Origin of the sequence: Streptomyces sp. NPDC098781, assembly GCF_044759995.1 — a bacterium.
GTDB lineage: Bacteria > Actinomycetota > Actinomycetes > Streptomycetales > Streptomycetaceae > Streptomyces.
Map to the genome: position 1 here is coordinate 339,512 of NZ_JBIWAK010000006.1, position 111,334 is coordinate 450,845.

The 111,334-nt window shown below is 69.2% G+C and carries 112 protein-coding genes, 4 tRNA genes, 2 pseudogenes and 1 riboswitch (2 of these 119 cut by a window edge); of the genes and pseudogenes, 28 read left to right on the plus strand and 90 right to left on the minus strand.

The genetic code is table 11. The annotated features are described in order from the left end of the window. From rplF to ACIQWG_RS26100, 41 genes are all read right to left on the minus strand, one after another. A protein-coding gene (gene rplF, locus ACIQWG_RS25900; protein WP_393512148.1) for a 50S ribosomal protein L6 crosses the window boundary here: on the minus strand, positions 1–201 show its beginning. It extends 339 nt beyond the left edge of the window; 201 of the gene's 540 nt are visible here — the first part of the coding sequence; its start codon is at positions 199–201; its stop codon lies beyond the left edge, outside the window. A 24-nt stretch (positions 202–225) separates the two neighbouring features. Beyond that, complete coding sequence (gene rpsH, locus ACIQWG_RS25905; RefSeq protein WP_007384075.1) at positions 226–624, minus strand: 30S ribosomal protein S8; 399 nt, start codon at positions 622–624, stop codon at positions 226–228. A 212-nt stretch (positions 625–836) separates the two neighbouring features. Next, the gene (locus tag ACIQWG_RS25910; protein WP_003948630.1) at positions 837–1,022 is read right to left on the minus strand and encodes a type Z 30S ribosomal protein S14; all 186 of its coding nucleotides are present in this window, start codon (positions 1,020–1,022) and stop codon (positions 837–839) included. A gap of 5 nt (positions 1,023–1,027) precedes the next feature. Beyond that, on the minus strand, positions 1,028–1,585 hold the full coding sequence (gene rplE / locus ACIQWG_RS25915) for a 50S ribosomal protein L5 (RefSeq protein ID WP_272112662.1): 558 nt from the start codon (positions 1,583–1,585) through the stop codon (positions 1,028–1,030). After that, positions 1,585–1,908: a 50S ribosomal protein L24 gene (gene rplX, locus ACIQWG_RS25920; protein ID WP_053674523.1), complete on the minus strand. Its 324-nt coding sequence runs from the start codon at positions 1,906–1,908 to the stop codon at positions 1,585–1,587. Before rplX ends, rplE begins: the two co-directional genes overlap by 1 nt. A 2-nt stretch (positions 1,909–1,910) precedes the next feature. Further along, entirely contained in the window at positions 1,911–2,279 is a 369-nt protein-coding gene (gene rplN, locus ACIQWG_RS25925; RefSeq protein ID WP_003956455.1) for a 50S ribosomal protein L14, read from the minus strand. 104 nt (positions 2,280–2,383) lie between these two features. Continuing rightward, complete coding sequence (gene rpsQ / locus ACIQWG_RS25930) at positions 2,384–2,668, minus strand: 30S ribosomal protein S17 (protein WP_018543912.1); 285 nt, start codon at positions 2,666–2,668, stop codon at positions 2,384–2,386. After that, a complete protein-coding gene (gene rpmC, locus ACIQWG_RS25935; RefSeq protein WP_007494763.1) occupies positions 2,668–2,892 on the minus strand; it encodes a 50S ribosomal protein L29 in 225 nt (74 codons plus the stop codon). The genes rpsQ and rpmC overlap by 1 nt, the downstream gene beginning before the upstream one ends. After that, on the minus strand, positions 2,892–3,311 hold the full coding sequence (gene rplP, locus ACIQWG_RS25940; protein ID WP_030745246.1) for a 50S ribosomal protein L16: 420 nt from the start codon (positions 3,309–3,311) through the stop codon (positions 2,892–2,894). Before rplP ends, rpmC begins: the two co-directional genes overlap by 1 nt. A 5-nt stretch (positions 3,312–3,316) precedes the next feature. Then, positions 3,317–4,141, minus strand: a complete 825-nt coding sequence (gene rpsC / locus ACIQWG_RS25945) for a 30S ribosomal protein S3 (protein WP_369272859.1) — start codon at positions 4,139–4,141, stop codon at positions 3,317–3,319. Further along, a complete protein-coding gene (rplV, locus tag ACIQWG_RS25950; RefSeq protein WP_026290933.1) occupies positions 4,141–4,488 on the minus strand; it encodes a 50S ribosomal protein L22 in 348 nt (115 codons plus the stop codon). The genes rpsC and rplV overlap by 1 nt, the downstream gene beginning before the upstream one ends. A 44-nt stretch (positions 4,489–4,532) precedes the next feature. After that, on the minus strand, positions 4,533–4,814 hold the full coding sequence (gene rpsS, locus ACIQWG_RS25955; RefSeq protein ID WP_003992359.1) for a 30S ribosomal protein S19: 282 nt from the start codon (positions 4,812–4,814) through the stop codon (positions 4,533–4,535). Positions 4,815–4,826: 12 nt separating this feature from the next. After that, positions 4,827–5,663, minus strand: a complete 837-nt coding sequence (gene rplB, locus ACIQWG_RS25960) for a 50S ribosomal protein L2 (RefSeq protein WP_007494772.1) — start codon at positions 5,661–5,663, stop codon at positions 4,827–4,829. A 38-nt stretch (positions 5,664–5,701) separates the two neighbouring features. Then, on the minus strand, positions 5,702–6,121 hold the full coding sequence (gene rplW / locus ACIQWG_RS25965; RefSeq protein WP_030952372.1) for a 50S ribosomal protein L23: 420 nt from the start codon (positions 6,119–6,121) through the stop codon (positions 5,702–5,704). After that, a complete protein-coding gene (gene rplD, locus ACIQWG_RS25970; protein ID WP_404100021.1) occupies positions 6,121–6,777 on the minus strand; it encodes a 50S ribosomal protein L4 in 657 nt (218 codons plus the stop codon). The genes rplW and rplD overlap by 1 nt, the downstream gene beginning before the upstream one ends. Positions 6,778–6,785: 8 nt before the next feature. Beyond that, a complete protein-coding gene (gene rplC, locus ACIQWG_RS25975; protein ID WP_055622540.1) occupies positions 6,786–7,430 on the minus strand; it encodes a 50S ribosomal protein L3 in 645 nt (214 codons plus the stop codon). Between the two features lie 17 nt (positions 7,431–7,447). Beyond that, positions 7,448–7,756: a 30S ribosomal protein S10 gene (rpsJ, locus tag ACIQWG_RS25980; RefSeq protein WP_003948644.1), complete on the minus strand. Its 309-nt coding sequence runs from the start codon at positions 7,754–7,756 to the stop codon at positions 7,448–7,450. Between the two features lie 445 nt (positions 7,757–8,201). After that, a complete protein-coding gene (pqqE, locus tag ACIQWG_RS25985) occupies positions 8,202–9,302 on the minus strand; it encodes a pyrroloquinoline quinone biosynthesis protein PqqE (protein WP_404100023.1) in 1,101 nt (366 codons plus the stop codon). After that, positions 9,299–9,571 carry a pyrroloquinoline quinone biosynthesis peptide chaperone PqqD gene (gene pqqD, locus ACIQWG_RS25990; protein WP_404100025.1) on the minus strand — a complete coding sequence of 91 codons (273 nt, stop codon included), beginning with the start codon at positions 9,569–9,571 and terminating at the stop codon, positions 9,299–9,301. The genes pqqE and pqqD overlap by 4 nt, the downstream gene beginning before the upstream one ends. Further along, complete coding sequence (gene pqqC / locus ACIQWG_RS25995) at positions 9,568–10,350, minus strand: pyrroloquinoline-quinone synthase PqqC (RefSeq protein ID WP_404100027.1); 783 nt, start codon at positions 10,348–10,350, stop codon at positions 9,568–9,570. The genes pqqD and pqqC overlap by 4 nt, the downstream gene beginning before the upstream one ends. Next, positions 10,347–11,222 (minus strand): pyrroloquinoline quinone biosynthesis protein PqqB, encoded by an 876-nt coding sequence (pqqB, locus tag ACIQWG_RS26000; protein WP_404100030.1) that lies wholly within the window; start codon positions 11,220–11,222, stop codon positions 10,347–10,349. The genes pqqC and pqqB overlap by 4 nt, the downstream gene beginning before the upstream one ends. Before the next feature lie 8 nt (positions 11,223–11,230). Then, positions 11,231–11,371 (minus strand): pyrroloquinoline quinone precursor peptide PqqA, encoded by a 141-nt coding sequence (gene pqqA / locus ACIQWG_RS26005; RefSeq protein ID WP_404100032.1) that lies wholly within the window; start codon positions 11,369–11,371, stop codon positions 11,231–11,233. A gap of 40 nt (positions 11,372–11,411) precedes the next feature. Beyond that, on the minus strand, positions 11,412–12,515 hold the full coding sequence (locus ACIQWG_RS26010) for a PQQ-dependent sugar dehydrogenase (protein ID WP_404100034.1): 1,104 nt from the start codon (positions 12,513–12,515) through the stop codon (positions 11,412–11,414). A 40-nt stretch (positions 12,516–12,555) separates the two neighbouring features. After that, positions 12,556–13,656, minus strand: coding sequence for a PQQ-dependent sugar dehydrogenase (locus ACIQWG_RS26015; RefSeq protein WP_404100035.1), 1,101 nt, complete (start codon positions 13,654–13,656; stop codon positions 12,556–12,558). Between the two features lie 202 nt (positions 13,657–13,858). After that, positions 13,859–15,052, minus strand: coding sequence for an elongation factor Tu (gene tuf, locus ACIQWG_RS26020; RefSeq protein WP_030046358.1), 1,194 nt, complete (start codon positions 15,050–15,052; stop codon positions 13,859–13,861). A 154-nt stretch (positions 15,053–15,206) separates the two neighbouring features. After that, positions 15,207–17,333 carry an elongation factor G gene (fusA, locus tag ACIQWG_RS26025; protein WP_380853540.1) on the minus strand — a complete coding sequence of 709 codons (2,127 nt, stop codon included), beginning with the start codon at positions 17,331–17,333 and terminating at the stop codon, positions 15,207–15,209. A 38-nt stretch (positions 17,334–17,371) separates the two neighbouring features. Further along, positions 17,372–17,842 (minus strand): 30S ribosomal protein S7, encoded by a 471-nt coding sequence (gene rpsG, locus ACIQWG_RS26030; protein ID WP_003992340.1) that lies wholly within the window; start codon positions 17,840–17,842, stop codon positions 17,372–17,374. Between the two features lie 2 nt (positions 17,843–17,844). Beyond that, positions 17,845–18,216 carry a 30S ribosomal protein S12 gene (gene rpsL / locus ACIQWG_RS26035; RefSeq protein ID WP_003948652.1) on the minus strand — a complete coding sequence of 124 codons (372 nt, stop codon included), beginning with the start codon at positions 18,214–18,216 and terminating at the stop codon, positions 17,845–17,847. 318 nt (positions 18,217–18,534) lie between these two features. Continuing rightward, on the minus strand, positions 18,535–19,095 hold the full coding sequence (locus tag ACIQWG_RS26040; protein ID WP_404100038.1) for a DUF1707 and DUF4190 domain-containing protein: 561 nt from the start codon (positions 19,093–19,095) through the stop codon (positions 18,535–18,537). 181 nt (positions 19,096–19,276) lie between these two features. Then, the gene (locus ACIQWG_RS26045) at positions 19,277–23,176 is read right to left on the minus strand and encodes a DNA-directed RNA polymerase subunit beta' (RefSeq protein ID WP_404100040.1); all 3,900 of its coding nucleotides are present in this window, start codon (positions 23,174–23,176) and stop codon (positions 19,277–19,279) included. 98 nt (positions 23,177–23,274) lie between these two features. Further along, positions 23,275–26,760: a DNA-directed RNA polymerase subunit beta gene (gene rpoB, locus ACIQWG_RS26050; RefSeq protein ID WP_404100042.1), complete on the minus strand. Its 3,486-nt coding sequence runs from the start codon at positions 26,758–26,760 to the stop codon at positions 23,275–23,277. Between the two features lie 580 nt (positions 26,761–27,340). Beyond that, the gene (gene rplL, locus ACIQWG_RS26055) at positions 27,341–27,730 is read right to left on the minus strand and encodes a 50S ribosomal protein L7/L12 (protein ID WP_404100372.1); all 390 of its coding nucleotides are present in this window, start codon (positions 27,728–27,730) and stop codon (positions 27,341–27,343) included. 110 nt (positions 27,731–27,840) lie between these two features. Continuing rightward, positions 27,841–28,371, minus strand: a complete 531-nt coding sequence (gene rplJ / locus ACIQWG_RS26060) for a 50S ribosomal protein L10 (protein WP_272112615.1) — start codon at positions 28,369–28,371, stop codon at positions 27,841–27,843. A gap of 289 nt (positions 28,372–28,660) precedes the next feature. Continuing rightward, complete coding sequence (locus ACIQWG_RS26065; protein WP_404100044.1) at positions 28,661–29,524, minus strand: hypothetical protein; 864 nt, start codon at positions 29,522–29,524, stop codon at positions 28,661–28,663. Positions 29,525–29,615: 91 nt separating this feature from the next. Continuing rightward, positions 29,616–30,434 (minus strand): hypothetical protein, encoded by an 819-nt coding sequence (locus tag ACIQWG_RS26070; RefSeq protein ID WP_404100046.1) that lies wholly within the window; start codon positions 30,432–30,434, stop codon positions 29,616–29,618. A gap of 129 nt (positions 30,435–30,563) precedes the next feature. After that, positions 30,564–31,289, minus strand: a complete 726-nt coding sequence (rplA, locus tag ACIQWG_RS26075; RefSeq protein WP_404100048.1) for a 50S ribosomal protein L1 — start codon at positions 31,287–31,289, stop codon at positions 30,564–30,566. Between the two features lie 79 nt (positions 31,290–31,368). After that, entirely contained in the window at positions 31,369–31,803 is a 435-nt protein-coding gene (gene rplK / locus ACIQWG_RS26080) for a 50S ribosomal protein L11 (RefSeq protein WP_016645192.1), read from the minus strand. A 254-nt stretch (positions 31,804–32,057) separates the two neighbouring features. Further along, the gene (locus tag ACIQWG_RS26085) at positions 32,058–32,585 is read right to left on the minus strand and encodes a hypothetical protein (RefSeq protein WP_404100050.1); all 528 of its coding nucleotides are present in this window, start codon (positions 32,583–32,585) and stop codon (positions 32,058–32,060) included. 1,114 nt (positions 32,586–33,699) lie between these two features. Further along, positions 33,700–34,521 carry a transcription termination/antitermination protein NusG gene (gene nusG, locus ACIQWG_RS26090; protein ID WP_404100052.1) on the minus strand — a complete coding sequence of 274 codons (822 nt, stop codon included), beginning with the start codon at positions 34,519–34,521 and terminating at the stop codon, positions 33,700–33,702. An 80-nt stretch (positions 34,522–34,601) separates the two neighbouring features. Then, positions 34,602–34,883, minus strand: coding sequence for a preprotein translocase subunit SecE (gene secE / locus ACIQWG_RS26095; RefSeq protein WP_404100054.1), 282 nt, complete (start codon positions 34,881–34,883; stop codon positions 34,602–34,604). Positions 34,884–34,991: 108 nt separating this feature from the next. Next, positions 34,992–35,064: transfer RNA gene (locus tag ACIQWG_RS26100), tRNA-Trp, on the minus strand. Between the two features lie 283 nt (positions 35,065–35,347). On the opposite strand from ACIQWG_RS26100, the gene ACIQWG_RS26105 reads away from it, so the two are divergent. After that, complete coding sequence (locus ACIQWG_RS26105; protein WP_404100056.1) at positions 35,348–36,574, plus strand: pyridoxal phosphate-dependent aminotransferase; 1,227 nt, start codon at positions 35,348–35,350, stop codon at positions 36,572–36,574. A gap of 123 nt (positions 36,575–36,697) precedes the next feature. Continuing rightward, entirely contained in the window at positions 36,698–37,726 is a 1,029-nt protein-coding gene (locus tag ACIQWG_RS26110; protein ID WP_404100058.1) for an adenosine deaminase, read from the plus strand. A gap of 16 nt (positions 37,727–37,742) precedes the next feature. Here ACIQWG_RS26110 and ACIQWG_RS26115 read toward each other — a convergent pair whose 3' ends face one another. Continuing rightward, the gene (locus ACIQWG_RS26115; RefSeq protein WP_404100060.1) at positions 37,743–38,339 is read right to left on the minus strand and encodes a TetR/AcrR family transcriptional regulator; all 597 of its coding nucleotides are present in this window, start codon (positions 38,337–38,339) and stop codon (positions 37,743–37,745) included. 105 nt (positions 38,340–38,444) lie between these two features. On the opposite strand from ACIQWG_RS26115, the gene ACIQWG_RS26120 reads away from it, so the two are divergent. Beyond that, the gene (locus ACIQWG_RS26120; RefSeq protein ID WP_404100062.1) at positions 38,445–39,077 is read left to right on the plus strand and encodes an NAD(P)-dependent oxidoreductase; all 633 of its coding nucleotides are present in this window, start codon (positions 38,445–38,447) and stop codon (positions 39,075–39,077) included. Positions 39,078–39,104: 27 nt separating this feature from the next. Here the strand turns inward: ACIQWG_RS26120 and ACIQWG_RS26125 are convergent, their stop codons facing one another. The 9 genes from ACIQWG_RS26125 to ACIQWG_RS26165 all read right to left on the minus strand — a co-directional run bounded on the left by ACIQWG_RS26125 (position 39,105) and on the right by ACIQWG_RS26165 (position 44,529). Continuing rightward, complete coding sequence (locus ACIQWG_RS26125; RefSeq protein ID WP_404100064.1) at positions 39,105–40,160, minus strand: UDP-N-acetylmuramate dehydrogenase; 1,056 nt, start codon at positions 40,158–40,160, stop codon at positions 39,105–39,107. Between the two features lie 86 nt (positions 40,161–40,246). Beyond that, entirely contained in the window at positions 40,247–40,627 is a 381-nt protein-coding gene (locus tag ACIQWG_RS26130) for a DUF3291 domain-containing protein (protein WP_404100066.1), read from the minus strand. A gap of 58 nt (positions 40,628–40,685) precedes the next feature. Continuing rightward, the gene (locus ACIQWG_RS26135) at positions 40,686–42,146 is read right to left on the minus strand and encodes an MFS transporter (protein WP_404100068.1); all 1,461 of its coding nucleotides are present in this window, start codon (positions 42,144–42,146) and stop codon (positions 40,686–40,688) included. 99 nt (positions 42,147–42,245) lie between these two features. Next, positions 42,246–42,809 (minus strand): TetR/AcrR family transcriptional regulator, encoded by a 564-nt coding sequence (locus tag ACIQWG_RS26140; RefSeq protein WP_404100070.1) that lies wholly within the window; start codon positions 42,807–42,809, stop codon positions 42,246–42,248. A gap of 241 nt (positions 42,810–43,050) precedes the next feature. Further along, the gene (locus ACIQWG_RS26145; protein WP_404100072.1) at positions 43,051–43,479 is read right to left on the minus strand and encodes a MaoC family dehydratase; all 429 of its coding nucleotides are present in this window, start codon (positions 43,477–43,479) and stop codon (positions 43,051–43,053) included. A gap of 5 nt (positions 43,480–43,484) precedes the next feature. Next, positions 43,485–43,949 (minus strand): MaoC family dehydratase N-terminal domain-containing protein, encoded by a 465-nt coding sequence (locus ACIQWG_RS26150; RefSeq protein ID WP_404100074.1) that lies wholly within the window; start codon positions 43,947–43,949, stop codon positions 43,485–43,487. 134 nt (positions 43,950–44,083) lie between these two features. Continuing rightward, positions 44,084–44,248, minus strand: a complete 165-nt coding sequence (gene rpmG, locus ACIQWG_RS26155; protein ID WP_003948671.1) for a 50S ribosomal protein L33 — start codon at positions 44,246–44,248, stop codon at positions 44,084–44,086. 89 nt (positions 44,249–44,337) lie between these two features. Further along, a tRNA-Met gene (locus ACIQWG_RS26160) sits at positions 44,338–44,410 on the minus strand. A 46-nt stretch (positions 44,411–44,456) separates the two neighbouring features. Continuing rightward, positions 44,457–44,529 (minus strand) — tRNA-Thr (locus ACIQWG_RS26165). A gap of 253 nt (positions 44,530–44,782) precedes the next feature. Here ACIQWG_RS26165 and ACIQWG_RS26170 point away from each other — a divergent pair. The 3 genes from ACIQWG_RS26170 to ACIQWG_RS26180 all read left to right on the plus strand — a co-directional run bounded on the left by ACIQWG_RS26170 (position 44,783) and on the right by ACIQWG_RS26180 (position 47,317). After that, a complete protein-coding gene (locus ACIQWG_RS26170) occupies positions 44,783–46,048 on the plus strand; it encodes an amidohydrolase family protein (protein WP_404100076.1) in 1,266 nt (421 codons plus the stop codon). 217 nt (positions 46,049–46,265) lie between these two features. Beyond that, positions 46,266–46,922 carry an SDR family oxidoreductase gene (locus ACIQWG_RS26175; RefSeq protein WP_404100078.1) on the plus strand — a complete coding sequence of 219 codons (657 nt, stop codon included), beginning with the start codon at positions 46,266–46,268 and terminating at the stop codon, positions 46,920–46,922. Positions 46,923–46,984: 62 nt separating this feature from the next. Next, entirely contained in the window at positions 46,985–47,317 is a 333-nt protein-coding gene (locus ACIQWG_RS26180) for a nuclear transport factor 2 family protein (RefSeq protein WP_404100080.1), read from the plus strand. A gap of 131 nt (positions 47,318–47,448) precedes the next feature. Here the strand turns inward: ACIQWG_RS26180 and ACIQWG_RS26185 are convergent, their stop codons facing one another. Both ACIQWG_RS26185 and ACIQWG_RS26190 read right to left on the minus strand, forming a co-directional pair. Further along, positions 47,449–47,661, minus strand: coding sequence for a hypothetical protein (locus ACIQWG_RS26185; protein ID WP_404100082.1), 213 nt, complete (start codon positions 47,659–47,661; stop codon positions 47,449–47,451). An 86-nt stretch (positions 47,662–47,747) separates the two neighbouring features. After that, positions 47,748–47,829: transfer RNA gene (locus ACIQWG_RS26190), tRNA-Tyr, on the minus strand. A gap of 225 nt (positions 47,830–48,054) precedes the next feature. On the opposite strand from ACIQWG_RS26190, the gene ACIQWG_RS26195 reads away from it, so the two are divergent. After that, positions 48,055–48,543, plus strand: coding sequence for a YajQ family cyclic di-GMP-binding protein (locus ACIQWG_RS26195; protein ID WP_404100084.1), 489 nt, complete (start codon positions 48,055–48,057; stop codon positions 48,541–48,543). Positions 48,544–48,679: 136 nt separating this feature from the next. On the opposite strand, the gene ACIQWG_RS26200 is transcribed toward ACIQWG_RS26195, so the two are convergent. Beyond that, positions 48,680–48,946, minus strand: coding sequence for a GlsB/YeaQ/YmgE family stress response membrane protein (locus ACIQWG_RS26200; RefSeq protein WP_190073680.1), 267 nt, complete (start codon positions 48,944–48,946; stop codon positions 48,680–48,682). Positions 48,947–49,082: 136 nt separating this feature from the next. Between ACIQWG_RS26200 and ACIQWG_RS26205 the strand changes: the two genes are divergently transcribed. Next, positions 49,083–50,360 carry an APC family permease gene (locus ACIQWG_RS26205; protein ID WP_404100086.1) on the plus strand — a complete coding sequence of 426 codons (1,278 nt, stop codon included), beginning with the start codon at positions 49,083–49,085 and terminating at the stop codon, positions 50,358–50,360. Between the two features lie 178 nt (positions 50,361–50,538). Here ACIQWG_RS26205 and ACIQWG_RS26210 read toward each other — a convergent pair whose 3' ends face one another. The 13 genes from ACIQWG_RS26210 to ACIQWG_RS26270 all read right to left on the minus strand — a co-directional run bounded on the left by ACIQWG_RS26210 (position 50,539) and on the right by ACIQWG_RS26270 (position 62,815). After that, on the minus strand, positions 50,539–51,105 hold the full coding sequence (locus ACIQWG_RS26210; protein ID WP_404100088.1) for an SMI1/KNR4 family protein: 567 nt from the start codon (positions 51,103–51,105) through the stop codon (positions 50,539–50,541). Between the two features lie 116 nt (positions 51,106–51,221). Further along, positions 51,222–51,617, minus strand: coding sequence for a YccF domain-containing protein (locus ACIQWG_RS26215; protein ID WP_404100090.1), 396 nt, complete (start codon positions 51,615–51,617; stop codon positions 51,222–51,224). Next, the gene (gene htpX, locus ACIQWG_RS26220; protein WP_404100092.1) at positions 51,614–52,474 is read right to left on the minus strand and encodes a zinc metalloprotease HtpX; all 861 of its coding nucleotides are present in this window, start codon (positions 52,472–52,474) and stop codon (positions 51,614–51,616) included. The genes ACIQWG_RS26215 and htpX overlap by 4 nt, the downstream gene beginning before the upstream one ends. A 302-nt stretch (positions 52,475–52,776) precedes the next feature. Next, entirely contained in the window at positions 52,777–54,300 is a 1,524-nt protein-coding gene (locus ACIQWG_RS26225) for an NADH-quinone oxidoreductase subunit N (protein WP_404100094.1), read from the minus strand. Further along, complete coding sequence (locus ACIQWG_RS26230) at positions 54,297–55,871, minus strand: NuoM family protein (RefSeq protein ID WP_404100096.1); 1,575 nt, start codon at positions 55,869–55,871, stop codon at positions 54,297–54,299. The genes ACIQWG_RS26225 and ACIQWG_RS26230 overlap by 4 nt, the downstream gene beginning before the upstream one ends. 6 nt (positions 55,872–55,877) lie before the next feature. Beyond that, a complete protein-coding gene (locus ACIQWG_RS26235; RefSeq protein WP_404100098.1) occupies positions 55,878–57,872 on the minus strand; it encodes an NADH-quinone oxidoreductase subunit L in 1,995 nt (664 codons plus the stop codon). Beyond that, positions 57,869–58,261: an NADH-quinone oxidoreductase subunit NuoK gene (nuoK, locus tag ACIQWG_RS26240; protein ID WP_404100100.1), complete on the minus strand. Its 393-nt coding sequence runs from the start codon at positions 58,259–58,261 to the stop codon at positions 57,869–57,871. Before nuoK (ACIQWG_RS26240) ends, ACIQWG_RS26235 begins: the two co-directional genes overlap by 4 nt. Next, positions 58,261–58,842: an NADH-quinone oxidoreductase subunit J gene (locus ACIQWG_RS26245; RefSeq protein ID WP_404100102.1), complete on the minus strand. Its 582-nt coding sequence runs from the start codon at positions 58,840–58,842 to the stop codon at positions 58,261–58,263. Before ACIQWG_RS26245 ends, nuoK (ACIQWG_RS26240) begins: the two co-directional genes overlap by 1 nt. Further along, on the minus strand, positions 58,839–59,390 hold the full coding sequence (locus tag ACIQWG_RS26250; protein WP_404100104.1) for a NuoI/complex I 23 kDa subunit family protein: 552 nt from the start codon (positions 59,388–59,390) through the stop codon (positions 58,839–58,841). Before ACIQWG_RS26250 ends, ACIQWG_RS26245 begins: the two co-directional genes overlap by 4 nt. 2 nt (positions 59,391–59,392) lie before the next feature. Next, entirely contained in the window at positions 59,393–60,361 is a 969-nt protein-coding gene (locus ACIQWG_RS26255) for an NADH-quinone oxidoreductase subunit H (RefSeq protein ID WP_404100106.1), read from the minus strand. Continuing rightward, positions 60,358–61,740, minus strand: a complete 1,383-nt coding sequence (locus ACIQWG_RS26260) for an NADH-quinone oxidoreductase subunit C (RefSeq protein ID WP_404100108.1) — start codon at positions 61,738–61,740, stop codon at positions 60,358–60,360. The genes ACIQWG_RS26255 and ACIQWG_RS26260 overlap by 4 nt, the downstream gene beginning before the upstream one ends. After that, positions 61,737–62,402, minus strand: coding sequence for an NADH-quinone oxidoreductase subunit B (locus tag ACIQWG_RS26265; protein WP_404100110.1), 666 nt, complete (start codon positions 62,400–62,402; stop codon positions 61,737–61,739). Before ACIQWG_RS26265 ends, ACIQWG_RS26260 begins: the two co-directional genes overlap by 4 nt. Then, on the minus strand, positions 62,393–62,815 hold the full coding sequence (locus ACIQWG_RS26270) for an NADH-quinone oxidoreductase subunit A (RefSeq protein ID WP_404100112.1): 423 nt from the start codon (positions 62,813–62,815) through the stop codon (positions 62,393–62,395). Before ACIQWG_RS26270 ends, ACIQWG_RS26265 begins: the two co-directional genes overlap by 10 nt. Before the next feature lie 318 nt (positions 62,816–63,133). On the opposite strand from ACIQWG_RS26270, the gene ACIQWG_RS26275 reads away from it, so the two are divergent. From ACIQWG_RS26275 to ACIQWG_RS26295, 5 genes are all read left to right on the plus strand, one after another. Next, positions 63,134–64,342, plus strand: coding sequence for a sensor histidine kinase (locus ACIQWG_RS26275; protein WP_404100114.1), 1,209 nt, complete (start codon positions 63,134–63,136; stop codon positions 64,340–64,342). Between the two features lie 122 nt (positions 64,343–64,464). Further along, positions 64,465–65,829 (plus strand): sensor histidine kinase, encoded by a 1,365-nt coding sequence (locus ACIQWG_RS26280; protein ID WP_404100116.1) that lies wholly within the window; start codon positions 64,465–64,467, stop codon positions 65,827–65,829. A 287-nt stretch (positions 65,830–66,116) separates the two neighbouring features. Then, complete coding sequence (locus tag ACIQWG_RS26285; protein ID WP_404100374.1) at positions 66,117–66,776, plus strand: LuxR C-terminal-related transcriptional regulator; 660 nt, start codon at positions 66,117–66,119, stop codon at positions 66,774–66,776. A gap of 274 nt (positions 66,777–67,050) precedes the next feature. Further along, positions 67,051–68,982: a 2-oxoacid:acceptor oxidoreductase subunit alpha gene (locus ACIQWG_RS26290; RefSeq protein ID WP_404100118.1), complete on the plus strand. Its 1,932-nt coding sequence runs from the start codon at positions 67,051–67,053 to the stop codon at positions 68,980–68,982. Beyond that, positions 68,975–70,054 carry a 2-oxoacid:ferredoxin oxidoreductase subunit beta gene (locus ACIQWG_RS26295; RefSeq protein ID WP_404100120.1) on the plus strand — a complete coding sequence of 360 codons (1,080 nt, stop codon included), beginning with the start codon at positions 68,975–68,977 and terminating at the stop codon, positions 70,052–70,054. Before ACIQWG_RS26290 ends, ACIQWG_RS26295 begins: the two co-directional genes overlap by 8 nt. Before the next feature lie 181 nt (positions 70,055–70,235). On the opposite strand, the gene ACIQWG_RS26300 is transcribed toward ACIQWG_RS26295, so the two are convergent. Beyond that, the gene (locus ACIQWG_RS26300) at positions 70,236–70,658 is read right to left on the minus strand and encodes a winged helix-turn-helix transcriptional regulator (protein ID WP_404100122.1); all 423 of its coding nucleotides are present in this window, start codon (positions 70,656–70,658) and stop codon (positions 70,236–70,238) included. Between the two features lie 89 nt (positions 70,659–70,747). Between ACIQWG_RS26300 and ACIQWG_RS26305 the strand changes: the two genes are divergently transcribed. From ACIQWG_RS26305 to ACIQWG_RS26320, 4 genes are all read left to right on the plus strand, one after another. Beyond that, positions 70,748–71,602 carry an SDR family oxidoreductase gene (locus tag ACIQWG_RS26305; protein ID WP_404100124.1) on the plus strand — a complete coding sequence of 285 codons (855 nt, stop codon included), beginning with the start codon at positions 70,748–70,750 and terminating at the stop codon, positions 71,600–71,602. 153 nt (positions 71,603–71,755) lie between these two features. After that, the gene (gene rarD, locus ACIQWG_RS26310; protein WP_404100126.1) at positions 71,756–72,724 is read left to right on the plus strand and encodes an EamA family transporter RarD; all 969 of its coding nucleotides are present in this window, start codon (positions 71,756–71,758) and stop codon (positions 72,722–72,724) included. 128 nt (positions 72,725–72,852) lie between these two features. Further along, positions 72,853–73,332 carry a VOC family protein gene (locus tag ACIQWG_RS26315; protein ID WP_404100128.1) on the plus strand — a complete coding sequence of 160 codons (480 nt, stop codon included), beginning with the start codon at positions 72,853–72,855 and terminating at the stop codon, positions 73,330–73,332. 188 nt (positions 73,333–73,520) lie between these two features. Next, complete coding sequence (locus ACIQWG_RS26320) at positions 73,521–74,468, plus strand: M28 family metallopeptidase (protein WP_404100130.1); 948 nt, start codon at positions 73,521–73,523, stop codon at positions 74,466–74,468. 11 nt (positions 74,469–74,479) lie between these two features. On the opposite strand, the gene ACIQWG_RS26325 is transcribed toward ACIQWG_RS26320, so the two are convergent. Continuing rightward, positions 74,480–75,832 carry a tetratricopeptide repeat protein gene (locus tag ACIQWG_RS26325; protein WP_404100132.1) on the minus strand — a complete coding sequence of 451 codons (1,353 nt, stop codon included), beginning with the start codon at positions 75,830–75,832 and terminating at the stop codon, positions 74,480–74,482. A gap of 278 nt (positions 75,833–76,110) precedes the next feature. Between ACIQWG_RS26325 and ACIQWG_RS26330 the strand changes: the two genes are divergently transcribed. From ACIQWG_RS26330 to ACIQWG_RS26340, 3 genes are all read left to right on the plus strand, one after another. Further along, on the plus strand, positions 76,111–76,632 hold the full coding sequence (locus ACIQWG_RS26330; protein ID WP_404100134.1) for a DUF6668 family protein: 522 nt from the start codon (positions 76,111–76,113) through the stop codon (positions 76,630–76,632). An 80-nt stretch (positions 76,633–76,712) separates the two neighbouring features. Beyond that, complete coding sequence (locus tag ACIQWG_RS26335) at positions 76,713–77,948, plus strand: amidase (RefSeq protein ID WP_404100136.1); 1,236 nt, start codon at positions 76,713–76,715, stop codon at positions 77,946–77,948. Between the two features lie 69 nt (positions 77,949–78,017). Continuing rightward, on the plus strand, positions 78,018–78,602 hold the full coding sequence (locus ACIQWG_RS26340; protein WP_404100137.1) for a flavodoxin family protein: 585 nt from the start codon (positions 78,018–78,020) through the stop codon (positions 78,600–78,602). Between the two features lie 13 nt (positions 78,603–78,615). Here the strand turns inward: ACIQWG_RS26340 and ACIQWG_RS26345 are convergent, their stop codons facing one another. The 5 genes from ACIQWG_RS26345 to ACIQWG_RS26365 all read right to left on the minus strand — a co-directional run bounded on the left by ACIQWG_RS26345 (position 78,616) and on the right by ACIQWG_RS26365 (position 84,500). Then, positions 78,616–79,512: an ABC transporter permease gene (locus ACIQWG_RS26345; protein WP_404100138.1), complete on the minus strand. Its 897-nt coding sequence runs from the start codon at positions 79,510–79,512 to the stop codon at positions 78,616–78,618. Continuing rightward, positions 79,499–80,509, minus strand: coding sequence for an ABC transporter ATP-binding protein (locus ACIQWG_RS26350; protein ID WP_404100139.1), 1,011 nt, complete (start codon positions 80,507–80,509; stop codon positions 79,499–79,501). The genes ACIQWG_RS26345 and ACIQWG_RS26350 overlap by 14 nt, the downstream gene beginning before the upstream one ends. 59 nt (positions 80,510–80,568) lie before the next feature. Beyond that, a complete protein-coding gene (locus tag ACIQWG_RS26355) occupies positions 80,569–81,828 on the minus strand; it encodes an outer membrane lipoprotein carrier protein LolA (protein ID WP_404100141.1) in 1,260 nt (419 codons plus the stop codon). A gap of 289 nt (positions 81,829–82,117) precedes the next feature. Further along, the gene (locus ACIQWG_RS26360) at positions 82,118–83,173 is read right to left on the minus strand and encodes a CHRD domain-containing protein (protein WP_404100143.1); all 1,056 of its coding nucleotides are present in this window, start codon (positions 83,171–83,173) and stop codon (positions 82,118–82,120) included. A gap of 316 nt (positions 83,174–83,489) precedes the next feature. Further along, entirely contained in the window at positions 83,490–84,500 is a 1,011-nt protein-coding gene (locus ACIQWG_RS26365) for a polyprenyl synthetase family protein (RefSeq protein ID WP_404100145.1), read from the minus strand. Positions 84,501–84,707: 207 nt separating this feature from the next. On the opposite strand from ACIQWG_RS26365, the pseudogene ACIQWG_RS26370 reads away from it, so the two are divergent. The 4 genes and pseudogenes from ACIQWG_RS26370 to ACIQWG_RS26385 all read left to right on the plus strand — a co-directional run. Beyond that, positions 84,708–85,460 (plus strand): annotated as a pseudogene (locus tag ACIQWG_RS26370) (MFS transporter); the annotation flags it as partial. Between the two features lie 145 nt (positions 85,461–85,605). After that, positions 85,606–86,189, plus strand: a pseudogene (locus ACIQWG_RS26375) (CocE/NonD family hydrolase); the annotation flags it as partial. 44 nt (positions 86,190–86,233) lie between these two features. Beyond that, complete coding sequence (locus ACIQWG_RS26380; RefSeq protein ID WP_404100388.1) at positions 86,234–86,488, plus strand: hypothetical protein; 255 nt, start codon at positions 86,234–86,236, stop codon at positions 86,486–86,488. Between the two features lie 270 nt (positions 86,489–86,758). Then, a riboswitch (cyclic di-AMP (ydaO/yuaA leader) is annotated at positions 86,759–86,943 on the plus strand. A gap of 5 nt (positions 86,944–86,948) precedes the next feature. Next, a complete protein-coding gene (locus tag ACIQWG_RS26385; RefSeq protein WP_404100147.1) occupies positions 86,949–87,692 on the plus strand; it encodes a transglycosylase SLT domain-containing protein in 744 nt (247 codons plus the stop codon). A gap of 34 nt (positions 87,693–87,726) precedes the next feature. Here ACIQWG_RS26385 and ACIQWG_RS26390 read toward each other — a convergent pair whose 3' ends face one another. Continuing rightward, entirely contained in the window at positions 87,727–88,557 is an 831-nt protein-coding gene (locus ACIQWG_RS26390; protein WP_404100149.1) for an HAD family hydrolase, read from the minus strand. A gap of 305 nt (positions 88,558–88,862) precedes the next feature. Between ACIQWG_RS26390 and fahA the strand changes: the two genes are divergently transcribed. Together fahA and ACIQWG_RS26400 are read left to right on the plus strand one after the other, a co-directional pair. Beyond that, positions 88,863–90,083 (plus strand): fumarylacetoacetase, encoded by a 1,221-nt coding sequence (gene fahA, locus ACIQWG_RS26395; RefSeq protein ID WP_404100151.1) that lies wholly within the window; start codon positions 88,863–88,865, stop codon positions 90,081–90,083. A 249-nt stretch (positions 90,084–90,332) separates the two neighbouring features. Next, positions 90,333–91,271, plus strand: a complete 939-nt coding sequence (locus ACIQWG_RS26400; RefSeq protein ID WP_404100153.1) for a M56 family metallopeptidase — start codon at positions 90,333–90,335, stop codon at positions 91,269–91,271. 62 nt (positions 91,272–91,333) lie between these two features. On the opposite strand, the gene recQ is transcribed toward ACIQWG_RS26400, so the two are convergent. After that, positions 91,334–93,334 (minus strand): DNA helicase RecQ, encoded by a 2,001-nt coding sequence (gene recQ, locus ACIQWG_RS26405; protein ID WP_404100376.1) that lies wholly within the window; start codon positions 93,332–93,334, stop codon positions 91,334–91,336. Positions 93,335–93,534: 200 nt separating this feature from the next. Here recQ and ACIQWG_RS26410 point away from each other — a divergent pair, with 200 nt between their 5' ends. Continuing rightward, complete coding sequence (locus ACIQWG_RS26410) at positions 93,535–94,134, plus strand: Uma2 family endonuclease (protein ID WP_404100155.1); 600 nt, start codon at positions 93,535–93,537, stop codon at positions 94,132–94,134. 78 nt (positions 94,135–94,212) lie between these two features. Here the strand turns inward: ACIQWG_RS26410 and nuoN are convergent, their stop codons facing one another. Genes nuoN through ACIQWG_RS26480 form a run of 14 tightly spaced genes read right to left on the minus strand, consistent with a single transcriptional unit; the run spans position 94,213 to position 110,227 of the window. Next, positions 94,213–95,862, minus strand: a complete 1,650-nt coding sequence (nuoN, locus tag ACIQWG_RS26415; RefSeq protein ID WP_404100157.1) for an NADH-quinone oxidoreductase subunit NuoN — start codon at positions 95,860–95,862, stop codon at positions 94,213–94,215. Next, positions 95,859–97,430 (minus strand): NADH-quinone oxidoreductase subunit M, encoded by a 1,572-nt coding sequence (locus tag ACIQWG_RS26420; RefSeq protein ID WP_404100158.1) that lies wholly within the window; start codon positions 97,428–97,430, stop codon positions 95,859–95,861. Before ACIQWG_RS26420 ends, nuoN begins: the two co-directional genes overlap by 4 nt. 5 nt (positions 97,431–97,435) lie before the next feature. Beyond that, entirely contained in the window at positions 97,436–99,349 is a 1,914-nt protein-coding gene (nuoL, locus tag ACIQWG_RS26425) for an NADH-quinone oxidoreductase subunit L (RefSeq protein ID WP_404100159.1), read from the minus strand. 13 nt (positions 99,350–99,362) lie between these two features. Further along, the gene (nuoK, locus tag ACIQWG_RS26430; RefSeq protein ID WP_107904232.1) at positions 99,363–99,662 is read right to left on the minus strand and encodes an NADH-quinone oxidoreductase subunit NuoK; all 300 of its coding nucleotides are present in this window, start codon (positions 99,660–99,662) and stop codon (positions 99,363–99,365) included. Continuing rightward, positions 99,659–100,501, minus strand: coding sequence for an NADH-quinone oxidoreductase subunit J (locus ACIQWG_RS26435; RefSeq protein ID WP_404100161.1), 843 nt, complete (start codon positions 100,499–100,501; stop codon positions 99,659–99,661). The genes nuoK (ACIQWG_RS26430) and ACIQWG_RS26435 overlap by 4 nt, the downstream gene beginning before the upstream one ends. Continuing rightward, positions 100,498–101,139 carry an NADH-quinone oxidoreductase subunit NuoI gene (gene nuoI / locus ACIQWG_RS26440; RefSeq protein ID WP_404100163.1) on the minus strand — a complete coding sequence of 214 codons (642 nt, stop codon included), beginning with the start codon at positions 101,137–101,139 and terminating at the stop codon, positions 100,498–100,500. The genes ACIQWG_RS26435 and nuoI overlap by 4 nt, the downstream gene beginning before the upstream one ends. Further along, positions 101,132–102,496 (minus strand): NADH-quinone oxidoreductase subunit NuoH, encoded by a 1,365-nt coding sequence (gene nuoH, locus ACIQWG_RS26445; RefSeq protein ID WP_404100164.1) that lies wholly within the window; start codon positions 102,494–102,496, stop codon positions 101,132–101,134. The genes nuoI and nuoH overlap by 8 nt, the downstream gene beginning before the upstream one ends. After that, on the minus strand, positions 102,493–104,997 hold the full coding sequence (locus ACIQWG_RS26450; protein WP_404100165.1) for an NADH-quinone oxidoreductase subunit G: 2,505 nt from the start codon (positions 104,995–104,997) through the stop codon (positions 102,493–102,495). The genes nuoH and ACIQWG_RS26450 overlap by 4 nt, the downstream gene beginning before the upstream one ends. Then, positions 104,994–106,343, minus strand: a complete 1,350-nt coding sequence (nuoF, locus tag ACIQWG_RS26455) for an NADH-quinone oxidoreductase subunit NuoF (protein ID WP_404100167.1) — start codon at positions 106,341–106,343, stop codon at positions 104,994–104,996. Before nuoF ends, ACIQWG_RS26450 begins: the two co-directional genes overlap by 4 nt. Then, positions 106,343–107,215: an NADH-quinone oxidoreductase subunit NuoE gene (gene nuoE, locus ACIQWG_RS26460; RefSeq protein WP_404100168.1), complete on the minus strand. Its 873-nt coding sequence runs from the start codon at positions 107,213–107,215 to the stop codon at positions 106,343–106,345. Before nuoE ends, nuoF begins: the two co-directional genes overlap by 1 nt. Further along, positions 107,212–108,534 carry an NADH-quinone oxidoreductase subunit D gene (locus ACIQWG_RS26465; RefSeq protein WP_404100170.1) on the minus strand — a complete coding sequence of 441 codons (1,323 nt, stop codon included), beginning with the start codon at positions 108,532–108,534 and terminating at the stop codon, positions 107,212–107,214. Before ACIQWG_RS26465 ends, nuoE begins: the two co-directional genes overlap by 4 nt. After that, complete coding sequence (locus ACIQWG_RS26470) at positions 108,531–109,301, minus strand: NADH-quinone oxidoreductase subunit C (protein WP_404100171.1); 771 nt, start codon at positions 109,299–109,301, stop codon at positions 108,531–108,533. Before ACIQWG_RS26470 ends, ACIQWG_RS26465 begins: the two co-directional genes overlap by 4 nt. Further along, the gene (locus tag ACIQWG_RS26475; RefSeq protein ID WP_010041554.1) at positions 109,298–109,852 is read right to left on the minus strand and encodes an NADH-quinone oxidoreductase subunit B family protein; all 555 of its coding nucleotides are present in this window, start codon (positions 109,850–109,852) and stop codon (positions 109,298–109,300) included. Before ACIQWG_RS26475 ends, ACIQWG_RS26470 begins: the two co-directional genes overlap by 4 nt. Positions 109,853–109,867: 15 nt before the next feature. Next, on the minus strand, positions 109,868–110,227 hold the full coding sequence (locus tag ACIQWG_RS26480) for an NADH-quinone oxidoreductase subunit A (protein WP_033319564.1): 360 nt from the start codon (positions 110,225–110,227) through the stop codon (positions 109,868–109,870). A gap of 714 nt (positions 110,228–110,941) precedes the next feature. Between ACIQWG_RS26480 and ACIQWG_RS26485 the strand changes: the two genes are divergently transcribed. Then, on the plus strand, positions 110,942–111,334 hold the 5' end (the start) of the coding sequence (locus tag ACIQWG_RS26485) for a C40 family peptidase (protein ID WP_404100173.1). Its footprint extends 441 nt past the window's final position; 393 of the gene's 834 nt are visible here — the first part of the coding sequence; it begins with the start codon at positions 110,942–110,944; the stop codon falls past the right edge of the window.

A 111,334-nucleotide genomic window follows, 5' to 3' on the forward strand; every position in this document is an offset into this window, starting at 1 on the left:
GCCGTGCAGGGCCTTGTTCTGACGCTCGTCGTTGGGGCGGGTGACGTTGAGCACGCCGTCCTCGCCCTTGGCGATCTCGATCGGCGCCACGACGGTGTGGGTCAGCGTGCCCTTGGGGCCCTTGACCGAGACCGCCTGGCCGTCGATGGTGACGTCCACGCCGGCGGGAACCGCGATGGGGAGCTTGCCGATGCGCGACATAGCTGTTTCCTCCGTTCCCTTCTGCTACCAGACGTAGGCGAGGACTTCTCCGCCTACGCCCTTCTTGCCGGCCTGCTTGTCGGTGAGAAGCCCGTGCGACGTGGAGATGATCGCCACGCCGAGGCCGCCGAGCACCTTCGGCAGGTTGGTGGACTTCGCGTACACCCGGAGACCGGGCTTGGAGATCCGCTTGATGCCCGCGATGGAGCGCTCACGGTTGGGGCCGAACTTCAGCTCCAGGACGAGGTTCTTGCCGACCTCGGCGTCCTCGACCTTCCAGCCCGTGATGAAGCCCTCCTGCTGGAGGATCTCCGCGATGTGCGACTTGATCTTCGATGCCGGCATCGTCACGGAGTCGTGGTATGCCGAGTTCGCGTTCCGCAGACGCGTAAGCATGTCTGCGATCGGATCAGTCATGGTCATGAATTGGCCTTCGGCCTCTCTCGCCGGGGTTTCCTGGTGCGCCATCCCTCTCCCCGATCCGAGACGGGACGGGTGCGGCGCGGTGGACCTACGGCGTAGTAAGTCGTACGGGCGTAACAGGCGCCCAACCCCACAAGCCTAAGCCATGCGGGGGTGGGCCCCTGTCCACCCAGATGCTTACCGAGAGACTCCGGAATCCCTTATTAGGGGGATTACCAGGAGCTCTTGGTCACGCCCGGCAGCTCGCCACGGTGAGCCATCTCACGAAGGCACACGCGGCACAGGCCGAACTTGCGGTACACGGAGTGCGGACGGCCGCAGCGCTGGCAGCGCGTGTAGCCACGCACACCGAACTTGGGCTTGCGAGCAGCCTTGGCAATCAGAGCCTTCTTCGCCATCTCGCTCACGCCTCCTTGAACGGGAAGCCGAGGTGACGAAGGAGCGCGCGGCCCTCAGCGTCGTTGGTCGCCGTGGTCACCACGGTGATGTCCATACCCCGGGTACGGTCGATCTTGTCCTGGTCGATCTCGTGGAACATGACCTGCTCGGTGAGACCGAAGGTGTAGTTGCCACGGCCGTCGAACTGCTTGGGGGACAGACCACGGAAGTCGCGGATGCGCGGAAGCGCGAGCGACAGGGTGCGGTCCAGGAACTCCCACATGCGGTCGCCACGGAGCGTGACGTGGGCACCGATCGGCTGACCCTCACGCAGCTTGAACTGCGCGATGGACTTGCGGGCCTTGGTGACGGCCGGCTTCTGACCGGTGATGGTGGTCAGGTCGCGGATCGCGCCCTCGATCAGCTTCGAGTCACGGGCGGCGTCGCCGACACCCATGTTGACCACGATCTTGACGAGGCCGGGGATCTGCATGACGTTCTCGTACTTGAACTCGTCACGCAGCTTGCCCGCGATCTCCTCGCGGTACTTCTGCTTCAGACGCGGGCTGGTGGTGGTCGTCATCAGATGTCCTCACCCGTCCGCTTGGCAACGCGGATCTTGTTGCCTTCGTCGTCGAAGCGGTAACCGACACGCGTGACGACCTTGTTGCCGTCCTTCTCAACGACCAGCTGGACGTTGGAGACGTGGATCGGCGCCTCGGTCGTGACGATGCCGCCGGCCTGCGAACCGCGAGCGGTCGGACCGGCCTTGGTGTGCTTCTTGACCCGGTTGACACCCTCGACCAGGACACGCTCGTCGCGCGGGTAAGCGGCAATGACCTTGCCCTGCTTGCCCTTGTCCTTACCGGTGATGACCTGGACCAGGTCGCCCTTCTTGATCTTCATGCTTACAGCACCTCCGGCGCGAGCGAGATGATCTTCATGAACTTCTTCTCGCGCAGCTCACGGCCGACCGGGCCGAAGATACGGGTGCCGCGAGGGTCGCCGTCGTTCTTCAGAATGACGGCGGCGTTCTCGTCGAAGCGGATGTACGAGCCGTCCTGACGGCGACGCTCCTTGACGGTGCGAACGATGACCGCCTTGACGACGTCACCCTTCTTCACGTTGCCACCGGGGATCGCGTCCTTGACGGTGGCGACGATGACGTCACCGATGCCCGCGTAGCGGCGACCGGAGCCACCGAGCACACGGATGCAAAGGATCTCCTTCGCACCAGTGTTGTCGGCGACGCGCAGTCGCGACTCCTGCTGGATCACGTCTATCTCCTGTGTGTCTGCCGGTTCCCGGCAGGGGCCCCTTCTCTACGAGGGGAGCCCCTGCCGAGCCTGGCGGAACTGACCTGCGGGTTTGCCCGCAGGAATTACTTGGCCTTCTCGAGGATCTCGACGACGCGCCAGCGCTTCGTCGCGGACAGCGGCCGGGTCTCCATCAGGAGGACACGGTCGCCGACGCCCGCGGCGTTCTGCTCGTCGTGCGCCTTGAGCTTGTTCGTACGGCGGATGACCTTGCCGTACAGCGCGTGCTTCACACGGTCCTCGACGGCGACGACGACGGTCTTGTCCATCTTGTCGCTGACGACGAGACCCTCACGGGTCTTGCGGAAACCGCGCGCCTCTGCGTTCTCAGTCACGTTCTTCTCGCTCATCAGGCGTTCTCCACCGTTTCGATGCCCAGCTCACGCTCGCGCATCAGGGTGTAGATCCGCGCGATGTCCTTGCGGACCGCCTTGAGACGGCCGTGGTTCTCGAGCTGACCGGTCGCCGCCTGGAAGCGGAGGTTGAACAGCTCTTCCTTGGCCTCGCGGAGCTTCGCCAGAAGCTCCTCGTTGCCCAGCTCGCGCAGCTCGGACGCCTTGGTACCGGCCGACATCACGCTTCACCTGCCTCGCGCTTGACGATCCGGCACTTCATCGGCAGCTTGTGGGCGGCGCGAGTCAGGGCCTCACGGGCGATCTTCTCGTTGGGGTACGACAGCTCGAACATCACGCGTCCGGGCTTGACGTTGGCGATCCACCACTCCGGCGAACCCTTACCGGAACCCATGCGGGTCTCGGCAGGCTTCTTCGTGAGCGGACGGTCCGGGTAGATGTTGATCCAGACCTTGCCACCACGCTTGATGTGACGCGTCATGGCGATACGAGCGGCCTCGATCTGACGGTTCGTCACGTAGGCCGGGGTGAGCGCCTGGATGCCGTACTCGCCGAACGCAACCTGCGTCCCACCCTTGGACATACCGCTGCGCTTCGGGTGGTGCTGCTTGCGGTGCTTGACCCTACGGGGGATCAGCATTTCGGTCAGGCCTCCGTTCCGGTGCTCTCAGCCGGAGCGGACGCCTGGGCCTCGGCCTTGGGGGCCTCGGCGCCGGCAGCCTGCTGCGGCTTGCGACCGCGCCGCTCGCCACCACGGCCACCACGGGCCGGGCGGTCGGAGCCGCCACCGCGAGCCGGGCGGTTACCCGCACGGGCGGCAGCGTTCTCGGCGCGGACCTCGGCGATGTTCTTGACATCGCCCTTGTAGATCCAGACCTTCACACCGATGCGGCCGAAGGTCGTCTTGGCCTCGAAGAAGCCGTAGTCCACGTTCGCGCGGAGCGTGTGCAGGGGCACACGGCCCTCGCGGTAGAACTCCGAGCGGGACATCTCGGCGCCGCCGAGGCGGCCACCGCACTGGATCTTGATGCCCTTGGCGCCGGCCTTCATCGCCGACTGCATGCTCTTACGCATGGCGCGGCGGAAGGAGACGCGGGAGGAGAGCTGCTCGGCAACGGCCTGCGCAACCAGCTGAGCGTCGGTCTCGGGGTTCTTGACCTCGAGGATGTTCAGCTGGACCTGCTTGCCCGTGAGCTTCTCGAGGTCACCGCGGATGCGGTCGGCCTCGGCGCCACGGCGGCCGATGACGATGCCCGGACGAGCGGTGTGGATGTCCACCCGCACGCGGTCACGGGTGCGCTCGATCTCAACCTTCGAGATACCGGCGCGCTCCATGCCGGACGTCATCATCCGACGGATGGCGACGTCTTCCTTGACGTAGTCCTTGTACAGCTTGTCGGCGTACCACCGGGACTTGAAGTCCGTGGTGACACCGAGCCGGAACCCATGCGGGTTAACCTTCTGGCCCATTACCGGGTTCCTTCCTTGCTGCTGACGACCACAGTGATGTGGCTGGTCCGCTTGCGGATCCGGTAGGCACGGCCCTGGGCACGCGGACGGAACCGCTTCAGGGTCGGGCCCTCGTCGACGTACGCCTCGCTGATGACCAGCGAGGAGGCGTCCGGGTGGTCGTAGTTGTGCGCGGCGTTGGCGATGGCGCTGTCGAGCACCTTGCCGACCGGCACGGAGGCTGCCTGCGGAGCGAATCGCAGAACAGCCTGAGCCTCCGTGGCATCCATGCCACGGATAAGGTCCACCACGCGGCGGGCCTTCATGGGCGTAACGCGGATGTACCGCGCCTGGGCCCTGGCTTCCATGGTTGTCCCTCTCAGTTACTTACGTGTCTGAATGCGATCCGCTACTAGCGGCGCTTCGACTTCCGGTCGTCCTTGACGTGGCCCCGGAAGGTGCGCGTCGGCGAGAACTCGCCGAGCTTGTGGCCGACCATCGACTCGGTGACGAACACCGGGATGTGGGTCTTGCCGTTGTGCACCGCGAGCGTGTGGCCGAGCATGGCCGGCACGATCATGGAGCGACGGGACCAGGTCTTGATGACGTTCTTGGTGCCGGCTTCGTTCTGGGCGTCCACCTTCTTGATCAGGTGGTCGTCGACGAAGGGCCCCTTCTTGAGACTGCGCGGCATCTAAACCCGCTCCTAGCGCTTCTTGTTCGTCTTGCGGCGGCGGACGATGTACTTGTTCGAAGCCTTCTTCGGCGAACGAGTACGACCCTCCTTCTGACCCCACGGGGAGACCGGGTGGCGACCACCGGAGGTCTTGCCCTCACCACCACCGTGCGGGTGGTCGACCGGGTTCATCGCCACACCGCGAACGGTCGGGCGAACGCCCAGCCAGCGCTTGCGGCCGGCCTTGCCCCAGTTGATGTTGCTCTGCTCGGCGTTGCCCACCTCGCCGACCGTGGCGCGGCAGCGCTGGTCGACCAGGCGGATCTCACCGGAAGGCATGCGGAGGTGGGCCATCGAGCCCTCCTTCGCGAGCAGCTGCACGGAGGCACCGGCGGAGCGGGCGAACTTGGCGCCGCCACCGGGACGGAGCTCGATCGCGTGGATCGTGGTACCGACCGGGATGTTGCGGAGCGCCAGGTTGTTGCCCGGCTTGATGTCGGCCCCGGGACCGTTCTCGACGCGGTCACCCTGCTGAAGGTTGCGCGGGGCGAGGATGTAGCGCTTCTCGCCGTCGGCGTAGTGCAGCAGCGCGATGCGCGCGGTGCGGTTGGGGTCGTACTCGATGTGCGCGACCTTCGCCGGCACGCCGTCCTTGTCATGGCGACGGAAGTCGATGACACGGTAGGCGCGCTTGTGTCCGCCACCCTGGTGGCGAACGGTCACACGACCGGCGTTGTTACGGCCGCCCTTGCTGTGCAGCGGGCGGACCAGCGACTTCTCCGGCGTGGACCGCGTGACCTCGACGAAGTCGGCGACGCTGGAGCCACGACGGCCCGGCGTAGTCGGCTTGTACTTGCGGATTCCCATTTCTCAGTCCTCGTCCGATATCGGACGATCCGACCCGCTTACGCGGTCGGACCGCCGAAGATGTCGATACGGTCGCCCTCGGCGAGGGTCACGATCGCGCGCTTGGTGCCCGCGCGCTGGCCGAAGCCGGTGCGGGTGCGCTTGCGCTTGCCCTGGCGGTTGATCGTGTTGACCCCAGTGACCTTGACGTCGAAGACCGCCTGGACGGCCTGCTTGATCTGGGTCTTGTTGGCGCTCGGGGCGACGATGAACGTGTACTTGCCCTCGTCGAGGAGCGCGTAGCTCTTCTCCGAGACAACCGGCTTCAGCAGCACGTCACGGGGGTCCGTGAAGGACTTGCTGACCGGGGTCTCGACGGTGTTCTTGCCCTCGGCGGCGTGGCGACGCGCCTTGGCGACGCGCGCGGCCTTGGCGGCCTTGGCCGCCTTGGAGGCAATGCTCGGGTGACGCGTAGCCATCAGGCCTCGCTCCCTTCGGTGTCATCGGCCTTCGGGCCCGACACGAAGGACTCGAACGCGGCCTGGGTGAAGACCACGTCGTCCGAGACGAGAACGTCGTACGTGTTCAGCTGGCCCGGCTCCAGGATGTGGACCTGGGGCAGGTTGCGGGCGGACAGCCACGCGGCCTCGTCGGCGCGCTCGACGACCAGGAGCAGGTTCTTGCGCTCCGAGATCTTGCCGAACAGGCTCTTCGCGGCCTTCGTGGACGGGTTGTCGCCCTCGATCACGCCGGAGACGACGTGAATGCGGTTGTTGCGGGCCCGGTCGGTGAGGGCGTGGCGCAGGGCCGCGGCCTTCATCTTCTTCGGGGTCCGCTGCGAGTAGTCACGCGGCACGGGACCGTGCACGACGCCACCACCGGCGAACTGCGGCGCGCGGGTCGAGCCCTGACGGGCGCGGCCGGTGCCCTTCTGGCGGTACGGCTTCTTGCCACCACCACGGACTTCGCCACGACGCTTGGTCTTGTGCGTGCCCTGGCGGGCAGCGGCCAGCTGCGCGACGACGACCTGGTGGAGCAGCGGAACGCTGATCTTCTCTACGTCGAAGATCTCCGCGGGGAGCTCGACGGAACCGGCCTTGTCGCCCGCCGGCGAAAGGATGTCAACAGTGCTCATCGGTTACCTCAGGCCCCCTTGGCCGCAGTGCGGACCAGGACGAGGCCGCCGTTCGGACCGGGAACCGCGCCCTTGATGAGCAGCAGACCCTTCTCCGCGTCAACGGCGTGGACGGTCAGGTTCTGGGTGGTGACCCGCTCGTTGCCCATGCGACCCGCCATGCGGAGGCCCTTGAACACACGGCCCGGGGTGGCGCAGCCACCGATGGAACCGGGAGAGCGGTGCTTGCGCTGGGTGCCGTGTCCGGCGCCGAGGCCCTTGAAGTTGTGACGCTTCATGACACCGGCGAAGCCCTTGCCCTTGCTCTTGCCGGTGACGTCGACCTTCACGCCGGCCTCGAAGACCTCGGCCGTGACTTCCTGGCCGAGCGTGTACTCGGAGGCGTCAGCGGTGCGGATCTCGACGAGGTGACGACGGGGGGTGACGTCGGCCTTGGCGAAGTGACCCTTGAGGGGCTTGTTCACCTTGCGCGGGTCGATCTCGCCGAAGGCGATCTGAACCGACTCGTAGCCGTCGACGTCGTTCGTACGGACCTGGGTCACGACGTTGGGGCCGGCCTTGACGACGGTGACCGGAACAACACGGTTGTTCGCGTCCCACACCTGCGTCATGCCGAGCTTCTCGCCCAGGATGCCCTTGATCTGCTTAGCCATTCTCAGATCACCGGCCCCTAGAGCTTGATCTCGATGTCGACACCGGCCGGGAGGTCGAGTCGCATCAGAGAGTCAACGGTCTTGGGCGTCGGGTCGAGGATGTCGATCAGGCGCTTGTGCGTGCGCATCTCGAAGTGCTCGCGCGAGTCCTTGTACTTGTGCGGCGACTTGATGACGCAGTACACGTTCTTCTCAGTGGGCAGCGGCACCGGGCCCGCGACCGACGCACCAGTGCGGGTCACCGTCTCGACGATCTTCTTCGCCGAGGAGTCGATGACCTCGTGGTCGTAGGCCTTGAGCCGGATGCGGATCTTCTGTCCCGCCATGGCTACTCAGTAGTCCTTTGTCTCGTAACGCTCTGGAACCCGATGTTCCTGTGTCCCGCTCTCCGACCCACGCGGTCGGGCGTGTCGCGCTCTCGCTGACACAGATGCCCCTTGTTCGAACATCCCTTGCCTGGGAGCACGGCCCTTCCGGAACCGCAAGCCGGGGACTAGGAGGTCCACCGGGTGCCTGGCCGGTGCCGCACCTTGCTTCCCGAAAGATTCCCGTACGTCCGCCCCAGCGCTGCCTTACGGCAGTTAGGGCGACGAGTACTGTGGGACTCGCTTCCGGTCCTCCCGGCGGGAGGCGCGCAGCATCAACACTCGACCGAGCAACTCGGACAGTCTGCCATATGGGGCCGGGCCTCCGCCAATCGAGCCGGAGAGAATACCCCGAGGGTGACGCAAGTCAAACACTCCTCCGAGAGCACGCGCGGGTCACCGGAGGTCACACCCGGCCGGGCGCTCGCCACCTGATCCGGGCGAGAGGGTCCGGGGTCGCCTCGCTCAGCGCCCGGATCACCCCGTGGTCGGGAGACAGCCCGCACGCCGGATCGGTCCGGGCGGCGTCCCCGGTGAGCGCGTAAGCCTGGCAGCGGCAGCCGCCGAAGTCCTCCTCGCGGCGGGAGCAGCCCCGGCAGGGGTCGGGCATCCAGTCGGTGCCGCGGTAGCGGGTGAACGCCTTGGAGTGGTCCCAGATCCAGTCCAGCGGGTGGTCCCGTACGTTCGGCGGGTCCAGGTCGGGCAGGGAGGCCGCGGCCGGACAGGGCAGGACGGTGCCGTCGGGTGCCACGGTGAGCGAGACCGCGCCCCAGCCGCCCATGCAGGGCTTGGCGACACCGTCGAAGTAGTCGGGGACGACCCAGACCAGCTCGGGACCGCCGGTCAGCCGCTCCCGCCAGCGCCGCACGGCGTCCCGCGCCCCGGCCAGCTGCTCGCGCGTGGGCAGCAGCGCGGCGCGGTTGAGCAGGCCCCAGCCGTAGAACTGGACGTTCGCCAGCTCGATGCGGTCCACGCCCCAGGACAGCCCCAGCTCGACCAGGGCGTCGAGGGCGTCGAGGTTCTCGCGGTGCAGAACGACGTTGAGGCCGAGCGGCAGGCCGGCGGCCCGGACCAGCTCGGCGGCCCGCTCCTTCTCGGCGAAGGACCGGCGCCCGGCGATCTTGTCGGAGGCGCGCGGGTCGGCGTGCTGGACGGACAGCTGGACGCTCTTCAGCCCAGCGGCGACAAGCGCCCCCAGCCGGGCCTCGCTCAGCCCCACCCCGCTGGTGACCAGCTGGGTGTAGATCCCGGCGGCCTCGGCGGCGGCGACGATCCGGTCCAGGTCCCGGCGCAGCAGGGGCTCGCCGCCCGACAGATGGGTGTGGACCACACCGAGCTCCCCTGCCTGACGCATCACGTCCGCCCACTGCTCGGCACTGAGCTCGCTCGAACGCCGGGTCAGCTCAAGGGGGTTGGAGCAGTAGCCGCAATGCAGCGGGCACGCGTGGGTGAGCTCGGCCAGCAGCGCCCACGGGCGGGCCGGCGGCGGCTGATCGGCCGGGTTCATCGCAGCCAGCCCTCCTCGCGCAACCGGTGGAGGAACGCGGGGACCTCCGTGGCGACCGGGGCGCCGGGGAAGCGTTCCGTCAGCTCGGCGACGATGTCGCCCACCTCTCGTGTGCCGTCGCACAGGCCTACGACCGCTGCCGCCGAGCCCCTCAGGACGCCGACGCGCTCCGGGAGGAGCAGCAGGTCGGCGTCCCGTACGGGGTCGTGGCGGCGCACGATGGCGGGGGCCAGGACGGGCCGCCAGTCGGTGCCGGGCGGGGCGCTCACTCCTGCTCCCGGCGGCTCGCCCGGTCCACGGCGTCCAGCAACGCCCACAGGACGTCGCACTTGAAGCTCAGCGCGGCCACCGCGCGCTCCTGGTCGTCGCGGGCGCGGGCCCAGCCCAGCACCAGGTCGAGCGCCTCCCGGCTGTCGCGCCGCCCCTGGGCGACCCGGGTGCGGAAGTAGGCGAGTCCCTCGGAGTCGATCCACGGATAGTGGCGCTCGAAGGCGTCGATGCGGGTGCGCATGAGGTCCGGCGCCGACAGTTCGGTGAGCGAGGCGGCGACGGCTTCGAGGGGCGAGCCCAGCCGGCAGAAGTTGACGTATCCCTCGACCGCCAGCCGTACGCCGGGCAGCACCGAGTCGGTGCGCAGCATCGTCCCGCGGTCCAGGCCGGCCGCCTCGCCGAGCCGCAGCCAGCGCTCGATGCCGCCCTCGCCGGGCTGCGAGCCGTCGTGGTCCTGGATCCGCCGCAGCCACATCCGGCGCAGCTCGGGAGTGGGCAGCTTGGCGGTGATCAGGGCGTCCTTGACGGGGATGTGGCGCTGGTAGTGGAAGCGGTTGACGATCCAGCGGCGCAGTTCCTCGGGGCTGAGGTCGCCGCCGTGCATCCGGATGTTGAAGGGGTGGCGGTGGTGGTAGCGCTTCTCCCCCACCGCGCGCAGTCGTGCCTCCAGCTCGGCGGGGCTCCAGGGCTCCGCCGGCGGGGCGGCCGGCGTGACCTCGGCCGCCGCGTTCCCGGCTGCGGCGTCCTCGGCCGCCGTGCTCACAGCTGCCGTGTTCATGGCTCGATCACCATCCCGTCGTACGCCACCTCGATGCCCAGCCGGGCCAGCCGCTTGTGCTGGGGTGCGGCCGGGTCGACGAGGGGGTTGGTGTTGTTCAGGTGGGTGTACAGGCACCGGGCGGAGAGCCGGGCCAGCCGCTCGGCGGTGCCGCCCGGTCCGTCGATGGGCAGATGGCCCATGCCGGTGGCGGTGCGGGAGGAGATGCCGGTGCGCACGGGCTCCTCGTCGTCCCAGAAGGTGCCGTCGACGATGACGCAGTCGGCCTCCTCGGCGGCCCGCTGAAGGCGCTCGGGCCAGTCGGCCAGCGCCGGGGCGTAGAGGACGGAGGTCCGGGAGGCCGGGTCGTACAGGCGCAGCGCGACGACCCAGGCGTCGTCGTCCGGGGCGTCGGCGGCGTACCGCGGGCGCTTGCCGGACACCGGGATACCGCTGATCCGCACACCGGGGCCGTGTCCGGGCAGTTCCCGCCAGGTCACGTCGGTGTACGGCGCCAGCACCTCGCCGAGCCGCAGGCGCTCCCGCACCGCCCGCCGGACCGGGTCCGTCGCCAGCACCTCGAAGCCGTCGGCCTCGCGCAGCCGTGCGAGGCCCAGGGTGTGGTCGAGTTCGGCGTCGGTGAGGATCACGCCGGCGATCGGGGTCTGCCGGGGCCCGGGGCCCGGGTGCAGCTCGGGACGGTCCTCGATCTGGTCGCCGATGTCGGGGGTCGCGTTGACGACGTACCAGCGGCCCTCGCCCGTCCGTACGGCGAGCGAGGCGTGCCGGCGGCGCCGCCGCGGGTGGGCGCGTGCCCCGGAGCAGCCGGGGCACGCGCAGTTCCACTGGGGGATGCCGCCGCCGGCGGCGGTACCGAGTACCAGCAGCAGCATGGCGACCGCTAGCGGGTGCTGAGGGAGTAGGCGGTGACCTCCAGCGCGGTGTCGACGACCTCGAAGGCGGGGGCCTGCCAGGTGGCGTCGTCCTGCCCCGCCGCGGGGGCCTGCTCGACCGGCTTCAGCGGTTCCTTGGTCTCGTGCATCGCTCGTACGTCCTTTCCGTGGGGGTTACCTGACGGTGGGTCACTTGATCGGGACGCGGAGGATCTTGTCGTTGCCGTATCCCAAGTCGCTGGTGCCGACCCACAGTTCGTCGGCTCCGGGCACCTTGGCGATGGCGCGCAGCCGGCCGTACGTGCCCGGATAGAAGGCGGTCTTGGTGCCGAGGCGCTCGCTGTCGCCGGCGATCGGGACCCGCCACAGCCGCTGGCCGCGCAGTGACGACACGTAGAGCACGTTGCGCACGACGGCGATCTGCGCGGGCACGCCCCGCTCCGGGCTGAAGGTGGCCATGGGGTCGGCCATGCCCTTGCGGGAGCAGGTGCCCTCGCAGGTGGGCCAGCCGTAGTTGGCGCCCCGCTTGATCAGGTTGAGTTCGTCGTACGTCTGCTGCCCGATCTCGACCGACCACAGCCGACCCTTGCGGTCCCAGGCCAGGCCCTGCGGATTGCGGTGGCCGTAGCTGTAGACGTGGTTGCCGAACGGGTTGCCGGGAGCGGGCTTGCCGCTCTTGGTGATCCGCAGGATCTTCCCGTTGAGCGACTTCCGGTCCTGGGCGAGCTTCGGCTGGAGCGCCTCGCCGGTGGAGACGTAGAGGTACTTGTCGGGGCCGAAGGCGATCCTGCCGCCGTTGTGGTCGCCGCCGCGTCGGATGCCGGTGAGGATCGGCTTGTAGTTGCGCAGCGAGGAGCCGTCGTAGTCCATCCTGACGACCCGGGTCTCCGCCTTCGTGGTGTGCATGAAGAACACCTGCTTGTCCTTCTTGCCGTCCCAGGTCGGGGACGGGGCGACGCCCAGCAGTCCGCCGGCGCCCTCGTCGTACGGCTCGGGGACGGTGTACGGCACCTCGCCGACCCACTTCTTCCTGCCGTCCCGGTCCAGGCGGTAGACCTGGTACGACAGCCGTTCGGTGATCAGGGCGGTGCGGCCGTTCGGCAGGAACGAGATGCCCCAGGGGGTGTGCCATCCCTTCGACAGCGTCTTGACGCCGGCCGGGGCGCCGCCGTCGGCCGCGGCCGGAGCGGCGGTCACCGGCTGGGCCAGCGCGGTCGCCAGCAGCGCGGCGGTGGCGAGCGCGGCAGCGGCGAACCGGGGTGAATGCCGCGTCGAGCGGCGTATGTCGGTCATGTGGACGTCCTTCGTTGCTCGAACTGACGGCTGGGCGGTGCTAGCCGACGGTCACGCGGAGGATCCGATCGCCGCCCGTCTGTCGCGCGGTGCCCAGCCAGAGCTCGTTGCGGCCCGGGACCTTCGTGAGGGCCCGCAGCGCGTAGCCCGAGAAGACCTTGGTCCTGGCGCTGTCGCCCTTGCCCTGGAGGGCGGCGGTGATGGGGACGCGCCAGAGCTGATAGCCCCGCAGCGTCGACACGTAGAGGTCGTCGCCCACGACGGCGATCTGGGCCGGTGCCGTGGTGTGGTCCCACGTGGCCTTCGGGTTGGTCATGCCCTTGACGGAGCAGACGCCCTCGCAGCTGGGCCAGCCGTAGTTGGCGCCCCGCTCGATCAGGTTGAGCTCGTCCTTGGCCTCCTGCCCGATCTCCACCGACCACAGCCGGCCCTTGCGGTCCCAGGCCAGGCCCTGCGGATTGCGGTGGCCGTAGCTGTAGACGTGGTTGCCGAACGGGTTGCCGGGAGCGGGCTTGCCGCTCTTGGTGATCCGCAGGATCTTCCCGTTGAGCGACTTCTTGTCCTGCGCGAGTCTCGCGTGGGTGGCCTCGCCGGTGGCGACGTAGAGGTACTGGTCGGGGCCGAAGGCGATCTTGCCGCCGTGGTGGTTGGAGCCCCGCTTGAGCCCGCCGAGGACGACGGTGTAGCCGCTGAGCGACCTGCCGTCGTAGTTCATGCGCACGAGGCGGCTCTCGGACGCCGTGGTGTGCATGAAGAACACCTGCTTGTCCTTCTTGCCGTCCCAGGTCGGGGACGGGGCGACCCCCAGCAGTCCGCCCTTGGCGGCGTCACCGGGCTGGAAGACGGCCACCTTCGGGACCTTGCCGATCAAGGTCCGGGTGCCGTTGTCGCGCAAGCGGTAGAGGCGGGCGGACTCGTTCTCGGTGACCAGGGCCGAACGCCCGTCGGGGAGGAAGGAGATCGCCCACGGTTCGGACCAGCCCGTGGAGAACGTCGCTGTGTCAACGGCGGCTCGCGGAGCGAGATCCGTGGCCGCTGCGGTGGTGGAGGGCACCGCGCCGGCCAGCAGGGCGGCCGCGGCGGTGAGCGAGGTTATGCAGAACCGGGACGAATAACGCACCCAGTGGCCTGAATGTGCCATGCCGACACCTTTCTTGATTCCTCCCTGCCATCTTCACGAGGCGTCATCGGCACGGCACTCGGGGTGAGCCGCGAGGGTGAGTCGGGAGCCAACCCCGGGGCCCGCGGCACCCGTTCGCGCATGACAAAGGGGCCCGTACGACCGAAGTCGTACGGGCCCCTTCAGGAGCTCGCGCTGGAGCTACCAGGTCAGGCCAACAAGATTACTTGTTGATCTTGGTGACCTGGCCGGCGCCCACGGTCCGGCCACCCTCACGGATGGCGAACTTCAGGCCCTCTTCCATGGCGACGGGCTGGATGAGCTCCACCTTCATCTCGGTGTTGTCACCCGGCATGACCATCTCGGTGCCCTCGGGGAGGGTCACCACGCCGGTCACGTCCGTCGTACGGAAGTAGAACTGCGGACGGTAGTTGTTGAAGAACGGCGTGTGGCGGCCACCCTCGTCCTTGGACAGGATGTAGGCCTGCGCCTCGAACTCGGTGTGCGGGGTGACCGAGCCCGGCTTGATGATGACCTGGCCGCGCTCGACGTCCTCGCGCTTGATGCCGCGGAGCAGCAGACCGACGTTCTCACCGGCCTGGCCCTCGTCGAGCAGCTTGCGGAACATCTCGATGCCGGTGACCGTGGTGGTGGTCTTCTCCTGCTTGATGCCCACGATGTCAACGGTCTCGTTGACCTTGAGGACACCACGCTCGATACGGCCGGTGACGACCGTACCGCGACCGGTGATCGTGAAGACGTCCTCGATCGGCATCAGGAACGGCTTGTCGACGTCACGCTCGGGCTGCGGGATGTTCTCGTCCACGGCCTTCATGAGCTCGAGGACGGTGTTGCCCCACTCCTTGTCGCCCTCAAGGGCCTTGAGCGCCGAGACCTTGACGACCGGCAGGTCGTCGCCCGGGAACTCGTACTCGGAGAGCAGCTCACGAACCTCGAGCTCGACGAGCTCCAGGATCTCCTCGTCGTCCACCATGTCGGCCTTGTTCAGGGCGACGACGATGTACGGAACGCCGACCTGGCGGGCCAGGAGCACGTGCTCCTTGGTCTGCGGCATCGGGCCGTCGGTGGCGGCGACCACGAGGATGGCGCCGTCCATCTGGGCAGCACCGGTGATCATGTTCTTGATGTAGTCCGCGTGACCGGGGCAGTCGACGTGGGCGTAGTGACGCGTCTCGGTCTGGTACTCGACGTGCGCGATGGAGATGGTGATACCGCGCTGGCGCTCCTCGGGAGCCTTGTCGATCTGGTCGAAGGCCGAGGCCTCGTTCAGGTCCGGGTACGCGTCGTGCAGCACCTTGGTAATGGCGGCCGTAAGGGTCGTCTTACCGTGGTCGATGTGACCGATGGTGCCGATGTTGACGTGGGGCTTAGTCCGCTCGAACTTCGCCTTCGCCACGGGGTCCTCCTGTGGAGTGGTTCTGAACGCCTTGCTTCATCGGCGCCAGGTGATCTTTGCTGGAAAGCCCGGGCCCCGGGGCAAACATCCGTGTTTGCGGGTGTTTGCCCCTCAAGGCTCCGGAGTCAAGCCTAAAGCGTGTGAACGCGGTGCGTTACTCGCCCTTGGCCTTCGCGATGATCTCCTCGGCGACGTTCCGCGGAACCTCGGCGTAGGAGTCGAACTGCATGGAGTAGCTGGCCCGGCCGGACGTCTTGCTGCGCAGGTCGCCGACGTAACCGAACATCTCCGAGAGAGGCACGAGGCCCTTCACGACGCGGGCACCCGCCCGCTCCTCCATGGCCTGGATCTGGCCACGGCGGGAGTTGATGTCGCCGATGACCTCACCCATGTAGTCCTCGGGCGTGGTGACCTCGACGGCCATCATCGGCTCAAGGAGCACAGGGCTGGCCTTGCGCGCGGCCTCCTTGAAGGCCTGCGAACCGGCGATCTTGAACGCGAGCTCGGAGGAGTCGACCTCGTGGTAGCCACCGTCGATCAGCGTGACGCGCACGCCGGTCATCTCGTAGCCCGCGAGGATGCCGAACTGCATGGCCTCCTGCGCACCGGCGTCGACCGAAGGGATGTACTCCTTCGGGATACGACCACCGGTGACCTTGTTCACGAACTCGTACGAGGCGTCGCCGCCCTCGATCGGCTCGATCGCGATCTGCACCTTCGCGAACTGGCCGGTACCACCAGTCTGCTTCTTGTGCGTGTAGTCGACGCGCTCGACGGCCTTGCGGATCGTCTCGCGGTAGGCCACCTGCGGCTTGCCGACGTTGGCCTCGACCTTGAACTCACGGCGCATACGGTCGACCAGCACCTCGAGGTGCAGCTCGCCCATACCACCGATGATGGTCTGGCCGGTCTCCTCGTCCGAGTGGACCTGGAAGGAGGGGTCCTCCTCCGCGAGACGCTGGATGGCGACACCCAGCTTCTCCTGGTCACCCTTGGACTTGGGCTCGATGGCGACCTGAATGACCGGCGCCGGGAAGTCCATGGACTCCAGGATCACCGGGTTCTTGTCGTCGGACAGCGTCTCACCGGTGGTGGTCTGCTTCAGGCCCATGACGGCGACGATGTCGCCGGCGCCCACCGACTCGATCTCCTCACGCTTGTTCGCGTGCATGCGGTAGATCTTGCCGATGCGCTCCTTCTTGCCCTTGACGGAGTTCAGCACGGCGGTGCCGGACTCCAGGCGGCCCGAGTAGACCCGGACGAAGGTGAGCTTGCCGAGGTGCGGGTCGCTCATGATCTTGAACGCCAGCGCGGACAGCGGCTCGTCGTCGGACGGCTTGCGCTTGACGACCAGCTCGGGGTCCTTCACGTCGTGGCCCTCGATGGCCTCGACGTCGAGCGGGGTCGGCAGGTAGCGCACGACCGCGTCGAGCAGGGGCTGAACGCCCTTGTTCTTGAACGCGGTGCCACAGAACACCGGGGTGACCGTGGTGTCGCTGGACTTGCCGGACGCGATGGTGATGCGACGGATCGCGGCGTACAGCTGCTCCTCGGTGGGCTCCTGGCCCTCCAGGTACAGCTCCATGATCTCTTCGTCGTTCTCGGCGACGCCCTCGATCAGCTTGCCGCGGTACTCCTCGGCAGCCTCGGTGTGCGTGGCCGGGATGTCGACGACGTCGTACATCTCGCCCTTGGCGGCCTCGGCGGACCACACGAGCGCCTTCATGCGGACCAGGTCCACGACGCCCTTGAAGTCGGCCTCGGCGCCGATCGGAAGCTGCATGACGAGCGGCTGGGCGCCCAGGCGGTCCGAGATCATGTCCACGCAGCGGTGGAACTCGGCGCCGGTACGGTCCAGCTTGTTGACGAAGCAGATACGCGGCACGCCGTAACGGTCGGCCTGACGCCACACCGTCTCGGACTGCGGCTCGACACCGGCGACACCGTCGAACACCGTCACGGCACCATCGAGCACACGCAGGGAGCGCTCCACCTCAACGGTGAAGTCGACGTGCCCCGGGGTGTCGATGATGTTGATGGTGTAGTCGTTGTCCTCGAGCGGCCAGTGACACGTGGTCGCAGCAGACGTGATCGTGATGCCACGCTCCTGCTCCTGCTCCATCCAGTCCATGGTGGCAGCGCCGTCGTGGACCTCACCGATCTTGTAAGACACACCGGTGTAGAACAGGATCCGCTCGGTGGTGGTCGTCTTGCCCGCGTCGATGTGGGCCATGATCCCGATGTTGCGGACCTTGGCCAGGTCAAGTGAAGTGGTAGCCATAGTGGCTCAGTCTTCTCTCGGTCTCGATGGGGTAGCGACTACCAGCGGTAGTGCGCGAAGGCCTTGTTGGACTCGGCCATCTTGTGCGTGTCCTCGCGCTTCTTGACGGCCGCACCGAGGCCGTTCGAAGCATCGAGAAGCTCGTTGAGCAGACGCTCGGTCATGGTCTTCTCGCGACGGGCGCGGGAGTAGCCGACGAGCCAGCGCAGCGCGAGCGTGTTGGCACGACCGGGCTTGACCTCGATCGGAACCTGGTACGTCGCACCACCGACACGGCGGGACTTGACCTCGAGGGTCGGCTTGATGTTCTCCAGAGCGCGCTTCAGCGTGATGATCGGGTCGTTGCCCGTCTTCTCGCGGAGGCCCTCCATGGCGCCGTAGACGATGCGCTCAGCGGTGGAGCGCTTGCCGTTCAGCAGCACCTTGTTGATGAGCGACGTGACAAGAGGAGAACCGTAGACCGGGTCGATGATGACCGGGCGCTTCGGGGCGGGGCCCTTACGAGGCATTCTTACTTCTCCTTCTTGGCGCCGTAGCGGCTGCGGGCCTGCTTGCGGTTCTTCACACCCTGGGTGTCAAGGGAACCGCGGATGATCTTGTAGCGAACACCCGGCAGGTCCTTCACACGGCCACCACGCACGAGCACGATGGAGTGCTCCTGCAAGTTGTGTCCCTCACCCGGAATGTAAGCGGTGACCTCGATCCCGCTGGTCAGACGCACACGCGCGACCTTACGCAGGGCCGAGTTCGGCTTCTTCGGGGTGGTCGTGAACACACGCGTGCAGACGCCGCGACGCTGAGGGGAACCCTCGAGTGCGGGCGTCTTGTTCTTCTCGACCTTGTCCTGCCGGCCCTTGCGGACCAGCTGCTGGATCGTAGGCACTACTTCTCCGGTTTCTGTGTGCCGAATGGTGAAGCTAACCTGGAACGTCGCCGACCCACGCGGTCGGGTGTGTCGAATCCGGCGGACTCCCGCCGTGAGGCGAAAAGAGCACAGATTACGGTGGCCGCTCACAGCTCGCTATGCGGTTGAAGGCACGCACGAGAGCCAGGGCACACCCCAGGCACAAGGTCTGAGCGTACCTACCTCATTCGCTGCGGTCAAAACAAATGGGCCTCGCCCGCATCCCCATACGGCCGATGTCAAGACCGCGCGACGGGTTTGATCTTCGAATCGCCGATTCGAGCACACCGGGATCCCTCAGCCGGCCCCGGACTCGGACAGGGCGGCGGCCACCATCAGCAGGGTCAGCAGCACCACCCAGGCCGCGGTCGACAGCCACCCGAGCACCAGCCCGGTCAGCGCCAGCGCGTCACCGCTCTGCCCGGTGCGGCGTATCTCGGTACGCGCCGCGTGCCCGAGGACGACGGCCGGAATGCCGGTCAGCCCGAAGCTCACGAGACACAGCACCCCGCAGACCGCCGAACCGACGGCCTTGCTGTTGGTCTGCCGGGCCGGCGACGCCAGGAACGTCCCCGGTACGGGCGTGACGGGCGCCGGATGCGGCATCGGGCCCTGGGGCAGGTCGGCGACCAGCAGGGCGAGCTCGCCCACCGTACGAGCCGTGTAGGCCCGCGTGACCCGCTGCTCGAACTCGGGCTGGGCCAGTCGCCCTTCGCCGAAGCCGGCTCTGAGCACGTCCACGGCACGCTCACGGTCGGCGTGCGAGGCGAGCATCGACGGGGCGTTCGACCCGGACCACGGCTGCGGGGCGCTGTTCCCCTGCCAGGGCTGCCACGGCTGCCACGACGGATGCGTCATGGAGCACCTCCCCCGTACTGGTCGGAGTCCTTCCATGATGCTCCGAACCGGCAGTCCGGGCATCGGGGGTGCACCCGGAGAAAACCCGGAGACCGCCACGGGGCACAGATCGTGGAACGGATGGGGGAACGCCGAAGGGCGGCCACCTCGAAAGGTGACCGCCCCTCAGTGGACGTAAGCCCTACTGGTTGTACGGACCGTAGTCGTAGTCCTCCAGCGGAACGGCCTGGCCGGAGCCGGTGCCGAACGGCGAGTAGTCGATGTCGTCGTAGCCGACGGCCGAGTACATCGCGGCCTTCGCTTCCTCGGTGGGCTCGACCCGGATGTTGCGGTAGCGGGACAGACCCGTACCGGCCGGGATGAGCTTACCGATGATGACGTTCTCCTTGAGGCCGATGAGGCTGTCGGACTTGGCGTTGATCGCCGCATCCGTCAGGACTCGGGTCGTCTCCTGGAAGGAGGCGGCCGACAGCCAGGACTCCGTCGCCAGCGAGGCCTTGGTGATACCCATCAGCTGCGGACGACCGGAGGCCGGGTGACCGCCCTCCTGGACCACACGACGGTTCTCGGTCTCGAACTTCGAGCGCTCGACCAGCTCGCCGGGCAGCAGCTCGGCGTCGCCGGACTCGATGATCGTCACGCGGCGCAGCATCTGCCGGATGATGATCTCGATGTGCTTGTCGTGGATCGACACACCCTGCGAGTTGTAGACCTTCTGGACCTCGCCGACCAGGTGGACCTGGACGGCACGCTGGCCCAGGATGCGCAGCACGTCGTGCGGGTTGGTGGCACCCACGGTGAGCTTCTGGCCCACCTCGACGTGCTCACCCTCGCTGACCAGAAGTCGGGCACGCTTCGAGATCGGGAACGCCGTCTCGTCGCTGCCGTCGTCCGGGGTGACGACGAGCTTCTTGGTCTTCTCGGTCTCCTCGATCCGGACGCGGCCGGTGGCCTCGGAGATCGGGGCGACACCCTTCGGGGTACGGGCCTCGAAGAGCTCGACGACACGCGGCAGACCCTGGGTGATGTCGTCACCGGCCACACCACCGGTGTGGAAGGTACGCATCGTCAGCTGGGTACCGGGCTCACCGATGGACTGGGCGGCGATGATGCCGACCGCCTCACCGATGTCGACCAGCTTGCCGGTGGCGAGCGAACGGCCGTAGCACATGGCGCACGTACCGACGGCGGACTCACAGGTCAGGACCGAGCGGGTCTTGACCTCCTCGACACCCGCGCCGACCAGGACGTCGATGAGCACGTCACCGAGGTCGACACCCGCCGGGGCGAGCACCTTGCCGTCGACGACGATGTCCTCGGCGAGGCAGCGCGCGTACACGCTGGTCTCGGCGTTGTCCGCCTTGCGCAGGACGCCGTCGGCGCCGCGCTCGGCGATGGCCAGCTTGAGGCCACGGTCGGTGCCGCAGTCCTCCTCGCGGATGATGACGTCCTGGGAGACGTCGACCAGACGACGGGTGAGGTAACCCGAGTCGGCGGTACGCAGAGCGGTGTCCGCCAGACCCTTACGGGCACCGTGCGTGGAGATGAAGTACTCCAGCACGGACAGACCCTCACGGAACGAGGCCTTGATCGGACGCGGGATCGTCTCGTTCTTGGCGTTCGACACCAGACCACGCATACCGGCGATCTGACGCATCTGCATCATGTTGCCTCGTGCGCCCGAGTTCACCATCATGAAGATCGGGTTGGTCTTCGGGAAGTTCTCGTTCATGGCCTCGGCAACCTCGTTGGTCGCCTTGGTCCAGATCGCGATGAGTTCCTGGGTGCGCTCGTCCTTGGTGATCAGACCGCGCTCGTACTGCTTCTGGACCTTCTCGTCCTGCGCCTCGTAGCCCTTGACGATCTCCTTCTTCGCCTCGGGAACGACGACGTCGGAGATGGCCACGGTGACACCGGAACGGGTCGCCCAGTAGAAGCCGGCCGCCTTCAGGTTGTCGAGCGTCGCCGCCACGATGACCTTGGGGTAGCGCTCGGCGAGGTCGTTGACGATCTCGGAGAGCTGCTTCTTGCCGACCTCGTAGTCGACGAACGGGTAGTCCTCGGGCAGCAGCTCGTTGAAGAGCGCGCGGCCCAGGGTCGTCCGCAGACGGAACGAGTCACCCTGCTGCCACTCCGGCTCGCCCTCCTCCTGCGCCGGCGGCATCCAGCCGCGGGGCGGGATGGTGCCGACCGGGAAGCGGATGTCGATCTTCGACTGGAGCGACAGCTCGCCCGCGTCGAAGGCCATGATCGCCTCGGCCACGGACGCGAAGGAGCGGTCCTCGCCCTTGACGTTCCGCATCTCGGAGTCGGTGGTGAGGAAGAACAGACCGAGGACCATGTCCTGGGTCGGCATCGTCACCGGACGACCGTCGGCGGGCTTGAGGATGTTGTTCGAGGACAGCATCAGGATGCGGGCCTCGGCCTGCGCCTCCGCGGACAGCGGCAGGTGCACGGCCATCTGGTCACCGTCGAAGTCCGCGTTGAACGCGGTGCAGACGAGCGGGTGGATCTGGATGGCCTTGCCCTCGACCAGCTGCGGCTCGAAGGCCTGGATGCCGAGGCGGTGCAGGGTGGGAGCACGGTTCAGCAGCACCGGGTGCTCGGCGATGACCTCTTCGAGGACGTCGTACACGACCGTGCGGCCGCGCTCCACCATGCGCTTGGCGCTCTTGATGTTCTGCGCGTGGTTCAGGTCGACCAGGCGCTTCATCACGAACGGCTTGAAGAGCTCCAGCGCCATCGCCTTGGGCAGACCGCACTGGTGCAGCTTCAGCTGCGGACCGACGACGATCACGGAACGCGCGGAGTAGTCCACACGCTTACCGAGCAGGTTCTGACGGAATCGACCCTGCTTACCCTTCAGCATGTCGCTGAGGGACTTCAGCGGACGGTTACCGGGACCGGTGACCGGGCGACCACGACGACCGTTGTCGAACAGCGCGTCGACGGCCTCCTGGAGCATGCGCTTCTCGTTGTTCACGATGATCTCGGGCGCACCGAGGTCGAGAAGGCGCTTCAGTCGGTTGTTCCGGTTGATCACACGGCGGTACAGGTCGTTCAGGTCGGAGGTCGCGAAGCGGCCACCGTCCAGCTGCACCATCGGGCGAAGGTCCGGCGGGATGACCGGCACGCAGTCCAGAACCATGCCCTTGGGGCTGTTGCTGGTCTGAAGGAACGCGGAGACGACCTTCAGGCGCTTGAGCGCACGGGTCTTCTTCTGGCCCTTGCCGGTACGGATGATCTCGCGGAGCCTCTCGGCCTCCTCGTCGAGGTCGAAGGACTCCAGGCGCTTCTGAAGCGCCGCGGCACCCATCGAACCGTCGAAGTACGTGCCGAAGCGGTCACGCAGCTCGCGGTAGAGGAGCTCGTCGCCCTCGAGGTCCTGGACCTTGAGGTTCTTGAAGCGGGTCCACACCTCGTCGAGACGGTCGATCTCGCGCTGCGCACGGTCGCGCAGCTGCTTCATCTCGCGCTCGGCACCCTCGCGCACCTTGCGGCGCACGTCGGCCTTGGCGCCTTCGGCCTCCAGCTCGGCCAGGTCGGTCTCGAGCTTCTTGGCGCGGGCCTCCAGGTCGGCGTCCCGGCGGTTCTCGATCTGCTGACGCTCGACCGAGACATGCGCCTCCAGGGAGGGCAGGTCGCGGGTACGGCGCTCCTCGTCGACGAACGTGATCATGTACGCCGCGAAGTAGATGACCTTCTCGAGGTCCTTCGGCGCCAGGTCCAGCAGGTAGCCGAGGCGCGAGGGGACACCCTTGAAGTACCAGATGTGCGTGACAGGCGCGGCCAGCTCGATGTGGCCCATCCGCTCACGACGCACCTTGGCGCGAGTCACCTCGACGCCGCAGCGCTCACAGATGATGCCCTTGAAGCGGACACGCTTGTACTTGCCGCAGTAGCACTCCCAGTCCCGGGTCGGACCGAAGATCTTCTCGCAGAAGAGTCCGTCCTTTTCGGGCTTGAGGGTGCGGTAGTTGATGGTCTCGGGCTTCTTGACCTCGCCGTGGCTCCACTGACGGATGTCGTCAGCGGTGGCCAGACCGATCCGGAGCTCATCGAAGAAGTTGACGTCGAGCACTATGCGTCAATCCCTCTCAGGGTTGTAAGTCTTGGGGTCTGAAACGGGGGCCTGGGGGTCGGCGGGGCCCTGTGGGTAAGGGCCCCGCCGGACTCCCGTCAGACCTCTTCGACGCTGCTCGGCTCGCGCCGGGACAGGTCGATGCCGAGCTCCTCCGCAGCGCGGAAGACGTCCTCGTCGGTGTCACGCATCTCGATGGACATACCGTCGCTGGACAGCACCTCCACGTTCAGGCAGAGCGACTGCATCTCCTTGATGAGCACCTTGAAGGACTCGGGGATGCCGGGCTCGGGGATGTTCTCGCCCTTGACGATGGCCTCGTAGACCTTCACTCGGCCGGTGACGTCGTCGGACTTGATGGTCAGCAGCTCCTGGAGGGCGTAAGCGGCGCCATAAGCCTCCAGCGCCCACACCTCCATCTCACCGAAGCGCTGGCCACCGAACTGGGCCTTACCACCCAGCGGCTGCTGGGTGATCATGCTGTACGGGCCGGTCGAGCGGGCGTGCAGCTTGTCGTCGACCAGGTGGTGCAGCTTGAGGATGTACATGTACCCGATGGAGATCGGGTCCGGGAACGGCTCACCGGAGCGGCCGTCGAACAGCCTCGCCTTACCGGTCGGCTGCACCATGCGCTCGCCGTCGCGGTTCGGGATGGTGTGCTGGAGCAGGCCGGCGAGCTCGTCCTCGCGCGCACCGTCGAAGACGGGGGTCGCGACGTTCGTGCCCGGGTCGACCTGGTCGGCACCGATCACCTGAAGGCGCTGCGCCCACTCCTCGCCGAGACCGGAGACGTCCCAGCCGCGGCTGGCGAGCCAGCCGAGGTGGATCTCCAGGACCTGTCCCGGGTTCATTCGGGACGGCACACCCAGCGGGTTGAGGATGATGTCGACCGGGGTGCCGTCCTCCAGGAACGGCATGTCCTCGATCGGCAGGATCTTGGAGATGACACCCTTGTTGCCGTGTCGGCCGGCGAGCTTGTCACCGTCGGTGATCTTGCGCTTCTGCGCCACGTACACGCGCACCAGCTGGTTCACACCGGGGGGAAGCTCGTCGCCCTCCTCGCGGTCGAAGACGCGGACGCCGATGACCTTGCCGGTCTCGCCGTGCGGCACCTTCAGCGAGGTGTCACGGACCTCACGGGCCTTCTCACCGAAGATCGCGCGCAGCAGGCGCTCCTCCGGCGTCAGCTCGGTCTCACCCTTCGGGGTCACCTTGCCGACGAGGATGTCGCCGGCGATGACCTCGGCACCGATGCGGATGATGCCGCGCTCGTCGAGGTCGGCGAGGACCTCCTCGGAGACGTTCGGGATGTCCCGGGTGATCTCCTCGGGGCCGAGCTTGGTGTCACGGGCGTCGACCTCGTGCTCCTCGATGTGGATCGAGGAGAGGACGTCGTCCTGCACGAGGCGCTGCGACAGGATGATCGCGTCCTCGTAGTTGTGACCCTCCCACGGCATGAACGCCACGAGCAGGTTCTTGCCCAGCGCCATCTCGCCGTTCTGGGTGGCCGGACCGTCGGCGAGGACCTGGCCCTCGATGACGCGGTCGCCCTCCAGGACGATGACCTTCTGGTTGACCGAGGTGCCCTGGTTGGAGCGGGCGAACTTGGCCAGCCGGTAGGTGATGTAGGTGCCGTCGTCGTTGGCGGTGGTGATGTAGTCCGCGGAGACCTCCTGGACCACACCGGCCTTCTCGGCCTTGACCACGTCGCCGGCGTCGACCGCGGAGCGGTACTCCATGCCGGTGCCGACGAGCGGCGCCTCGGACTTGATGAGCGGCACGGCCTGACGCATCATGTTCGCGCCCATCAGGGCACGGTTGGCGTCGTCGTGCTCGAGGAACGGGATCATGGCGGTCGCGACCGACACCATCTGGCGCGGCGAGACGTCCATGTAGTCCACGTCGTCACCGGCGACGTAGTCGACCTCGCCGCCACGACGGCGGACCAGAACGCGGTTCTCGGAGAAGCGCATGTCGTCGTTCAGGCCGGCGTTGGCCTGCGCGATGACGAAGCGGTCCTCCTCGTCGGCGGTCAGGTAGTCGACCTCGTCGGTGACCTGGCCCTCGATCACCTTGCGGTACGGGGTCTCGACGAAACCGAACGCGTTGACCCGGCCGTACGAGGCGAGCGAACCGATCAGACCGATGTTCGGGCCTTCAGGGGTCTCAATGGGGCACATACGGCCGTAGTGCGACGGGTGAACGTCACGGACCTCGAAGCCGGCCCGCTCACGGGAGAGACCACCCGGGCCGAGCGCGGAGAGACGCCGCTTGTGCGTCAGACCCGACAGCGGGTTGTTCTGGTCCATGAACTGGGACAGCTGGCTGGTGCCGAAGAACTCCTTGATGGAGGCGACGACCGGCCGGATGTTGATCAGGGTCTGCGGCGTGATCGCCTCGACGTCCTGGGTCGTCATGCGCTCACGGACGACGCGCTCCATACGAGCCAGACCCGTGCGGACCTGGTTCTGGATGAGCTCGCCGACGCTGCGCAGACGACGGTTGCCGAAGTGGTCGATGTCGTCGGTCTCGACGACGATCGTCTGACCGCTGTCGGCGACCGTCTCGGTCTCACCCGCGTGCAGCTTGACCAGGTACTTGATCGTCGAGATGACGTCCTCGACGGTCAGGATGCCCGCGTCGAGCGGAGCGTCCGCACCCAGCTTCTTGTTGACCTTGTAGCGGCCGACCTTGGCGAGGTCGTAACGCTTCGGGTTGAAGTAGAGGTTCTCGAGCAGCGTCTGCGCGGCCTCACGGGTCGGCGGCTCGCCCGGACGCAGCTTGCGGTAGATGTCGAGCAGCGCGTCGTCCTGGCCCTGGGTGTGGTCCTTCTCCAGGGTGGCGCGCATGGACTCGTACTCGCCGAACTCCTCGAGGATCTGCTCGGTCGTCCAACCGAGAGCCTTGAGGAGGACGGTCACGGACTGCTTGCGCTTGCGGTCGATACGGACACCGACCATGTCGCGCTTGTCGATCTCCATCTCCAGCCAGGCACCCCGGGACGGGATGATCTTGGCGGAGAAGATGTCCTTGTCGGACGTCTTGTCGATGCTGGAGTCGAAGTAGACACCGGGCGAACGGACCAGCTGCGACACCACGACACGCTCGGTGCCGTTGATGACGAAGGTGCCCTTGTTCGTCATGAGCGGGAAGTCGCCCATGAAGACCGTCTGGGACTTGATCTCACCGGTCTCGTTGTTGGTGAACTCCGCCGTCACGAAGAGCGGGGCGGCGTAGGTGAAGTCGCGCTCCTTGCACTCGTCGATCGAGTTCTTCGGAGGCTCGAAGCGGTGGTCGCGGAACGTCAGCGACATCGACCCGGAGAAGTCCTCGATCGGAGAGATCTCCTCGAAGATCTCCTCCAGACCGGACTTGGTGGGGACGTCCTGACCGGACTCCAGAGCCGCCTCGACCCGACTCTGCCAGGCGGTGTTTCCGAGCAGCCAGTCAAAGCTCTCGGTCTGCAACGCGAGCAGGTTGGGAACCTCGAGGGGCTCCTTGATCTTTGCAAAGGAGATGCGCAGCGGGGCGGTGCTGGCGCCGTTGTTCATATTCGCGGTCGAGGCGTTGCGCGAGGCGGCCAAGAGGGGGTCCTTCCGAGGGCTCGGACTCACTACGCGCGTACCGGCCCCTCACCGGCGCACAGAGACAGGTGTTTCCTTCGCCGACCAAGAATGGCCAGGTCAGAGACGGTCCGGTCTTCGATGCTCAAGCGAGGGCATGCCCCTGGTGACGGGCAGGGGACAGCTAACAGGCAGCGCAAAGGGTCAGTGTAGCCACTTGGCACACTGATGTCCAGTGCGGGTTTTTCGCGACCCTCGTTGTTCTCAACGCCCTCGGCATGCTCGCCCTCAATGCACGTTGATACTGCCCTCTTCGTCGCCGATCCATGCCTCGGATTCGGATCCTTGTGACGACGCGTCCTGAGAATTGCGCGCTGCGTGCGGTTCGTCAAGGCCCCCATGCCCGAACCCAGGACGGCCCGGAGACACGACGAAGATCACCATACCCCCCGTCGTTGCAGGCGCAAGGCAACCGTGGCCGCGCCCCCAGGAACGCCGAAGAGCGACCACCCGAATGGATGATCGCTCTTCGGTGCGACTGCGTTACAGCCTCAGGAGGCTGGGTTCAGCAAGCGCGGCGGTCGTACTCGACCGGAAGGTCTTACTTGACCTCGACGGAGGCGCCGGCGCCCTTGAGGGACTCGGCGGCCTTCTCGGCGGCGTCCTTGGCGACCTTCTCGAGAACGGGCTTGGGGGCGCCGTCCACGAGGTCCTTGGCCTCCTTCAGGCCGAGGGAGGTCAGCTCACGCACGACCTTGATGACCTGGATCTTCTTGTCGCCGGCACCGGTGAGGATGACGTCGAACTCGTCCTTCTCCTCCTCGACCGGGGCAGCGGCGCCACCGGCGGCACCGCCGGCCATGACGACCGGGGCGGCCGCAGCGGCGGTGACGTCGAACTTCTCCTCGAACGCCTTCACGAACTCGGAGAGCTGGATCAGGGTCATGTTCTCGAACTCGGCGAGCAGTTCGTCCTGGGTGAGAGCCACGATGGCTTTCCTTCCACTAAATCGGCTGGTGCCGGGATGTACATGTCTGGCGGGCGTACGTTGGCCCGCTACGACCTCCGCCTCAGGCGGCGGCGGTCATCGTGCGAGCCGAATTACTCGGCACCGCCCTGCTCGTCCTGCTTGGCACGAAGCGCGTCCACGGTGCGGACGAGCTTCGACGGCAGCGCCTGGAAGACGGAGGCAGCCTGGGACTGCTTCGCCTTGAAGGCACCGGCCAGCTTGGAGAGCAGAACCTCGCGGGACTCGAGGTCCGCAAGCTTCTTGATCTCGTCGGCGCTGAGCGCCTTACCGTCAAGGACACCGCCCTTGATGACGAGATTGGGGTTGTCCTTGGCGAAGTCACGAAGACCCTTCGCCGACTCCACCGGGTCACCGGTGACGAAGGCGACCGCCGTCGGACCGTTGAACAGGTCGTCGAGCGTGTTGATCCCGGCCTCGTTGGCCGCAATCTTGGTCAGCGTGTTCTTCACCACGGCGTACTGGGCGTTCTCACCGAGCGACCGGCGCAACGTCTTGAGCTGCGCCACGGTGAGACCGCGGTACTCGGTCAGCACAGCGGCGTTGGAGTTGCGGAACTGCTCCGTCAACTCGGCAACCGCGGCAGCCTTGTCGGGCCTCGCCATGAGTCTCGGCCTCCTTCCGGGTGTTCGGACCGCGCGGACCCGAAGGAGGACTGGGGAAAACGAAACGCCCCGGCGCAGGCGCACGGGGCGGACTCGACCGGGCGGACATACGCTGGCGTACGCACTCCGGGAGTTCTTCCACAGTCACCTGCGCGGGTCGTCCGCATTTTCAGCGGATCCTTCGGCCACCGCGCCCTCTCACGAGCGCACGGTAACGACCAGCGGTCTTTGGCTTCTGTAGGAGAGTACGGGACGCCGTCGCTGTCAGGCAAATCGGCCCTTACGGCCCTCAGCTCCCGCTCTTCCTCAACGGCTTGCGCAGGTCAGCCGTGTCCCCGGGGCGCGGCGCCCGGACCGTCACCGGCTCGTCGTAGTCGAGGAAGGTGAAGGTGAGGTCGAGCTCACCATGGCGGCCGAAGCCCTGCGTGCGCAGGCGCTTGACCCGGTCGTCGCCGTCGACCCACACGTCCAGGGTGAGTTCGTCCACGCCGAGCCTCTTGTACTGGTCGAGGCTGCGCCCGTGCCCCTCCCGGGTGGCCTTGTCCCCTCGCTCCTTGAACGCGGCCCGCAGCTCCTCGACCGTGGCCGTGCCCTCGTAGTGGGTGGTGCCGACACCGTCGACCGTCTCGCCGCCGATCCGCCGCACGTCGTCCGCGGCGGCCAGGTAGGCGGCCTCCCGGGCCGGGTTGCGGCCGACCTGGTCGCGCATCCAGCCGACGTCCATGCGCAGGCCGCTGTCCGTGGTGAGCTTGGCGGCCGGGCCGTAGCTGATCCAGTGCCGGCCGCCGATCTCGTCGGCCAGGTCGGCGTCCGCGGTGCCGTACAGCACCCCGTCGACGAGCCGCATCTCGGTCTCGCCCTGCTCCTCGCCGGTCAGGTTGGCCGTCTTGAGGCTGCCCGTGACGGGCTTCGTGCGGACGGTCCCCTCGTCGGCTATGCGCCCCCGCTCCGGGTACTGCCCGGTCACCCGGTAGGCCAGTGACGTGACGCCCTCGGTCTTTGCCACCGCCCGCGCCACGGCGTCGGCGGCCGAGGAGTCCGCGGCGGCGGCGTCCGAGCCGACTCCGGTACCGCAGCCGGCCAGCAGCAGCACGGCCGCGGGCAGGATCGCGACGACGGAGACGGGCAGCGCGGCGCGTACGGAAAGTCTCATTGGTTCCCCCCAGGAACACGAGCTCGTGCGTGGTCGTCGCACGGCAAGATCGAGAGCGTAGCCCAGGCGGTACGAACAGTCCTCCGAATACTCAGGAGGCCCCGCCGAGCGTCCCCTCCTTGAGCAGCTCCTTGAGATCCGCGGTGTCCGCGGCGGGAGGCTTCTCGACCGGGGCTTTCACGCCGTAGTCGCCGTAGTAGGCGGTCTGGGTCAGCGACCCCGTGGCCGTACGGCCCCGCTCCACCTTCTTGATCAGCAGGTCCCGGTCGTCGACCCATATGTCGACGGTCTGGGTGGTGGCGCCGTCCACCCGCACGGTGCCGGAGTACCGCGTGGCGGCCTCGCCGCGCACGGTCTCCTCACCGACCTTGCGCACGTCCGCCGAGGACAGCAGCAGCTTCACCGAGGTGTGCGGGGCGGTGCCGCGCATCTGGTCGGCGAGGTCGGCTCCGGAGCTGCCGGCTAGGTCCTTCAGGTCGTCGTAGGCGTACTTGATCCAGTGCTTGCCGTCGGCCTTGGCGGCGAACGCCTCGCCCATGCGCGCGTAGTAGGCGTCGCGGAGATAGCGGGCTTCCATCGACGTGGTGCCCAGGCGGCGCATCGTCTCGGCCGTGGTGCCGCCGGTGTAGGTGATCGTCAGAGTGCCGGTGAGGCCGTCGCTCCAGGCGAGGGTGCCCTGGGCCTTCATGGACAGCGCCGATCCCACGGTGGTCGTGGAGCTGACCCGGGCGGAGTCGGCCCGGTCGGTGGAGCGCTCGACGGTGCGCAGGGCGGCCGTCACCGCCCGGGAGGGCGTGGGGCGGTCCTCCTCGTCGGGGCGGTCGGATGAGGAGGTGCAGGCGGCCAGGGCCGCGAGCGCGGTCAGCAGCGCGATCCACAACGCCGCCCCGCGCGCCCTCGTGCTCGTCATCCGTCCCCCCTGTGCCATCCCCGTGAATGCACGTTAACCCAGGGCGCTGACAAACGGCCGGAGAACGGGAACGGGCCCCGCACCCGGAAGGGGTGTGGGGCCCGTCGTCGAGCCTGGAGAGCCGATGGCTCAGACCGCGGCCGGGTCCTCCTCGACGAGGAGGTTGCGGGTGCGGTTCGGGTCGAGCGGAATGCCGGGGCCCATCGTGGTGGTGAGGGCGGCCTTCTTGATGTAGCGACCCTTGGCGGCGGACGGCTTCAGACGGAGGATCTCCTCCAGCGCGGCGCCGTAGTTCTCCACCAGCTTGGTGTCGTCGAAGGACGCCTTGCCGATGATGAAGTGCAGGTTCGAGTGCTTGTCGACGCGGAACTCGATCTTGCCGCCCTTGATCTCGGTCACGGCCTTGGCCACGTCCGGGGTCACGGTGCCGGTCTTCGGGTTCGGCATCAGACCACGCGGGCCGAGGACACGGCCGAGGCGGCCGACCTTGCCCATGAGGTCGGGGGTGGCGACGACGGCGTCGAAGTCCAGGCGGCCCTTCGAGACCTCGTCGATCAGCTCGTCGGCGCCGACGATGTCGGCGCCCGCGGCACGCGCGGCCTCGGCACGGTCACCGGTCGCGAAGACCAGGACCCGGGCGGTCTTACCGGTGCCGTGCGGAAGGTTCACGGTGCCACGGACCATCTGGTCGGCCTTACGCGGGTCGACACCCAGGCGGAAGGCGACCTCGACGGTGCCGTCGAACTTGGTCGTGGACGTCTCCTTGGCGAGACGGACGGCCTCGAGCGGGGCGTAGAGCTTGTCCCGGTCGACCTTGGCGTCCGCAGCGCGGAGAGACTTGCTGCGCTTGCTCACTACTGCTCCTGTGTTGTCTTAGGAGTTGTGGTCCGGGCCGAGCAGGCCCCGCCACTCACTACTGCTTGGGGTGTTGAGGTCAGCCCTCGACCGTGATGCCCATGGAACGGGCGGTGCCGGCGATGATCTTGGACGCGGCGTCCAGGTCATTGGCGTTGAGGTCGGGCATCTTGGTGGTGGCGATCTCGCGGACCTGCGCCTCGGTGATCTTGGCGACCTTGGTCTTGTGCGGCTCGCCGGAGCCCTTCTCGACACCAGCGGCCTTGAGGATCATCTTCGCGGCCGGCGGGGTCTTGGTGATGAAGGTGAAGGAACGGTCCTCGTAGACCGTGATCTCCACCGGGATGACCCAACCGCGCTGCGACTCGGTCGCGGCGTTGTAGGCCTTGCAGAACTCCATGATGTTGACGCCGTGCTGACCCAGCGCGGGGCCGACCGGCGGAGCCGGGTTGGCCGCACCGGCCTGGATCTGGAGCTTGATGAGCCCCGTGACCTTCTTCTTCTTGGGAGGCATGCTCTCTCCGGGTCCTTAGTGAGAGGTGTTCCGCCGCCATCCGTACCGGAGGTCACCTTGAACGGTGCATGTCCGGATCATCCGGATGGAGGCATACCGCACAACGATAACGGGTAACGCGTCAGGGCCAAAACCGGCAGCTCAGGCGCACGACCGCCGGGCATCCACCGCCCACCCGCGGCCGCCCCGCCCCACCTGGACAGGGGTCGGCCCCGGCCGTCGCGCGCCGGCCGGGGCCCGGAGGGGGAGCGAGGTCAGCAGCGCTTGGCGGTGGTGGCCTGACCGGCCACGGGGTCGCCGGGGGCGCGCAGCGTCCCGATGGCCGAGGTGCACTCACTCACCGTGTCGGCCGGGAAGGACCAGAACTCCTGGCTGTTGGTGGCGTTCCACCAGTCCTGGCCCACGACCTCGTCACGGGCGTAGCTGTAGACGCCGGTGCTGACGTCGTAGTCCTTGATCTTGTCGCGGAAGCTCTGCCAGACCCAGACATAGCCGTAGTTCGCCTTGCAGCTGGGCGAGTAGAACTGCTTCACCGAGGCGGCGTGCACGCCTCCCCGGTTGATGTACGCGGTGGCGCCGATCTGGTAGGCGTCCGAGCAGACGCCGGCGGCCCGGGCCTTCAGGCTCAACGGGTTGCCGGCCTCGGACGGGGAGGCCGAACGGGCGGTCAGTTTCTGCTTGTTGGGCGACGGGGCCGGGCCGGTGCCGGCGACCGCGGAGGTTGTCGGCAGCAGGACGCAGGCGGACGCCGCCGCGACGACCAGGAGGGATCGAGCACGCATGAGGAAGTTCCCCCACTTCTTGGTGTGTGACTCGGTGTGTGACTCAGCGTGTGAGTCGGCGGGTGCCGAAGGCTGACGCGGGCAGCGAGCAGCTCAGGGCAAACCGCCACAAAGAGCTGGGGAACACCATGAAGAACGCTGTCCGCGCGTTTCGGTCATCAAGTCAGACCAGCCGAGGCGCCGGATGGTTGTGGTGCAGCACACATTTAATGGGGACTCGGTCGTCGTACGCGGCGCCGCGTACGACGAAAGGGCCCCCGACCAGCGGAATCCGCCGGTCGAAGGCCCTTCGTGAGAGCTGCTGTGCCGCTAGTTCTTCTGGAAGTGGTGACCCGTGTCTCTCACGTGGGCGTCTCCCCGACTGAGCGTTTCTGACCAGCGTAGACGCTGGCGCTGGCTGTCAATGTCTGTCAACGCTGGTCCGCCTCGGACGGCCCAGACACGGCCCTACGGCTCACCGTCCGAGACTCGGAAGACCAAGGCTGTTCCTTCGCCTTACGGGGCCTCTCGACGCCAGACACGTCGCCACTCCCGAGTCAGAAATGCGCAGCCGACGAAGACCAGGGCCCAACCGGGCCAAGTGATCTGAGGCAGGTCGACGATGGCGGAGATCGCGATGGTCACCCAAGCGCAAGACATCAAGGCGAGCACCACTCTTCGCCCAGTTCGCCCAAAAACCCGTGATTTGTCCGTCATACGATCCCCCCATGGGCTCTGCGTGCGGCAGTGTACGCGCGGTCGGCGGAACGGCTTTGGGCTGGAGCTGCCATGGGGCGAGTGATCATGGCCCCGTGAGCTGATGGCGCGTGGGGCAGTCTGTGGACCTGCCCGGTAAAGCACGACGCTGGGGCCAGGATCTTAGAGGCTCGCCCCATGGTGGCTGCCTAAAGCCGTGGAGCCGACCGCCCCAGCCACGACGTGTTCTGACCTCCTGCACTGTGTGCCTGCCTCTTGGACGGGAGCGGGCGGCCGGCGGTGGACCCGCAAGGCCGTGGATGCGGTCTACCGGAGGGCCCAGAGGCGCCCCACGATCCCATGACGGCCCCCTGGACACGAGAGAGCCCCTGCCCAACGGGAAACCGCTGGTCAGGGGCTCTTTCGGATGATCGCGAAGCTAGTTCTTCTGAATCTGATCGAAGGACAGCTCGACCGGCGTCTCCCGGCCGAAGATCTCCACCAGGCCCTTGACCTTCTTGGAGTCGGCGTTGATCTCGTTGATCGTGGCCTGAAGCGTGGCGAACGGACCGTCGGTGACGGTGACCGAGTCGCCGACCTCGAAGTCCAGGACCTGAACCTCGACCTTGCGCTGCGGAGCGGGCTTGCCCTCGGCCTCGGCGGCCTCGCGGGCGGCCTTCTCCTCGGCCTCCGGGGCGAGCATCTTGACGATCTCGTCCAGGGTCAGCGGGTACGGGTCGTAGGCGTTGCCCACGAAGCCGGTGACGCCGGGGGTGTTGCGGACGACACCCCAGGACTCGTTGGTCAGGTCCATACGGACCAGGACGTAACCCGGCAGCTTGTTCTGCTTGATCGTCTTGCGATCACCGTTCTTGATCTGGACGACCTCTTCCTGCGGCACCTCGGCCTGGAAGATGTAGTCCTCGACGTTCAGCGAGACGGCGCGCTGCTCGAGGTTGGTCTTCACGCGGTTCTCGTAACCGGCGTAGGTGTGGATGACGTACCACTCGCCGGGCAGCGTGCGCAGTTCCTCGCGCAGGGCGGCGACGGGGTCGACGGGCTCGGCCTCCTCGGCGGCCTCTTCGTCCTCGTCCTCGACGTGCACCGCGGCTTCCTCGGCCGGCTCACCCGCCTCGGCGTCGGCAGCCTCGACCTCGTCCAGGTCCTCGTCAGCGCCCTCGACGATGTCGAGCTCGTCCTCCACGGACTCGACGTCCTGTCCGTGCGGCTCGACGGCGTCGTTCAGGTTCTGGTCAGACACGGTGGCTGCTTCTTCCTGGATACATAGGGGTGGAACATGCGAAAGGGGCGCCGGTAACCACGGCGCCCTTCGCTCTTTGCTCAGCCGAAGACGTACTTGGCGGCGTGGTCGAGCCCATAGTCAATCACGGTCACCAGGCCGATCATGATGACCACGAAGACGATCACCACGGTCGTGTACGTGGTCAGCTGGTTGCGCGTCGGCCAGACGACCTTGCGGAGCTCCGCAACGATCTGCCGGTAGAAGAGGGCGAGCCGCTTCAGCGGGCCCTTCTTCGCACGCTTGCCGCCCTTGCGGCTCTTCTTCTCCTGCGCCTCATCCTGGGCGTCAGGCGTATCGATGGAGCCCACGGCGTCCGCCATCCGTCCTCACCTGATCCCGGGTCGTGGCCGTGCCGCGCCCGGTCTGAGCCGCACGGCGTTGCAATGCTGTACGTACATGCGCACACATCCTGGCGAAGGTGTGTGTAGCAGGGCCGGAGGGACTTGAACCCCCAACCGCTGGTTTTGGAGACCAGTGCTCTACCAATTGAGCTACGACCCTTTGTGTGTCCCCCAACGTACCGCATCCGGACGAGTGCTCGCTGTGCACTGTCGGTTGTGGGCTGCTGAAGGCCAACGAGGTGAGAGTGTACGTGGTCCTGGGCGTGCCGTCGAACAGAAAGTGGCCGATGGGGGCTTGGTGCCCGAAAGATCGCCGGGCGGTCCCGGGGGCGGCGGCGCAAGATCGCCCAGGCCGGGGGCCCGATGCGGACGGATGTTCAGCCGCTGTTCAGTCCGTGAAACCCGTGTGCCGGGCGCGTTTCCTGTCTGAAACGATGGGGCCCATGAGCGCTGCAACCTCTCCCACCGAGCGCCGGGTCTCCGCCCGAGTCGGCGCGATCTCCGAGTCCGCCACCCTCGCCGTGGACGCCAAGGCCAAGGCCCTCAAGGCCGCCGGGCGTCCGGTGATCGGCTTCGGCGCCGGTGAGCCCGACTTCCCGACCCCGGACTACATCGTCGAGGCCGCCATCGAGGCCTGCAAGAACCCGAAGTACCACCGCTACACGCCGGCCGGCGGTCTGCCCGAGCTGAAGGCCGCCATCGCCGCGAAGACGCTGCGCGACTCCGGCTACGAGCCCGACGTCTCCCAGATCCTCGTCACCAACGGCGGCAAGCAGGCCATCTACGAGGCCTTCGCCGCGATCCTCGACCCGGGCGACGAGGTCATCGTCCCGGCGCCGTACTGGACGACGTACCCGGAGTCGATCCGCCTGGCCGGCGGTGTCCCGGTCGACGTCGTCGCCGACGAGACGACCGGCTACCGCGTCACCGTGGAGCAGCTGGAGGCGGCCCGTTCGGAGCGGACGAAGGTCGTCCTCTTCGTGTCGCCGTCCAACCCGACCGGCGCCGTCTACACCGAGGCCGAGACCGAGGCGATCGGCCGCTGGGCCGTGGAGCACGGCCTGTGGGTGATGACCGACGAGATCTACGAGCACCTGGTGTACGGCGAGGCGGCCGCGGTCTCCCTGCCGGGGCTGTTCCCCGAGCTGCGCGACCGGTGCGTCGTGGTCAACGGTGTCGCCAAGACGTACGCCATGACGGGCTGGCGGGTCGGCTGGATCATCGGTCCGAAGGACGTGGTGAAGGCCGCGACCAACCTCCAGTCGCACGCGACGTCGAACGTCTCCAACGTCGCCCAGGTGGCCGCACTCGCCGCCGTCTCCGGCGACCTGGACGCGGTCGCGAAGATGCGCGACGCGTTCGACCGCCGCCGCAAGACGATCGTGCGGATGCTCAACGAGATCGACGGCGTGGTCTGCCCGGAGCCCGAGGGCGCCTTCTACGCGTACCCGTCGGTCAAGGCCCTGCTCGGCAAGGAGATCCGCGGCAAGCGCCCGCAGAGCAGCGTCGAGCTCGCCGAGCTGATCCTGGAGGAGGCCGAGGTCGCGGTCGTCCCGGGCGAGGCCTTCGGCACGCCGGGCTATCTGCGGCTGTCGTACGCGCTCGGTGACGAGGATCTCGTCGAGGGTGTGAGCCGGATCCAGAAGCTGCTGGCGGAGGCCAGGGACTGACGTCCGCCGCCCTCACCACGGGGGACCTCCGGTTTTCCGGAGGTCCCCGTTTCTTTGTGCGAGCAAGACCACTAAAGGGGAAACCGCTACCGGGACGACCGGGACGTACGGCAGGATCCTGGAATGGAGCGTGTACGTGATGTCTCTGAACTGCCGAAAGCCCATCTGCACCTGCACTTCACCGGCTCGATGCGGTCGGCGACCCTGCTGGAACTGGCCGACAAATACGGTGTGCGTCTGCCCGAGGCGCTGACCGACGCGCTGACCAGTGGAGAGCCGCCGAGACTGCGGGCCACGGACGAGCGAGGCTGGTTCCGCTTCCAGCGCCTGTACGACGCGGCGCGCTCGTGCCTGCGGCAGCCGGAGGACATCCAGCGGCTGGTCAGGGAGGCCGCGGAGGAGGACGTCAAGGACGGCTCCGGCTGGCTGGAGATCCAGGTCGACCCGACGTCGTACGCGCCCCGGCTGGGCGGGCTGATCCCGGCGCTGGAGATCATCCTGGACGCGGTCGAGACGGCGGCGCGGGACACGGGCCTCGGGATGCGCGTCCTGGTCGCCGCGAACCGGATGAAGCACCCGCTGGACGCCCGCACGCTGGCCCGGCTCGCGGTGCGGTACGCCGACCGGGGCGTGGTCGGCTTCGGGCTGTCGAACGACGAACGCCGGGGTATGGCGAGGGACTTCGACCGTGCCTTCCACATCGCCCGCGAGGGCGGCCTGCTCTCGGCCCCGCACGGCGGCGAGCTGACCGGCCCCTCCTCGGTCCGTGACTGCCTGGACGACCTGGACGCGAACCGGATCGGCCACGGGGTGCGGGCGGCGGAGGACCCGCGGTTGCTCAAGCGCCTCGCCGACAGGGGCGTGACCTGCGAGGTGTGCCCGACGTCGAACGTCGCCCTCGGCGTCTACGAGAAGCCCGAGGACGTGCCGCTGCGCACCCTGTACGAGGCCGGCGTCCCCATGGCCCTGGGCGCCGACGACCCCCTGCTCTTCGGCTCACGGCTCGCCGCCCAGTACGACATCGCCCGCCACCACCACGCCTTCACGGACGAGGAGTTGGCGGAACTGGCCCGGCAGTCGGTGCGCGCTTCGGCGGCGCCGGAGGAGACCAAGGCGAAGCTCCTGGCCGGGGTGGCCGACTGGCTCGCCTAGGACGCGTCGGCCGGGGTCAGTCGGCGATGCCGGCGAGCAGCGTGCGGGCCAGCCGGGCGGCGAACTCGTCCACCGGCGGCCGTACCGCGTCCCTGGTCGCGTCGTAGGCGAACGCCCGCTGCGCGCAGGCGCCCATCAGCAGCGACGCCGCCGCGAACGTGTCCGCGTCCGTCCTGACCCGGCCCATCTGCTGTTCCGCCCTGAGATAGACGTCGAGTTCCTGGATCGGCACATGCGGGCCCATCCCCATCTCCCGGATGGCGTCGTCGTGCCGCCGCTTGAGTGCGGTCTGCGCGTAGAGCGACGCGGCGATCGGGAAGCTCTGCTCGTAGAACAGCGCGGCCTGGCGGGCGATCTCGGTGAGGTTCTCCTGGATGGAGTGCCGGCCCGGCTCGGCGGCGAGGCTGCTGAGCAGCGGGCGGAGCGGGGGCAGCCGTTCGGTGAGCACCCGGATGAACAGCTCCTCCTTGCTGTCGAAGTGCTTGTAGAGCGCCGCTTCGGAACACCCGGCCGCCCGCGCGATCTCCTTCGTCGTGGCCCGCGCCAGTCCGACGCTGAGCATCAGGTCGTGCGCGGCGTCGAGCAGTCGAACACGGGTGGGCCGAGACTCCATGGATCGTCCAATCGCACTTGACGGGTGGGTGAGTACTTACTCACCCTAGAGGAAGCAGGGGTGAGTGAATACTCACCCACCTATCTCATCCGGGCGGGAGCAGTCATGGAACTCACCGTTTTCGGCGCCACCGGGGGCATCGGCAAGGAGATCGTCCGCCAGGCACTGGAGGCCGGCCACGAGGTCACGGCCGTCGTACGGGACCCCGCGCGCCTCCCTCTCACCGGCGACCGTCTGGAGGTGTTCCGCGCGGATCTCACCGACCCCGGCGCGCTGCGGGGCGCCGTCGCCGGGCGGGACGCCGTGCTGTCCGGTCTCGGTGCGCGCGGCCGCGCGGACGCGGGCGTCGCGGCACGGGTGACGCGTACGGTGCTGGCGGCCCTCGAGGCGGAGGACGTGCGGCGGCTGCTCGTGGTGAGCGCCGCGCCGGTCGGTCCCGCGCCGGAGGGGGAAGGGTTCCTGGACCGGGCCGTGCGCGGTGTCGTCTCTGCGGTCCTCAAGGACATCTACGCCGACCTGCGGGAGATGGAGGCCGAGATCGCCCGCACCCCCACGGACTGGACCCTCGTCAGGCCCCCGCGCCTCCAGGACAAGCCGCTCACCGGCAGCTATCGCACGGCCGTCGGCGGGTTCCCGCCCAAGGGGCGCTTCATCGGGCGGGCGGATGTCGCGCACGCGATGCTGACGATGGTCGCGGACCCGGCGACGGTGAAGCAGGGAGTGGGCGTGGCCTACTGAGGGCGGCCCGGCAAGGCCGGGTCCGTCCTAGACGCTGATCCCGACCGTCACCGGCTCGTTGACCAGCGTGATCCCGAACGTCTCCCGGACTCCGGCGACGACCTCGCGGGCCAGCTCGAGGAGGTCCTCGGTGGTCGCCTCGCCGCGGTTGGTGAGCGCGAGGGTGTGCTTGGTGGAGATACGGGCGGGGCCGGTGCCGTACCCCTTGGTGAAGCCCGCCTTGTCGATGAGCCAGGCCGCGGAGGTCTTGGTGCGCCCCTCCCCCGCCGGATAGGCCGGCGGCTCCACGCCGTCGCCGAGGTGGGCCCGCACGCGCGCGTGGAACGCCGCGAACTGCTCGTCGGTGAGGATCGGGTTGGTGAAGAACGACCCGGCCGACCAGGTGTCGTGGTCCTCGGGGTCCAGGACCATGCCCTTCCCGCTGCGCAGCTTCAGCACGGTCTCGCGGGCGCCGGCCAGGGGCACCCGGTCGCCGACCTCGACGCCGAGGGCGCGAGCCGTCTCGGCGTACTTGATGGGCGCCGAGAGGCCGTCCGCGTCCTCCAGCCGGAAGCGGACGCGCAGGACGACGTAACGCTCGGGGTCGGCCTTGAAGCGGCTGTGGCGGTAGGAGAAGGCGCACTCCGAGTTCGGGATGACCACGGTCTCGCCCGTCCGGCGGTCGTAGGCGATCACCTCGGTGATGGTCGAGGAGACCTCCTGGCCGTAGGCGCCGACGTTCTGAATCGGGGTGGCGCCCGCGGAGCCGGGGATTCCGGCGAGGCACTCGACTCCGGCGAGCCCGGCCTCGACAGTGCGGGCGACGGCGTCGGTCCACACCTCGCCGGCGGCCAGTTCGAGCGTGCCGCCGTCCAGCTCGAAGCCCTTGGTGGCGATGACGAGTGCGGTGCCCGCGAAGCCCTTGTCGCCGATGACCAGGTTCGATCCGCCGCCGATCAGCAGCAGTGGGGTCCCGGTGGCGTCCGCCTCGCGCACGACGTCGATCACCTCGGCGTCGGTGGTGGCGGTGACCAGGCGGGTGGCGGGGCCGCCCAGCCGGAAGGTGGTGAAAGGGGCGAGGGGGGCGTCGTGGAGTTCCTGCACGCGCCCAAGACTACGAGACGGCACCGACAGCCCCGGCACCCACGGGGAGTGCCGGGGCCTGTGCGCGTGGCACGCGCGCGGGCCGGTCACGTCAGCCTCCGGAAGGCCTCCTTCCAGCCGAGCGGGAGTTCGTCGCTGGACACCTGCCAGGTGGCGAACTTGACGTCCCGCATCTGACCGGCCAGGCCCTGCGAGGTCGGGGCATGGGTGCCGGAGCGGGCGAAGTCCTTGAGCGCGGCCGGCGACTCCCAGGCGGACAGCGTCCAGAAGGTCCGCTTGAAGGGCTCGGCCTTCAGGGAGGCACCGTGCGCGCCGGGCGCCCGGCTCACCTGCCGCCACACGCCGGGCGTACGGGCCAGGAAGCGGAGCGCTCCCCAGAAGGTGCGGGTCTCGAAGCGGGAGGCGAAGACATGGACCTCGGCGCCCCGGGGTGCGGGGTTCGGGACGGTCCAGGGAAGGGTGGGCATGGCTGCTCCTCGTGGTCCGGGTCGGGTGGGTTCGGTGCCGGGGGACGAGTCGGCCGGCTCAGTGGGCGGCCGTCTCCAGCGCCCGTTCCGTCGTCTGCTCGGTCGGGCTCACGGTCGTGCCGCCCTGCCGCCGGGTCGGGATGAGCAGGGCCGAGACGCCGGCGAGCGCCACGACGGCGGCGCCGGTGACGAGGGCGGGCTTGAGGCCGTCGACGAAGGTCTGGCCGGTCTCGTAGCCGCCCTGCGCGGAGAAGATCGACGCCATGACGGCGATGCCGAGCGCTCCGCCGACCTCACGCAGGGCGTTGTTGGCGCCGGAGGCGATGCCCTGCTCCGAGGCGCGGACACTGGACATCACCAGGTGCGCGGCCGGGGCGAAGAACAGGGCCATGCCGACGCCGCTGATGATCAGACCGGGCAGCTGGGCGGCGTAGGACACGTCGACGGTGACCGCGGAGGCCAGGTAGGCGAGGCCTGCGGCCTGGAGGAAGAGGCCGGTGGCGACGACGGGCCGGCCGCCGATGCGGTCGGCGAGGATCCCGGCGATCGGCGCGACGAGCATCGGCATACCGGTCCACGGCAGCATCCGCAGCCCCGCCTCGGTCGGCGAGTAGCCGAGCACGATCTGCATGTACTGGCTCAGCAGGAAGATCGACCCGAACATGCCGAGGAACATCAGCATGCTCGCGGCATTGATCCCGGAGAACGCCCGGGAGCGGAACAGCCGCATCGGCAGCATCGGGTTCCTGGCGCGGGTGCTGTAGAGGACGAAGCCGACCAGCAGCGCGCCGCCGGCGAACAGGCCGGTCAGGACCAGGCGTCCGGTCCATCCGTCGGCGGGGCCGCGCACCAGGCCGTACACGATGCCGAACAGTCCGCCGCTGGCGAGCAGGGTGCCGGGGATGTCGAGCCGGGAACCGGTGCCGTGCGACTCGGCGAGGCGCAGTCGGGCGAGCGGCAGCAGGGCGATGCCCAGCGGAACGTTCAGCCAGAAGATCCACTGCCAGGAGATGTGCTCGGTGAGGGTGCCGCCGATGAGCGGCCCGGAGGCGATCGCGAGCCCGTTGACGGCGCCCCAGATGCCGTACGCCATCCCCCGCTTGGCCGCGGGCACCGCCGCCGTCAGCAGGGTCAGCGTCAGCGGCATCATGATCGCCGCGCCTGCGCCCTGCACCGCGCGGGCGGCGATCAGGGAGTCGATACCCGGCGCGAGGGCCGCGGCGGCGGACGCGACGGTGAAGATCGATATGCCGACGAGGAAGAGCCTGCGGCGGCCGAAGCGGTCACCGAGGGCCGCGCCGAACATCAGCAGCACGGCGAAGGTGAGCGTGTAGGCGCTGACCGTCCACTCCAGGTCGTGCAGCGCGCCGCCCAGGTCCTCGCGGATGGAGGGCAGCGCGGTGGTGACGACGAGGTTGTCCAGCGCGGCCATGAACCCGGCGACGCTGGTGATGACAAGGGCCCATACGGCCCCGCCCGGACGGTCTGCGCGCGCGTTCTGATCGGTGTGGTGTGACATCGCTCCCCCAGGGGTGATGCGATTCGGTTCTGTGGATAGTTATTGATCACTAACTTTCACGGACATGAGAGGACAGGGGCAGCCCTCGCCACCCCACCCCTACGGCCGCTTCCCGTACCGCCGCGCCGGCCCCATGCCCGCCCAGGCCCGGTGGTCGGGCGGGAAACCCATGGCCACCAGACAGTTGATGAGCATCCCGTACGCCAGGAAGGTCGTCGTCTCGTCGACGTCCGCCCCGAGCGGCGGATGGATGGTGTCCCACAGGCGCATCCAGCCGGAACGCACGGCCTCACCGAACTCGTGGTCACCCTCCTGCTCGGCGGACGCCACGGCGAGGTACATCTGCATCTGCATCATCAGCCGCTCGGGCTGCTCCGAGACGACCTTCCGGTAGACGTCACCCATGGCATACCGGGCTTCGTCACCCTCCAGCCCCTCGGAGGCCTCCGCGAACATCCGGATGGTGTCCTCCACACAGCGTTCGGCCGCCGCCAGGAAGATCGCCTTCTTGCCCGGGAAGAGCCGGAAGAGATACGGCTGCGAGACACCGACCCGCTTGGCGATCGCCTCGGTGGACGTGCCGTAGTAGCCGCCACGGGCGAACTCGGTCGTCGCCGCGCGAATGACGCTCTCACGCCTCTCTTCTGCGCTCATCCTGACCATGAGGACTAAGTTAGTACTCAATCACTAACTACGTCAAGGGGAGCGAGGTGGGGCGGGTCGGCGGGCGGAGTGCGGGGTCTGAGCAGGGCCGGAATGCAGGGCCGCCGCAGTGCAGGGCTGAGTGGCGAGGTCGGATCGGGTCGGCCCGCATGCTTGGCGAGACCTCAATGGATCGGCCCACATGCGTAAGGGGCGCCCCTCCATGGAGAACGCCCCTTACCTCACGGCACGCGCGTGCCGTTCACGCCAGCTGTACGACCGCCCGGGACATGCCGAGCACCTTGCGCCCCTCGCTGAGCACCGTCAGATCCACGCGGACCCGGTTGTCGTCGAGCTTGACCGCCACCTTGCCGCTGACCTCGATCGTGGCGCCGAGGTCGTCGTTCGGCACGACGACGGGCTTGGTGAAGCGGACGCCGTACTCGACGACCGCACCCGGATCGCCGACCCAGTCCGTGACCACACGGATCGCCTCGGCCATGGTGAACATGCCGTGCGCGATGACGTCCGGCAGTCCGACCTCCTTGGCGAACTTCTCGTTCCAGTGGATGGGGTTGAAGTCACCCGACGCGCCCGCGTACCGCACGAGCGTGGCACGGGTCACGGGGAAGCTGTGGGCGGGCAGTTCGGTGCCGACCTCGACGTCGCCGTACGCGATCTTCGCCGTCATCGTCCTCAGGCCTCCTCTTCCTCGGCGTCCGCGCCACGGGCCACGAGCTTCGTCAGGGCGGTCACCACGTGGTCCCCCGCCTCGTCGTGGACCTCGCCGCGGATGTCCAGGACCTCGTTGCCGGCCATGGATTTGATGGCCTCGATGGTGGAGGTGACGGTCAGCCGGTCACCGGCGCGCACCGGGCGGGTGTAGGCGAACTTCTGGTCGCCGTGCACCACCCGGCTGTAGTCCAGGCCCAACTGGGGGTCCTCGACGACCTGTCCGGCGGCCTTGAAGGTGATCGAGAAGACAAACGTCGGCGGGGCGATCACATCGGAGTGGCCGAGCGCCTTGGCCGCCTCCGGGTCGGTGTACGCCGGGTTGGTGTCCCCCACGGCCTCCGCGAACTCACGGATCTTCTCCCGGCCCACCTCATAGGGCTCGGTGGGCGGGTAGCTCCGCCCCACGAAGGACTGGTCGAGCGCCATGGCCCGGTACCTCCTGCTGTCTGCCTGGTGTCTGCTCTGGGTGGCCGTAGTCGGCCGGAACCGGCCGGTAACCGGGCCTGAAACGACGCGAGGCCGCCCCCACAGTCGGGGACGGCCTCGCGTACGAGCCTGATTTATCGCGTCTCGCGGTGCGCGGTGTGCGCATTGCAACGCGGGCAGTGCTTCTTCATCTCCAGTCGGTCCGGGTTGTTACGCCGGTTCTTCTTGGTGATGTAGTTCCGCTCCTTGCACTCCACGCAGGCCAGCGTGATCTTCGGGCGGACGTCGGTGGCAGCCACGTGAGTGCTCCTTGACGAACGGATGGAATGTATTAACGCAAGAAAGAGTAGCCGATCGAAGGACCGACCCCGCAATCGGCTACTGTCAGTAGCGGTGACCGGACTTGAACCGGTGACACAGCGATTATGAGCCGCTTGCTCTACCGACTGAGCTACACCGCTGTGATGCAATCGGGCCCCGCCTCGCGACGGGAACCGTTCACACCAGAGCCCCAAAACGGAATCGAACCGTTGACCTTCTCCTTACCATGGAGACGCTCTGCCGACTGAGCTATTGGGGCGAGCGATGAAGACATTACACGCTCGGCAGCCGTTCACCCAAATCCGTTTCGCGGGCCCTGCCTGGGGCCGATCGGCGGACCACACGCCCGCCTCCAGGGCCACCGCACCCCCGCCTCCGGGGCCACCGCGGCACCGTGGAAACCGCTCCCGTCCGGCGGACCACACCGGTACGACTATTGCGCTCCTGCACGCCAAGGCCTGACCGTCACCCTAGGCTCGACTCACTCTGCGTGATCTTGTCTCTGGAGCACGATGCCCGACAGCAACCCCCAGCCGCCCCCCTCCTCGTCCCCGTCGGGCTCGTCCGGACCGGCCGATCCGGGTGCTCTGCTGCTGTGCGGGGCCCGGCTCACCGACGGACGGACCGTGGACGTACGGCTGGACGGCGGCCGCATCGAGGCGGTCGGCACGGCCGGGAGCCTGGCGGCGAGCGGCACGCGCGCGTGCGGCGCTCGAGTGGACCTCGGCGGCTATCTGCTCCTGCCGGCCCCGGCCGAACCGCACGCCCACGGCGACACCGCGCTCTCCGCCGACGAGGGCGGACCGGTCTCCTACGACCCCCATGACGTCCAGCGCCGGGCCACCGAGGCCGCCCTGCTCCAGCTCGGGCACGGGGCGACGGCGCTGCGCGCGCATGTGCGCGTGGGCGAGATCCAGGAGCTGAACGCGCTCGCCGCCGTGCTCCAGGCCAGGCGTTCGCTGCGCGGGCTCACGGAGTTGACGACGGTGGCGATGCCCCGACTGCTGACCGGAGTCGCCGGGGCGGACGGGCTCGCGATGCTGCGGGACGCGGTCAAGATGGGCGCGTCGGTGGTCGGCGGCTGCCCCGACCTGGACCCCGATCCGACGGGCTATGTGGAGGCGGTCCTGGAGGTCGCCTCCGAGCACGGCTGTCCCGTCGACCTGCACACCGACGCCGCCGACCCGGCCCGGCTGTCCCGTCTCGCCGCGATGGCCGGCGGACTGCGCCCCGGCGTGACGCTCGGCCCGTGCGGCGGCCTGGGGCGGCTGCCCTCCCAGGTGGCTTCCCGGACCGCGGACCAGCTCGCCGCGGCCGGGGTGACGGTGGTGTGCCTGCCACAGGGCGGCTGCGCGGGCGTGGAGCGGCGCGCCACGGCGCCCGTACGGCTGCTGCGCTCCGCCGGCGTACGCGTCGCCGCCGGCAGCGGCGCCCTGCGGGACGTGTCGAACCCGGTGGGCCGCGGGGACCCGCTGGAGGCCGCGTACCTGCTGGCCTCCCGCCACGGACTGCGCCCGGAGGACGCGTACGACTGTGTCAGCGGATCGGCGCGGGCCGCGCTGGGGCTGCCCGAGGTACGGGTGGAGGCGGGCTTCCCCGCCGAGTTGCTGGCGGTCCGCGGGGACCGGCTGGCAGGGGCGCTGTCCCTGGCGTACAGCCGGATCGTGGTGCACCGGGGGCGTGTGGTGGCGCGGACGAGCGCGGTGCGGGAGTACTGCAACTCGGCCGTGGCCGCGGAGTTGGGGTTGCCTCGGCAGGGGCGGGGCGAGCCGTCGTGAGGGTGTGCGCGCGGTCCGGGCGGTCCGCGCTGTCCGCGGTGCGAGGGCGCGCCGCGAGGCGGGCGGGTGGCAGGCAGGTGGCAGGCGGGTGGGAGTCGAGTGGCGCGGATGGACAGCGCGCGCCCGGCGTATACGCGTGAGGTCCACGCCCCCGGAGGTGTGATGCGTGGCTGAAGTCGTGCGGCGGATGCGGCTGTCCGGGCGTACGGTCGGAAACATGCGCATTGTCATCGCTGGTGGTCATGGTCAGATCGCGCTGCGGCTGGAGAAGCTGCTCGCCGCGCGCGGAAACGAGGTAGCGGGAATCATCCGCAAGGCGGAACAGGGCGACGACCTGCGGGAGGTGGGTGCCGAACCCGTCCTGCTGGACCTGGAGTCGGCCTCGGTCGAGGAGGTCGCGGCCCAACTCCAGGGCGCGGACGCGGCGGTCTTCGCGGCCGGCGCGGGTCCGGGCAGCGGAACTGCCCGCAAGGACACGGTGGACAAGGGCGCGGCGGTCCTGTTCGCCGACGCGGCGGTCCAAGCGGGCGTACGGCGCTTCCTGATCGTGTCGTCGATGGGCGCGGACCCGCGGCACGAGGGCGACGAGATCTTCGACGCCTACCTGCGCGCCAAGGGCGCCGCCGACGAGTACGTGCGCGGCCTGGACGCCCTGGACTGGACGGTCCTGCGGCCCGGAATGCTGACGAACGACGCGGGAACCGGCCAGGTGCGACTGGAGGCCCACACCGGACGCGGCCCGATCCCGCGCGACGACGTGGCCGCCGTACTGGCGGAGTTGCTCGACACCCCGGCGACGGCGGGCCTGACACTCGAACTGATCGGCGGCTCGGCGCCCGTCTCGGTGGCGGTGAAGTCGGTGGCGGGGAACTGAAGATGGAGCCGGAGGGGGTTTCCGAGGGAATTCCCGCCGCGCAGGCGGCCTTGCTTCGGCGTATGTACGAGGTCTTCTCGACGGACCAGCGAGAGCCCGTCATGCGACAGTGCCTCGCCCCCGACGTCGACTGGCCGAACGTCCTGGACGACGCCCGGCTGCACGGCCGCGAGGCCGTACGCGCGTACTGGGCCCGGCAGTTCGCCGCCGGCCACCCCCTCGTACGGCTGGAGGGACTCCGTCCGGACAGCGACGGCGAGGCCGTGGTGGCGACGGTACGGACCGGACTGCGCGACGCCTCGGGCGAGCGGTGGGCCGAGGAGACGGTCGAGCATGTGTACCGGTTCGATGGAAACGGGCTGGTGACGCGGATGGATGTGCGGGCGGGCGGCTAGGGCGCGGGTGCGGGCCGGGGCGGGTGCGCGTGAGTCGGGGCGCGGGCGGGGGCCAGGGCGTGCACGTGAGTCGGGGCGCGGGCGGGATCGGGGCGTGCGCGTGAGCCAGGGCGCGGGCGGGGTCGGGGCGTTCAGAACAGCGGAAGCTGCCCGGGGAACTCAGGCACGACGTACCCGTCCAACGCGGGCTGCGCGGCCCCGAGTTCCGCAAGTCGCCGCGATCCGGGACACGACACGAGTTCCCCGCTCTCCCGCGCCCCCGGCGGATCGTGCCGAGCAAACCGACCGGCGACCACGGCGATCTCGCGCCGGCACTCGGGGCAACTCCTGCGACGCGTGCTCATGGAGCCAGTGTGCCCCGGCCACACCCCGGGAACGCGAAAACCCCTCCGCGCTACGTTTCCGTAGATCGGAGGGGTTTTCCCCAGTGTGGCGGCGCCAGGATTCGAACCTGGGAAGGCTGAGCCGGCAGATTTACAGTCTGCTCCCTTTGGCCGCTCGGGCACACCGCCGGGGTTGCTGCCGTTCGAACCGCTCTTTGGCGGTGCTCGCTGGCAACGACGTAAACAATACCCGATGCGGAGGGGTGCTTCGCCACCCGATTGATCGCCTCCCGGAAGGCAAGGGGTGGCTAGGCTTGTCCGGATGCGGACCGGGGCCGGCCCCGGGCTCGGCGGCCACCCCCACGCCCGCCGATACGCACCCCACACGCACCCCGATACAAGGAGCCACAGGACATGGCCGACTCCAGTTTCGACATCGTCTCGAAGGTCGAGCGGCAGGAGGTCGACAACGCCCTCAACCAGGCCGCCAAGGAGATCTCGCAGCGCTACGACTTCAAGGGCGTGGGTGCCTCGATCTCGTGGTCCGGTGAAAAGATCCTGATGGAGGCGAACTCCGAGGACCGGGTCAAGGCCATCCTCGACGTCTTCCAGTCCAAGTTGATCAAGCGGGGGATCTCTCTGAAGGCCCTGGACGCGGGCGAGCCGCAGCTCTCGGGCAAGGAGTACAAGATCTTCGCGTCGATCGAGGAGGGCATCTCCCAGGAGAACGCGAAGAAGGTGGCGAAGATCATTCGCGACGAAGGTCCGAAGGGCGTGAAGGCCCAGGTGCAGGGCGACGAACTGCGGGTCAGCTCCAAGAGCCGGGACGACCTCCAGGCCGTGATCGCCCTGCTCAAGAGCAGGGACTTCGACTTCGCGTTGCAGTTTGTGAACTACCGGTGAGTCGCTGACCGACCGAGCGAGTGACCGGCCGAGCGGCTGATCGCCGGCGGTCTGTCCGGCTGATTCGGATCTACGAGAAAGGGTGGGCGCCCGTGCGGGCGCCCACCCTTCTCGCCTGCTGGCCGCGGTCCGGAGATCAGCTGCGCGAGTGGCCGAACAGCAGGCGGTAGGCGATCAGGAGCACGAGGGAGCCGCCGATCGCCGAGGCCCAGGTGGCGCCGTCGTAGAAGTCCTTGGTGATCGGGTGGTCCAGCCAGCGGGCCGAGATCCAGCCACCGATGAACGCGCCCGCCACGCCGATGAGCGTCGTGCCGATGAAGCCGCCCGGGTCGCGGCCCGGCAGCAGGAACTTGGCGATGGCCCCGGCCAACAGCCCCAGAATGATCCAGCTGATGATCGTCATGCCCTGAACCTGCCCCTCCGCGCTGTGCCCTCACTGTCCCGGCACTGTGATTTCGGGCGCGTTTGTTCGTGCTCCGTTGCTGGGCAGGACGTCGTGCGGGCGGTCCTCGGTTGCAGTGATCAGTAAGGTTCCGGCCATGACACGGTCAAGCTCGTCCTCCGAGCTTCGGCGGACCCTGGGGGTCGGGGACGCCGTGATGATCGGGCTCGGCTCGATGATCGGGGCGGGCATCTTCGCCGCACTCGGGCCGGCGGCGCGCGCGGCCGGGTCCGGGCTGCTGCTCGGGCTGGCGGTCGCGGCCGTGGTCGCCTACTGCAACGCCATGTCGTCGGCACGGCTGGCCGCCCTCTACCCGGCCTCGGGCGGCACCTATGTCTACGGACGCGAACGCCTCGGTGAGTTCTGGGGCTATCTCGCGGGCTGGGCGTTCGTGATCGGCAAAACGGCCTCCTGTGCGGCGATGGCGCTCACCGTGGGCACGTACGTCTGGCCGGGGCAGGCGCACGCGGTGGCGGTCGCGGCCGTGGTGGCACTGACCGCCGTGAACTACGGCGGCATCCAGAAGTCCGCCTGGCTGACACGGGCGATCGTGGCGGTTGTCGTTGCTGTCCTCGCTTGTGTGGTGGTCGTGTGCCTCGGCTCCGGTGAGTCCGACGCCGGACGTCTGGGCGTCGGGGCCTCCGATGGCGTGGACGGGGTGCTTCAGGCCGCCGGGCTGCTGTTCTTCGCCTTCGCCGGGTACGCGCGGATCGCGACCCTCGGCGAGGAGGTACGGGATCCTTCGCGCACCATCCCCCGGGCGATTCCGCTGGCCCTGGGCATCGCGCTGGCCGTGTACGTGTATGTGGCGGTGGCTGTCCTCTCTGTTCTGGGGTCGGACGGTCTCGGCGATGCGGAGGCACCGCTGGCCGACGCGGTGCGGGCGGCCGGGGTGCCGGGGCTGGTCCCCGTGGTGCGGGTGGGTGCGGCCGTCGCCGCGCTCGGCTCCTTGCTCGCTCTGATCCTGGGTGTCTCACGGACGACCCTGGCCATGGCCCGCGACCGGCATCTGCCCGGCGCCCTGGCAGCCGTGCATCCACGCTTCCAGGTACCTCACCGTGCCGAACTCGCCGTGGGCGCGGCCGTCGCGGTCCTGGCCGCCACGGTGGACGTGCGAAGTGCGATCGGCTTCTCCTCCTTCGGTGTGCTCGTGTACTACGCGGTGGCCAACGCTTCGGCCTGGACGCTCGACTCCGCGCTGACCTCGCGCGTCGTGCCGGCGGCGGGACTGCTCGGATGCCTGCTGCTGGCGTTCTCCCTTCCGGGGATCTCGGTGGTCGTCGGTGCGGGGGTGCTGGCGGTGGGCGTAGGTGCGTATGGCGTGCGGCGGTGGGTGGCTGCGCGGCGGGGGGCACGGGGGGCGCGGGGTCGGTAGGCCGACGGTTGGCGGGGGCCGCGGGCCGGGGCGGAGAGCTGGGGGCGGGTATGGCCCGGGTATGGCCCCGTTGGTCTTGGGCTGTGGCGATGGCGGGCCCGAGCGACGAGGGCGACGAGCTCGTCAACGGAAGCGGGTCCCGGACCGCACCTCATGGCGTACCGCAGGCCCCGTCAGGTCAGGACCCCTGCGCCGCCTCCGTGCGTATGCGGAAGTCGGCCCAAGGCGGCAGCTCCAGCTCCTCGTTCATCTCCTCGTACCAGCCCCGGCCGTCGACCCAGGCGCGCAGCCAGTCCGTGAGGCTGGGGGCGTCCACGTACCACGCGTGGTCGGCGTCGTCGGCGTTCGGTTCGAAGAGCAGGACCGTGGCCTGCGGGCTGCGGCAGTCCACGCAGGCGTACATTGCGCAGCCCCAGTGGGATATCGGCAGGACCCCCTCGGGCCAGGGCCAGTCGGGGTCCTTGCGGGCGCTGTCGCGATATGCGAGGTACTGCGTGACGGCGGCGGGCTCACCCGACGGAGGGCTGTCGAGCAGGGGCAACAGGCCGTATTCGGGGCCGAATCCGCCGTCCCCTATACGGAGGTAGAGGTCGGCGAGCAGCGGAGGCAGACCGAAGCCGAGGGCGGCCTCGGCGCGGGCCACGGTGGCGGTGTCCACGGGCTCGGGGAGTGAAGTCCAGCCCCACGGTCGGGTGTTGCGGGCCTTGTCCGCGACCCTCGTCAGCAACTGCTCGATCTCGGTCATGCGTTCATGATGCAAGCCGCCACTGACAACCGGGCCGGCCTGTGGACAACCACCGGCTTGTGGAAAACCGACGGTCGGACGGTCGGGCGGGGCCCTTTTCCCTTAGCCCCGCTCGGCTACCAGCCCGCGGCGAACGACTGGTTCGTCGGCACGATCTCGCGGCCCAGCGGGAACAGCGACACCGGGATCAGCTTGAAGTTGGCGATGCCGAACGGGATGCCGATGATCGTGACGCAGAGAGCGAGGCCGGTGACGATGTGGCCGATGGCCAGCCACCAGCCCGCCAGGACCAGCCACAGGACGTTGCCGACGCAGGAGGGGGATCCGGCGTCGCGGCGCTCGATCGTCGTGTACCCGAAGGGCCACAGGGCGTAGACCCCGATACGGAAGGCCGCGATGCCGAACGGGATACCGATGATGGTGATGCACAGCACCAGGCCGGCGACCATGTAGGCAAGGAACAGCCAGAAGCCGCTCAGGACGAGCCAGATGACGTTCAGGATCGTTTTCACTGGGGGCCTGCCATCCTCTCGAGCCGTACGATTCGCTCCGCCATGGGCGGGTGGGTGGAGAACATCTTGGAGAACCCCTGACCTGGACGGAACGGGTTGGCGATCATCATGTGGCTGGCGGTCTCGATGCGCGGCTCGGGCGGTAGCGGAAGCTGCTTGGTGCCGGCGTCGAGCTTGCGCAGGGCGCTGGCGAGGGCAGCCGGGTCGCCGGTGAGCTGGGCGCCGGACGCGTCGGCCTCGTACTCTCTGGACCGGCTGATCGCCAGCTGGATGAGCGTGGCGGCGATCGGTCCGAGGATGATGATCAGCAGCAGCCCGAGGATGCCGGGACCGTCGTCGTCATCGGACCGGCCGATCGGGATCAGCCAGGCGAAGTTGACCAGGAACATGATCACCGACGCGAGGGCGCCGGCGACCGACGAGATCAGGATGTCGCGGTTGTAGACATGGCTCAACTCGTGGCCGATGACCCCGCGCAGTTCGCGCTCGTCGAGGAGGCGCAGGATTCCCTCGGTGCAGCACACGGCGGCGTTGCGCGGGTTGCGGCCCGTCGCGAACGCGTTCGGAGCCTCCGTCGGGGAGATGTAGAGCCGCGGCATGGGCTGGCGTGCCTGGGTGGAGAGCTCGCGGACCATGCGGTACAGCCCCGGGGCCTCGAACTCGCTGACCGGACGGGCGCGCATCGCGCGTAGCGCCAGCTTGTCGCTGTTCCAGTACGCGTACGCGTTCGTGCCCAGCGCGATCACAACCGCGATGACGAGCCCCATACGGCCGAAAAAGCTGCCGATGACAATGATGAGCGCGGACAGTCCCCCGAGGAGGACTGCGGTCCTGAGCCCGTTGTGCCGGCGGTGCACGGTACGCCCTCCAAGTGGTGCGGCAGGGGAACCCTTTGCTGGTCGATGTCCGATGCCACTGGTGCCGTGGTGTCACGTCCAGTGGACCCTTCTGTACTGGTCAACGCCAGGCGAGGGCCACGGGTTCCCTTGCCCGTACGGCGGCCGGCGTGGGCCGTACGGGTGAGCACGCCCGCGCGCGTGAGAGGCGGGTGGTCCCACGCGCGCGTACGGAACGCTCCCCCGGCTTCGCCTCTGGGGTCATCCGTCCCTGGGGGTAGCCGTCCTGGGGGTAGCCGTCCCTGGGTTCATCCGTCCCGGGTTCAGAAGAGCCCGGTGTCGGCGAAACGCAGGATCAGCTGAGGGGCTCCGGACAGGACGATGCCGACGACTCCGGTGAGGGCCATCGCGGCCGTGACCGGTGCGGAGGCGAGGTACCTGACGGGCTCGCCCTCGGGGGCGCGGAACAGCAGGGCCGTCCACTGGAGGTAGTAGAACAGCGCGATCACGACGTTCACGGCCATGACCACGGCGAGCCAGCCGAGGCCCGCGTCGACGGCAGCGGAGAAGACGGTGACCTTGGCGAAGAGGCCGATGATGCCCGGCGGGAGCCCGGCGAGGCAGAGCAGGAAGAAGGCCATGATCAGGGCGGCCAGGGGGTTGCGCGCGTACAGGCCGCGGTAGTCGCTGACGCGGTTGAGGGTCTGCGTACGGCCGACGAGCGCGGCCACCGCGAAGGCGCCGAGGTTCACGGCGGCGTACATGAGGGCGTAGGCGACCGTGGAGCCGATGGAGCGCTCGGCGTCGTCGGAGTACGCGGCGGCGGCGATCGGCACCAGCAGGTAACCGGCCTGTCCGACGGAGGACCAGGCGAGCAGCCGTACCGCGCTGTACGCGCGCGTGGCCTGCTGGCGCAGGGCGCCGACATTGCCGACGGTCATGGTGAGGGCGGCCAGCGCGGCCATGGCCGGGCCCCAGACGTCGGCGTAGGACGGCAGGGCGATGACCGTGACGAGGATCAGGCCGGTGAAGCCGACGGCCTTGCCGACGACCGACAGATACGCGGCGATCGGCAGCGGCGCCCCCACGTAGGTGTCCGGCACCCAGAAGTGGAAGGGTACGGCGGCCGTCTTGAAGGCGAAGCCGACCAGGGTGAGGACGACTCCGGTCTGGGCGAGGGTCTGGAGCTGTCCGTCGACGCTCTGGATGCGGTCGGCGATCTGGGTGAGGTACAGGGTGCCCGTGGAGGCGTACACGAAGCTGATGCCCATGAGGCTGACCGCGGTCGCGGTGACGGAGGACAGGAAGAACTTCAGTGCCGCTTCGGAGGACTTGCGGTCGCCGTGCCGCAGGCCGACGAGCGCGAAGGCGGGCAGCGAGGCGACTTCCAGGGCGACGATGAGGGTCGCCAGGTCCCGGGACGCGGGCAGCAGGGCTGCTCCGGCGGCGGAGGAGAGCAGCAGGAACCAGAACTCCCCTTCGGGGAGTCGCTTGTTGGCGTCCTTGAGGGCGGTGACGGACAGCAGGGCCGCGAGCAGGGCGCCGCCGAGGACCAGGAACTGGATGGCGAGGGTGAAGCGGTCGGCCGTGTAGCTGCACGGACCGGAGCCACCGGCCAGGCAGAAGGTGGAGCGGTCGCCGTCCAGGAGGGGCAGCAGCAGAAGCGCGGAGGCGGCCAGACCGGCCACGGACGTCCAGCCGAGCACCGCCTTCTTGTTCTCGGCGATGAACAGGTCGGCGACGAGGACGACTAGTGCGACGGCCGCCGCGACGGTGGGTGGCGCGATGGCGAGCCAGTCGACGGACTGGACGAGGTTCGCGGCCAGCGGCTGGGCCAGGGAGCTCATCGGGTGCCTCCTGCGAGGAGCTGCTGCACGGCCGGGTCGGTCAGGCCGAGGAGGGTCTTGGGCCACAGTCCGGCGACGACGGTGAGGGCGACGAGCGGGGTCCAGGCCGCGAACTCGTAGCTTTGGACGTCGGCCAGCTTCGGGGCGTCCTGCGGCGCGGAGCCCATGCAGACACGGCGGACCACGACCAGCAGGTAGGCGGCCGTGAGCAGGGTTCCGAAGGCGCCGATCGTCATGAAGGTGAGGAACGCCGGGCGGCTGAGTTCGGGGGCGGGTTCGAACGCTCCGAACAGCGCGAGCATCTCGCCCCAGAACCCGGCGAGCCCCGGCAGCCCGAGCGAGGCGACCGCGGCGAAGGCGAGCAGCCCGCCCAGGCGCGGGGCCTTGCCGTACAGCGCGGCGCCGGTCTGCTCGGCGAGGGCGTCGAGGTCGGTGGTGCCCGTGCGGTCCTTCAGGGCGCCGACCAGGAAGAACAGCAGGCCGGTGATGAGACCGTGGGCGATGTTGGCGAACAGGGCGCCGTTCACGCCGGTCGGGGTCATCGTGGCGATGCCGAGCAGGACGAAGCCCATGTGGCCTACGGAGGAGTAGGCGATGAGGCGCTTGAGGTCGCCCTTCGCCCCCTGCTTGGCCAGGGCCAGGCAGGCCAGGGATCCGTAGATGATCCCGACCACGGCGAAGGCGGCGAGATAGGGCGCGAAGTCGGCGAATCCGTCAGGAGTGATCGGCAGCAGGATGCGGACGAACCCGTACGTACCCATCTTCAGCAGCACGCCGGCCAGCAGCACCGAGCCGACGGTCGGCGCGGCGGTGTGGGCGTCGGGGAGCCAGCTGTGCAGCGGCCACATCGGAGTCTTGACCGCGAGCCCAAGACCGATCGCCAAAACCGCGATGACCTGCACGGATGTGGTCAGCGACCGGCCGTTGTCAGTGGCGAGTGCCACCATGTCAAATGTGCCCGCCTTGATTCCGATCAGGAGCAGGCCGAGCAGCATGACGACGGAGCCGAGCAGTGTGTAGAGGATGAACTTCCAGGCGGCCGCGGCCCGGCCCTCGCCGCCCCAGCGGGCGATGAGGAAGTACATCGGGATCAGGACCATCTCGAAGGCGAGGAAGAAGAGCAGCAGGTCGAGGACGGCGAAGGTGGCGAGGGTGCCGGCCTCCAGGACGAGGACCAGTGCGACGAAGGCCTTCGGGGTCGGGCCCGAGGGCATCTTGAAGTAGGAGTAGAGCGCGCAGAGGAAGGTCAGCAGCGCGGTCAGGACCAGAAGGGGGAGGGAAATGCCGTCGACGCCGAGGTGGATGCGCACGTCGAGTGCGGGGATCCAGCTGATGTCCGTGCTGGCCTGCATCTTCGACGGCTGGTCGTGGTCGAAGCCGAGCGCGAGGACGATCGCGGCGATGAGCACGGCGCCGGTGACGGTGACGCCGTGCCGGAGCACGGCCTGCTCGGGTGACTTCCCCTTCAGCCCGGGCGGGGCGGGCAGGAGAGCGGCGGCGGCGCCGAGAAGCGGGCCGACGACGACGAACGCCAGAAGGAACTGCATCACGGACTCGTTGATATCGATCACGCCTGCTCACGCTCCCGTGGCGACGAGGACGGCGGCGACCGCGAGGACGACGGTGCCGGCGAGCAGCGCGCTCACATAGGTCTGCACATTGCCGGTCTGGGCACGCCGTACGGCGATGCCGAGCCAGCGGGGTAGGGCTCCCGCGCCGCGTACGTAGGTGTCGACGACCTCACGGTCGAGGAATCGGACGAGACTCGCGCCGGCCTGGACCGGACGGACGAACAACGCCCCGTACACGGCGTCGAGGTGGAATCCGACGGCGGCGTGGCGGTGCAAGGGACCGAGCAGCAGCCGACCTGGGTCGGCGGGGTCGGGTGCGTAGGCCACTCCCCCGTACACGGGCGCGTGGCTGGCGATGGCCTCGGCCTCGACCAGGGCGGCGTCGCCCTCTGGGTGGGCCGCGACCGCGCCGAGCGGCACGCGGGCGGCGAGCGAGGTGGTGTGGCGCCAGGCGGCGTAGGTGACGATGCCGCCGATCAGAGCCACACCCGTACCGAGCACGGAGGTGGTGAGGGTCGGGGCGAGGTCGCTTCCGTCGAACCAGTCGGGCAGCACGCGGTAGGCGAAGGCGCCGACGGCGAGGGACGGCACGGCGAGCACCCACAGCACCACGGTCATGGTCAGCGGCTGCCTGCCGTGGTCGGGAGCTTCGGCGCCCCGGCCGCGGAAGGCCAGCAGCCACAGGCGCATCGCGTAGGCAGCGGTGAGCAGAGCCGTGAGCAGGCCGGCGACGAGGACGATCCAGCCCGTGGCGCCGGGGGCGTGCTCGGTGTGGCCGGTGGCGACATGCTCGGCGGCGCCGAGGACGGACTCCTTGGAGAAGAAGCCGCTGAACGGCGGAATCGCGGCGAGCGCGAGCAGCGCCACGGTCATCGTCCAGTAGGCGTCCGGGACGCGGTTGCGCAGGTGGCTCATGCGGGACATGGCGGCGAGCGAGTTGGTGCCGGAGGCGTGGATGATCACGCCGGCGGCGAGGAACAGCAGCGCCTTGAAGGCGCCGTGCGACAGGAGGTGGAAGACGGCGGCACCACGGTCGGCGACGGCCAGGGCGCCGGTCATGTAACCGAGTTGGCCGATCGTCGAGTAGGCGAGGACGCGCTTGATGTCGTCCTGGGCGAGCGCGGCGAGTCCGGAACCGATCATCGTGATGGCGGCCATCGCGGCGAGGACGATCATCGCGGCCTGGGAGGCCTCGAAGACCGGAAGGAGTCGGGCGACGAAGTAGACACCGGCGGCGACCATCGTCGCGGCGTGGATCAGCGCGGAGACGGGCGTCGGGCCCGCCATCGCGTCGGGGAGCCAGGTGTGCAGCGGGAATTGGGCGGACTTGCCCGCCACGCCCGCGAGAAGCAGCAGGGCGACCAAGGTCGGGTTGTCGAGTCCGCCGTTCGCGACGGTGTCGAGGACCTTCGTGATGCGGAACGACCCGGCGTCGGTGGCCAGCGCGAACAGGCCGATGAGGAAGGGGACGTCACCGAGTTTGGTCACCAGGAAGGCCTTGATGGAGGCGGCGCGGGCCTCCGGGGTCTCCCAGTAGTGGCCGACCAGGAAGTACGAGCAGATGCCCATGATCTCCCAGCCGACCAGCAGCACCATCAGGTCGCCTGAGTAGACGACGAGCAGCATCGCGGAGGTGAACAGGGAGACGAGCGCGGCGTAGGAGGGGTAGCGCGGGTCGTCGCGCAGGTAGCCGGTCGAGTAGATCTGCACGCAGGTGGCGACGACGCCGACGAGTACGGCGACGAGGGCGGCGAAGCCGTCGACGTACAGGGCGAGTTCGATCGGCACCGAGCCGGTGGGCGTGAGTTCGGTGGCCGAGTTGATCGCCTGACCGCCGCCCTGGCGCACGGCGACGACCACCGCGAGCACGAGCGACGCGAGCGTCGGCAGGACGGCGAGCGGGCGGACGAAGCCGGGAGCCGTGCGGCCGAGGAGCAGGCCGGCCGCGGCGCCGAGGAAGGGAAGGAGGGGGACGAGTACGGCGAGGGTGGTCGTGGTCACGCGGTGGCCTCAGCCTTCTCGCCCTGCGCGGCCGGGCCGGCGTCGTGGTGGTCGGGGCCGTCGGGCTCGTGGCCTTCGGCGGTGTCACGGAGCTTGTCGATGTCCGCGGTGCCGCGGTTGCGGTGGACGGCGAGGACGATCGCCAGGCCGATGCCGATCTCGGCGGCGGCGATGGTGATGGTGAACAGGGTCAGCGCCTGGCCGGAGTGCAGGGTCTCCTCGGCGGCCTTGCTGAGCCAGACGTCGAAGGCGACCAGGTTGAGGTTGACCGCGTTGAGCATCAGCTCGACCGACATCAGGACCAGGATCGCGTTGCGTCGGGCGAGGACGCCGTACAGGCCGGTGCAGAAGAGGAGGGCGGAGAGTACGGCGGGATAGGCGAGATGCATCAGCGCGGCTCCTTCTCGCTCGGGGCGCCGGGCTCGGGGGCGGTCTCCTTCGCCTTGCGGGACAGGACGATCGCGCCGACCAGGGCGGCGAGGAGGAGGACGGAGAGGGCCTCGAAGGGGAGCACCCAGTTCTGGAAGAGGCTCTCGCCGGTGGCCCGGGTGGAGCCGGCGGCGGGGCCGTCGAGGTCGATCCAGGTCGTGCGGAAGGCGTCGACGACAACCCAGACCAGGGTGGCCGCGGCGACCACGGCGACGGAGAGGGCGGCCCAGCGGTTGCCCGAGTCGGCGTCCGGGGAGCGGCCGATGGGGGCCCTGGTGAGCATCAGGCCGAACAGAAGGAGGACGACCACGGAACCGACGTAGATGAGGACCTGCACCCAGGCGATGAACTCAGCGGTGAGCAGGAGGTATTCGACGGCCAGGCCGCCGAGGGTGACCACCAGCCACAGGGCGGCGTGCACCAGCTGCCGGGTGGTGACGCTGACCAGCGCGGCGCCGAAGGTGACCAGGCCGACGAGGAGGAAGGTGATCTCGACACCGGTCGGGGAGAGGAAGCCGTGGCTGTCGGCGGCGAGGCTCACGACTCTCCCTCCTGCGGTTCGGCCTGCGCGGCCGCCAGTTTCTCGGCGGTCTTGCGGGCGGCGGCGATCTCCTTGGGCTCCTCCGCGCCGGGGTCGAGGGCCGGCGGAGCCGGGACGGTCCACATCCACTCGCGGAGCTTGTCCCGCTCGTGGGTGAGCTCGCGGATGTCGGTCTCGGCGTACTCGAACTCCGGGGACCAGAACAGGGCGTCGAAAGGACAGACCTCGATGCAGATACCGCAGTACATGCACAGGGCGAAGTCGATGGCGAAGCGGTCGAGGACGTTGCGGCTGCGCTCGCGTCCGCCGGGGGCCGCCGCCGGGACCGTCTCCTTGTGGGAGTCGATGTAGATGCACCAGTCCGGGCACTCGCGGGCGCAGAGCATGCAGACCGTGCAGTTCTCCTCGAACAGGCCGATCACACCGCGGGTGCGGGGCGGGAGGTCGGGCTGGGCGTCCGGGTACTGCGCGGTGACGGACTTACGCGTCATCGTGCGGAGGGTGACGGCCAGGCCCTTGGCGAGGCCGGAGCCGGGGATGGGGGCCATGGTTAGTTGATCACCACCTTGACGACGCCGGTGAGGGCGATCTGGGCGAGGGACAGCGGGACGAGGAGGGTCCAGGAGAGCTTCTGGAGCTGGTCCTCGCGCAGGCGGGGGTAGGTGACGCGGAGCCAGATCACGATGAAGGCGAGGACGGCCGTCTTCAGCAGGGTCCAGACCCAGCCGAGGCCGTCGGCGCCCCAGGGGCCGTGCCAGCCGCCGAGGAAGAGGACGGTGGTCAGACCGCACAGGACGACGATCCCGGCGTATTCGGCGAGGAGGAAGAGAGCGAAGCGGAGACCGGTGTACTCGGTGTAGGCGCCGAAGATGATCTCCGAGTCGGCTACGGGCATGTCGAACGGCGGGCGTTGCAGCTCGGCGAGACCGGCGATGAAGAAGACGATCGCGCCGACGATCTGCCAGGGCAGCCACCACCACTCGAAGGCGTCGACGATGCCCGGCAGGGAGACCGTGCCGGCCGCCATCGCGACGGAGGCGGCGGTGAGCAGCATCGGGAGTTCGTAGGCGAGGAGCTGAGCGGCGGTGCGCAGTCCGCCGAGGAGGGAGAACTTGTTGGCGGAGGCCCAGCCGGCCATGAGTGAGCCGAGGACGCCGACGCCCATGACCGCCAGGACGAAGAAGATGCCCGCGTCGACGACCTCGCCGACCGCGCCCTCACCCGGGCCGATGGGGATGGCGAGGAGGACGAGCAGATACGGCAGGAGGGCGACGGCGGGGGCGAGCTGGAAGATACGGCGGTCCGCGCCGGCCGGGACGACGTCTTCCTTCTGCGCGAACTTCACGCCGTCGGCGACGAGTTGGGCCCAGCCGTGGAAGCCTCCGGCGTACATCGGGCCGAGGCGGCCCTGCATATGGGCCATGACCTTGTGCTCGGTCTGGCCGATGATCAAGGGGAAGGTGAGGAACACGACGAAGACGATCAGGAGTCGCAGGGTGACGTCGAGTGCGTCGTTCACCGCGGGCCTCCTGGGGGGTTGGTGTGGTCGTCGTCGGACTTGGCCTTGGGGTCGGGCCGGGCTTCGGGTTGCGACTGGGCCTGGGCCTGGGTTTCCGACGTGGCCTCGGCTGCCGACTTGGCCTCGGTTCCAACCTCGGCTTCGGCCTCGGCTCCAGCGTCGGATTGGGCCTCGGTGTCAGCCTCGACTTCGGCCTCGGCTGCGGCTTTGGCTTCAACCTCCGAGGACTCGGGACCTGGCGCCGGCTCGGCTCGCTTCTCGGCTTCCGGCTCCTCGAAGGCCGGCCGGGCGTGGTGCCACGGGGCGTCCGCGCTGCGGGGGGCGCTGGGAGTCTTCGGAGCGGCCGGCGCAGCGGAGGGTTCCGATGAAGTCGTGCCTTCGCGGGGCGCGTCGGCGGAGGGTGTCTCGGAGGCGGCCTCGTCGGAAGCCGCACCGCCCCGCTGGCTCGCTGAGCCCTGCGAGGCACTGCGCGATCGGCGGGGCCCGGACGAACGACTCGGGGTGGCCGGCGATGTGCCGGTGGCCTCGGTGGACGCGCCGGCCTCGGGGGACGCGCCGGCCTCCGGCGAGGTCGCCTCGATCTGGCTCGCCGAACCCTCTGCGGCCGTACGAGACCGACGAGGCCCGGCACCTGCCGACGTCCCCGCGTCCGCCGACCCAGCCGTGGCCTCCGGCGCACCCGCGCCCTGGCTCGCGGAGCCCTCTCCTGCCGTACGCGTGCGCCGCACCGGACGGTCTCCCGCTGCCCTCGCCGGGCGTTCTCCCGCCGTGCGGCCCGCGCCGCGGGCCGGGCGGGCCGGGGCTGGGGGGAGTTGGCCCTTCAGGGGGCCCCATTCGTTGGGGTCGGGGACGCCCGGGGGCAGCATCTGGCGGCGCTTGGGGCCGCCGTGTTCGGACTCGCCGGGCTCCTTGGCGCCGGGCCAGGCCTTGGCGACGCGGGCTGCCAGGACGAAGTCCTTGCGCAGCGGGTGGCCCTCGAAGTTCTCCGGGAGGAGCAGGTGGTCCAGGGCAGGGTGGTCGGCGAACGCCACGCCGAACATCTCGTGCGTCTCGCGCTCGTGCCAGGCCGCGCCGGCGTAGACGCCCACGGCCGAGGGCAGCGTCGGCGCCTCGTGCGGGACCGTCGTACGGACCAGCAGACGCCGTACCGGGGCCAGGGCGGCGACGTGGGCCGCGACGCGGAAGCCGGTCCCGGGTTCGTCGACCGCGCTCAGCCAGTCGAAGTAGGTGCAGCCCAGGGTGTCGCGGGCCGTCTCCAGCGCCGTGATCCAGGAGGCCGGGGGCACGTCGACGGTCAGGACGTCGTACGACTCCTCGGCCGTGGCGTCCGGACCGAAGAGGTCCTCGACGGGGGCCGTCAGCCAGCCGATCGTCGTCATCGCGGACCCTCCCCCGCGCCGGCCGCACCCGACCCGCCGGCACCCGTCCCGCCGGCACCCGTCCCGCCGGCACCGCGCGTCTCAGGCCCCCGCACCAGACCGCTCTGCAACGCCGCCGTGGACGGCCGTGCCGAGCCGTACCGCTCCCCCAGCGACTCCCGTGCGATCTTCTCCTGGAGCTTCAGGATTCCCTGGAGCAGGGCCTCGGGGCGGGGCGGGCAGCCGGGGACGTACACGTCGACCGGGATGATCTGGTCGACGCCCTTGGTCACCGAGTACGAGTCCCAGTACGGGCCGCCGCAGTTCGAGCAGGCGCCGAAGGAGATGACGTACTTCGGCTCGGGCATCTGCTCGTACAGACGTTTGACGGCCGGGGCCATCTTGTCGGTGACCGTGCCCGAGACGACCATGAGGTCGGCCTGGCGGGGGCCGGGCGCGAAGGGGATCACGCCGAGGCGGATGAAGTCGTGGCGGGCCATCGACGCGGCGATGAACTCGATCGCGCAGCAGGCGAGGCCGAAGTTGAAGACCCAGAGCGAGTAGCGGCGGCCCCAGTTGAGGATCACCTTCATCGGCTCGGGCGCGAGGCGGGCCAGCGCGCCCAGCCGTTTCGGTTCCGGGAGCAGAACCGGCTGCTCATCGGTGTCTGGCGTCACGTCCATGCCAGAACGCCCTTCTTGTATGCGTAGAGCAGGCCCACGGCCAGGAAGCCGAGGAAGACGAACATCTCGACGAGCGTGGTCGCGCCGTAGCCCGGGTCGGCGAAGACCGTGGCCCACGGGAACAGGAAGATCGAGTCGATGGCGAAGATCACGTACAGGAAGGCGTAGACGTAATAGCGGACCTGGGTGTGGGCCCAGCCCTCGCCGACGGGGTCGACTCCGCACTCGTACGTCATGAGCTTCTCGGGCGTGGGGACCACGGGTCGCAGCAGGCGACCGGCCCCGAAGGCGACGGCGACGAACAGCACGCCGACCACGGCCAGCAGTCCGACGACCGAGTAGGACTGGAAGTAGTCCGCCGAGACGACAACGTGGTGCGTGTCCGCCGCGACGACGACGGTCTGGTCCGACACGTCCGCCCCTCGCTCCCTGACCTCGTGACCGATGCCCAGGAACAGGCCCTGGGACCAGTGTCCTGCGCTGTGTGATCCCGTGAACACCGGCGCTTCCCACGGTTTCCCGTGAAACGCGACTTCTCGTGAACACGACTTCCCGTGAACCACCGCTGTTCGACGATCTGTACGCACGGGAGTCTAGGCCCTGCTAAAGAGAGCGTAAGCAGCCCGTCACGCCTTGAGATCTCCTCGAGACGCGGGGGTGGGGTTTTCCCCCGGAGATCGCGGCGGTCCGCTCCATGGCGCTGCGGCGTAGCGCGCGGCACGCTAGCCCATATGACCGAACGCCCCAGCCCTTCGTCGGACGCCTCCTGGCGCCCCGACGGCGAGCAGCCGCCGCTGCCACCGGCCCGTTTCGCCTACGACCGGCACACCTGGAAGGAGATCGCGCACCTCCTGGCGAACCTTCCGCTGTCGCTGCTCGGCTTCGTCTATGTCGCGGTGGTGCTGTTCACCGGCGCCCTGCTGACCGTGACGGTGATCGGCTTCCCGCTGCTGGCGGCCGGCCTGGTGGGCGCGCGGCAGTTGGGCAAGTTGGAGCGGGCACGCGCGCGTGCGCTGCTCGGAGTGCGGGTGGACGAGCCGAGTCCGCTTCCGTTGCGCGGCGGCAGGGACGGCTTCTTCCCACAGCTGTGGCAGGCGCTGAAGGACCCGGTCGGCTGGCGCACGATCCTGTACGACTTCATCCGCCTGCCCTGGGGCATCCTCACCTTCGTCATCACGCTGACCTCGTTGTTCGTGCTGTGGCCGGTGCTGCCGTTCATCGCGCGGGGCCTGGCGAACGCGGACCGCGCGATGGTGCGCGGCCTGCTGTCGCCCTCGGACGAGCTGGAGCGCCGTATCGCCGAACTGGAGTCGGACCGCGGGGTCGTCGTGGACACGGCGGCAGCCGATCTGCGGCGGATCGAGCGGGATCTGCACGACGGCGCCCAGGCCCGGTTGGTCAACCTCGCCATGGGGCTGGGCCTGGCCAAGGAGAAGCTCCTGGAGGACCCGGACGCGGCGGCCTCGATGGTCGAGGAGGCGCACGGCGAGGTGAAGCTCGCGCTCCAGGAGCTGCGTGATCTCGCGCGCGGCATCCATCCGGCCGTACTGACGGACCGGGGCCTGGACGCCGCCCTGTCGGCGGTCGCCTCGCGCTGCACGGTGCCGGTGAAGGTGACCGTCGACCTGCCGGCCAGACCGGTCCAGGCCATCGAGGGCATCGCCTATTTCACCGTCTCCGAGCTGCTCCAGAACGTCAGCAAGCACAGCGCGGCGAAGTCGGCGTCGGTGGATGTGTGGCGGTCGGACGACCGGCTGCTGATCCAGGTGTGGGACGACGGGCGCGGAGGCGCGCGCCTGGACGGCGGCACGGGCATGCGCGGGCTCGCCGACCGGCTGGGCGCGGTGGACGGGCTCTTCGTCATCGACTCACCGCGCGGCGGTCCGACGACCGTGACGGCCGAGTTGCCCTGGCGGGACCGCGCCGCCGGGGAGGGGTAGGGAAAACCCCCCGTTCAAGACGCCGACGGACTCCATGTTCCGTGGACCGGCGGTCCAGGAGGGTGGAGGTACGACGGCACGGCCCCGGCGGGGCTGACGGACGAGGAGAACGGACGACACCGATGGCCACGGACTACGGACAGGGCTACGGGCACGGGCTCGGCTTCCCCGAGCGCGGCCTCCCCGAGCACGGCGGCGAGCGACGGCACCGGCTGCCGGCCGGGCTGCGGGCGCCGTTCGAGGCGCGTAGCTGGCGCGAGTTCGGATATGTGCTGCTGGGCTTCCCGATCAGCCTGCTGCTCTTCGTGTACGCCGTCACGATGGTGTCGCTGGGCGTGGGCCTGCTGGTGACGTTCCTCGGCATCCCGGTGCTGGCGGCGGCCCTGGCGGGCTGCCGCGGCTTCGGGGCGCTGGAGCGGGCACGCGCGCGTGGTCTGCTGCACCTGGAGGTGGCCGATCCGGAGCCGCTGCGGATGCGCAAGAGCGGCTTCATGGGGTGGATGGGTGCCGTACTGAAGAGCGGGACGTCATGGCGGTCCCTGCTGTACGCCGTCCTGCACCTGCCGTGGGCGACGTTCTCGTTCGTCGTCGCCGTGAACGTCTGGGCATACGGCTGGGCGCTGCTGACGTATCCGCTGTGGTTCTGGGTCTTCCCCATGTGGGCCGGTCAGGACGGTCTTCAGATATACGGAGACGAGACCCACCGCTTCTACCTGGACAACCCCTTCGAGATCACGGTCACCGCGTTGGTGGGCCTGCTGTTCACGCTGGCCACGCCGTGGATCGTGCGGGCGCTGACGACGGTGGACCGGCTGCTGGTGCACGGCCTGCTCGGGCCGTCGCGGCTGGCCACGCGCGTGGTGGAGCTGGAGTCCGACCGCGGTGTCGTGGTCGACACGGCCGCCGCCGACCTGCGGCGCATCGAGCGCGATCTGCACGACGGCGCGCAGGCCCGCCTGGTGGCGCTCGCCATGGACCTGGGTCTCGCGAAGGAGAAGCTGACGGAGGACCCGCAGGCCGCCGCGCGGATGGTGGACGAGGCGCACGGCGAGGTGAAGACGGCGCTCCAGGAGCTGCGCGACCTGGCACGCGGAATCCATCCGGCGGTCCTCACCGACCGGGGGCTGGACGCGGCCCTGTCGGCGGTCGCCTCGCGGTGCACGGTGCCGGTGGAGGTCCAGGTCGATCTGGAGGGGCGGCCGGTTCCCGCGATCGAGGGGATCGCGTACTTCACGGTGTCGGAGCTGTTGCAGAACATCAGCAAGCACGCGCGGGCCACGTGGGCGGCGGTGGATGTGTGGCGGGTGGAGAACCGGCTGATGCTCCAGGTCGTGGACAACGGGATCGGCGGCGCGGACACCTCCGGCGGCTCCGGGCTCGCGGGGCTCGCCGAACGGCTGGACGCGGTGGACGGGATTCTGGTGGTGGACTCGCCGGTCGGGGGGCCGACCCGGGTCACGGCGGAGCTGCCCTGGCGGACCGTGTAGGTCGGGTGGGCCGTCCGGCCCCCCCAAGGCGGGATCCGGCTCCGGTTGGTCCGGGGCCGGATTCCCGTGTGTTCGCAAGTTCGCAGGCACCCCCCGAGCGATGCACGAGCACGCGCCCCGAAGACGCCCCCTTCTTCCTCACGCGATCCCGACCGCGGCCGGCAGGTTATCCACAGGCCCGGTGCGAAAGAGCCGATCGCGCGATACTGAGGTCGCGAGGACGACAGGGCCGGGGCACGCTCGGCCGATTCCCAAGGCTCGGGGGGCCGAGGATCGTGGAGGACAGGGTGCGGGTGGTCATCGCCGAGGACTCGGTGCTGCTCAGGGAGGGGCTGACCCGGCTGTTGACCGACCGTGGGCACGAGGTCGTGGCGGGAGTGGGCGACGGCGACGCGCTGGTCAAGACCATCACGGAGCTGGACGACCAGGGCGAGCTGCCGGACGTGGTGGTCGCGGACGTACGGATGCCGCCGACACACACCGACGAGGGAGTGCGGGCGGCGGTGCTGCTGCGCAAGGCACATCCCGGACTCGGAGTACTCGTACTGTCGCAGTACGTGGAGGAGCGGTACGCCACGGAGCTGCTGGCCGGTTCCAGCCGCGGAGTCGGCTATCTGCTGAAGGACCGCGTGGCGGAGGTCCGGGAGTTCGTGGACGCGGTCGTGCGCGTGGCCCAAGGGGGTACGGCCCTCGACCCGGAGGTCGTCGCCCAGCTGCTGGGCCGCAGCCGGAAGCAGGACGTGCTGGCGGGGCTCACCCCACGCGAGCGGGAGGTGCTGGGGCTGATGGCCGAGGGGCGGACCAACTCCGCCATCGCCCGGCAGCTGGTGGTGAGCGACGGTGCCGTCGAGAAGCACGTCAGCAACATCTTCCTCAAGCTCGGGCTGTCCCCGAGCGACGGGGACCACCGGCGGGTGCTCGCGGTGCTCACCTACCTGAACTCCTGACGGGCCGGACCCGTGTCAGTCAAGTGGGTGACCGCTCCGGCGGTGTCCACCGGACGGACGCCGGCACGGCAACCGAACGACGCGCGGGCAGCGTCTTCAAAAGCAACGCCGGGGGGCGTGCAAACCATGACAAGTCAGGGTGGCGAACCGTTCCAAATCCATGTCCGTCATGCGAATGGCCCAGGGAGGGCGACCTTTGCGGACGTAGGGTTGATCCTGGGAAGGCTTGCGGGAAGGCCAGCCCAGACAGCCGCCTCGAAGGAGGTCCAGTTCAGTGACCAGCCAGGTCAGTAGCCCAGCGGAGCAGGCCGACGAAGCCGTCGTGGGAGAGCAGCGCAAACCGGCAGGGACGACGAAGGACGTCCGCCGGCTGGACCGGGTGATCATTCGTTTCGCGGGGGACTCCGGCGACGGAATGCAGCTCACCGGCGACCGTTTCACCTCGGAGACGGCGTCCTTCGGAAACGACCTTTCGACGTTGCCGAACTTCCCCGCCGAGATCCGCGCCCCCGCCGGAACCCTGCCGGGCGTGTCCTCCTTTCAGCTGCATTTCGCCGACCACGACATCCTGACTCCGGGTGACGCGCCGAACGTGCTGGTGGCGATGAACCCGGCGGCCCTGAAGGCCAACGTGGGCGATCTGCCGCGCGGCGCGGAGATCATCGTCAACACGGACGAGTTCACCAAACGGGCGATGCAGAAGGTGGGCTACGACACCTCGCCGCTGGAGGACGGCTCGCTCGACGGCTACAGCGTCCACCCGGTGCCGCTCACGACGCTGACGGTCGAGGCGCTCAAGGAGTTCGACCTCACCCGCAAGGAGGCCGAGCGCAGCAAGAACATGTTCGCGCTGGGCCTGCTGAGCTGGATGTACCACCGGCCGACCGAGGGCACCGAGCGCTTCCTGACGTCGAAGTTCGCCAAGAAACCGGACATCGCCGCCGCCAACATCGCCGCGTTCCACGCGGGCTGGAACTTCGGCGAGACGACCGAGGACTTCGCCGTCTCCTATGAGATCGCGCCGGCTACGACGGCCTTCCCGGTCGGCACGTACCGGAACATCTCCGGGAACCTCGCCCTGTCCTACGGACTGATCGCCGCGTCCCGCCAGGCGGACCTGCCGCTGTATCTGGGCTCGTATCCGATCACGCCGGCCTCGGACATCCTGCACGAGCTGAGCCGGCACAAGAACTTCGGCGTACGGACCTTCCAGGCCGAGGACGAGATCGCCGGCATCGGCGCGGCGCTGGGGGCGGCCTTCGGCGGCTCGCTCGCGGTGACCACCACGTCCGGCCCCGGTGTGGCACTGAAATCGGAGACCATCGGGCTCGCCGTCTCCCTCGAACTGCCGCTGCTGGTGATCGACATCCAGCGCGGCGGTCCCTCGACCGGCCTGCCCACCAAGACCGAGCAGGCGGACCTGCTCCAGGCGATGTTCGGCCGCAACGGCGAGGCGCCGGTGCCGATCGTCGCCCCGTGCACCCCGGCCGACTGCTTCGACGCGGCTCTGGAGGCGGCGCGGATCGCGCTGACGTACCGCACTCCGGTGATGCTGCTGTCGGACGGCTATCTGGCCAACGGCTCCGAGCCCTGGCGGATCCCGGAGCTGGACGAGCTGCCGGATCTGACGGTGCAGTTCGCGCAGGGCCCGAACCACACCCTGGAGGACGGCAGCGAAGTCTTCTGGCCGTACAAGCGTGATCCCCAGACCCTCGCCCGGCCGTGGGCGATCCCGGGCACGCCGGGTCTGGAGCACCGCATCGGCGGCATCGAGAAGGAGGACGGCACGGGCAACATCTCCTACGCCCCGGCCAACCACGACTTCATGGTGCGCACCCGCCAGGCCAAGATCGACGGCATCGAGGTGCCGGACCTGGAGGTCGACGACCCGCACGAGGCGAAGACGCTGGTGCTGGGCTGGGGATCGACCTACGGCCCGATCACGGCCGCGGTACGACGGTTGCGTACGGCGGGCGAGTCGATCGCGCAGGCGCATCTACGCCATCTGAACCCGTTCCCGAGCAACCTGGGCGTGGTACTCGGGCGCTACGAGAAGGTGGTGATCCCCGAGATGAACCTCGGCCAGCTCGCCACTCTGGTCCGGGCGAAGTACCTGGTGGACGCCCACTCGTACAACCAGGTCAACGGCATGCCGTTCAAGGCGGAACAGCTTGCCAAGGCTCTCAAGGAGGCCATCGATGCCTGAGACGTCCACGGAAGGCACGGGCACGATCGAGGCGCTTTCGCTCGTCCCCAAGGCCGTGGCCCGGCAGTCCATGAAGGACTTCAAGTCCGATCAGGAAGTGCGCTGGTGCCCCGGCTGCGGTGACTACGCGATCCTCGCCGCGGTCCAGGGCTTCATGCCGGAGCTGGGCCTGGCCAAGGAGAACATCGTCTTCGTCTCGGGCATCGGCTGTTCCTCTCGCTTCCCGTACTACATGAACACGTACGGGATGCACTCCATCCACGGCCGTGCCCCGGCCATCGCGACGGGCCTGGCGTCGAGCAGACGCGATCTGAGCGTCTGGGTCGTCACCGGCGACGGCGACGCGCTGTCGATCGGCGGCAACCACCTGATCCACGCCCTGCGACGCAACGTCAACCTGAAGATCCTGCTCTTCAACAACCGGATCTACGGTCTGACCAAGGGCCAGTACTCGCCGACCTCCGAGGTCGGCAAGATCACCAAGTCGACGCCGATGGGTTCGCTGGACGCGCCCTTCAACCCGGTGTCCCTGGCGATCGGCGCGGAGGCGTCCTTCGTGGCGCGCACGGTGGACTCCGACCGCAAGCACCTCACCCAGGTGCTGCGCGAGGCGGCGGAGCACAAGGGCACGGCGCTGATCGAGATCTACCAGAACTGCAACATCTTCAACGACGGCGCCTTCGAGGTCCTCAAGGACAAGCAGCAGGCGGAGGAGGCGGTGATCCGCCTCGAACACGGGCAGCCGATCCGCTTCGGCACGGACGGATCGCGCGGCGTCGTGCGGGACGCGCAGACCGGCGACCTCAAGGTCGTCACCGTCACCCCGGAGAACGAGTCGCTGATCCTGATCCACGACGCCCACTCCGCGTCCCCGACCACGGCCTTCGCCCTGTCCCGCCTCGCCGACCCGGACACCCTGCACCACACCCCGATCGGGGTGTTCCGTTCGGTGGAGCGACCGGTGTACGACACGCAGATGGCCGACCAGCTCGACAGCGCGATCGAGCAGAACGGCAAGGGGGACCTGGCGGCACTGCTGGCAGGCGGGGACACCTGGACGGTCGTCGGCTGACCGGGGACTGAACCGACAGCAGGGGCGGACCGGGCGCGCTGTAGCGCCCGGTCCGCCCCTTCGGCGCTGCGCTGCGACGTCCCTGTTCAGCCTTCACCCCGGTGAGCCGTCACCCCTGCTCAACCTTCACGCCCGCGCTGAGCCGTCACCCCTGCTCAACCTTCACGCCCGCGCTGAGCCGTCACCCCTGCTCAGCCTCCTTGCGGGCGTCGTACGCCTCCCGCGCCCGCTGCACGTCCGCCATCCGCTCCTCGGTCCACAGCGCCAGCCCGCGCACCTGCTCCGCCGCCTCGCGGCCGAGGTCGGTCAGGGAGTAGTCCACGCGCGGGGGGATCACCGGCTTGGCGTCGCGGTGGACCAGGCCGTCGCGTTCCAGGGTCTGGAGGGTCTGGGTCAGCATCTTCTCGCTGACCCGGCCGATGGCACGGCGCAGTTCGCTGAAGCGGTGGGGCCGGTCCAGCAGCACGATCAGGACGAGGACGCCCCAGCGGCTGGTGACGTGCTCCAGCACCAGGCGGTGCGGGCACATCTGCTCGCCGATGTCGTACTTGCCGACCGCCACGCTGCTTGTCACCCTGCTTGTCACACCAGTACTTACTGCCATGCCAGTACCTTACTTCAAAGTGGGTACTTTCCGATAGATAGTGCAGCTCCTAGGGTTAGTGGCACCGCACCCCACAAGGAGTTCTGATCATGAGCATCGTCGTCACCGGAGCCACCGGACACCTCGGCCGCCACGTCATGGAGCAGCTGCTCCAGCAGGTCCCGGCCGACCAGGTGACCGCCGTCGTCCGCACCCCCGAGAAGGCCACCGACCTCGCCGAACGCGGGGTGAAGCTCGCGGTCGCCGACTACAACGCCCCCGAGACCTTCGACGGGCTGTTCGCGGCCGGCGACAAGGTGCTGCTCATATCCGGCAGCGAGGTCGGCAACGACCGCGTCGGCCAGCACACGGTGGTCATCGGCGCCGCCAAGGCCGCCGGTGTGGCCCTGCTCGCCTACACCAGCGCGCCCGGCAGTCTGACGGCCGCCCTCGCCGACGACCACCGCGGCACCGAGAAGGTGCTCCTGGAGTCGGGGCTGCCGTATGTACTGCTGCGCAACGGCTGGTACCACGAGAACCACACCGAGAACCTCGCCCCCGTCCTGGAGCACGGCGCCGTCACCCATGCCGCCGGTGCCGGCCGAGTCTCCTCCGCCTCGCGCGCCGACTACGCGGCCGCCGCCGTCGCCGTACTGACCGGCGAGGGGCACGAGAACAAGACGTACGAGCTGGGCGGCGACATCGCCTGGAGCTTCGCCGAGTACGCGGCCGAGCTGAGCCGGCAGACCGGCAGGGAGATCGCCGAGAACCCCGTCGACGCCGAGACCCTCACCGGCATCCTGACCGGCGCCGGGCTGCCTGAGCCGTTGGCCGCGATCCTCGCCGGCGTCGACACCTCCGTCGAGAAGGGCGAACTGGTCGTGACCAGCGGCGATCTGTCCCGCCTGGCCGGCCGCCCGACCACGCCGCTCGCCGAGTCGATCACGGCCGCGCTCAAGGGCTGAGCTCCACCCGGCCCCCCCGAGGAGATCGCCGGAGATCCCCCGGAGAAGACGGACCTCCGCCTGTCATGACCGTATGGCGATACGGGCATGACAGGCGGGGGTCGTCGGCGTTACCTTCGTGCGGGCCGATATTGGGACGCGGCCGAGTGAGGCATGAAGGAGGGGGCCGTGACCGGGACGTCCAAGGGTGAGCGGCGGATGGGGCTGCTGAACGGCTTCGCGGCGTACGGCATGTGGGGGCTCGTCCCGCTCTTCTGGCCCCTGCTGAAGCCGGCCGGCGCGATCGAGATCCTTGCCCACCGCATGGCCTGGTCCCTGGTCTTCGTGGTGGTCGCGCTGCTCGTCGTCCGCCGCTGGGCCTGGGCGGGTGAGCTGATACGGCAGCCCCGGCGGCTGGCGTTGATCGCCGTGGCCGCGGGGGTGATCACCGTCAACTGGGGCGTCTACATCTGGTCCGTGAACTCGGGCCATGTGGTGGAGGCCTCGCTCGGCTACTTCATCAACCCGCTCGTCACGATCGCGATGGGTGTGCTGCTCCTCAAGGAGCGGCTGCGGCCCGTGCAGTGGGCGGCGGTCGGGATCGGCTTCGCGGCGGTGATCGTGCTGACCGTGGGGTACGGCCAGCCGCCGTGGATCTCTCTGATCCTCGCGTTCTCCTTCGCCACCTACGGGCTGGTGAAGAAGAAGGTCAACCTGGGCGGCGTGGAGTCGCTGGCCGCCGAGACCGCGATCCAGTTCCTGCCCGCCGTGGCATATCTGGCCTGGCTGTCGGCGCAGGGGAAGTCGACGTTCACCTCCGAGGGACCCGGGCATGTGGCGCTGCTCGCGGCCACCGGGATCGTGACCGCCCTGCCGCTCGTGTGCTTCGGCGCGGCGGCGATACGGGTGCCGCTGTCGACGCTGGGGCTGCTTCAGTACCTGGCGCCGGTCTTCCAGTTCCTGCTCGGCGTCCTGTACTTCCACGAGGCCATGCCGGCCGAGCGGTGGGCCGGGTTCGCGCTGGTGTGGCTGGCGTTGACGCTGCTGACGGCGGATGCCTGGCGCGCGGCGCGGCGCGGCAGGGTGGCGGCGACGATCACGCCCAGGATCGAGGATCCGACTTCGGCCGCGGTGGACGCCTGATCCTGAGCCCCGGACTGGCCAGACGGCCCAGAGGCCGGAGGCCCGGACGGCCCGGACGGCCCGGACGGCGCAGGGGAACCCGGCGATTCCCGTTGCGGCCCGCTCCCTCACCCCATATCAGTGGTCGCATGACAACTCAGGAACCCGGCACCGCCCCGGCCCCCCTCCACTGGAAGCTCGTCATCGACTGCGCCAGCCCCCAGTCCCAGGCGGACTTCTGGGCCGCCGCGCTGCGCTACGAGGTCGAGGACAACAACGCCCTCATCGAGCGGCTGCTGGAACTCGGCGCGGTGCCGCGGGAGGCCGTCGTCGAGTTCCACGCCCGGCTGGCCTTCCGCGACCTGGTGGCCGTACGGCATCCGGACGACCCGTACGACAAGGACAGCGGCACCGGACTCGGACGGCGGCTGCTGTTCCAGCGGGTTCCGGAGGAGAAGACCGTCAAGAACCGGCTCCATCTCGACCTGCACACGGCGGCCGGGGAGCGCGAGGGCGAGGTCGAGCGGCTGGAGGGACTGGGGGCGGGCGTGCTGCGGCGGATGAACGAGCCGGCGGGGCAGTGGGTGGTGATGGAGGACCCGGAAGGGAACGAGTTCTGCGTGCACTAGGCGCACAGCACGGCGCGCAGGTACGCCGGTACGCAGGTACGCAGGTACGCCGGTACGCAGGGTTTTCCCTATCCGAACTTCTCGTCCGGATAGCGCTCTTGACGGAGAGTCAGAATCACCCGGACCATCCAAGGCACCCCATTCACTGAGGAATCCCCGTGATTCCCTAGGAATTCGGAGCCCCCCACATGAAGCTCTCCGCCACCTGGCGGGCGTCGGCGGCAGCGGCCGTCGCCACCGCCACGCTCCTGACCAGCGGATCCATAGCCGGCGCGGTGCCCAGAGCCGAGGCCCTGGCCGCCGCGCCCGACATCCCCGTGGCCAACGTCAAGGCCCACCTCACCCAACTCCAGTCCATAGCCACCGCCAACGGCGGCAACCGCGCCCACGGCCGCCCCGGCTACAAGGCGTCCCTCGACTACGTGAAGGCCAAGCTGGACGCCGCCGGATACACGACGTCCATCCAGCAGTTCACGTCCTCCGGCCGCACCGGCTACAACCTGATCGCCGACTGGCCGGGCGGCGACACCAACCAGGTCGTCATGGCCGGCTCCCACCTCGACAGCGTCTCCTCCGGCCCCGGCATCAACGACAACGGCTCCGGCTCGGCGGCGGTCCTGGAGACCGCGCTCGCCGTGTCACGGGCCGGCTACCAGCCCACCAAGCATCTGCGGTTCGCCTGGTGGGGCGCGGAGGAGCTGGGGCTCGTCGGTTCCCGCTACTACGTCAACAACCTCTCCTCCGCCAACCGCGCGAAGATCAGCGGCTATCTGAACTTCGACATGATCGGCTCACCCAACGCCGGGTACTTCGTCTACGACGACGACCCCGCGATCGAGAAGACCTTCAAGGACTACTTCGCCGGCCTCGGCGTCCCGACCGAGATCGAGACCGAGGGCGACGGCCGCTCCGACCACGCGCCGTTCAAGAGCGTGGGCGTGCCGGTGGGCGGACTGTTCACCGGCGCGAGCCGGACGAAGACGGCGGCGCAGGCGGCCAAGTGGGGCGGCACCTCCGGGCGGTCCTTCGACCGCTGCTACCACTCGTCCTGCGACACGACGTCCAACATCAACGACACCGCGCTGAACCGCAACAGCGACGCCGTGGCGTACGCCGTGTGGGAGCTGTCGGACTGACGGCCGAAGCCTCACCCGGTCGGCGGTTCGGCCGACTTGGCGGCGCGGGCGGTGAGCCGGTCCATGCGCGCGCGGGCCGACTCCAGTTCCTCGACGTCGTCGGCGGCCGGACCGCCCTCGGCCGTGAGCTCGGCCCACAGACCGAGCAGTTCACGGCCGAGGTGCAGTCCGAGCGCCGGGTCCCGTACGGCGCGCCAGGCCGTGGCCGCGCCGTGCAGGCTGCCGTACGCCGCCTCCGCGGCGCGGGCGCGGTGGTGCCGGCGCGCCACGTCCAGGGCGAGGGCGAAGGCTCGCTCCGGGTCCCCCGCCAAGTAGGCGATGTAGGCGCTGAGTTCACGGATCCGCAGCACCTCGGGGTGCTCCGGCCCCAGCACCGCCGACGCCTCCGCCACGGTCCGCTCCGCGAGCTCCGCCGCCTCCGCGGTCCGGCCCTCCTTCACGGCGTCGTTGATCCGCGCGCTCCGTTCGGCGAAGGGGGAGGCGTCGGCGGTGGCGGGCGCCATGTCACCGAACATGGCTTCCGCGACCGCGTCGAAGCCCCGGGGCGGAGCGGGTTGGGCATCGGGATCGATCTCCGGCTCCGGACCCGGGTCCGGCACGGGGACGGCGGACCGAGCCGGGGCCGACACGGGGAGGGGGGCCGGGTCGGACAGCGGGATGGGGTCGCGGGATGGCTGCGGTACGACGTCCTGGGGCGCGGCGGTCTCCGGTACGGCGGTTCGCGGTACGGCCGTCTGCGGTACGGCAGTTCGCGGTACGGCCGTCTGCGGTACGGCGTCCCGGGGTACCTCCGTCGGCTCCGGCCCCGCGTCCATGCGAGGCGGTGGGCCGAACTCCCCGAGCGGCGGCGCGACCGTGCCGGGCACCGCGTCCTGTCCGGGTCCGGGCAGCGGGCGCAGCCGGAAGGTGGGCGAGGCGTCCTGGGCCGGGCCCGGCAGCGGTCGTAGGACATGGGTGGCGGTGTCCCGGTACGGGGTCGCCCCCGGGGTCGGGTCACTCGTCGCCGAGCCCCGCACGATGGGCTCCTCAATCGCCGGTTCAGCCACCGGAGCCGTCCGTACCGGCTCGGCGGTGTAGCGGCTGGAGCCGTCCTGTTCCACCAGCAGGGGGACGACGTAGCCGATGCGCTCGTCGTGGACGGTGGCGTGCACGGGACGGCCGGCGGCGAGGGCGATGCGCTGGAGGTGGGTCAGGACGACGTGCTGGATCTCCTCACCAGGAGCCGCGCTCACGGGTACGCCGCCGATCGACGCGACCCCGCCCGGACCGGCGGCAGGGACGTGCACATCGATCGGCGCGGCCACGGGGGCCGCCGCGGCGGCGCGTTCGTGGTCCCGCTTCTTCGCACGGCTCAGTCGAGGCATCGCTTCCCTCACTCGCATGCGTCGGGGAGTTCGCGGACGGCGCGTTCGGGTTCCATGGTGCTCCCTCTCGCCGTCGGGTTCCGCCTGCCCCGGCGTCCAGGTCCGTCGTACCGGTCGTACGGTCGGACTCGTCGTACACGTACTCTCGAGTCTCTCCGGCCGCGCGCGGTACGGACGTCACCGGGGCGTCACAGACTCGTTCCAGGAGCTTGTGCCACGTCACAGCGTTCTCATGCCTCGCGCGCAGATCGTTGGCTTGACGAGGGAGGAGTGCGGGCATGCGGACTGACGTGCGCGTACAGCAGGGGCGGCCGCAGCCGGGGCCGGAGATCTGGGTCCGGGGGCCGGTGGCCCTGCCGGACGAGCCCGCGCACTCCCCCTCCGCCGGCGGCCCCCGGCGTTTCTCCTGGGTCGGCGTGCACGGCGGAGCCGGTGTCTCCACCCTCACCGCGGTCTACGGCGGCCACGACTGCGGCCGGGACTGGCCGGGGCCGGCCGAACCACCGTCGGTGCTGCTGGTGGCCCGTACTCATGCGACCGGGCTGACCGCCGCCCTGAACGCCCTGGAGGTCTTCCGGCGCGGTGAGGTCCCGCACGGGCTGGACCTCGACGCCGTCGTCCTGGTCGCGGACGCACCGGGCAGGCTCCCGCGCCCGCTCGCCGAGCGCGTCAAGGTCATCGAGTCGGTGATCGACGTGTACCGGGTGCCGTGGGTAGCGGACTGGCGGCTCGGCGACCTCGGCGGCCGCCCGCCCAAGGAGGCCGACCCACTGGCCCGGCTGACCGGTCGAGCGCGCTGAGACCGACGTCCGGCGCACCCGACCCCGCCCTCTCCGCCGAGGAGATCGCCGCAGCCGTACGCTCACAGGCCGTACGCGCGGTGGATGTCGTCACGCAGTGCCTCGACCGCATCGAGCGGGCCGATCCGCTTCTCTCCGCCTTCATCGAGGTATGGGGAGAAGAGGCGCTTCGACGGGCCGCCGAGGTGGACGCACGGGTCGCCGCGGGTGAGCACCTGCCGCTGGCCGGCGTACCGGTCGGCGTCAAGGGGCGGCGCGGGCTGCGGACGGCGGGCCCGCTGCTGGCGGCGGGGTGCGTGGCCGTGGGCGCGACGGCCGTGCCGGGGCCGGGAACCGCCTGGCAGACCTGGGGACTTGGCCGGCACGGCCGTACGGTCAACCCCTGGCGTCACGACCGTACGCCGGGCGGCTCCTCGGCCGGTGCCGCGGCGGCCGTGGCGGCGGGGCTGGTGCCGCTCGCGACCGGGAACGACGGGGCCGGGTCGGTGCGGATCCCGGCGGCGTGGTGCGGGGTCGTCGGGCTGAAGGCGGGCAACGGCCGGTTGCCCTCGGCCGACCCGAGCGGGCTCATGGCGCCGGGGGTGCTCGCGCGGTACGTGGGGGATGCGGTGGCGTACTGGAGAGCGGTGTCGGGGGGTGGGGCACCGGGGGCCGGCGGGGACGGGTCCTCGGACGTCGGCGGGACCTCGGGGGCCGGCGGGGCCGGCTCCTCGGACTTGGGCGGGACCCCGGAGGCCGGCGGGTGCGCGTCCTCCGACTCCGACAGTCCGGCCGTCCCCTACGACGCCCCCATCGCCGTATGGTCCCCCGACCTCGGCTTCGACTCCCCCGACCCGGACGTCGTCGCCGTCGCCCGGGCCGCTGCCGTACGGCTCGTCGAAGCGGGCGCGATACGGCCGGCTCGCCCCCTCCCGCACACCCCGCTCCGCCTGGACGACCCCGCCCCGGCCTGGCTCGCCCTGCGGAACCCCGACGCGGGGCCCGCCCGTATCCGCGAGGCGCAACGCGTCCGCGCCGCCAACGACCGTCGCCTGGCCGCCCTCTTCGCCGACGTCCAGTTGCTGCTGACGCCGACCGCCCCGACCCCACCGCACGGTCACGACGGTCCGGGCGAGCGCTACTCCACCTCCCTCACCTGGGCTTTCAACCTCAGCGGGCATCCGGCGATCAGCATTCCGGCGGGTTTCGGGCCGGACGGCTGCCCGGTCGGGCTCCAGTTGGTGGCCGCGCACGGCGAGGAGTCGCTGCTGCTCGCCGTGGCCGGGGCGGCCGAGGCGCACCTCGGGCCCTGGACTTCTACATGCGTACGCATATAATGCACGTGCTAGTAATTGTCGTACGCCGACTTTCCGGCCCGTCGTGAGGGCCGGTCGTTTGGGGGACCCATGACCCGCCGTTTCCTGTTCGTCCTCGGCAGCAGCCGACCCGACGGCAACACCGAGTTGCTGGCCCGCCGGGCCGCCGAGCAGTTGCCCGAGGATGTCGAACAGCAGTGGATCGACCTGGCCGGGCACCCGCTGCCCGACTTCGAGGACCTGAGGCACGACAGCGACCATGTGCGCCCCAGGGAGGGCGATGTGGCGCTGCTGCTCGACGCGACACTCGCGGCGACGGACATCGTGATCGTCTCGCCGCTGTACTGGTATTCGGTGTCCGCCCACGTCAAGCGCTACCTCGACTACTGGTCGGGCTGGCTGCGCACACCCGGCGTCGACTTCAAGGCGACCATGGCCGGCCGCACCCTGTGGGGCGTCACGGCGCTCGCGCACGAGGAGCGGGAGGTCGCCGACCCGCTGGTCGGCACACTGAACAACTCCGCCGCGTACCTGGGGATGCGGTTCGGCGGGGTGCTGCTCGGCAACGGCAGCAAGCCCGGTGACGTGCTCGACGACACCGAGGCCCTGACCCGGGCGAAGACCTTCTTCGCCCAGGAGGCCCCGCTCGCGCGCTTCCCCTACGAGACGCCGTGAGCCGCCCGCCGCTCTAGGCCGTGATGTCCTTCGCCATGAACCGCGCCCACGCCGCCGATCCGAACACCGCCGCGTAGAGGGCCTGGATGCCGAGGTTCTTGACCAGGTCGTCCCAGTAGACGGGCTCGCGCATCAGGTCGGCGAAGGACAGCCAGTGGTGCGAGAAGAAGTACGGCTGGATCGCGTGCAGCTGCGGGATCTGGTCGAGGATCTGCACGGTGATCAGCAGGCCCACGGTCGTGGCCATCGCCGCGATACCGCTGCTGGTCAGCGTCGACACGAACAGGCCGAGCGCGGCCACGCCGATGAGTGAGGCGGCGACGACCAGGGCGATCAGCAGGGCTCTGACCAGCCCCTCCGCGAAGCTGATCCGGGTGCCGGAGATGGTCGTGAGGTCGCCGAGCGGGAAGAGCAGTGCCCCGACCGTGAGCGCCGAGACCGCGACCACGAGAGTGGCCACCAGACAGAAGGTCATCGTGGTCGCGTACTTGGTGAGGAGCAGCCGGGTGCGTCCGGCGGGGGCGACGAGGAGATAGCGCAGGGTGCCCGCGTTCGCCTCGCCGGCGATCGCGTCGCCCGCGATCACGCCGATCGCCATCGGCAGGAAGAACGGCAGCGTGGCGGCCAGCGCGGTGAAGACCAGGAACAGGCCGTTGTTGGTGATCTGGGAGATGAACGCCGGTCCGCCGCCCTCGGGGCCGCCCGCCGAGGATCCGTCGCCGGTCTCGATCTTCACGGCGATCCCGACCAGGATCGGCACGGCGGCCAGCACCGCGAGCAGCGCGAGGGTGCGCCAGCGCCGGAAGGTGGTGAGCAGCTCGCTGCGGAAAAGACCGAAGGTCCACAGCGGGCCCGGTTTCCGGCCGCCCTCGATCGCGCCGCCCGGCCGGACGACTTCAGCCCGCGACATCGAACCCCTCCCCCGTGAGCGCCACGAACGCGTCCTCCAGGGAGGCCCGCTCGACGCCGAAGCCCCGGACCCGGACCCCGGCCCTGACCAACGCCGCGTTCACGTCGGCGAGATCGCGGTCCGGAGGGTCCGCGGTCACCCGGTCGTCGGTGAGGACGACGTCGCCGGCGCCCTGCTCCTTCAGCACCCGGGCCGCCTCCCCGGTGTCGGGTGTGGTCACGACGAGCCGGCCGCGTACCCCGGTCGCCAGCTCGGCCACCGCGCCCTGGGTGATGAGCCGGCCCTGGGCCATCACGGCCGCGTGTGTGCAGACCTGCTCGATCTCGTCGAGGAGGTGGGAGGAGAGGAAGACGGTCGTGCCGTCGGACGCCAGCTCCCTGATCAGTGAGCGGATTTCGCGCATGCCCTGGGGATCGAGCCCGTTGGTCGGCTCGTCCAGCACGAGCAGCCTGCGCGGCTGGAGCAGGGCGGCCGCGAGCCCGAGCCGCTGCTTCATCCCGAGCGAGTACGCCTTGGCCTTCTTGCCCGCGGCGGCCGTCAGACCCACCCGGTCCAGCGCGGCGGCGACGCGAGCGCGCCGGGTGCGCGGATCGGCGGTCGGGTCGGCCGCGTCGTACCGCAGGAGGTTGTCGCGGCCGGAGAGGAAGCCGTACAGCGCGGGCCCCTCGATGAGCGCGCCCACCTGCGGCAGTACGGCGCGCGTCGCCCGGGGCATGGGCCGGCCGAGCACGTGCGCCGTGCCGGAGGTGGGCTCGATCAGGCCCATCAGCATGCGGATGGTGGTGGTCTTGCCCGAGCCGTTCGGACCGAGGAAGCCGAAGACGCTGCCCGCCGGGACGGTCAGGTCGAGACCGTCCACGGCGAGCTGCCCGCCGCGGTAGCGCTTGGTGAGCGCCCGGGTGGCGATCACCGTGTCGACGTGGTCGCCGGCGTCGACCCGGCCGGACTCACCGGCCGGACCGACCTCGTCGCCCTCCGCGGCGGTCAGTTCCTCCACAGGCCCCTCAGGTTCCTCGGTCCGTGCGTGTCACCGAATGCGAACGCCCGTTCCCCGGGTCACTTCCCGGAGTCGGCCGCCTTCACGAGCGTGGCCTTGTCGACCGCGCCCACGTAGACCTTGCCGTCGTCCGTCATCAGCGCGTTGATGAGGCGGGTCTTGAAGACCGTGCCCGAGCCGAACTTACCGGTGGTCTTGTCGCCCAGGGAGTCCAGGAAGCCGCCCATCTCGCCGCCGACCTCGGCGCCGGAGGGGACGCCCTCGCCGCCGGTGTCGAAGACGGCCACGGAGTTCCAGCCCTCGCCGATGATCTCGGGACCGCCCTCGGGCGCCTTGCCCTCGGACTTCGGGCCGCCGAACTCCTTCTCGAACTCCTTGCGGAACTCCCCCTCGGACTTCGCGGAGCCGTGCTGGTCGGCCGCGCCTTCCAGCGCCCCTTCCTCGGTGACCTTCGCGCCCTTGGGCGGGGTGAAGTCGAAGGTGGAGGCGTCCGGCTTGGCGAAGCTGACCTGGGTGAAGCCCGCGTCGATCACGGCCGCGCCGCCGCTCGACGGGGTCAGCGTGAACTTCAGCGGCATACCGGTCTCGGCGTCCACGGCCACGGTGATCGCGCCGACCGTGGTGCCGGACTGCTTCGGCTTGACGACCAGCCGGTAGGCGTCCCGGCCCGCGACCTGTGCGGTGCCGTCGACGGTGACCGACGTGGTGTCGTCGACCGCCTTCAGGGCTTCCTCGGTGAACTCCTGGGGAGTGGCGGGGGCCTCTTCGGCCTTGCCCTTCTCCTCCTGCGCCTCCTCGGCGGTGCCGTGGTAGACCTCGTTCGACTTGCTGTCGTAGCCCCAGATGTCCTTGCCGTTGTGGATGAGGCTGTACTCGGAGGCGTTCTCCAGCAGGGAGAGCTTCTGCTTGTTCTCGCCGTCGACGGCGAGACGCAGGGTGTGCGTGCCGGACGCCAGTTCGGTGAGCTTGGCCGAGGGGTCGGCCGACGAGCCGTCACCGGAACCGGACGCCATGGCGCCGGAGGCGAAGCTCGACTCCAGTCCACCCAGGTCGGGCAGGCCCAGATCGGTGGTGATCTTGAAGGTGCCGGACAGCTGCTCGACGTCCGACTTCGCGATCTTCTCGATGAGTTGCTGTGCGGTGATGTCCGGCAGGTCCGGGTCGCCGGAGTCGGCGATCGCCGGGACGAGCCCGATGGTCGCCGCCGCGACTCCCACGACCGCGACCGGGACGACGTACCGAGCGGCCTTGCGGCGCCCCGCCCGCAGGTCGTCGGCCTCCTCGACGGTCGTGCTCTCGTCGGATTCGTACGGTGCCATGTGTGCCCTACCTCCGTCGTCGGCGGCGGCTGTCCTTCTCGTTCCTCGCCCGCGAGTCCTGTGACCCCGCACTTGCCCACCCCTGAGCCGCCATTCTCACCCGAATCGGTGAGGAGTGGTGTTTTCTGTGTTCTCCATCTGACCAAATCAGCGGAAGAGATTCGTCAACCTGCGGAGCCAACTCCGCGTACACCTGGGGTATGACACGCGGAGGCGACGCCTCCCCCGACCCGTAGGGGTGGGTGCGGGGAGACGCCGCCTTGGCTGCCGCCGTGTGCCACGGAAACGGTCAGCTGTTGAGGAACACGTAGTCGGCCTGGTACGGCACGCCGACGATCGCGCCGGGCGTGCAGGAGCCGGCCGGGGCCACGCCGCCGACGGTGTTCAGCCGCAGGATCTCGGCCGTGTCGGCCAGCAGGCCACGGTGCTTGCCGGACTGAGTGGCCTTCAGGTCGAGCTCGGGGATGTTCTTGTCGCCGTTCGGGGTCTTGGAGATGACGGACCCGGTCACCGCGCTGCCGTCCCGCGCGATCCACTGCGGCGTACCGGAGTTGGGGGCGACGAAGGAGTGCGCGATACGACCGCCCAGTACGGCGCTGACGTCCCGCTGGGCGAAGGCGTACCCGCCGCTCTCGGCCGGCTTGCACTGGTAGATCTGCTTGCCCTTGACGACGGACGCCTGGAAGTTGTGGAGCGCGTCGCGGAAGTCGAACGCGGCGACCGTGACCTTGTGCAGTTGCCCTCGCACCGCGCCGCCCGGGAACTCGGCGGTGTGGAGGTTGGCGTAGAACGAACTCGGGTCGGTCTTGAGGGCGTTGAGCAGGGCGGGGTCCTTCACCTTGACGGTCCCGGTGAGGCTGTGGCCCTTGACGTTGTGACCCTTGACGCCCTGACCCTTGGCGCTGTGGCCCTTGCTCTTGCCGAGGAGGCCGCCGAAGTCGACCTTGATGCCGCCGTTGGTGCCCTTCGCACCCTGGTGGATGTGGAGGGCGGTCGGCTTGCCGGTGCCCCGCCAGGTGACGGCGACGGACACCTTGTCGCCCTTGACCTTCACGAACTGCACGGCGGCGCCGTCCTTGTCCCCGACAGCGGGCCCACCCGCCACGGGCACCTCGTTCGCCCCTCGAAGGCTGGCGGCGAGGACGGTGGCCCCGCCTCCGCCACCGAGGGCCCCACTCCGACTCACGATCCCCTGCGTGTCGCCTCCTGCGTGGCCCGCGTGGTCGGCACGGTCCCCTCCGGCGGCGAAGGCGGGAATCACCGCGGCGGCGACACCACCGGCGGCGGCCACCGCGACCGCGGTGACGATCAGGCTCTTACGGCGCTTCGAGAACGTCGTCTTCATGCCCATGATTCTGTTTTCTCCCCGTATGACAGCCGACGCCCCCTGCGTCAGCTTCTGGGCATTCATACGGAGGGGATCTTACTTTGGACTCAGTCCAGACTTGTGGCGTGCGTCACATCCGGCGATACGGCCGGGGCGGAGCCTTTGGGTGGGGACGGCCAGGGGTGGGACCGCCAGGGGTCAGGGATGGGACCGCCAGGGGTCAGGGGTGGGACTGCCAGGGGTGGGGACGGCCAAGGGTGGCGAGGCCAAGGGTCTGGACAGCCGAAGGTGGAGACGGCCAAGGGCGGGAACAGTGGGTGTGACGGGGGCGGCGCTACCCGGCCCGGTGCACCACCGCGTCGCACAGCTCCATCAGGCCGGCCTTCGCGGCACCATCCCGCAGCGGCGCCAACGCGGCCCGAGCGTCCTCCACATACCGCACCGCGTCCCGCCGGGCCTGCTCCAACGCCGGATGCTCCCGAAGCCGGGCCACCGCCTCCGCGAGCCGTGCGTCATCGCTGAGATCGGAGTCCAGCAGCTCGGACAGCGCGACATCCTCCGCCAGCCCCAGCCGCTCGGCCCGCTCCCGCAGCCGCAGCACCGGCAGCGTCGGAATGCCCTCGCGAAGATCCGTCCCCGGCGTCTTCCCGGACTCGCGGGAGTCGCTCGCGATGTCCAGCACGTCGTCGGCGAGCTGGAAGGCGACGCCCAGCCGCTCCCCGTACTGGGTCAGCACATCGACGACCGTCTCGTCGGCGCCCGACATCATCGCCCCGAACCGGCACGACACCGCCACCAGCGACCCGGTCTTCCCGCTCAGCACATCCAGGTAGTGCTCGACCGGGTCCCGCCCGTCCTGCGGCCCCGCGGTCTCCAGGATCTGCCCGGTGACCAGCCGCTCGAACGCCTCGGCCTGCACCCGCACCGCCTCGGGCCCGAGGTCCGCGAGAATGTGCGAGGCCCGCGCGAAGAGGAAGTCGCCGGTCAGTACGGCAACCGAGTTGCCCCAGCGCGCGTTCGCGCTGTCGACACCGCGCCGCACCGTCGCCTCGTCCATGACGTCGTCGTGGTACAGCGTCGCCAGATGGGTGAGCTCGACGACGACCGCCGACGGGACGACCCCCGGCGCATACGGATCCCCGAACTGGGCGGTGAGCATCACGAGCAGCGGCCGGAACCGCTTTCCACCCGCCCGCACCAGGTGCTGGGCGGCCTCGGTGATGAAGGGGACCTCACTCTTGGTGGCTTCGAGCAATCCCTCCTCGACAGCCGCCAATCCGGCCTGGACATCGGCTTCCAGAGCCTGGTCCCGCACGCTCAGCCCGAACGGCCCGACGACGGTCACGAGGGGTCTCCTGTCTGCTGGTGTCTACTGGCGGTTACACGGTTTGTCGATAGGTCGCTGCCATCACTCAAGTCAGCGTATCCGGTCACGTTTCGATCACCGATGCCGCCCACCCGTCCACCACGGGCGGTATCGGATCACGGCCGGTATGTTTTTGATCACCTGATAGGGCCGGATATCCATCGGTTTGTAAGGAAGTAGCGGGCCGTGTCCCGAACCGAGGTCGATGTCCAGCCCGCGAGCGAGCCGCCGCCGCGCGCCGCCCACGCCTTCTTCGGCCGACCCTGAGGCCTTCTCACGCTCTCCGGCCCGGAGGTGTGGGAACGCTTCTCGTTCCTGGGCATGCAGGCCATCCTCGTCCTGCACTTCGCCGACACGATCTCCTCCCGCGGTATGGGCATGTCGGCCGGAACCGCGGCGTCCGTCAACACCGCCCCCGGCACCCTCGTCCATCCGGTGTCCGTCGCCCCCGGCACCCTGGTCCATCCGATGTCCGTCGCCCCCGGCACCCTCGATCATCCGGCGTCCGTCGCCGGCGGGTGACTCGCCGACCGCGTCCTCGGCTCGCACCGGGCGGTGCAGTGAGGCGGCGTCCTGACCGCCTGCGGCCACTACGCCATGGCGGTGCCGAGCGCCCCCATGAACTGGGCGGGCCTCGGCCTGATCAGCGCGGGCACGGGGCTGCTGACGCCCAACGTCTGGGGCTTCTAGGCGGCGGCCATCGGCATGACGTTCGGCCCGGTCCAACACCTCACCGGCCGCCGCCACCTGACCGGACGCAAGCACTCCGCCGATTTCGCCCTGGCCCCCGACACCATGCGCCGGGCGATCCGCCTGATCGCCACCGGCCTCGTCGTCACGGCCGCCCTCGCAGCCCTGCCGGCAGTCGCCGGGCGGCTCACCACGGACCACTTCGTCGACCTGCCGACCCTGGTCTCGGTGATCGCGCCAGCTGCCTTCACCGGCCGGACCATGCCCCTGCGGTTCCTGTCGCTCGCCCGGGTGGCCGCGGGGCTCGCCGTGATGGCCGCGGCGCGTCGGCTGCGCCGCAGGACGTACCCGGTGCGCTGACCGCCGGTCCACCGACCGGACGGGGATCCCGCTCATGCACATCCGTACGTCCTTCCCCTACGAGACGACTCATCCCGACGTGCGCATCCCGCTTTCGGACGGGACGAGCCTGTACGCGCGCGCATGGCGCCCTGTCGTTATTGCGAGGGCCTGCCGACGGACGAGTACTCGGCGACGGAGCCGGCCGACGGGGTCGAGGTCGTCAACTGGCCCGCGGCGCAGCCCTGGTGCGACGGCAAGGTCGGTATGTTCGGCATCTCCTGCGGCGGCTTCAACTCCCTCCAGATCGCGGCCCTCGCGCCGAGCCGCTCAAGGCGATCGTCACGTCTGTTCCACGGACGATCGCTATGACAACGACGCGCACTACATGGGAGGTTCCGTCCTCGCGGTCGACATCCACGCCTGGGCGTCGACGATGCTCGCCTTCGCCCCCCGGCCGCCGGACCCGCAGCACATCGGCGAGTCCTGGCGGGACACGTGGCTCGAACGGCTGGGTTCCCTCGACCCGTTCATCCACACCTGCCTGGAACACCCGACCTGCGACGACCACTGGCGCCACGGCAGTGTCTGCGAGGACCCGGCGCGATCGACGCCGCCGTCCTCGCCGTGGGCGGCTGGAGGTCGACCCGCGCCACGGCGCCACGCGCGCGTACCCGGACGGTATGGAGTGCGCCGAGGACCCGCTGGAGACGTACACGATCGACGAGGCGGACCCACTGCCGGCCCGCGCCCGCTCGGAGTGGTCCGTCCGGCCGCACCGGCCGGAGCTCGCCTGGGAGACGAGGGTGGGCACGCGCTCCGAGATCAGCCGCGACGGGCAGCACTTCGTGACCTCCGACGAGGTGATCCGCACGGAGGGCGAAGAGGTGCTTTTCCGTCGCATATGGGAAATTCGGACTCCACGGGCCGCCGGTTAAAGGCGAGTTGGAGTCATTGCCCGTTTTGCGGTACTTGCGCCTGCCAGTGAATTGGGTCACGCGAGCCCGGCCGGGGACCTGGTCCGGAGCACCCCCTTCCCTCCTTGCCCCGAACGCGAGTTGAGGCTTGGCAACCGCAAAGGATCAAGCACCCCATTCCCCCCAGACCATGGTCAACCCGCACGTCAGGTGACCACAGCACTTGTTCCGGGCATGTGCTCTCGCATACGTTCCCGCTCGTCGGGCGGACGCCTAATCCTGCCGCCGCCCGAGTCATCCCCGACGTAACTCACACACGCGCGGCAGGAGCGGGGGACCCAGGTAAGCCGCCGGACCGTACGCCTTGATGGCTCATCGGACCGGCTAGGGGTGAAGTCGTGCCGCCCTACGGCGGCACGGCCGGGCATCTCCAGCCCGAACCCGACAGCTCACCTCGCAGGCGCCGGAGAGGAACAGCGCCATGCCCCGAGGCAAGCATCGCCGCCCCCGCACCAACCCGCTCACCCGACGTGTCGTCATCGCCGGAACCGGCACCGCGGCCCTCGCTCTCCCGCTCCTGAGCGGGACCACCGCGAGCGCCGCCGAGCCCGCCAAGGCCCCCAGCGCCGCGGTGAAGGTCGACTCGGTCGCGTACACCACCAAGAAGGGCGACACGCTCTACGGCATCGCGGACCGCTACGACGCGCAGGGCGGCTGGAAGCAGCTCTACAAGGACAACCGCAAGGCCATCGGCGACGACCCCCGCCTGATCCACCCGGGCCTCGACCTCACGGTCCGGGCGGCGAAGAAGGCGAGCACGCCGGCCAAGACGGCCGACAAGGCGTCCGCGCCCGCCAAGAAGTCCTCCGTCGCCCAGGCGACCCAGTCCTCGGTGAAGACCTACCCGAACAACCTCGACGGCTGGATCCGCAACGCGCTGGACATCATGGCTCAAAACGGAATTCCGGGTTCTTACGAGGGCATTCACCGCAACATCATGCGCGAGTCGTCCGGCAACCCGCAGGCCATGAACAACTGGGACTCCAACGCCGCGGCCGGCACCCCGTCCAAGGGCCTCCTCCAGGTCATCGACCCCACCTTCGCGACCTACCACGTGCCGGGCACCGTGTACGACCCCTTCGACCCGGTCGCGAACATCACGGCCGCGTGCAACTACGCGGCCGCGCGCTACGGCTCGATCGACAACGTGAACGGGCCCTACTAGGAGTAGCAGCCGGGCCACTGGCGCATATCGCCCCTTACTGGACGATATGCGCCATATCTCCCGCGAACAGCCTCTCAAGGACGACGGCGATGCCGTCGTCCTCGTTCGAGAGGGTGATCTCGTCGGCGACCGCCTTGAGTTCGGGATGCGCGTTGGCCATCGCCACCCCGCGGGCGGCCCAGTCGAACATCGGGATGTCGTTGGGCATGTCACCGAAGGCGACGGTGTCCCGCGGACCGAGTCCCAGATGCTCGGCGGCGAGCGCGAGACCGGTCGCCTTGGTGACACCGCATGGCTGGAGTTCGACGGTGCCGGGCCCCGACATGGTGACCGTCGCGAGCGAACCGACCACCGAACGCGCCGTCGCCGCCAACTCGTCGTCCGACAGGCTGGGATGGCGCAGCAGCACCTTGCTGATCGGCTCGCACCACAGGTCGTCGCGGCGTCTGACGCGCACCGCCGGCAGGGTGGGGTGCGGCATCAGGTAGCCGGGCTCGATGAGCGTGAGCCCTTCCACGCCGTCCTGGTCGACGGCCGCGTACACCTGCCCCACCTCGGCCTCGATCTTGCCGAGCGCGGTTTCCGCCAGTTCCCGGTCCAAGGTGACGGACCACAGCAGACAGTCCGCGCCGGCGTCGTACAACTGCGCGCCCTGTCCGCACACCGCGAGCCCCCTGCTGCCCAGGTCGTCGAGCAACGGCCGCACTCTGGGCGCCGGCCGTCCCGTCACGACGAGGTGCTGGGCACCGGCCGCCGCCACCCGCGCGAGCGCGTCGAGGGTCCGGTCGGAGAGCGTGTCGTCGCCGCGGAGCAGCGTCCCGTCCAGGTCAGTGGCGATGAGTGAATATGCGATGGGTGGGGCCATGATCAGAGAATACGGACAGGAAGCCCCATCGACTCGACCTGAACCGGACGGCTGCTTTGTTCACATGTGTTGACACCTAATCCGGTTACCCTTCTGCCTACCCGTCCGCAACTGCCCTCCGCCCCTTGTGATTTCACCCCCACTTGGCGCCGGAGCGCGCCCCGAGCGCCCGCCCGACGCGGCGACCTGCTGTTTCACCGGCTCCGACGACGCGACTTTCGCACTGCCCAAGACCGGTGCCTCACCCGTAACGTGTGGCCCGACCCACTTGGCAGACGGAGCGTATGAGAGTGAGGCAGCACCCCATGCCCCCCTTCGATCTCCCCGAGGGCGACCCCTTCGGCACGCACAACCTTCCGTACGGCGTCTTCTCCCTTCCCGGCTCGGACTCCGCGCGACGGGTCGGCGTCCGGCTCGGCGACCACGTCCTCGACGCGGGCAAGGCGGCCCACGCCCTCGGCTCGCCGTACGCCCCGCTGCTCGCCCAGGACTCCCTGAACCCGCTGCTCGCCGCGGGCCGCACCACCTGGTCCGATGTCCGTCGCGCGCTGACGGCCTGGGTGACGGTGCCCGCGCACCAGGAGGCCCTCCGTGATCTCCTGCACCCCCTGTCCTCGGTGACCTTGCACCTCCCCTTCGAGGTCGCCGACTACGTCGACTTCTACGCCTCCGAGAACCACGCCCGGAACGTCGGCCGGATCTTCCGCCCCGACGCCGAGGACTCACTGACCCCCAACTGGAAGCACCTGCCGATCGGTTACCACGGCCGCTCCGGCACGGTGGTCGTGTCCGGCACGGACGTCGTACGGCCCTCGGGCCAGCGCAAGGCGCCCACCGACGCCGCGCCGGTCTTCGGCCCCTCGGTCCGGCTCGACATCGAGGCCGAGGTCGGCTTCGTGGTCGGAACGCCGTCACGGATGGGCGAGCCGGTCGCACTGGGCGACTTCCGGGAGCACGTCTTCGGCCTGTGCCTGCTCAACGACTGGTCGGCACGCGACATCCAGGCCTGGGAGTACGTCCCCCTCGGCCCGTTCCTCGGCAAGTCCTTCGCCACCTCGGTGTCGGCGTGGATCACCCCGCTGGACGCCCTGGAGGAGGCGATGGTGGCCCCGCCGCAGCGCACGCACCCGCTGCTGCCGTACCTGGACGACTCCGGCTCCGAGACCGAACCCGGTGGCTACGACCTGCGTATCTCGGTGGCCGTCAACGGCCATGTGGTCTCCGAGCCCCCTTTCTCCACCATGTACTGGACGGCCGCCCAGCAGCTCGCCCACATGACCGTGAACGGCGCCTCGCTGCGCACCGGCGATCTGTACGGCTCGGGCACGGTCAGCGGACCCACGGAGGGCGAGCGCGGCTCACTGCTGGAGCTGACGTGGAACGGCCGGGACGCCCTCGAACTCCCCGACGGCAAGCGGACGTTCCTGGAGGACGGCGACGTCGTGACGCTGTCCGCCTGGGCACCGGGGCCCGGTGGCGTTCGGGTCGGGCTCGGGGACGTGACGGGGCGGATCGCGGCGGGGTGACGTCCGCGTCCGGCCCAACTCACGGCCGGTGAAGGGGCGTTCGCGGTCGCGGAGCCGGCGGTCGGTGGGTGCGGAGGCCGGCGCGGGGTCGAGCGGAGCAGGGCATTCGGCGAGTCTTTCCTCCTGACTCCGACGATGGTCACCGTCATACTGGCTGGCGGTGGGAAGCGAGCCGCGAACGGCCTTCGCCGCCCACCGCCCCGCACCGTCGCCAAAGCACCGTCCCGTCCAGGATCCGGAGACCATGGCATGACCGTCTGCATGCTCCTGTTGAGCATCGTCGCCCTGACGGCCGCCGTACCTGTCCCCCAGGCGCTGACCCGGGCGAACTGGCCCGAACGGGAACCCGTGGTCGCCCTCTGGGTGTGGCAGTGCCTGGTCGCCACCGTCCTGCTGTGCTGCCTGACAGCCCTGTCCCTGGGCACCGCCGCCGTCTTCGGCACGGTGCGCGCACAGCTCTTCGCGCCGGCGCCGCCGTCGGTGACGGAGGCGTACGACCTCTCGGCCACGCCCGCCTGGGCCGCCGCCCTCACCCTGCTGCTCGCCTGCGGTGCCGCCTGGACCACCGCGATGCTGGCCCGCGAGCTGGTCGAGACACGCCGGCGTCGCGGCCAGGCCAGGGCCCACCTGCGCGAACGAGCCCCCGACCTGCCGGCAGGACTGGGTTCGGGGCGCGGCCCGCTGCTGGTGCTGGAGGACGAGTACCCGGACGCCTGGTGGATGCCCGGGAGCCCGGCCCAGCTGATCGTCACCACGGGCGCCCTGCACCGCCTGACCGACCACCAGCTCGACGCCGTCCTCACCCATGAGCGCGGCCATGCCCGTGCCCGCCACGACTGGTTGCTGCACCTGTCCACCGCGCTCGCCACCGGATTCCCCCGCATCCCGTTGTTCGCCCACTTCTGCGACCAGACCCACCGGCTGGTCGAACTCGCCGCCGACGACACCGCGTCCCGCCGCTGCGGTCACCTGACGACGGCCCTGGCCCTGATCGAGCTCAACCAGCACCGGGGCGTCCTGTCCTGCGCCTCCACCCACCGTCTCCTGGGCGAGCGAGTGGACCGGCTCCTCCAGCCGCCGCCGCGCCTGGGACGCCGACGCCGAGCACTCACTACGACGGCGGCCGCGCTGGTGCCTCTGCTGCCGCTGCTGATCACGTTCGCGCCCGGGCTCACGGCATTGACGTGACCGTCACGCCGGGGACCGCGGACCCTTCCTAGGCCCAGTCCTCTTCTAGGCCCAGCCCGCTCCTAGGCCCAGTCCTCCGGCTCCGGCTCCGTCTCGGGCCAGTCGTCCATCCCCTGACCGGGCCCGGCATCCGCTTCGGTCGCCGCCCCCGCACCGGACTCCCCCCGCACCGAGGCCAGCACCTCGATCACACCGTCGCCGTAGGTGGCCAGCTTCTTCTCACCGACGCCGCTGACGGTGCCGAGTTCGCGTACGGACGCCGGCCACACGCTCACGATCTCCCGCAACGTCGCGTCGTGGAAGATCACATACGCCGGGACCCCCTGCTCTCTGGCCTGCTCGGCACGCCAGGCCCGCAGCGCCTCGAAGGCCGGCTGCAACTCCTGCGGCAACTCGACCACCGCGGCCTTCGCCTTGCGCTCCCCACGTCCGGAGCCGCCCGACCCGGACCGGGACGTCGCCGGCTTCTTCGGCTCCTTCCGCAGCGGCACCTCCCGCTCGCGCCGCAGCACGGACCCGCTGGCCTCCGTGAGCACGAGCGTGCCGTACTCCCCCTCGACTGCGAGCAGCCCCTGGGCGAGCAACTGTCTGACCACGCCCCGCCATTCGCCCTCTTCCAGCTCCTGGCCGATCCCGAACACGGACAGCTGGTCGTGGTCGAACTGGATCACCTTGCCGGTGCGCTTGCCCAGCAGGATGTCCACGATCTGCACCGCGCCGAACTTCTGTCCCCGCTCACGCTGCAACCGCACCACCGTCGACAGCACCTTCTGTGCGGCGATCGTGCCGTCCCAGGTCTCCGGTGGCGTCAGGCAGGTGTCGCAGTTGCCGCAGCCGACCGGGTCGGGGTCCTGGCCGAAGTAGGCGAGCAGTTGCCCCCGCCGGCACTGGGCGGTCTCGCACAGTGCCAGCATCGAGTCCAGGTGCGCGGCCGCCCGGCGCCTGAACGCCTCGTCGCCCTCGCCGGACTGGATCAGCTTGCGCTGCTGGATGACGTCGTTGAGGCCGTAGGCCATCCAGGCCGTGGAGGGCAGACCGTCACGGCCGGCGCGACCCGTCTCCTGGTAGTAGCCCTCGACCGACTTGGGCAGGTCGAGGTGGGCGACGAACCGTACGTCCGGCTTGTCGATGCCCATCCCGAAGGCGATGGTCGCCACCACGACCAGGCCCTCCTCCCGCAGGAACCGGGACTGGTGCGCCGCGCGCGTGCCCGCGTCCAGGCCCGCGTGATAGGGAACCGCCTCGATGCCGTTGCGGGTCAGGAACTCGGCGGTGGTATCCACGGATTTGCGTGACAGGCAGTACACGATTCCCGCGTCACCGGCGTGCTCGTCCCGCAGGAAGGCCAGCAGCTGCTTCCTCGGGTCCGCCTTCGGCACGATCCGGTACTGGATGTTGGGCCGGTCGAAGCTCGCCACGAAGTGCCGGGCCGTCGGCATGTCCAGCCGCTGGGTGATCTCCTGGTGCGTCGCCTGCGTGGCCGTCGCCGTCAGCGCGATCCGCGGGACGTCCGGCCAGCGCTCGCCCAGCAGCGACAGGGCCAGATAGTCGGGGCGGAAGTCGTGGCCCCACTGGGACACACAGTGCGCCTCGTCGATGGCGAACACCGCGATCTTGCCGCGCGACAGCAGGTCCAGCGTCGAGTCGAGCCGCAGCCGCTCCGGAGCGAGATAGAGCAGGTCCAGCTCGCCCGCCAGGAACTCCGCCTCCACCACCCGTCGCTCGTCGAAGTCCTGCGTGGAGTTCATGAACCCGGCGCGCACGCCGAGCGCCCGCAGCGCGTCCACCTGGTCCTGCATCAGCGCGATGAGGGGCGAGACGACCACGCCCGTACCCGGTCTGACCAGGGCGGGGATCTGGTAGCACAGCGACTTTCCGCCGCCCGTCGGCATGAGCACGACGGCGTCGCCGCCGGCCACCACATGCTCGATGACGGCTTCCTGCTCGCCGCGGAAGGCGTCGTACCCGAAGACCCGATGCAGCGCGCCGAGCGCCTCGCTCCCGGCCGCACCGGCCGCCTCGGTCACCGTTGGCATCTCCCTGATCCCGCCCGTCACACCCATCGCCGTGTCCCCCGTACGTCGTCCCTCGACCACTGCCTCCACGATAGGGGTCACGACCGACAGCGCCGGAGTTATCCACAGGCCCCGCCTCTCGGCCCGCGTCAAGGACACGATCATCGTTCACACGTTCGCGTGGGACCTGCCCGTTTCCGAGGATTAGTCTGATTACACCGGCGAGACTCCGTCCCATGGGAGCACTGATGAGCGTCGCACCGAGGGCGTCCACGCCCAGCTGGCCGATCCCGCCGGAAGGCGGCTGGACCGCCGACGACCTGGACCGCCTCCCGAATCTTCCTCCGCACACGGAACTGATCGACGGAAGCCTGGTCTTCGTGAGCCCGCAGACCTTCTTTCGCCTACGCGCCGTGAGCTTCCTGGAATGGCAGCTTCAGTCCGTGGCCCCCGCCGATCTTGAGGTAGTTCGCGAGTTCACGATCGACATCGATCGCCAGAACAGGCCCGAGCCGGACGTGGCCGTCGTGCGCGCAGAGGTGGTGGAACCGGACCAGACGCGGTTTCCGGCGGAGGCCGTCGTTCTGGCCATCGAGGTTGTCTCGGAGGACTCCGTCTCCCGCGACCGCGAGACCAAGCCCCTGAAGTACGCCCGGGCCAAGATCCCTCACCACTGGCGGATCGAGAACGAGAGAGGCCGCGCAGCGGTCCATGCCTTCGAGCTGGAGCCCACGACCGGTACATACACGAGCGTGGGAATCTTCCGTGAGCCGATGAAGGTGGACGTCCCGTTCCCTGTCGATTTGGATCTCACTCAGATCAAGACGCGCCGAGACAAGGAGCAGTAGCCCGCCCCACATGCAGCAGCGGCCCGGCACACCCTCTGATGGGTGTGCCGGGCCGCTGCTGCGAACGTGGGTGCGGCGTCAGCGCACGAACACCCCCGCCTGTCCCGCCAGATCCAAGAAGTACTGCGGCGCCACTCCCAGCACCAGCGTGACCGCCACGCCCACACCGATCGCCGTGATCGTCAGCGGCGACGGTACGGCTACCGTCGGCCCCTCCGGCTTCGGCTCGCTGAAGAACATCAGGACGATGACGCGGATGTAGAAGAACGCCGCGATCGCCGACGAGATCACACCGACCACGACCAGTGGGCCCGCCCCGCCCTCCGCCGCCGCCTTGAACACGGCGAACTTGCCGGCGAAGCCGGAGGTGAGCGGAATGCCGGCGAAGGCCAGCAGGAACACCGCGAAGACGGCCGCGACCAGCGGTGAACGGCGGCCCAGACCCGCCCACTTGGACAGGTGCGTCGCCTCACCGCCGGCGTCGCGCACCAGCGTCACCACCGCGAACGCCCCGATCGTCACGAACGAGTACGCCAGCAGGTAGAAGAGCACCGAGGACACGCCGTCCGGCGTCGTCGCGATGACACCCGCGAGGATGAACCCGGCGTGCGCGATGGACGAGTACGCCAGCAGCCGCTTGATGTCGGTCTGCGTGATCGCGACGATCGCGCCGCCCAGCATGGTGACGATGGCGACGCCCCACATGACCGGCCGCCAGTCCCAGCGCAGGCCCGGCAGCACGACGTACAGGATGCGCAGCAGCGCACCGAACGCGGCCACCTTCGTCGCCGCCGCCATGAAGCCGGTCACCGGCGTCGGCGCACCCTGGTACACGTCCGGCGTCCACATGTGGAACGGGACCGCGCCCACCTTGAACAGCAGCCCCATGACGATCATCGCGGCGCCGACCAGCAGCAGCGCGTCGTTGCCCATGGTGTCCGCGAGCGCCGGGCTGACGTCCGGCACCGTGCCGTCGACGACCTGTGCGATCGTCGCGTACGACACGGAGCCCGCGTACCCGTACAGCAGCGCGATGCCGAACAGCGTGAACGCGGAGGCGAAGGCCCCCAGGAGGAAGTACTTGACCGCGGCCTCCTGCGACATGAGCCGCTTGCGGCGGGCCAGCGCGCACATCAGGTACAGCGGCAGCGAGAAGACTTCCAGGGCGATGAACAGCGTCAGCAGATCATTGGCCGACGGGAAGATCAGCATGCCCGCGACGGCGAACATCAGCAGCGGGAACACCTCGGTGGTGGTGAACCCGGCCTTCACCGCGGCCTTTTCACTGTCGCTGCCCGGCACCGACGCGGCCTGCGCGGCGAAGGAGTCGACCCGGTTGCCGTGCGCGGCCGGGTCAAGTCGCCGTTCGGCGAAGGTGAACAGGCCGACCAGGGCGGCCAGCAGGATCGTGCCCTGAAGGAACAGGGCCGGTCCGTCGACGGCGATCGCGCCCATCGCGACGATGCCCGACTTGGTCGTGGCGTACCCGCCGGACGCCAGTGCCACGACTCCGGCGAACGCGGCGACGAGCGCCACGGCGGCGACGAAGACCTGCGCGTAGTAGCGCGACCTGCGCGGTACGACCGCTTCGATCAGCACCCCGACGATCGCCGCGCCGACGACGATCAGGGTGGGCGACAGTTGTGCGTACTCGATCTTCGGCGTGTCGATCTTCGAGATCGGGTCGGCCGCGGTTGTCCACAGGCTGTGGACGGCTGTTGCGCTCACTTGGCCGCCTCCACCTCGGGCTGAGGATCCTTCTTGTGTACGTCGGACATGGTCTGCTTGACCGCCGGGTTCACGATGTCCGTGAGGGGCTTCGGGTAGACGCCCAGGAAGATCAGCAGGGCGACCAGCGGGGCGACGACCACGAGTTCGCGCACCCTGAGGTCGGGCATCGCGGAGACCTCCGGCTTCACCGGGCCGGTCATCGTCCGCTGGTAGAGGACGAGCACGTAGAGCGCGGCGAGCACGATGCCGAAGGTGGCGATGATGCCGATCGCCGGGTAGCGCGTGAACGTGCCGACCAGGACCAGGAACTCACTGACGAAGGGCGCGAGCCCCGGCAGCGACAGGGTCGCCAGACCGCCGATCAGGAAGGTGCCGGCGAGCACCGGTGCGACCTTCTGCACACCGCCGTAGTCGGCGATGAGCCGCGAGCCGCGCCGCGAGATCAGGAACCCGGCCACCAGCATCAACGCGGCTGTGGAGATGCCGTGGTTGACCATGTAGAGCGTCGCGCCGGACTGGCCCTGGCTGGTCATCGCGAAGATGCCCATGATGATGAAGCCGAAGTGCGAGATCGACGCGTAGGCGATCAGGCGCTTGATGTCCCGCTGGCCGACCGCGAGCAGCGCCCCGTAGACGATGCTGATCAGCGCCAGGACCATGATGGCCGGCGTCGCCCACTTGCTGGCCTCCGGGAACAGTTGGAGGCAGAAGCGGAGCATCGCGAAGGTGCCCACCTTGTCGACGACCGCCGTGATGAGGACGGCGACCGGTGCGGTGGCCTCCCCCATCGCGTTCGGCAGCCAGGTGTGCAGCGGCCACAGCGGGGCCTTCACCGCGAAGGCGAAGAAGAAGCCGAGGAACAGCCAGCGTTCGGTGTTCGTCGCCATGTCCAGCGTGCCGTTGGCGCGGGCCTCGGCGATCTCCTGGAGGCTGAAGTTCCCAGCGACCACATAGAGGCCGATGACCGCGGCCAGCATGATCAGGCCGCCGACCAGGTTGTAGAGCAGGAACTTCACGGCGGCGTACGACCGTTGCGTCGACGCCACCTGCTCGCCGTGCTCGTGGGCACGGTCCCCGAAGCCGCCGATGAGGAAGTACATCGGGATGAGCATGGCTTCGAAGAAGATGTAGAAGAGGAAGACGTCGGTGGCCTCGAAGGAGATGATCACCATCGCCTCGACGGCCAGGATCAGGGCGAAGAAGCCCTGGGTCGGCCGCCACCGCTTGCTGCCGGTCTCCAGCGGGTCGGCGTCGTGCCAGCCCGCGAGGATGATGAACGGGATCAGCAGCGCCGTCAGCGCGATCAGCGCCACCGCGATGCCGTCCACACCGAGTTCGTAGCGGACCCCGAAGTCCGCGATCCAGGCGTGCGACTCGGTGAGTTGGTAGCGGTCGCCGTCCGGGTCGAAGCGGACCAGGACGGCGATGGCGAGGCCGAGCGTGGCCAGCGAGACGAGCAGCGCCAGCCATTTGGCTACGGTGCGCCGCGCGGCCGGCACGGCGGCCGTGGCGATCGCCCCGATCGCCGGGAGCACCGCCGTGGCTGTCAGCAGAGGAAAGGACATCGGTATCAGACCGCCCTCATCAGCAGGGTCGCGGCGATGAGGATCGCCACACCGCCGAACATCGAGACCGCGTACGACCGCGCGAAGCCGTTCTGAAGCCTGCGCATCCGTCCGGACAGGCCGCCGACCGAGGCCGCCGTGCCGTTGACGACACCGTCGACCAGGGTGTGGTCGACGTACACCAGGGAGCGTGTGAGGTGCTCGCCGCCGCGGACGAGGACGACGTGGTTGAAGTCGTCCTGGTACAGGTCGCGCCGGGCGGCCCGGGTGAGCACCGACCCGCGCGGGGCGACGGCCGGGACCGGGCGGCGGCCGTACTGGCCGTAGGCGATGGCGACGCCGATGACCATGCACGCGACCGTGGCGCCGGTGATCGCTCCCGCGCTGAGCGGCGCGTCCCCGTGGTCGTGCCCGGTGATGGGCTCCAGCCAATGGATGAAGCGGTCACCGATGCTGAAGAACCCACCGGCGGCCACCGAGCCGACGGCCAGCACGATCATGGGGATCGTCATGACCTTGGGCGACTCGTGCGGGTGCGGTTCGTTGCCCTGCTCATCCGGCTGCCAGCGCTTCTCGCCGAAGAACGTCATCAGCATCACGCGCGTCATGTAGAACGCGGTGATGGCCGCGCCCAGCAGCGCGCAGCCGCCGAGGATCCAGCCTTCGGTGCCGCCCTTGGCGAACGCCGCCTCGATGATCTTGTCCTTGGAGAAGAAGCCGGACAGGCCCGGGAAGCCGATGATCGCGAGGTAGCCGAGGCCGAACGTCACGAAGGTGATCGGCATGTACTTGCGCAGGCCGCCGTACTTGCGCATGTCGACCTCGTCGTTCATGCCGTGCATGACCGAGCCGGCGCCGAGGAACAGCCCGGCCTTGAAGAAGCCGTGCGTCACCAGGTGCATGATCGCGAAGACGTAGCCGATGGGGCCGAGGCCCGCCGCGAGGACCATGTAGCCGATCTGCGACATGGTCGAGCCGGCCAGCGCCTTCTTGATGTCGTCCTTCGCGCAACCGACGATCGCACCGAAGAGGAGCGTGACGGCACCGACGATCGTGACGACCAACTGGGCGTCGGGCGCCGCGTTGAAGATCGCGCCGGAGCGGACGATCAGGTAGACGCCCGCGGTCACCATCGTCGCGGCGTGGATGAGGGCCGAGACCGGAGTCGGGCCCTCCATCGCGTCCCCGAGCCAGGACTGAAGCGGCACCTGGGCGGACTTGCCGCAGGCGGCGAGCAGCAGCATCAGGCCGATCGCGGTGAGCTTGCCCTCGCTCGCGTCGCCGACCAGGCCGGGCTCCCCCTCGCCGCCGAGCAACGGCCCGAAGGCGAAGGTGCCGAACCAGAAGAACATCAGCATGATCGCGATCGACAGGCCCATGTCGCCGACGCGGTTGACCAGAAAGGCCTTCTTCGCGGCCGTGGCGGCGCTGGGCTTGTGCTGCCAGAAGCCGATGAGCAGGTAGGACGCGAGACCGACGCCCTCCCAGCCGACGTACAGCAGCAGGTAGTTGTCGGCGAGGACGAGCAGCAGCATCGCCGCGAGGAACAGGTTCAGATAGCCGAAGAAGCGGCGGCGCCGCTCGTCGTGCTCCATGTACCCGACCGAGTACAGGTGGATCAGTGAGCCGACACCGGTGATCAGCAGCACGAACGTCATCGACAGCTGGTCCAGGCGGAAGGCGACGTCCGCCTGGAAGCCCTCGACCTGGATCCAGCTGAACAGGTGCTGGGTGAGGGTCCGGTGTTCGGCGTCCTTGCCCAACAGATCGGCGAAGAGGATCACGCCGAACACGAAGGACACGGAGGACAGGAGCGTGCCGATCCACTGACCGGCGGCGTCCAGCCGACGGCCGCCGCACAGCAGCAGGGCCGCTCCGAGCAAGGGCGCCGCGATCAGCAGCGCAATCAGGTTCTCCACGTTTTCCGACCCCTCAGAGCTTCATCAGGCTGGCGTCGTCGACCGAGGCCGAATGGCGGGAACGGAACAGGGACACGATGATCGCGAGCCCGACGACGACCTCCGCGGCGGCGACGACCATCGTGAAGAAGGCGATGATCTGGCCGTCGAGATTGCCGTGCATCCGGGAGAACGCGACCAGCGTGAGATTGCAGGCGTTGAGCATCAGCTCGATGCACATGAAGACGACGATCGCGTTGCGCCTGATCAGCACGCCGGTGGCACCGATCGTGAACAACAGGGCCGCGAGATAGATGTAGTTGACCGGGTTCACTTCGACGCCTCCTCCGGTCGCTTGAAGGTCGACGGCTCGATCGCGGTCCGCTCCAGCCGGTCCTCCGCGCGCTGTTCCAGCGCCCGCAGGTCGTTGAGCGCCTCGGTGGACACGTCACGGATCTGGCCGCGCTCGCGCAGCGTCTTGCTGACCGTGAGGTCGGACGGGGTGCCGTCGGGCAGCAGGCCCGCGATGTCCACGGCGTTGTGCCGGGCGTACACGCCGGGGGCCGGCAGCGGCGGGATGTACTTGCCTTCCCTGATGCGCTCCTCGGACATCTCGCGCTGGGTCTTGGCCCGCTCGGTGCGCTCGCGGTGCGTGAGCACCATGGCGCCGATCGCGGCCGTGATCAGCAGGGCGCCGGTGATCTCGAAGGCGAAGACGTACTTGGTGAAGATGAGGGCGGCGAGGCCCTCCACATTGCCGTTCGCGTTCGCCCGGGCGAGGCCGTCGAACTCCGTCAGGGAGGCGTTGCCGATCCCCCCGATCAGCAGGATGCCGAAGCCGAGGCCACAGAGAAGGGCCAGCCAGCGCTGGCCCTTGATGGTCTCCTTCAGGGAGTCCGCGGCCGTGACACCGACGAGCATCACCACGAACAGGAACAGCATCATGATCGCGCCGGTGTAGACGACGATCTGCACGATCCCCAGGAAGTAGGCGCCGTTGGCGAGGTAGAACACCGCCAGGACGATCATGGTGCCGGCCAGGCAGAGCGCGCTGTGCACGGCCTTCTTCATGAAGACGGTGCACAGCGCGCCGATGACGGCGACAGTGCCGAGGATCCAGAACTGGAAGGCCTCTCCGGTGGAGGTGGAGTAGGCGGCGAGCTGCGAGGTCATCGGCCGATCACCTTCCCCGACGCCGGCTCGGTCCCGCCGAAGGTCGAGTCGCCCTCCTGCACGACCTCGCCCTTGGAGTGGGCGACCTGCTGCTCCGTGCCGGGCGCTGCCTCCGTCACGAGACCCCGGTAGTAGTCCTGCTCGTCCGTCCCCGGGTAGATCGCGTGGGGGCTGTCGACCATGCCGTCCTCGAGACCGGCGAGCAGCTGTTCCTTGGTGTAGATGAGGTTGGCTCGGCTGGAGTCGGCCAGCTCGAACTCGTTGGTCATCGTCAGCGCGCGCGTGGGGCACGCCTCGATGCACAGGCCGCACAGGATGCAGCGGGCGTAGTTGATCTGGTACACGCGCCCGTACCGCTCGCCCGGCGAATAGCGCTCCTCGTCGGTGTTGTCGGCGCCTTCCACATAGATGGCGTCGGCGGGGCAGGCCCAGGCGCACAGCTCGCAGCCGACGCACTTCTCCAGGCCGTCCGGATGGCGGTTGAGCTGGTGCCGTCCGTGGAAGCGGGGAGCGGTGGTCTTCTGCTGCTCCGGGTACTGCTCGGTCAGCCGCTTCTTGAACATGGCCTTGAAGGTCACGCCGAAGCCTGCGACGGGGTTCATGAAACCGGGCTTGGTCTCCTTGGGCTCCTCAGCCATCGGACGCCTCCTTTCCATCCAGAGATCCGTCACTCTGAGTATCGGGCCCACCACTGACAATCAGCTCCCGCTCCCGGTGCGAGCGGCGTCGCGGCACCGGCGGCAACTCCTGTCCCGGCAGCGGCGGTACGGGGAATCCGCCCGCCATCGCGTCGAACGCGGCCGGTTCCTCGGCGGCCGGCTCGGCCCCCTTCGCCTTCTCGCGGAACATGTCGGCGATGAAGGAGAGCAGGAGCAGGGCGAGGACGCCGCCGCCGACGTAGAGGGCGATGTCGGCGAAGTCGTAGTTCTCGTTGCGCAGGGTCCGCACGGTCGCGACGAGCATCAGCCAGACGACGGAGACCGGGATGAGGACCTTCCAGCCGAGTTTCATCAGCTGGTCGTAGCGGACGCGGGGCAGGGTGCCGCGCAGCCAGATGAAGAAGAACAGCAACAGCTGGACCTTGATCACGAACCAGAGGAGCGGCCACCAACCGTGGTTGGCGCCCTCCCAGAAGGCGCTGATCGGATACGGCGCCCGCCAGCCGCCCAGGAAGAGCGTCACCGACACGGCCGAGACCGTCACCATGTTCACGTACTCGGCGAGCATGAACATCGCGAACTTGATCGACGAGTACTCGGTGTTGAAGCCGCCGACCAGGTCGCCCTCGGACTCCGGCATGTCGAAGGGGGCGCGGTTGGTCTCGCCCACCATCGTCACGATGTAGATCAGGAAGGACACCGGCAGCAGCACGATGTACCAGCGGTCCTGCTGCGCCTCGACGATCGCCGAGGTCGACATCGACCCGGAGTAGAGGAACACCGACGCGAAGGCGGCGCCCATGGCGATCTCGTACGAGATCATCTGCGCACAGGAGCGCAGGCCGCCGAGCAGCGGGTAGGTGGATCCGGAACTCCAGCCCGCGAGCACGATGCCGTAGATGCCGACCGAGGCCACCGCGAGGATGTAGAGCATCGCGATCGGCAGGTCGGTGAGCTGCATCGTGGTGCGCTGGCCGAAGATCGAGATCTCGTTGCCGGCCGGGCCGAAGGGGATCACCGCGATCGCCATGAAGGCCGGGATGGCCGCGACGATCGGCGCGAGGACGTAGACCACCTTGTCCGCGCGTTTGACGATGACGTCTTCCTTCAGCATCAGCTTGATGCCGTCGGCGAGCGACTGGAGCATGCCCCAGGGGCCGTGCCGGTTGGGCCCGATGCGCAGCTGCATCCAGGCGACGACCTTGCGCTCCCAGACGATGGAGAACAGCACGGTCACCATCAGGAAGGCGAAGCAGAACACCGCCTTGATGACGACCAGCCACCAGGGGTCGCGGCCGAACATCGAGAGGTCTTCAGCGGCGAGGAAAGGGCTCATGCCTCCACCTCCTCGGGGGCCTCGGACCCGAGGGTCGCCGGGCCGATGCGGACGAGTGCGCCGGGCAGCGCCCCGGTGTCGGAGGCGACGCCACGGCCCACGGAGTTCAGCGGGAGCCACACCACGCGGTCGGGCATCTCCGTGATCTGAAGCGGTAGTTCCACGGACCCTGCGGTCCCGGTCACGGCGAGCAGGTCGCCGTCCTTCACCCCGGCCTCGGCTGCCGTCGCGGCCGACACGCGCGCGTGGGCGGCGTGCCGGGTCCCGGCGAGCGCCTCGTCGCCCTCCTGGAGGAGGCCCTGGTCGAGGAGCAGCCGGTGCCCGGCGAGGACGGCCTCACCGGCGGCCGGCCGCGGCAACTGGGCCGCGCTCTCGAAGGGTTCGGTACCGCGCGGTCCGTCCCAGCCGCCGAGCCGGTCGATCTCCGCGCGCGTGGTGCGCAGATCCGGCAGGCCCAGATGTACGTCCATGGCGTCGGCCAGCATTTGCAGCACCCGGCCATCGGTCGGCGCCAGGCGGCGGGTCATCTGGTCGGGCTTGAGCGCGGCCTCGAAGAAGCGCACCCTGCCCTCCCAGTTGAGGAAGGTGCCGGCCTTCTCGGCGACCGCGGCGACCGGCAGCACCACATCGGCCAGCTCGGTCACCTCGCCGGGCCGCAGCTCCAGCGACACCACGAAGCCGACCTCGCCGAGCGCCTCACGCGCGCGTGCCGGGTCGGGCAGGTCGGCGACCTCGACGCCGGCGACCAGCAGGGCCTGGAGTTCGCCGGTCGCGGCGGCCTCGATGATCTGGCCGGTGTCGCGGCCGTAGCGCAGGGGCAGTTCGGCCAGACCCCAGACGGCGGCGACCTCCTCACGCGCGCGCGGGTCGGTCGCGGGACGTCCACCCGGCAGCAGCGACGGCAGCGCGCCCACCTCGACGGCACCGCGCTCCCCCGCCCGGCGCGGGATCCAGACCAGTTCGGCGCCGGTCGCGGTGGCGGCCCGTACGGCGGCGGTGAGCCCGCCCGCCACGGAGGCCAGCCGCTCGCCGACGACGATCATCGCGCCCTCGGTGCGCAGCGCCTCGGACGCCAGCGCGCCGGCCTCGTCCAGGCCGACCCCGCCGGCCAGGGCGTCCAGCCACTCGGTCTCGGTACCCGGAGCGGCGGGCAGCAGGGTGCCGCCGGCCTTCCCCAGGCCGCGGGTGGCGTGCGTGGCGAGCGAGAAGACCTTCTGACCGTGCTTGCGCCAGGCCTTGCGCAGCCGCAGGAAGACGCCGGGCGCCTCCTCCTCTGCCTCGAACCCGGCCAGCAGGACGGCCGGCGCCTTCTCCAGGGCGGCGTACGTGCCACCCGTACCGTCCAGGTCGCGGCCGTGACCGGCGACCCGGGCGGCGAGGAAGTCGGTCTCCTCGCCGCTGTGCACGCGCGCGCGGAAGTCGATGTCGTTGGTGTCGAGCGCCACGCGCGCGAACTTGCTGTACGCGTAGGCGTCCTCGACGGTGAGCCGGCCGCCGGTCAGCACACCGGTGCGGCCGCGTGAGGCGAGCAGCCCCTGCGCGGCGATCTGCAACGCCTCCGGCCAGGAGGCCGGTTCGAGGTCGCCCTCGGCGTTGCGCACGAGCGGGGTCTGGAGCCGGTCGCGCTGCTGGGCGTAGCGGAAGCCGAACCGCCCCTTGTCGCAGATCCACTCCTCGTTGACCTCGGGGTCGTTGGCCGCGAGGCGCCGCATGACCTTGCCGCGCCGGTGATCGGTGCGGGTGGCGCAGCCGCTGGAGCAGTGCTCGCACACCGACGGCGAGGAGACGAGGTCGAAGGGGCGGGAGCGGAACCGGTACGCCGCCGAGGTGAGCGCGCCGACCGGGCAGATCTGGATGGTGTTGCCGGAGAAGTACGACTCGAACGGGTCGCCCTCGCCGGTGCCGACCTGCTGGAGCGCGCCCCGCTCCAGCAGCTCGATCATCGGGTCGCCCGCGACCTGGTTGGAGAAGCGGGTGCAGCGGGCGCACAGCACGCACCGTTCGCGGTCGAGGAGAACCTGGGTGGAGATCGGGACGGGCTTCTCGAACGTCCGCTTCTTGCCTTCGAAGCGTGACTCGGCCTGGCCGTGCGACATGGCCTGGTTCTGAAGGGGGCACTCGCCGCCCTTGTCGCAGACCGGGCAGTCCAGCGGGTGGTTGATGAGGAGCAGTTCCATCACACCGTGCTGTGCCTTCTCGGCCACCGGTGAGGTCAGCTGCGTCTTGACGACCATGCCGTCCGTGCACGTGATGGTGCAGGACGCCATCGGCTTGCGCTGACCCTCGACCTCGACGATGCACTGCCGGCAGGCGCCGGCCGGGTCGAGGAGCGGGTGGTCGCAGAAGCGGGGGATCTCGATGCCGAGCTGCTCGGCGGCCCGGATGACCAGGGTGCCCTTGGGCACGCTGATCTCGACGCCGTCGATCGTGAGCGACACGAGATCTTCCGGCGGGACCGCCGCCTCTCCCCCTCCGGAGGGAGCGCTGGTGGTCACAGTCATGCGTTCACCTCCGTGCGGTGGTCGGCCCAGGCCGTCGACCTGGCCGGGTCGAAGGGGCAGCCACGGCCCGTGATGTGCTGCTCGTACTCCTCGCGGAAGTACTTCAGCGAGGAGAAGATCGGCGAGGCGGCGCCGTCGCCGAGGGCGCAGAAGGACTTGCCGTTGATGTTGTCGGCGATGTCGTTCAGCTTGTCGAGGTCGCTCATCACGCCCTTGCCGGCCTCGATGTCGCGGAGCAACTGCACGAGCCAGTAGGTGCCTTCGCGGCAGGGGGTGCACTTGCCGCAGGACTCGTGGGCGTAGAACTCGGTCCAGCGGGTGACGGCGCGCACGACGCAGGTCGTCTCGTCGAAGCACTGCAAGGCCTTGGTGCCGAGCATGGAACCGGCGGCGCCCACCCCCTCGTAGTCGAGGGGGACGTCGAGGTGCTCGTCGGTGAACATCGGCGTCGAGGAACCGCCCGGCGTCCAGAACTTCAGGCGGTGGCCGGGACGCATACCGCCGCTCATCTCAAGGAGCTGGCGGAGTGTGATGCCGAGCGGGGCCTCGTACTGTCCGGGGCTGGCGACATGGCCGCTGAGCGAGTAGAGCGTGAAGCCCGGGGACTTCTCGCTGCCCATCGACCGGAACCATTCTTTGCCCCGCTGCAGAATCGCGGGAACCGACGCGATCGACTCGACGTTGTTCACAACAGTCGGGCAGGCGTAGAGACCTGCCACCGCAGGAAAGGGGGGACGCAGCCGCGGTTGTCCACGGCGGCCTTCGAGCGAGTCGAGCAGCGCGGTCTCCTCACCACAGATGTACGCGCCGGCGCCGGCGTGCACGGTGAGTTCGAGGTCCAGTCCGCTGCCGAGGATGTTCTCGCCGAGGAAGCCGGCCGCATAGGCCTCGCGCACGGCCTCGTGCAACCGCCGCAGAACGGGGACGACTTCACCACGCAGATAGATGAAGGCATGCGAAGACCTGATGGCATAACACGCGATGACAATGCCCTCGATGAGGCTATGCGGGTTCGCGAAGAGGAGCGGAATGTCCTTGCACGTTCCGGGCTCCGATTCGTCGGCGTTGACAACTAGATAGTGCGGTTTTCCATCACCCTGGGGAATGAACTGCCATTTCATTCCCGTCGGGAATCCCGCGCCGCCGCGCCCGCGCAGACCGGAGTCCTTGACGTACGCGATCAGGTCGTCCGGCGACATGGCGAGCGCCTTGCGAAGTCCCTCGTACCCCTCGTGCCTTCGGTAGACGTCCAGCGACCAGGACCGGTCCTCGTCCCAGAAGGCCGACAGCACGGGTGCGAGCAGCTTCTCGGGGCTGTTTTCCTTCAGCTCGGGTGCCAACGTCATCACTCCCCCTCCTCGGCGACAGGCCCTGCCGGGTGGGCGGGGTCGGATGCCGACGTCTCATGCGGCGCGTCGTGCGAACTGAGGTGGTCGGTCGGCGACGGCTCGTGCACCGCCTTGTCCTGCGGCTCCTCGTGCGGGCCACCGTCGCGCGGATGGACCACGCGCGCGGGTGCGGCCTCTCCCCTGGCCAGGCGGAGGCCCACCAGCGACGCCGGTCCCGCACTGCCGCTCTCCTCGACGGCCCCGGGCCGCTCGTCGGGGAAGCCGGCCAGGATCCGCGCGGTCTCCTTGAAGGTGCACAGCCGCGCCCCGCGCGTGGGCTCGACGGGCCTGCCCTCGCGCAGGTCGTCGACGAGGCGCTTGGCGCTCGCCGGGGTCTGGTTGTCGAAGAACTCCCAGTTGACCATCACGACGGGCGCGAAGTCGCAGGCCGCGTTGCACTCGATGTGCTCCAGGGTGACCTTGCCGTCGCCGGTGGTCTCGCCGTTGCCGACGCCCAGGTGCTCCTGGAGCTCCTCGAAGATCGCGTCACCGCCCATCACCGCGCAGAGGGTGTTGGTGCAGACGCCCACCTGGTAGTCACCGCTCGGCTTGCGCCGGTACATGGTGTAGAAGGTGGCGACCGCGGTGACCTCGGCCGTGGTCAGCTCCAGTACGTCCGCGCAGAACTGCATTCCGGTGCGCGTGACATGCCCCTCCTCCGCCTGCACCAGGTGCAGCAACGGAAGGAGGGCGGACCGGGAGTCCGGGTAGCGGGCGATGAGCTCGCGCGCGTCGGTCTCCAGCCGGGCTCGGACGTCGTCCGGGTAGCCGGGCGCGGGCAGTTCGGGCATGCCCAGGCTGACGCCCCGCTCGGAAGAAGAGGTGGTCACCGGTCGACGCCTCCCATCACGGGGTCGATGGACGCTACGGCGACGATGACGTCGGCGACCTGGCCGCCCTCGCACATCGCCGCCATCGCCTGAAGGTTGGTGAAGGACGGGTCGCGGAAGTGGACCCGGAAGGGGCGGGTGCCGCCGTCGGACACGGCATGCACTCCGAGCTCGCCCTTGGGCGACTCGACGGCCGCGTACGTCTGTCCCGGCGGGACGCGGAAGCCCTCGGTGACCAGCTTGAAGTGGTGGATCAGGGCCTCCATGGAGGTGCCCATGATCTTCTTGATGTGGTCGAGGGAGTTGCCGAGCCCGTCGGGTCCCAGGGCGAGCTGGGCGGGCCAGGCGATCTTCTTGTCGGCGACCATGACCGGGCCGGGCTGGAGCCGGTCCAGGCACTGCTCGACGATCCCGAGCGACTGGCGCATCTCCTCCAGGCGGATCAGGAAGCGCCCGTAGGAGTCGCAGGTGTCGGCGGTCGGGACCTCGAAGTCGTAGGTCTCGTAGTCGCAGTACGGCTGCGTCTTGCGCAGGTCGTGCGGGAGACCGGTGGAGCGCAGGATCGGGCCCGTCGCGCCGAGGGCCATGCAGCCGGCCAGGTCGAGGTAGCCGACGTCCTGCATACGGGCCTTGAAGATGGGGTTCCCGGTGGCGAGCTTGTCGTACTCCGGGAGGTTCTTCTTCATCTTCTTCACGAACTCGCGGATGTGGTCCACCGCGCCGGGCGGCAGGTCCTGTGCGAGGCCGCCGGGCCGGATGTACGCGTGGTTCATCCGGAGGCCCGTGATGAGCTCGTAGATGTCGAGAATCATTTCACGATCACGGAATCCGTAGATCATGATCGTGGTGGCGCCGAGTTCCATGCCGCCGGTGGCGATGCACACCAGGTGGGAGGAGAGCCGGTTCAGCTCCATCAGGAGCACCCGGATGATCTTGGCGCGCTCGGTGATCTGGTCCTCGATACCGAGGAGCTTCTCGACGGCGAGACAGTAGGCGGTCTCGTTGAAGAAGGACGTCAGGTAGTCCATGCGCGTCACGAACGTGGTGCCCTGCGTCCAGGTCCGGTACTCGAGGTTCTTCTCGATGCCGGTGTGGAGGTAGCCGATGCCGCAGCGGGCCTCGGTGACCGTCTCGCCCTCGATCTCCAGGATCAGGCGCAGCACTCCGTGGGTGGAGGGGTGCTGGGGGCCCATGTTGACGACGATGCGCTCGTCGTCGGCGCGGGCCGCGGACTCGACGACCTCGTCCCAGTCGCCACCGGTGACCGTATATACGGTGCCCTCGGTGGTTTCGCGGGCGGATGCTGACTGCGTGCTCACGAGTACGACCTCCGCTGGTCCGGAGCCGGGATCTGGGCGCCCTTGTACTCGACGGGGATGCCGCCGAGGGGGTAGTCCTTGCGCTGCGGATGTCCCTGCCAGTCGTCCGGCATCATGATCCGCGTCAGCGCCGGGTGACCGTCGAAGACGATGCCGTAGAAGTCGTACGTCTCGCGCTCGTGCCAGTCGTTCGTCGGATAGACCGAGCACAGCGACGGGATGTGCGGGTCGCTGTCGGGGGCGCTGACTTCGAGGCGGATCAGCCGGTTGTGGGTGATCGAGCGCAGGTGGTAGACGGCGTGCAGCTCGCGGCCCTTGTCGCTGGGGTAGTGGACGCCGCTCACCCCGGTGCACAGCTCGAAGCGCAGGGCCGGGTCGTCGCGCAGGGTGCGGGCGACGCGGACCAGGTGCTCGCGTTCGATGTGGAAGGTGAGCTCGTCGCGGTCGACGACCGTCTTCTCGATGGCGTTCTCGGGCACCAGGCCCTGCTCCTCCAGCGCGCCCTCGAGTTCGTCGGCGACCTCGTCGAACCAGCCGCCGTAGGGGCGGCTCGTCGCTCCCGGGAGGCGGACCGAGCGGACGAGGCCGCCGTAGCCGGAGGTGTCGCCGCCGTTGTTGGCGCCGAACATGCCGCGCTGGACGCGGATCTCCTCACCGCCCTGGCCGCGCTGGCCGGGGAGGTTGGAGGCGGAGAGGTCCTTCTCGGGGTTGACCCCGTTGGACCCGTTCGCCCCGTTCGCTCCGTTGGTGCCGTTCGCGTCGCTCACCGCAGCAGCCCCTTCATCTCGATCGTGGGCAGGGCCTTGAGCGCCGCTTCCTCTGCCTCGCGGGCCGCCTCCTCGGCGTTCACGCCGAGCTTGGAGGTCTGGATCTTCTGGTGCAGCTTGAGGATGGCGTCCATCAGCATCTCGGGCCGTGGCGGGCAGCCCGGGAGATAGATGTCGACCGGGACGATGTGGTCGACGCCCTGGACGATCGCGTAGTTGTTGAACATGCCGCCCGAGGAGGCGCAGACCCCCATGGAGATCACCCACTTGGGGTTCGGCATCTGGTCGTAGACCTGCCTGAGCACCGGCGCCATCTTCTGACTGACCCGGCCGGCGACGATCATCAGGTCGGCCTGGCGCGGGGATCCGCGGAAGACCTCCATGCCGAAGCGCGCCAGGTCGTAGCGGCCGGCGCCGGTGGTCATCATCTCGATGGCACAGCAGGCGAGGCCGAAGGTGGCCGGGAAGACGGACGACTTGCGCACCCAGCCCGCGGCCTGCTCGACGGTGGTCAGCAGGAATCCGCTCGGCAGCTTTTCTTCGAGTCCCATGTCTTTAAAGGCCCCTCAGTCCCATTCCAGGCCGCCGCGCCGCCAGACGTACGCGTACGCGACGAAGACGGTGAGCACGAAGAGCAGCATCTCCACGAGCCCGAAAACCCCCAGGGCGTCGAAGGTGACGGCCCAGGGGTAGAGGAAGACGATCTCGATATCGAAGATGATGAAGAGCATCGCCGTCAGGTAGTACTTGATCGGGAAGCGCCCGCCACCGGCCGGCGTGGGGGTCGGCTCGATACCGCACTCGTAGGCCTCGAGCTTGGCCCGGTTGTACCGCTTCGGACCGATCAGCGTGGCCATGACCACGGAGAAGATCGCAAAGCCTGCCCCGAGGGCTCCCAGTACGAGGATGGGCGCATACGCGTTCACCGCTCCTCGCTCCTCTCAGTCGGCACTGACTGCTGGCGGTTGCACTGGGCTCACAGCCGCCCCACCAGTCCCACGAGCCCCGCTCGTCCCGGCGAAGATCGAGAACATGTGAAGCAGGTCACAAGCCCAACTGCCTCGCATCCTATGCCCGCCGCTCTGTGATCTGCGACACGGGGTATTACACAAGCTTTGTGATCTCCACCACCTGACGAAGGATCATGAAGGTGGATGAGCGGTGATCTTCACACGAGAAGCGTCCGAGTGATCACCAGAGGTGACATTTTCGCTCGTCGGCGCAGCTCGGAGGGGTCGTCTCAATATCAAGAGAGTTCTCTTGCATGCAAATTGGTGCTGGACGGGACGTCTTGGTAGAGGAACCCGTTCACACATCAGAGGGAGGCTCGCGAGCGGATGTGGACGCGTGCACGCATTCACGAGCGACGGCGGTCGCAATCCACGCACGGGACGCGCACGTACCCGTAACCGTTGCGTGACCTCCGCCACATCGATGAGAGGTCCATGAGAACCGGGCTTGGCCACCGGTCCCAACCAGTGGTAAGCGATGGGCAATTCGGACTTAATGATGAAAGGCCGTGATCACGGGCAGGGTGAATGACGCCCGCAATGTCCGTTACGGCGTCAATAGGGGGCGCTGGGCCGGGAATTTTGGGGCTCCGTTGAACAACTGTGGCGCAGCACACGTTTCTTGAAGGTATGGAGGAGCCCCTGATACCCGTTGTTCTCATGTCCCACACCGCTCACATACGCAGCCACCGGAAGCCCCGCCGCACCGCGACGACGACCATCGCGATGCGCGCCGGAGTTGCCGGTGGCGTCCTCAGCATGGCAGCGGCAGGTGCTGCGGCCACGGCGAACGCCGCCGAGCCGGTTACGCAGACCATCGAACTGCCCACCCTGACGGGTGACATGGCGGACCAGCTCGCCCAGTCCGCCGACGCCACCCAGTTGGCGGCGGCGAACTACGAGCTCGACGCCGAGCGTGACGCGGCCGCCGCCGCGGCTGCCAAGGAGGCCAAGAAGGACCTCGCGGAGGCCAAGAAGAAGGCCGAGGCGAAGAAGAAGGCGGAGGAGGCCCGCAAGGCCGCC

Excerpts from the sequence above, each read along its gene's own strand:
- rpsH (WP_007384075.1), bottom strand. The coding sequence starts at position 624 with ATGACCATGACTGATCCGATCGCAGACATGCTTACGCGTCTGCGGAAC.
- ACIQWG_RS25910 (WP_003948630.1), bottom strand. The coding sequence starts at position 1,022 with ATGGCGAAGAAGGCTCTGATTGCCAAGGCTGCTCGCAAGCCCAAGTTC.
- rplE (WP_272112662.1), bottom strand. The coding sequence starts at position 1,585 with ATGACGACCACCACCAGCCCGCGTCTGAAGCAGAAGTACCGCGAGGAG.
- rplX (WP_053674523.1), bottom strand. The coding sequence starts at position 1,908 with ATGAAGATCAAGAAGGGCGACCTGGTCCAGGTCATCACCGGTAAGGAC.
- rpsQ (WP_018543912.1), bottom strand. The coding sequence starts at position 2,668 with ATGAGCGAGAAGAACGTGACTGAGAACGCAGAGGCGCGCGGTTTCCGC.
- rpmC (WP_007494763.1), bottom strand. The coding sequence starts at position 2,892 with ATGTCGGCCGGTACCAAGGCGTCCGAGCTGCGCGAGCTGGGCAACGAG.
- rplP (WP_030745246.1), bottom strand. The coding sequence starts at position 3,311 with ATGCTGATCCCCCGTAGGGTCAAGCACCGCAAGCAGCACCACCCGAAG.
- rpsC (WP_369272859.1), bottom strand. The coding sequence starts at position 4,141 with ATGGGCCAGAAGGTTAACCCGCATGGGTTCCGGCTCGGTGTCACCACG.
- rplV (WP_026290933.1), bottom strand. The coding sequence starts at position 4,488 with ATGGAAGCCAGGGCCCAGGCGCGGTACATCCGCGTTACGCCCATGAAG.
- rpsS (WP_003992359.1), bottom strand. The coding sequence starts at position 4,814 with ATGCCGCGCAGTCTCAAGAAGGGGCCCTTCGTCGACGACCACCTGATC.
- rplB (WP_007494772.1), bottom strand. The coding sequence starts at position 5,663 with ATGGGAATCCGCAAGTACAAGCCGACTACGCCGGGCCGTCGTGGCTCC.
- rplW (WP_030952372.1), bottom strand. The coding sequence starts at position 6,121 with ATGGCTACGCGTCACCCGAGCATTGCCTCCAAGGCGGCCAAGGCCGCC.
- rplD (WP_404100021.1), bottom strand. The coding sequence starts at position 6,777 with ATGAGCACTGTTGACATCCTTTCGCCGGCGGGCGACAAGGCCGGTTCC.
- rplC (WP_055622540.1), bottom strand. The coding sequence starts at position 7,430 with ATGGCTAAGCAGATCAAGGGCATCCTGGGCGAGAAGCTCGGCATGACG.
- rpsJ (WP_003948644.1), bottom strand. The coding sequence starts at position 7,756 with ATGGCGGGACAGAAGATCCGCATCCGGCTCAAGGCCTACGACCACGAG.
- pqqE (WP_404100023.1), bottom strand. The coding sequence starts at position 9,302 with ATGAACCCGGCCGATCAGCCGCCGCCGGCCCGCCCGTGGGCGCTGCTG.
- pqqC (WP_404100027.1), bottom strand. The coding sequence starts at position 10,350 with ATGAACACGGCAGCTGTGAGCACGGCGGCCGAGGACGCCGCAGCCGGG.
- pqqB (WP_404100030.1), bottom strand. The coding sequence starts at position 11,222 with ATGCTGCTGCTGGTACTCGGTACCGCCGCCGGCGGCGGCATCCCCCAG.
- pqqA (WP_404100032.1), bottom strand. The coding sequence starts at position 11,371 with ATGCACGAGACCAAGGAACCGCTGAAGCCGGTCGAGCAGGCCCCCGCG.
- ACIQWG_RS26010 (WP_404100034.1), bottom strand. The coding sequence starts at position 12,515 with ATGACCGACATACGCCGCTCGACGCGGCATTCACCCCGGTTCGCCGCT.
- ACIQWG_RS26015 (WP_404100035.1), bottom strand. The coding sequence starts at position 13,656 with ATGGCACATTCAGGCCACTGGGTGCGTTATTCGTCCCGGTTCTGCATA.
- fusA (WP_380853540.1), bottom strand. The coding sequence starts at position 17,333 with ATGGCTACCACTTCACTTGACCTGGCCAAGGTCCGCAACATCGGGATC.
- rpsG (WP_003992340.1), bottom strand. The coding sequence starts at position 17,842 with ATGCCTCGTAAGGGCCCCGCCCCGAAGCGCCCGGTCATCATCGACCCG.
- ACIQWG_RS26040 (WP_404100038.1), bottom strand. The coding sequence starts at position 19,095 with ATGACGCATCCGTCGTGGCAGCCGTGGCAGCCCTGGCAGGGGAACAGC.
- rplJ (WP_272112615.1), bottom strand. The coding sequence starts at position 28,371 with ATGGCGAGGCCCGACAAGGCTGCCGCGGTTGCCGAGTTGACGGAGCAG.
- ACIQWG_RS26065 (WP_404100044.1), bottom strand. The coding sequence starts at position 29,524 with ATGAGACTTTCCGTACGCGCCGCGCTGCCCGTCTCCGTCGTCGCGATC.
- ACIQWG_RS26070 (WP_404100046.1), bottom strand. The coding sequence starts at position 30,434 with ATGACGAGCACGAGGGCGCGCGGGGCGGCGTTGTGGATCGCGCTGCTG.
- rplK (WP_016645192.1), bottom strand. The coding sequence starts at position 31,803 with ATGCCTCCCAAGAAGAAGAAGGTCACGGGGCTCATCAAGCTCCAGATC.
- ACIQWG_RS26085 (WP_404100050.1), bottom strand. The coding sequence starts at position 32,585 with ATGCGTGCTCGATCCCTCCTGGTCGTCGCGGCGGCGTCCGCCTGCGTC.
- secE (WP_404100054.1), bottom strand. The coding sequence starts at position 34,883 with ATGGCGGACGCCGTGGGCTCCATCGATACGCCTGACGCCCAGGATGAG.
- ACIQWG_RS26105 (WP_404100056.1), top strand. The coding sequence starts at position 35,348 with ATGAGCGCTGCAACCTCTCCCACCGAGCGCCGGGTCTCCGCCCGAGTC.
- ACIQWG_RS26110 (WP_404100058.1), top strand. The coding sequence starts at position 36,698 with ATGGAGCGTGTACGTGATGTCTCTGAACTGCCGAAAGCCCATCTGCAC.
- ACIQWG_RS26115 (WP_404100060.1), bottom strand. The coding sequence starts at position 38,339 with ATGGAGTCTCGGCCCACCCGTGTTCGACTGCTCGACGCCGCGCACGAC.
- ACIQWG_RS26120 (WP_404100062.1), top strand. The coding sequence starts at position 38,445 with ATGGAACTCACCGTTTTCGGCGCCACCGGGGGCATCGGCAAGGAGATC.
- ACIQWG_RS26130 (WP_404100066.1), bottom strand. The coding sequence starts at position 40,627 with ATGCCCACCCTTCCCTGGACCGTCCCGAACCCCGCACCCCGGGGCGCC.
- ACIQWG_RS26135 (WP_404100068.1), bottom strand. The coding sequence starts at position 42,146 with ATGTCACACCACACCGATCAGAACGCGCGCGCAGACCGTCCGGGCGGG.
- ACIQWG_RS26140 (WP_404100070.1), bottom strand. The coding sequence starts at position 42,809 with ATGGTCAGGATGAGCGCAGAAGAGAGGCGTGAGAGCGTCATTCGCGCG.
- ACIQWG_RS26145 (WP_404100072.1), bottom strand. The coding sequence starts at position 43,479 with ATGACGGCGAAGATCGCGTACGGCGACGTCGAGGTCGGCACCGAACTG.
- ACIQWG_RS26150 (WP_404100074.1), bottom strand. The coding sequence starts at position 43,949 with ATGGCGCTCGACCAGTCCTTCGTGGGGCGGAGCTACCCGCCCACCGAG.
- ACIQWG_RS26170 (WP_404100076.1), top strand. The coding sequence starts at position 44,783 with ATGCCCGACAGCAACCCCCAGCCGCCCCCCTCCTCGTCCCCGTCGGGC.
- ACIQWG_RS26175 (WP_404100078.1), top strand. The coding sequence starts at position 46,266 with ATGCGCATTGTCATCGCTGGTGGTCATGGTCAGATCGCGCTGCGGCTG.
- ACIQWG_RS26180 (WP_404100080.1), top strand. The coding sequence starts at position 46,985 with ATGTACGAGGTCTTCTCGACGGACCAGCGAGAGCCCGTCATGCGACAG.
- ACIQWG_RS26185 (WP_404100082.1), bottom strand. The coding sequence starts at position 47,661 with ATGAGCACGCGTCGCAGGAGTTGCCCCGAGTGCCGGCGCGAGATCGCC.
- ACIQWG_RS26195 (WP_404100084.1), top strand. The coding sequence starts at position 48,055 with ATGGCCGACTCCAGTTTCGACATCGTCTCGAAGGTCGAGCGGCAGGAG.
- ACIQWG_RS26200 (WP_190073680.1), bottom strand. The coding sequence starts at position 48,946 with ATGACGATCATCAGCTGGATCATTCTGGGGCTGTTGGCCGGGGCCATC.
- ACIQWG_RS26205 (WP_404100086.1), top strand. The coding sequence starts at position 49,083 with ATGACACGGTCAAGCTCGTCCTCCGAGCTTCGGCGGACCCTGGGGGTC.
- ACIQWG_RS26210 (WP_404100088.1), bottom strand. The coding sequence starts at position 51,105 with ATGACCGAGATCGAGCAGTTGCTGACGAGGGTCGCGGACAAGGCCCGC.
- ACIQWG_RS26225 (WP_404100094.1), bottom strand. The coding sequence starts at position 54,300 with ATGAGCTCCCTGGCCCAGCCGCTGGCCGCGAACCTCGTCCAGTCCGTC.
- nuoK (WP_404100100.1), bottom strand. The coding sequence starts at position 58,261 with ATGCATCTCGCCTATCCCGCCGTACTCTCCGCCCTCCTCTTCTGCACC.
- ACIQWG_RS26250 (WP_404100104.1), bottom strand. The coding sequence starts at position 59,390 with ATGGCCCCCATCCCCGGCTCCGGCCTCGCCAAGGGCCTGGCCGTCACC.
- ACIQWG_RS26260 (WP_404100108.1), bottom strand. The coding sequence starts at position 61,740 with ATGACGACGATCGGCTGGCTGACGGCCCCCGTCGAGGACCTCTTCGGT.
- ACIQWG_RS26265 (WP_404100110.1), bottom strand. The coding sequence starts at position 62,402 with ATGGACGTGACGCCAGACACCGATGAGCAGCCGGTTCTGCTCCCGGAA.
- ACIQWG_RS26275 (WP_404100114.1), top strand. The coding sequence starts at position 63,134 with ATGACCGAACGCCCCAGCCCTTCGTCGGACGCCTCCTGGCGCCCCGAC.
- ACIQWG_RS26280 (WP_404100116.1), top strand. The coding sequence starts at position 64,465 with ATGGCCACGGACTACGGACAGGGCTACGGGCACGGGCTCGGCTTCCCC.
- ACIQWG_RS26295 (WP_404100120.1), top strand. The coding sequence starts at position 68,975 with ATGCCTGAGACGTCCACGGAAGGCACGGGCACGATCGAGGCGCTTTCG.
- ACIQWG_RS26300 (WP_404100122.1), bottom strand. The coding sequence starts at position 70,658 with ATGGCAGTAAGTACTGGTGTGACAAGCAGGGTGACAAGCAGCGTGGCG.
- ACIQWG_RS26305 (WP_404100124.1), top strand. The coding sequence starts at position 70,748 with ATGAGCATCGTCGTCACCGGAGCCACCGGACACCTCGGCCGCCACGTC.
- rarD (WP_404100126.1), top strand. The coding sequence starts at position 71,756 with ATGAAGGAGGGGGCCGTGACCGGGACGTCCAAGGGTGAGCGGCGGATG.
- ACIQWG_RS26315 (WP_404100128.1), top strand. The coding sequence starts at position 72,853 with ATGACAACTCAGGAACCCGGCACCGCCCCGGCCCCCCTCCACTGGAAG.
- ACIQWG_RS26320 (WP_404100130.1), top strand. The coding sequence starts at position 73,521 with ATGAAGCTCTCCGCCACCTGGCGGGCGTCGGCGGCAGCGGCCGTCGCC.
- ACIQWG_RS26325 (WP_404100132.1), bottom strand. The coding sequence starts at position 75,832 with ATGCCTCGACTGAGCCGTGCGAAGAAGCGGGACCACGAACGCGCCGCC.
- ACIQWG_RS26330 (WP_404100134.1), top strand. The coding sequence starts at position 76,111 with ATGCGGACTGACGTGCGCGTACAGCAGGGGCGGCCGCAGCCGGGGCCG.
- ACIQWG_RS26340 (WP_404100137.1), top strand. The coding sequence starts at position 78,018 with ATGACCCGCCGTTTCCTGTTCGTCCTCGGCAGCAGCCGACCCGACGGC.
- ACIQWG_RS26345 (WP_404100138.1), bottom strand. The coding sequence starts at position 79,512 with ATGTCGCGGGCTGAAGTCGTCCGGCCGGGCGGCGCGATCGAGGGCGGC.
- ACIQWG_RS26355 (WP_404100141.1), bottom strand. The coding sequence starts at position 81,828 with ATGGCACCGTACGAATCCGACGAGAGCACGACCGTCGAGGAGGCCGAC.
- ACIQWG_RS26360 (WP_404100143.1), bottom strand. The coding sequence starts at position 83,173 with ATGAAGACGACGTTCTCGAAGCGCCGTAAGAGCCTGATCGTCACCGCG.
- ACIQWG_RS26380 (WP_404100388.1), top strand. The coding sequence starts at position 86,234 with ATGGAGTGCGCCGAGGACCCGCTGGAGACGTACACGATCGACGAGGCG.
- ACIQWG_RS26385 (WP_404100147.1), top strand. The coding sequence starts at position 86,949 with ATGCCCCGAGGCAAGCATCGCCGCCCCCGCACCAACCCGCTCACCCGA.
- ACIQWG_RS26390 (WP_404100149.1), bottom strand. The coding sequence starts at position 88,557 with ATGGCCCCACCCATCGCATATTCACTCATCGCCACTGACCTGGACGGG.
- fahA (WP_404100151.1), top strand. The coding sequence starts at position 88,863 with ATGCCCCCCTTCGATCTCCCCGAGGGCGACCCCTTCGGCACGCACAAC.
- ACIQWG_RS26400 (WP_404100153.1), top strand. The coding sequence starts at position 90,333 with ATGACCGTCTGCATGCTCCTGTTGAGCATCGTCGCCCTGACGGCCGCC.
- recQ (WP_404100376.1), bottom strand. The coding sequence starts at position 93,334 with ATGGGTGTGACGGGCGGGATCAGGGAGATGCCAACGGTGACCGAGGCG.
- ACIQWG_RS26410 (WP_404100155.1), top strand. The coding sequence starts at position 93,535 with ATGAGCGTCGCACCGAGGGCGTCCACGCCCAGCTGGCCGATCCCGCCG.
- ACIQWG_RS26420 (WP_404100158.1), bottom strand. The coding sequence starts at position 97,430 with ATGTCCTTTCCTCTGCTGACAGCCACGGCGGTGCTCCCGGCGATCGGG.
- ACIQWG_RS26435 (WP_404100161.1), bottom strand. The coding sequence starts at position 100,501 with ATGACCTCGCAGCTCGCCGCCTACTCCACCTCCACCGGAGAGGCCTTC.
- nuoI (WP_404100163.1), bottom strand. The coding sequence starts at position 101,139 with ATGGCTGAGGAGCCCAAGGAGACCAAGCCCGGTTTCATGAACCCCGTC.
- nuoH (WP_404100164.1), bottom strand. The coding sequence starts at position 102,496 with ATGAGCCCTTTCCTCGCCGCTGAAGACCTCTCGATGTTCGGCCGCGAC.
- ACIQWG_RS26450 (WP_404100165.1), bottom strand. The coding sequence starts at position 104,997 with ATGACTGTGACCACCAGCGCTCCCTCCGGAGGGGGAGAGGCGGCGGTC.
- nuoF (WP_404100167.1), bottom strand. The coding sequence starts at position 106,343 with ATGACGTTGGCACCCGAGCTGAAGGAAAACAGCCCCGAGAAGCTGCTC.
- ACIQWG_RS26475 (WP_010041554.1), bottom strand. The coding sequence starts at position 109,852 with ATGGGACTCGAAGAAAAGCTGCCGAGCGGATTCCTGCTGACCACCGTC.